The 88,389-nt window shown below is 37.0% G+C and carries 78 protein-coding genes and 1 pseudogene (1 of these 79 running past the window's edge); 36 read left to right on the forward strand and 43 right to left on the reverse strand.

Annotated features, from left to right (window positions below):
* Positions 1-2,457, reverse strand: the 5' portion of a protein-coding gene (locus D0T08_RS19540; RefSeq protein WP_116984368.1) for a PIG-L family deacetylase. 15 nt of this gene lie to the left of the window's left edge; 2,457 of the gene's 2,472 nt are visible here — the first part of the coding sequence; it begins with the start codon at positions 2,455-2,457; the stop codon falls past the left edge of the window.
* Positions 2,458-2,687: 230 nt separating this feature from the next.
* Here D0T08_RS19540 and D0T08_RS19545 point away from each other — a divergent pair, with 230 nt between their 5' ends.
* Positions 2,688-5,525, forward strand: a complete 2,838-nt coding sequence (locus D0T08_RS19545; RefSeq protein ID WP_116984369.1) for a S8 family serine peptidase — start codon at positions 2,688-2,690, stop codon at positions 5,523-5,525.
* Positions 5,526-5,680: 155 nt separating this feature from the next.
* On the opposite strand, the gene D0T08_RS19550 is transcribed toward D0T08_RS19545, so the two are convergent.
* On the reverse strand, positions 5,681-8,221 hold the full coding sequence (locus D0T08_RS19550; RefSeq protein ID WP_116984370.1) for a sodium-translocating pyrophosphatase: 2,541 nt from the start codon (positions 8,219-8,221) through the stop codon (positions 5,681-5,683).
* A 214-nt stretch (positions 8,222-8,435) separates the two neighbouring features.
* Entirely contained in the window at positions 8,436-11,729 is a 3,294-nt protein-coding gene (locus tag D0T08_RS19555; protein ID WP_116984371.1) for a S8 family serine peptidase, read from the reverse strand.
* Between the two features lie 298 nt (positions 11,730-12,027).
* On the opposite strand from D0T08_RS19555, the gene D0T08_RS19560 reads away from it, so the two are divergent.
* On the forward strand, positions 12,028-13,020 hold the full coding sequence (locus D0T08_RS19560; protein ID WP_116984372.1) for an AraC family transcriptional regulator: 993 nt from the start codon (positions 12,028-12,030) through the stop codon (positions 13,018-13,020).
* Positions 13,021-13,036: 16 nt separating this feature from the next.
* On the opposite strand, the gene D0T08_RS28095 is transcribed toward D0T08_RS19560, so the two are convergent.
* The 9 genes and pseudogenes from D0T08_RS28095 to D0T08_RS19595 form a co-directional block, all read right to left on the reverse strand.
* The gene (locus D0T08_RS28095; RefSeq protein WP_255413524.1) at positions 13,037-13,552 is read right to left on the reverse strand and encodes a molybdopterin cofactor-binding domain-containing protein; all 516 of its coding nucleotides are present in this window, start codon (positions 13,550-13,552) and stop codon (positions 13,037-13,039) included.
* A 15-nt stretch (positions 13,553-13,567) separates the two neighbouring features.
* Positions 13,568-14,239: pseudogene (locus D0T08_RS28100) on the reverse strand (molybdopterin cofactor-binding domain-containing protein); the annotation flags it as partial.
* A gap of 39 nt (positions 14,240-14,278) precedes the next feature.
* Positions 14,279-15,184: a molybdopterin cofactor-binding domain-containing protein gene (locus D0T08_RS27995; RefSeq protein WP_229239000.1), complete on the reverse strand. Its 906-nt coding sequence runs from the start codon at positions 15,182-15,184 to the stop codon at positions 14,279-14,281.
* A gap of 4 nt (positions 15,185-15,188) precedes the next feature.
* Positions 15,189-15,659, reverse strand: coding sequence for a (2Fe-2S)-binding protein (locus D0T08_RS19570; protein ID WP_116984373.1), 471 nt, complete (start codon positions 15,657-15,659; stop codon positions 15,189-15,191).
* 267 nt (positions 15,660-15,926) lie between these two features.
* Positions 15,927-16,841, reverse strand: coding sequence for a DUF6607 family protein (locus D0T08_RS19575; protein WP_116984374.1), 915 nt, complete (start codon positions 16,839-16,841; stop codon positions 15,927-15,929).
* 123 nt (positions 16,842-16,964) lie between these two features.
* A complete protein-coding gene (locus D0T08_RS19580; RefSeq protein WP_116984375.1) occupies positions 16,965-17,159 on the reverse strand; it encodes a hypothetical protein in 195 nt (64 codons plus the stop codon).
* Positions 17,160-17,255: 96 nt separating this feature from the next.
* On the reverse strand, positions 17,256-17,960 hold the full coding sequence (locus D0T08_RS19585) for a nickel transport complex, NikM subunit,transmembrane (RefSeq protein ID WP_116984376.1): 705 nt from the start codon (positions 17,958-17,960) through the stop codon (positions 17,256-17,258).
* A 66-nt stretch (positions 17,961-18,026) separates the two neighbouring features.
* Positions 18,027-19,196 carry a PepSY domain-containing protein gene (locus D0T08_RS19590; RefSeq protein ID WP_116984377.1) on the reverse strand — a complete coding sequence of 390 codons (1,170 nt, stop codon included), beginning with the start codon at positions 19,194-19,196 and terminating at the stop codon, positions 18,027-18,029.
* A gap of 5 nt (positions 19,197-19,201) precedes the next feature.
* A complete protein-coding gene (locus tag D0T08_RS19595; RefSeq protein ID WP_116984444.1) occupies positions 19,202-21,544 on the reverse strand; it encodes a TonB-dependent receptor in 2,343 nt (780 codons plus the stop codon).
* A 225-nt stretch (positions 21,545-21,769) separates the two neighbouring features.
* Here D0T08_RS19595 and D0T08_RS19600 point away from each other — a divergent pair, with 225 nt between their 5' ends.
* From D0T08_RS19600 to D0T08_RS19610, 3 genes are all read left to right on the forward strand, one after another.
* Positions 21,770-22,237 carry a Fur family transcriptional regulator gene (locus tag D0T08_RS19600; protein WP_116984378.1) on the forward strand — a complete coding sequence of 156 codons (468 nt, stop codon included), beginning with the start codon at positions 21,770-21,772 and terminating at the stop codon, positions 22,235-22,237.
* Positions 22,238-22,377: 140 nt separating this feature from the next.
* Positions 22,378-22,704, forward strand: a complete 327-nt coding sequence (locus tag D0T08_RS19605; RefSeq protein WP_116984379.1) for a DUF6686 family protein — start codon at positions 22,378-22,380, stop codon at positions 22,702-22,704.
* Between the two features lie 258 nt (positions 22,705-22,962).
* The gene (locus tag D0T08_RS19610) at positions 22,963-24,492 is read left to right on the forward strand and encodes a 3-coathanger stack domain-containing protein (protein WP_116984380.1); all 1,530 of its coding nucleotides are present in this window, start codon (positions 22,963-22,965) and stop codon (positions 24,490-24,492) included.
* A 63-nt stretch (positions 24,493-24,555) separates the two neighbouring features.
* Here the strand turns inward: D0T08_RS19610 and D0T08_RS19615 are convergent, their stop codons facing one another.
* Positions 24,556-25,113 carry a 50S ribosomal protein L25 gene (locus D0T08_RS19615; RefSeq protein ID WP_116984381.1) on the reverse strand — a complete coding sequence of 186 codons (558 nt, stop codon included), beginning with the start codon at positions 25,111-25,113 and terminating at the stop codon, positions 24,556-24,558.
* A 45-nt stretch (positions 25,114-25,158) separates the two neighbouring features.
* Entirely contained in the window at positions 25,159-26,109 is a 951-nt protein-coding gene (locus tag D0T08_RS19620; RefSeq protein ID WP_116984382.1) for a ribose-phosphate pyrophosphokinase, read from the reverse strand.
* 151 nt (positions 26,110-26,260) lie between these two features.
* Between D0T08_RS19620 and D0T08_RS19625 the strand changes: the two genes are divergently transcribed.
* From D0T08_RS19625 to D0T08_RS19640, 4 genes are all read left to right on the forward strand, one after another.
* The gene (locus tag D0T08_RS19625; protein ID WP_229239001.1) at positions 26,261-26,653 is read left to right on the forward strand and encodes a hypothetical protein; all 393 of its coding nucleotides are present in this window, start codon (positions 26,261-26,263) and stop codon (positions 26,651-26,653) included.
* A gap of 130 nt (positions 26,654-26,783) precedes the next feature.
* Positions 26,784-27,374 (forward strand): RNA polymerase sigma factor, encoded by a 591-nt coding sequence (locus D0T08_RS19630; RefSeq protein WP_147322817.1) that lies wholly within the window; start codon positions 26,784-26,786, stop codon positions 27,372-27,374.
* 2 nt (positions 27,375-27,376) lie between these two features.
* Entirely contained in the window at positions 27,377-28,579 is a 1,203-nt protein-coding gene (locus D0T08_RS19635) for a hypothetical protein (RefSeq protein ID WP_116984385.1), read from the forward strand.
* Positions 28,580-28,991: 412 nt separating this feature from the next.
* Positions 28,992-29,168 carry a T9SS type A sorting domain-containing protein gene (locus tag D0T08_RS19640; protein ID WP_147322818.1) on the forward strand — a complete coding sequence of 59 codons (177 nt, stop codon included), beginning with the start codon at positions 28,992-28,994 and terminating at the stop codon, positions 29,166-29,168.
* Positions 29,169-29,220: 52 nt separating this feature from the next.
* On the opposite strand, the gene D0T08_RS19645 is transcribed toward D0T08_RS19640, so the two are convergent.
* Positions 29,221-30,102 carry a bifunctional 5,10-methylenetetrahydrofolate dehydrogenase/5,10-methenyltetrahydrofolate cyclohydrolase gene (locus D0T08_RS19645; protein WP_116984387.1) on the reverse strand — a complete coding sequence of 294 codons (882 nt, stop codon included), beginning with the start codon at positions 30,100-30,102 and terminating at the stop codon, positions 29,221-29,223.
* A 94-nt stretch (positions 30,103-30,196) separates the two neighbouring features.
* Positions 30,197-30,715, reverse strand: coding sequence for a uridine kinase (locus D0T08_RS19650; protein WP_116984388.1), 519 nt, complete (start codon positions 30,713-30,715; stop codon positions 30,197-30,199).
* A gap of 360 nt (positions 30,716-31,075) precedes the next feature.
* Here D0T08_RS19650 and D0T08_RS19655 point away from each other — a divergent pair, with 360 nt between their 5' ends.
* On the forward strand, positions 31,076-32,344 hold the full coding sequence (locus D0T08_RS19655; protein ID WP_116984389.1) for an amidohydrolase family protein: 1,269 nt from the start codon (positions 31,076-31,078) through the stop codon (positions 32,342-32,344).
* Between the two features lie 45 nt (positions 32,345-32,389).
* On the opposite strand, the gene D0T08_RS19660 is transcribed toward D0T08_RS19655, so the two are convergent.
* Entirely contained in the window at positions 32,390-33,202 is an 813-nt protein-coding gene (locus tag D0T08_RS19660) for an N-acetylmuramoyl-L-alanine amidase-like domain-containing protein (protein WP_116984445.1), read from the reverse strand.
* 93 nt (positions 33,203-33,295) lie between these two features.
* Positions 33,296-34,585 (reverse strand): aminopeptidase P N-terminal domain-containing protein, encoded by a 1,290-nt coding sequence (locus D0T08_RS19665; protein WP_116984390.1) that lies wholly within the window; start codon positions 34,583-34,585, stop codon positions 33,296-33,298.
* Positions 34,586-34,737: 152 nt separating this feature from the next.
* Between D0T08_RS19665 and D0T08_RS19670 the strand changes: the two genes are divergently transcribed.
* Positions 34,738-36,318: a S8 family serine peptidase gene (locus D0T08_RS19670; protein WP_229239002.1), complete on the forward strand. Its 1,581-nt coding sequence runs from the start codon at positions 34,738-34,740 to the stop codon at positions 36,316-36,318.
* A gap of 62 nt (positions 36,319-36,380) precedes the next feature.
* Here the strand turns inward: D0T08_RS19670 and D0T08_RS19675 are convergent, their stop codons facing one another.
* Entirely contained in the window at positions 36,381-36,902 is a 522-nt protein-coding gene (locus D0T08_RS19675; protein WP_116984391.1) for a hypothetical protein, read from the reverse strand.
* A gap of 255 nt (positions 36,903-37,157) precedes the next feature.
* Here D0T08_RS19675 and D0T08_RS19680 point away from each other — a divergent pair, with 255 nt between their 5' ends.
* Genes D0T08_RS19680 through D0T08_RS19690 form a run of 3 tightly spaced genes read left to right on the forward strand, consistent with a single transcriptional unit; the run spans position 37,158 to position 40,315 of the window.
* Entirely contained in the window at positions 37,158-37,682 is a 525-nt protein-coding gene (locus tag D0T08_RS19680; protein ID WP_116984392.1) for a gluconate 2-dehydrogenase subunit 3 family protein, read from the forward strand.
* 26 nt (positions 37,683-37,708) lie between these two features.
* Positions 37,709-39,424, forward strand: a complete 1,716-nt coding sequence (locus tag D0T08_RS19685) for a GMC oxidoreductase (protein WP_116984393.1) — start codon at positions 37,709-37,711, stop codon at positions 39,422-39,424.
* A gap of 39 nt (positions 39,425-39,463) precedes the next feature.
* The gene (locus D0T08_RS19690; protein WP_116984394.1) at positions 39,464-40,315 is read left to right on the forward strand and encodes a sugar phosphate isomerase/epimerase; all 852 of its coding nucleotides are present in this window, start codon (positions 39,464-39,466) and stop codon (positions 40,313-40,315) included.
* A 66-nt stretch (positions 40,316-40,381) separates the two neighbouring features.
* Here the strand turns inward: D0T08_RS19690 and D0T08_RS19695 are convergent, their stop codons facing one another.
* The 3 genes from D0T08_RS19695 to D0T08_RS19705 all read right to left on the reverse strand — a co-directional run bounded on the left by D0T08_RS19695 (position 40,382) and on the right by D0T08_RS19705 (position 43,034).
* Positions 40,382-41,173, reverse strand: coding sequence for an alpha/beta hydrolase (locus tag D0T08_RS19695; protein ID WP_116984395.1), 792 nt, complete (start codon positions 41,171-41,173; stop codon positions 40,382-40,384).
* 226 nt (positions 41,174-41,399) lie between these two features.
* Entirely contained in the window at positions 41,400-41,990 is a 591-nt protein-coding gene (locus tag D0T08_RS19700) for a Crp/Fnr family transcriptional regulator (RefSeq protein ID WP_229239003.1), read from the reverse strand.
* A gap of 93 nt (positions 41,991-42,083) precedes the next feature.
* The gene (locus D0T08_RS19705; protein WP_116984396.1) at positions 42,084-43,034 is read right to left on the reverse strand and encodes a hypothetical protein; all 951 of its coding nucleotides are present in this window, start codon (positions 43,032-43,034) and stop codon (positions 42,084-42,086) included.
* 108 nt (positions 43,035-43,142) lie between these two features.
* Here D0T08_RS19705 and D0T08_RS19710 point away from each other — a divergent pair, with 108 nt between their 5' ends.
* Positions 43,143-43,754, forward strand: a complete 612-nt coding sequence (locus D0T08_RS19710; RefSeq protein WP_116984397.1) for a MarR family winged helix-turn-helix transcriptional regulator — start codon at positions 43,143-43,145, stop codon at positions 43,752-43,754.
* A 68-nt stretch (positions 43,755-43,822) separates the two neighbouring features.
* Here the strand turns inward: D0T08_RS19710 and sufB are convergent, their stop codons facing one another.
* The 4 genes from sufB to D0T08_RS19730 form a co-directional block, all read right to left on the reverse strand.
* A complete protein-coding gene (gene sufB, locus D0T08_RS19715) occupies positions 43,823-45,292 on the reverse strand; it encodes a Fe-S cluster assembly protein SufB (protein ID WP_116984398.1) in 1,470 nt (489 codons plus the stop codon).
* Between the two features lie 188 nt (positions 45,293-45,480).
* On the reverse strand, positions 45,481-45,969 hold the full coding sequence (locus D0T08_RS19720) for a hypothetical protein (RefSeq protein WP_116984399.1): 489 nt from the start codon (positions 45,967-45,969) through the stop codon (positions 45,481-45,483).
* A gap of 30 nt (positions 45,970-45,999) precedes the next feature.
* A complete protein-coding gene (lpxB, locus tag D0T08_RS19725; RefSeq protein WP_116984400.1) occupies positions 46,000-47,115 on the reverse strand; it encodes a lipid-A-disaccharide synthase in 1,116 nt (371 codons plus the stop codon).
* A gap of 216 nt (positions 47,116-47,331) precedes the next feature.
* A complete protein-coding gene (locus D0T08_RS19730) occupies positions 47,332-47,742 on the reverse strand; it encodes a 6-carboxytetrahydropterin synthase (protein WP_116984448.1) in 411 nt (136 codons plus the stop codon).
* Positions 47,743-47,953: 211 nt separating this feature from the next.
* On the opposite strand from D0T08_RS19730, the gene rfaD reads away from it, so the two are divergent.
* From rfaD to hslV, 5 genes are all read left to right on the forward strand, one after another.
* Positions 47,954-48,919, forward strand: coding sequence for an ADP-glyceromanno-heptose 6-epimerase (gene rfaD / locus D0T08_RS19735; protein WP_116984401.1), 966 nt, complete (start codon positions 47,954-47,956; stop codon positions 48,917-48,919).
* Between the two features lie 155 nt (positions 48,920-49,074).
* Entirely contained in the window at positions 49,075-50,862 is a 1,788-nt protein-coding gene (gene lepA / locus D0T08_RS19740; RefSeq protein ID WP_116984402.1) for a translation elongation factor 4, read from the forward strand.
* Positions 50,863-51,131: 269 nt separating this feature from the next.
* Positions 51,132-52,754 (forward strand): pyruvate dehydrogenase complex dihydrolipoamide acetyltransferase, encoded by a 1,623-nt coding sequence (locus D0T08_RS19745; RefSeq protein WP_116984403.1) that lies wholly within the window; start codon positions 51,132-51,134, stop codon positions 52,752-52,754.
* Positions 52,755-53,312 (forward strand): hypothetical protein, encoded by a 558-nt coding sequence (locus D0T08_RS19750; RefSeq protein ID WP_116984404.1) that lies wholly within the window; start codon positions 52,755-52,757, stop codon positions 53,310-53,312.
* Between the two features lies 1 nt (position 53,313).
* Positions 53,314-53,850, forward strand: a complete 537-nt coding sequence (hslV, locus tag D0T08_RS19755) for an ATP-dependent protease subunit HslV (protein WP_116984405.1) — start codon at positions 53,314-53,316, stop codon at positions 53,848-53,850.
* 76 nt (positions 53,851-53,926) lie between these two features.
* Here hslV and D0T08_RS19760 read toward each other — a convergent pair whose 3' ends face one another.
* The 3 genes from D0T08_RS19760 to D0T08_RS19770 all read right to left on the reverse strand — a co-directional run bounded on the left by D0T08_RS19760 (position 53,927) and on the right by D0T08_RS19770 (position 56,894).
* Positions 53,927-54,316, reverse strand: coding sequence for an FdtA/QdtA family cupin domain-containing protein (locus tag D0T08_RS19760; protein ID WP_116984406.1), 390 nt, complete (start codon positions 54,314-54,316; stop codon positions 53,927-53,929).
* A 120-nt stretch (positions 54,317-54,436) separates the two neighbouring features.
* Positions 54,437-56,308 carry a hypothetical protein gene (locus tag D0T08_RS19765; RefSeq protein ID WP_116984407.1) on the reverse strand — a complete coding sequence of 624 codons (1,872 nt, stop codon included), beginning with the start codon at positions 56,306-56,308 and terminating at the stop codon, positions 54,437-54,439.
* 121 nt (positions 56,309-56,429) lie between these two features.
* Positions 56,430-56,894, reverse strand: a complete 465-nt coding sequence (locus tag D0T08_RS19770) for an Lrp/AsnC ligand binding domain-containing protein (protein ID WP_116984408.1) — start codon at positions 56,892-56,894, stop codon at positions 56,430-56,432.
* 574 nt (positions 56,895-57,468) lie between these two features.
* Between D0T08_RS19770 and D0T08_RS19775 the strand changes: the two genes are divergently transcribed.
* From D0T08_RS19775 to D0T08_RS19785, 3 genes are all read left to right on the forward strand, one after another.
* Complete coding sequence (locus D0T08_RS19775; protein ID WP_116984409.1) at positions 57,469-58,707, forward strand: DUF819 domain-containing protein; 1,239 nt, start codon at positions 57,469-57,471, stop codon at positions 58,705-58,707.
* Entirely contained in the window at positions 58,692-60,245 is a 1,554-nt protein-coding gene (locus D0T08_RS19780) for a capsule assembly Wzi family protein (RefSeq protein WP_116984410.1), read from the forward strand. Before D0T08_RS19775 ends, D0T08_RS19780 begins: the two co-directional genes overlap by 16 nt.
* Positions 60,246-60,325: 80 nt before the next feature.
* Entirely contained in the window at positions 60,326-61,186 is an 861-nt protein-coding gene (locus D0T08_RS19785; protein WP_116984411.1) for a DUF5694 domain-containing protein, read from the forward strand.
* Here D0T08_RS19785 and D0T08_RS19790 read toward each other — a convergent pair.
* Both D0T08_RS19790 and D0T08_RS19795 read right to left on the reverse strand, forming a co-directional pair.
* Positions 61,175-61,894 carry a 6-phosphogluconolactonase gene (locus D0T08_RS19790; RefSeq protein ID WP_116984412.1) on the reverse strand — a complete coding sequence of 240 codons (720 nt, stop codon included), beginning with the start codon at positions 61,892-61,894 and terminating at the stop codon, positions 61,175-61,177. The two genes, D0T08_RS19785 and D0T08_RS19790, sit on opposite strands and share 12 nt — an antisense overlap.
* Before the next feature lie 69 nt (positions 61,895-61,963).
* Complete coding sequence (locus D0T08_RS19795) at positions 61,964-62,848, reverse strand: 1-aminocyclopropane-1-carboxylate deaminase/D-cysteine desulfhydrase (RefSeq protein ID WP_116984413.1); 885 nt, start codon at positions 62,846-62,848, stop codon at positions 61,964-61,966.
* 84 nt (positions 62,849-62,932) lie between these two features.
* Here D0T08_RS19795 and D0T08_RS19800 point away from each other — a divergent pair, with 84 nt between their 5' ends.
* The 4 genes from D0T08_RS19800 (at position 62,933) to D0T08_RS19815 (ending at position 65,528) form a co-directional block, all read left to right on the forward strand.
* Positions 62,933-63,964 carry an RluA family pseudouridine synthase gene (locus D0T08_RS19800; RefSeq protein WP_116984449.1) on the forward strand — a complete coding sequence of 344 codons (1,032 nt, stop codon included), beginning with the start codon at positions 62,933-62,935 and terminating at the stop codon, positions 63,962-63,964.
* Between the two features lie 74 nt (positions 63,965-64,038).
* Complete coding sequence (locus D0T08_RS19805; protein ID WP_116984414.1) at positions 64,039-64,491, forward strand: GNAT family N-acetyltransferase; 453 nt, start codon at positions 64,039-64,041, stop codon at positions 64,489-64,491.
* 448 nt (positions 64,492-64,939) lie between these two features.
* Positions 64,940-65,188 (forward strand): hypothetical protein, encoded by a 249-nt coding sequence (locus tag D0T08_RS19810; RefSeq protein WP_116984415.1) that lies wholly within the window; start codon positions 64,940-64,942, stop codon positions 65,186-65,188.
* Positions 65,189-65,234: 46 nt separating this feature from the next.
* A complete protein-coding gene (locus D0T08_RS19815; RefSeq protein WP_116984416.1) occupies positions 65,235-65,528 on the forward strand; it encodes a YtxH domain-containing protein in 294 nt (97 codons plus the stop codon).
* A gap of 644 nt (positions 65,529-66,172) precedes the next feature.
* On the opposite strand, the gene D0T08_RS19820 is transcribed toward D0T08_RS19815, so the two are convergent.
* On the reverse strand, positions 66,173-67,204 hold the full coding sequence (locus tag D0T08_RS19820; RefSeq protein WP_116984417.1) for a hypothetical protein: 1,032 nt from the start codon (positions 67,202-67,204) through the stop codon (positions 66,173-66,175).
* 406 nt (positions 67,205-67,610) lie between these two features.
* Between D0T08_RS19820 and D0T08_RS19825 the strand changes: the two genes are divergently transcribed.
* Entirely contained in the window at positions 67,611-68,150 is a 540-nt protein-coding gene (locus D0T08_RS19825) for a ferritin-like domain-containing protein (RefSeq protein WP_116984418.1), read from the forward strand.
* Between the two features lie 90 nt (positions 68,151-68,240).
* Here the strand turns inward: D0T08_RS19825 and D0T08_RS19830 are convergent, their stop codons facing one another.
* From D0T08_RS19830 to D0T08_RS19840, 3 genes are all read right to left on the reverse strand, one after another.
* Positions 68,241-69,086: an SDR family oxidoreductase gene (locus tag D0T08_RS19830; RefSeq protein WP_116984419.1), complete on the reverse strand. Its 846-nt coding sequence runs from the start codon at positions 69,084-69,086 to the stop codon at positions 68,241-68,243.
* A gap of 69 nt (positions 69,087-69,155) precedes the next feature.
* A complete protein-coding gene (locus tag D0T08_RS19835; protein ID WP_158561312.1) occupies positions 69,156-70,325 on the reverse strand; it encodes an FAD-binding oxidoreductase in 1,170 nt (389 codons plus the stop codon).
* A 71-nt stretch (positions 70,326-70,396) separates the two neighbouring features.
* Positions 70,397-70,858 carry a hypothetical protein gene (locus D0T08_RS19840; protein WP_116984421.1) on the reverse strand — a complete coding sequence of 154 codons (462 nt, stop codon included), beginning with the start codon at positions 70,856-70,858 and terminating at the stop codon, positions 70,397-70,399.
* A 232-nt stretch (positions 70,859-71,090) separates the two neighbouring features.
* On the opposite strand from D0T08_RS19840, the gene D0T08_RS19845 reads away from it, so the two are divergent.
* A complete protein-coding gene (locus D0T08_RS19845; RefSeq protein WP_116984422.1) occupies positions 71,091-71,588 on the forward strand; it encodes a pyridoxamine 5'-phosphate oxidase family protein in 498 nt (165 codons plus the stop codon).
* Between the two features lie 74 nt (positions 71,589-71,662).
* Here D0T08_RS19845 and D0T08_RS19850 read toward each other — a convergent pair whose 3' ends face one another.
* Genes D0T08_RS19850 through D0T08_RS19865 form a run of 4 tightly spaced genes read right to left on the reverse strand, consistent with a single transcriptional unit; the run spans position 71,663 to position 75,756 of the window.
* Complete coding sequence (locus D0T08_RS19850) at positions 71,663-72,658, reverse strand: polysaccharide deacetylase family protein (RefSeq protein WP_116984423.1); 996 nt, start codon at positions 72,656-72,658, stop codon at positions 71,663-71,665.
* Positions 72,659-72,662: 4 nt separating this feature from the next.
* Positions 72,663-73,421 carry an NIPSNAP family protein gene (locus tag D0T08_RS19855; protein WP_116984450.1) on the reverse strand — a complete coding sequence of 253 codons (759 nt, stop codon included), beginning with the start codon at positions 73,419-73,421 and terminating at the stop codon, positions 72,663-72,665.
* Positions 73,422-73,448: 27 nt separating this feature from the next.
* A complete protein-coding gene (locus tag D0T08_RS19860) occupies positions 73,449-74,666 on the reverse strand; it encodes a serine hydrolase (protein WP_116984424.1) in 1,218 nt (405 codons plus the stop codon).
* A 58-nt stretch (positions 74,667-74,724) separates the two neighbouring features.
* On the reverse strand, positions 74,725-75,756 hold the full coding sequence (locus tag D0T08_RS19865; protein WP_116984425.1) for a DUF3500 domain-containing protein: 1,032 nt from the start codon (positions 75,754-75,756) through the stop codon (positions 74,725-74,727).
* 92 nt (positions 75,757-75,848) lie between these two features.
* Between D0T08_RS19865 and D0T08_RS19870 the strand changes: the two genes are divergently transcribed.
* Positions 75,849-76,208: a MauE/DoxX family redox-associated membrane protein gene (locus D0T08_RS19870; RefSeq protein ID WP_116984426.1), complete on the forward strand. Its 360-nt coding sequence runs from the start codon at positions 75,849-75,851 to the stop codon at positions 76,206-76,208.
* Positions 76,209-76,210: 2 nt separating this feature from the next.
* Here the strand turns inward: D0T08_RS19870 and treF are convergent, their stop codons facing one another.
* Together treF and D0T08_RS19880 are read right to left on the reverse strand one after the other, a co-directional pair.
* The gene (gene treF, locus D0T08_RS19875; protein ID WP_116984427.1) at positions 76,211-77,719 is read right to left on the reverse strand and encodes an alpha,alpha-trehalase TreF; all 1,509 of its coding nucleotides are present in this window, start codon (positions 77,717-77,719) and stop codon (positions 76,211-76,213) included.
* A gap of 16 nt (positions 77,720-77,735) precedes the next feature.
* Complete coding sequence (locus D0T08_RS19880; protein ID WP_116984428.1) at positions 77,736-78,989, reverse strand: sugar MFS transporter; 1,254 nt, start codon at positions 78,987-78,989, stop codon at positions 77,736-77,738.
* Between the two features lie 319 nt (positions 78,990-79,308).
* Here D0T08_RS19880 and D0T08_RS19885 point away from each other — a divergent pair, with 319 nt between their 5' ends.
* Positions 79,309-80,166, forward strand: a complete 858-nt coding sequence (locus tag D0T08_RS19885; RefSeq protein ID WP_116984451.1) for an AraC family transcriptional regulator — start codon at positions 79,309-79,311, stop codon at positions 80,164-80,166.
* Between the two features lie 15 nt (positions 80,167-80,181).
* Here the strand turns inward: D0T08_RS19885 and D0T08_RS19890 are convergent, their stop codons facing one another.
* Positions 80,182-81,255, reverse strand: coding sequence for an asparaginase (locus tag D0T08_RS19890; protein ID WP_116984429.1), 1,074 nt, complete (start codon positions 81,253-81,255; stop codon positions 80,182-80,184).
* 277 nt (positions 81,256-81,532) lie between these two features.
* Between D0T08_RS19890 and D0T08_RS19895 the strand changes: the two genes are divergently transcribed.
* Positions 81,533-81,919, forward strand: coding sequence for a hypothetical protein (locus D0T08_RS19895; protein ID WP_147322819.1), 387 nt, complete (start codon positions 81,533-81,535; stop codon positions 81,917-81,919).
* Positions 81,920-81,929: 10 nt separating this feature from the next.
* On the opposite strand, the gene D0T08_RS19900 is transcribed toward D0T08_RS19895, so the two are convergent.
* Positions 81,930-82,253 carry a lipopolysaccharide assembly protein LapB gene (locus tag D0T08_RS19900; protein ID WP_116984431.1) on the reverse strand — a complete coding sequence of 108 codons (324 nt, stop codon included), beginning with the start codon at positions 82,251-82,253 and terminating at the stop codon, positions 81,930-81,932.
* Between the two features lie 190 nt (positions 82,254-82,443).
* On the opposite strand from D0T08_RS19900, the gene D0T08_RS19905 reads away from it, so the two are divergent.
* The 4 genes from D0T08_RS19905 (at position 82,444) to D0T08_RS19920 (ending at position 87,631) form a co-directional block, all read left to right on the forward strand.
* Positions 82,444-83,178: an electron transfer flavoprotein subunit beta/FixA family protein gene (locus tag D0T08_RS19905; RefSeq protein ID WP_116984432.1), complete on the forward strand. Its 735-nt coding sequence runs from the start codon at positions 82,444-82,446 to the stop codon at positions 83,176-83,178.
* A gap of 33 nt (positions 83,179-83,211) precedes the next feature.
* Entirely contained in the window at positions 83,212-84,177 is a 966-nt protein-coding gene (locus tag D0T08_RS19910) for an electron transfer flavoprotein subunit alpha/FixB family protein (protein WP_116984433.1), read from the forward strand.
* Between the two features lie 186 nt (positions 84,178-84,363).
* On the forward strand, positions 84,364-86,913 hold the full coding sequence (locus D0T08_RS19915; RefSeq protein ID WP_116984434.1) for a TonB-dependent receptor: 2,550 nt from the start codon (positions 84,364-84,366) through the stop codon (positions 86,911-86,913).
* 124 nt (positions 86,914-87,037) lie between these two features.
* Positions 87,038-87,631, forward strand: coding sequence for a bifunctional nuclease family protein (locus D0T08_RS19920; RefSeq protein ID WP_116984435.1), 594 nt, complete (start codon positions 87,038-87,040; stop codon positions 87,629-87,631).
* Positions 87,632-88,389: the final 758 nt, after the last annotated feature.

Here is an 88,389-nt window from a genome sequence, read left to right on the forward strand (position 1 = left end):
AATCATATTGGCAAATAAACGATAAGCTCCCGGCACACCCGCAGGTAATTCTCTGAAAAAAGCTAAGCCTGTAAATACAAAATTCCCTTTGCCATATTTGGCATATAATACGCTCCCCTCTTCCTCTCTTTCATTGGCATCATGCATCGAGAAAATGGTTTCATACTCTTTTGCCCATTTATCTGCAAAATACAGTCCTCTTTCCTGAATCCAGCCTTCAAAATCTTTTTGCGTAATTTTGTTTGGTGTATTTAATAATACATGAGCAGGGTTTAAGATTTTTACTTCGGCATTTTCGTCAGTCACACGACCGCGTCCGATACCAAAGTTATACGGCCCCATTTCTTTTACTTTTGATGTTCCATAGAAAGCATTTGTCTGATACTGCGTAACTACTGTTCCACCATTTTTCACATAATCCATCAATTTCTCCTGAAAGAACTTCAAATGTTCTTCAGTATTGTAGGCACGCACTCCTACAATGATGGCATCATATCCTGTTAAGTCTTTACCCAATTCAATAGGAGTAAGCATAGTTACCTGATAGCCAATCTGTGTCAATGCTGCAGGTACTTCATCACCCGCACCGGCTATATAACCTATTTTTGTCCCTTTTTTCTTTAAATCTATTCTGATAGCCTTTGCTTCTGAAATAGGATAAAGAGTCAATGTTGGAATATGCTTGTAATCTATCGTAGCAATGCCGCGATTATAAGTACCATTGGCCGTTTTTACAACCGCTTTTAAACTTATCTCTGAGGCAGTGGTAGATGGGAATACTTTGAATATTACGTTTTTCTCTTCGTATTTATCTTTCAAATCAAAGTTAATAGAAGCAGGTTCGGCTCTCCAACCGCTCGGAATACTTAAGGCAATAGAACCAGACACATTTCTCTTACCCGCTTTCAAAGTTACATGCACATCTTTTGGTTGATTATCGGCAAAGGCATAAACCTTTTCATCAATAGTCGCCATCACTTCCGGACGAACTTCAAAGTAGCGATATATTTCACCAATCGATGGCTCAACAAATTTATAGGTCAATGGCGTCTGGAAATTGAATTGCTTGCCTTCAATTGAAAACGTATAATCACACACTAAATCGGCTTGCTTAATGGGTAAACCTCTTAATAACTGGTCATTTACTTTATAAAATCCCTTTTCTTTCTCTTCCATTAACCAATAAGGCTGGGTGATAGGTGTGATACTTGGTATTTGCAAATCAAAATTCTGATTGACAGGTACATTGTAAGCCAATTTCAGATTCATGGCTGAATCTTTTCCGGTTCCCTTAAAACTTACTTTCTCTAATATAATATTGGCATTTGACCGAGCCACTACATTGAGATTCACTTTAATCTTGTCACCACCAGCTACCGAATAATCTGATGGATTTGCCTCAAACCATAACCCAGCACATGCCAATATCAAGTCTTTTACCTCATTTTTCTTATAGGTTGTCCAAACATTTTCTTCCAGTCCATTAATAGCATTATAAATATTAATCAAAGCCGGGACTGATGCAGATGGGTTTTCAACCTTAAAGTTGCTTAACATTTCATTTACTAATCCCTGCACTTTTTCACCACCTTTCACACGTTTCCACGTCATATCAATACCATCAAATAGATCCTCTTTTGCAGGCTCTCCAACTTTATGCAAGGCATAATCTACGCGTTGCCCTCTTGTTCTAGCCGAACCAAAGCCCTGACTTTTATGCATACTTCTTGCCTCCGCAGCTATTTCTGTATAAGATTTCCCTAGCAAAGCATTATAATTTCCTAGTTGAATTTTAATATAGCTTCCCTCTTCAGGAGAAGTATTCTGAAAATTAGGTGAGAAAGAATTCCACACCACACGTTTTACCTGCCATGGTTTTACGTAGGCCAATTGCTCAGGAAAACGATTTGGGTCTGCCGCAGCCTTATATGCTTCTTCTGATAATACAGCAGATGCTGAATGATGACCATGACCTGCGCGTGCATCGGGCGGGAAGCGATTGACCATTATATCAGGCTGAAAATTACGGATTCGCCAAACCAAATCTGAGAGAATTTGTTCTTTGCCCCAAGTGCTTAGAGCTTCGTCCGTAGTTTTTGTAAAGCCAAAGTCATTGGCTCTTGTAAAATATTGTTCGCCACCATCAATGCTTCTGGCGCCTAAAAGCTCATGCGTTCTCAAATAGCCAACGTATTCACCTTGTTCAGAGCCTATCAGGTTTTGTCCGCCATCACCTCTGGTCATGGCTATATATCCTGCACGAACCATCCTCTCTTTCGAAAGCCAAGTAATAAAAAGTGTATTTTCGTCATCAGGGTGCGCAGCAACATATAAGACGTTTCCTACTACATTCAATCGTTTCATCGCCTGTATGATTTCCCCTGCACTCATCTGTTTCGTTTGCCCGAAACTAAACGTATAATAAAAAAGGAGTAAAAAAATTAGGGTTTTCTTCATTGTTATCAAAAATTATACAATATTTAGGTTTGAGCGGCTAATGACCGATGATAGATTTCTTGAATTACATTTTTTGGGATAAATTTGTTCAATAAATGAGACACTCTATGCAAATATATTTATTTAATATAAACACACTGCTGTGAGTAGACGTAGGGATTCACTTAGTCTGCAAAAAAGGTTTTATCCACTGTTTCTATTGGTCAGAAAAATACTAATGATCCGAATCTATGCGTACAACTCTACTTATTTTTGCCACACTTATCACATTTACCACAATAGGTCAGAAAGTTAATAAAGATTTTATTGATGGAGAAATTTATTTAAAAGTGAAACAAAAGCCTCTAGGTGCTGTTTCGAGCGCTGTTAATTTGTCGAGCGAATTGCAGTTTTTACAAAAGTTTTCTTCCGAATTTGTTTTGCAACAAGCTACCAAACCGTTTTATACTAACAATTCGGAAAATCTTCAAAAAATATATCGCTTAAAGCTGAAAAATCCTGAAAGAACGGATGAAATGCTTAAAACATTAAAGCAATTACCAGAAGTAGCTTTAGTTGAGAAAGTTCGGTTCAGACAAATCATTGCCACACCTAACGACCCTAGTACAAATTCGCAGTGGTTCCTGAATAAAATTAAAGCCTTCGAAGCATGGGATGTTAACCCGGGTGGTGCCAGTGTTGTAGTAGCAGTTGTTGACAATGCCATTCAAACCAACCACCCTGATTTACAAGCCAATATGTTGCCCGGAAAAGATCTGGGAGATGATGACAATAATCCTAATCCACCTAATATTACATTTAGCCATGGTACACATGTGGCAGGTATTGTGAGTGCTGTCTCTAATAATAATCTGGGCGTTGCTTCGGCAAGCAATAATCGCGTAAAAGTCTTACCAATAAAAGCTACTCCTGACGGGGCTGACCCAAGAGGTATTTATTTTGGTTTCGAGGGAATTTTATGGGCAGCTGATAACGGAGCAGATATTATTAGTTTATCATGGGGTGGCATTGGATTCTCGCAGGCTGAGCAAGAAGTGATAGACTATGCCTATAATAAAGGCGTTATTGTGGTGGCCGCTGCTGGCAATGAGGACACATCTGTTGAAAGCTACCCTGCTGCTTACAGACATGTGATTGGTGTTGCCAGCTTAGATAATAATGATCAACGAAGTTCTTTTTCCAATTATGGCTCCTGGGTAGATATTTCTGCTCCCGGTCGTGGAATTTTCAGCACTTATCCATTTAATACTTATTCCTCACTTAATGGTACTTCTATGGCTACGCCGTTGATTTCAAGTGCATTAGGATTTATCTGGTCTTGTTTTCCCTCACTAACACCCGCACAATTAGAAAGTCTATTAAAAAATACTGCTGACAATTTAGATTCCGCTAATCCTGGTTACAAAGGGCTATTGGGTGGCGGTAGAGTTAATTTGCTCAAAGCTATATCTTGTGCAAACAAAGGTTTGGCATCCGCCAATATCACGGTTAACGGTAGTTCATTTATTTGTCAAGGCCAGTCGGTTGCTCTTAATGCTAATCCTGGAGCTGGCAATACCTATCAATGGTTCAAGGATGGGGTACTTACTAACATTACCACCACCTCATTTAATGCCAGTGCTATAGGAAATTATCAAGTAATTATCAGTAATGGCAGCTGTAGCATACTTTCAGAAAGAACAAAAATATCTTTGAATTCTTCTTTTACAAATGCTCCGACTGTTACAGATAAAGAAGCTACGTATTGCACAGATTTAAGCCAGAATGGAGGCTTAAAAGCTACCGCAATCAGTTGTAATTACAGTGGCCCGACTACTTTTACATATAATGGCCCGCTAGTTGGTTATGATGGTTTTGATAAGAGTGGTGATGATCCCACAGTAAACGTATTTAGCCTGACAGGCACAGCCACAAGCATAAAGGTTTCTGTTACCTGGCAAAAGAAAGATCAATTCGATAAAAACTCCTGTGATGATGAAGACGGCGGCAGTACTCCCTATAATGATGAGGTTTCTTTCAAATTACAGTCTCCTAGTGGTAAAATTATTACCCTAATTGCTAACGGGGTTTATTCAGGGGGAGCATCAACATCAGGTATTGTAACCACTGTTTTTCAGACTGGTGCGGGTCAAATACCCCAAGGGTCAGTACCAGCATCAGGTACATTTGCTCCAGCTCAATCATTTGCTACCTTCCTTAATGAGAATCCAAGTGGTATATGGACATTATTACCGGAAGACGATAACGCAATTGACCCCTTGTGCGTAAAAGGCTTTTCTATGACTATAACTACTAATGGAACAAATCAACCTCCTGCTATTACCTGGTGGAGTGCTGCCAGTGGTGGAAATCTACTGGCAACTGGTTCTGATTATTTTCCTTCAACTACTAATATCGGAGAAAAGACTTTTTTTGCACAGGCAATTTGTGAGGGATTATGCCCGAGTCCGCGGATAGCTGTTAAATTAACTGTATTAACTATTCCACAGGTATATGTTTTTCCGGTCTCTTCCAATGTCTCTAATAATTCAAAATTCAAAGAATTGATTCAGAAGCAAACAATCAGGTTTACAAAAAATGATCAGAACATTTATCAGATTTATGATGCTTCTAATCCCCAGTCTGATTATGTTCCAATTGGTGATACTCCACCTTTAACAAGTCCTGTAACGCTGTGTACAACCGGAGAATCTTATTTATTAATAGCACAGGATTGCCCGACAAGCGTGATAACCTGGAACAACGGGGCCAATGGGCAGTCGTTGATGGTCACTCCTTCCTCTCCAATAGGTTATAATGCTTATTGTCATAAAGAGTGGTCGCCATGCGCACCTATTTCTTCTAACAATATTTTGTTTGTTTCTCCTGCAGACGCTGTTGCTATTAATAATAAAGTATATGCTAATTCTGTGCAGACTTTTACAGGTAATACTATTACTGCTACCAATTTTATAGAAACACCGACCCAAACCATTTATAGAGCTAATAATTCCGTTATATTAGGTGCAGGGTTTAGTGTAAGTGCCAATAGCGTTTTTACAGCAAGGATTGGGGGCTGTGGTGATTGATTTGTATTCTTGTTAGACGTATTCTATCTAAGGTATATTACCCATCAATTTCCATATCTATAATAAACAACATTAAACTATAAAAGAAAAGCCGCTGATAAAATTTATCAGCGGCTTTTCTTTTATAGTTTAATCAATTGTTCTTACAACAAATATTAGGCGTTTTCGAAGCGCGAAGCGTTGATTCCTAAGCCAACAAGTGCTGCTTTAACAGCCTTGGTACGCTCGTTTGCCAGTTGTGTATCATTGTCTGCAAAACTGCCTACTTTAACGTTTACATTAGGATACGCTTTCAGAATTTCAGCAACATTCAAAACTTCATTCATTGAATTCGCTTCAATTGAAGCACTTCCGTTAACAAAGTTTAAGCTACTAAAATTGAATGATACTTTCTGATTTGACGATGAAGCTTGAATTGATTTAATCAATTGGTCTTCTACCCCACCCTCAAGATAATTAAGGGTTACACCAGTTGCCAGGGTTTGATTGATGCTTGTTGGTAAAGATGATTGTACCACCTCAGTTTTTTTGTTTTCCAAGCCTGCATGGTTTGATTTTACTGCAATGTAAGGAGCAATAACCAAAGAAACGATTGACATCAATTTAATCAAAATGTTCATTGATGGGCCAGAAGTATCTTTGAATGGATCACCTACAGTATCACCTGTAACAGAAGCTTTGTGAGGTTCTGATTTTTTATAGTAAGTCTCGCCATCAATGACAACACCTTTTTCAAATGATTTTTTAGCATTATCCCATGCACCACCTGCATTTGACTGGAACATCCCCATCAATACACCAGATACTGTTACACCTGCTAATAAGCCACCAAGAATTTCTGCCGATGAAGTACCTTCAAAAACTCCTTTAAATCCAAAACCTACTATCACTGGCACTATAAGGGCAATAGCGCCCGGTAAAATCATTTGTTTGATTGATGCTTGAGTAGAAATTGCGACACATTTTTCATATTCAGGTTCAGCTTTATATTCCATAATACCCGGAATTTCGCGGAACTGGCGACGAACTTCGTTTACCATTTCCATAGCTGCCTTACCCACAGCCGAAATACAAAGGGCACTGAAAATAAAAGGAATCATACCACCGATAAACAACCCTGCTAATACGGGAGCTTTGTAAATATCAATGGCCGAAATACCTGCAATACCAACGAACGCTGCGAATAGTGCCAATGAAGTCAAGGCTGCAGAAGCAATCGCAAAGCCTTTTCCTGTCGCAGCGGTTGTGTTTCCAACAGCGTCCAGATTATCTGTACGTCCACGTACTTCTGATGGTAGTTGAGACATTTCTGCAATACCACCTGCGTTGTCTGCAATTGGACCAAAGGCGTCAATGGCTAATTGCATAGCTGTTGTAGCCATCATACCTGCTGCTGCGATAGATACACCATATAAACCAGCAAAGCTATATGATAAGATAATACCAGCCGCTAAAACGATAATTGGTAATACTGTTGATTCCATACCCACTGCTAAACCACCAATGATGTTAGTAGCATGACCTGTCCCTGATTTCTGAACGATTGATAATACAGGGCGTTTACCCATAGCAGTATAGTACTCCGTAATGATTGACATCAAAGCACCTACAACTAATCCAACCACAATAGCCCAGAAAACACCCATTGAGGTAAACTCATGACCACGAAGACTTAAATTTTCAGGTAAAATTTGAGTTACCAGGAAGTATGAAGCGATAAGTGTAATAACAATGGAAGCCCAGTTACCTAAATTCAATGCATTTTGTACAGAAGAGTCTTCGCTGCTGATACGTACAAAGAAAGTTGAAACCAAAGAGGCAAGCAAACCTACACCTGCAATCATCATAGGAAGGATTACTGGAGAGAAACCATTAAAGGCATCAACAACGCTGATTTCTTGTCCTAATACCATGGTTGCCAGGATGGTGGCTACATAAGAACCAAATAAGTCAGCACCCATACCTGCTACGTCACCTACGTTATCACCTACGTTATCGGCGATAGTTGCCGGATTACGAACATCATCTTCAGGAATACCTGCTTCTACTTTACCAACTAAGTCAGCACCTACGTCGGCAGCTTTGGTATAAATACCACCACCAACACGAGCAAATAAGGCAATAGACTCAGCACCTAATGAGAATCCTGCTAATACTTCGATAGCTTTTTTCATGTTATCAGAAGTAAGCAACTCACCTTTTGCAAAATAGTTATAGAAAATAATGAAAAGACCGCTCAAGCCTAAAACTGCCAGGCCTGCCACACCCATACCCATTACCGAACCACCAGTGAAAGAAACTTGAAGCGCCTTTGCTAATGAGGTACGAGCTGCTTGTGCTGTACGTACGTTAGCTTTGGTAGCGATTTTCATACCAATGTAACCAGCAGTAGCTGAAAAAACCGCACCAATTAAGAATGCTACAGCAATAATAGGGGAAGAATGAATTGGGGATTCGGCAGTGCCCTCGCTTGAGCCTAACCAAGCTAACAAGATAGCGGTTGGAATGGCAAAAAAAGCTAAGATTCTCCATTCTGCTTTTAAGAACGCAATGGCTCCATCGGCTATATAACCTGAGAGTTTTTGCATATTAGCGTCTCCGGTTGGTTGGTTAGAAACCCAACTAAAGCGCCAAGCAGTGTAAAGTAATCCGATTATTCCGAACACCGGAACAAGATAGACAATCATTGAATCCATAATGAAATATTTGAGTTTAGTAAGTATTTTTTTTACAAGGTTTGCAAATTTAACAGAAGAAGTTGAATTTGAAAATGTGATAATTTGAAAATTAGAACGAAGAATTGGGTACTTATTAATAAATATCTTATTATCAATTAATTATAACAAACATTAATTTGAGAGACATAAAAAAATTATTACTTAATTAAGTTTTTTTTGCACTTTGCTTTAATTAATTGCCACACGCATTTTCAATGTTCGCTAAAAAAGTACTATTCCCACCAACTGAGAACCCCGGAAGAAATAGGATTGCATTATCAGCTTTAATAGTGGTAGCCGAAAGTGTATTGACTTTACTAATGGCTGAAACACGGTTGCCAACAAATGTCTGTAAACCTTTTTGCGGAACAGCATTATTTATTACCACCTCCGTTGGTTTTATTTCAACAACCTGGCTTTGAAAAGGTGTCCAACAACCTGTAGCTTGCTCTTTACATCTTACTGAATATGTATTTGTTGTGGTAGGGCTAACAATAATACCTACACCCGTTTCATTGGTGGACCATTGAAATGGAGCCATGCAACCTGTGCCTAATAATAGAATATCTGAGCCGCTACATATTGTAATAGGGTTAATCAAAGGAGCTCTATCTGAAATAATTGCCATCTCATTTCCACTTTGAATAGTTACCGGATTATGATTACTAAGATTTGCGTTACGTAGTAATGGGTTAATTTCTGTAGACTGTGCTGAACTTATGGCATATGCCATAATGCTGGGTGGTGCAATGTCAGCAGGACTGATACTAAGATTTACAGTATATCTATCACTAGGGCAAACCCCTGCACAATGATTTTGCACATAATAAGTATGCATTCCAATTAAAGTATCCCCAGGCACAAATTCATTGCCCGCGGCGAGTAAAGTTCCTCCTGTATAAGATGTCCACCAACTAAAAGTATTGGGTAAACTAACATTATCTATTTGAATTTCAAGAGCAAAACCTGAAACACAGAGCGGATCACCGCTTGAATTATCATTTGGTAATAGTGTCCATGTTCCATTCGCATTCTGTCCAGTAAACACTGAAAGAGCCTGCTGTGGAGCAAATGTACCCGAAGCAGGTGCTGACTGAGCAGCTATAGGAGGTTTACCGTCCTCAAAAACGATTGTTATTTGTCCATTATACTCATAATAATTATAGGTATTGCTTGGTAAAAGTGTCAGTATGGTGCCATCAGGTGATTGGATTTTGAAAGATAATTCATCATTGTACGGAAAACTACCCAAATGCAGTGAACTGCAATCGTTTAATCCAATCTGATCTTTTTTATCAAAGGTAATTGTAACTTTTAGCTTACCCACAGACTGTGTCGCTAAATCACTTACAGTAATTGAAGGATTATTACCTGTTTGCTCATTTCCATCATATCCAATAACATTGCCAGTGTAGGAATAACTCTTGATGACCGAACCAATACATGAATTGGCTGTAGCTTGCAAACCATTGCCGACTTGTAAACTTGTTCCCTCACAAATTTCTCTATTCGTCACTATAGGAGGTGATGCCCTGTGTGTAGTTATTACAATATTTAGTTTGTTAGATTTTACTACACACTGTCCCAACTTCTGTTCTACTAAAAACTCCCCTGCTTCCGAAACCTCATAAGTTAAACCAGTTGCACCATTTATTATTTGGCTATCTTTTTTCCATTGATAGTTTGTGTTGGTAGTTGCATTTACTGAAAGCTTTGTAGTTTGTCCTAAACACAGGATAGTAGAATTATCAGAGGTAATGGTGGGATTAAGTGTAATAAATGAAAGACTAACAGCCGGAGAAGAGGTTGCGCATCCGGTACCTGATAAGGTAACCGTATAATTTCCATCCTGCTTAGCATAAAATCGATAAGCATTTAATCCTATATTATTATTATCTTTTTTCCATTGATAGTTTACGCCCTCTAGATTGTGAGCAGTAAGCAGAATAGAATCACCCACGCAAGCAGTAGTTAGACCAACATTTATAGTAACGCTACCAGGGATAACGCTTACTTTTACTGAAGTTGCCGCAATAGCACAAGTACCTTTACTAACAATTACAGTATATTGCCCGGTTTCTGAGGCAGTAAATGTAGGTTGATTTGTACCAACGCTCGTACCATTTTTTTTCCACTGATAAGATGCGCCTGCAGTCGTATTGCATGATAGTTGAATTGTGCCTCCTGGACAAAGAACAGTTGTTGCTGACGGCGTAATAATTGGTTGAATATTATCTTCCATGCAGGAAACAGCCTTTAACACATTTATTCTGCCACTACCTAGTAAACCAGAGTAACTTGAATTTTGTGAATCTATATTATCGCAAGTACTCTTAATCAGATTTTCTAGTTCTGATTGATTAAGATGTGGTTTAACCGACCATACATAGGCAAAAACACTACTTACAATTGGCGCTGCCATTGATGTACCACTCAGATAATCGTACTTATTAGTGGGTATGGTACTATAAATATTACTGCCCGGAGCTACTAAATCGACAGTTGTACCATAGTTGGAGAAATAGCTTTTTTCGTCAAGAGATGTTACACTTGCAACAGAAATTACACGATTGTAAGAAGCAGGATAATAAGTAGTATTTTGACCGTTATTTCCTGCAGCAGCAATAATCATTACCCCTGAAGCATATGCATTATCAATTACCGACTGGTTAGTAGCTGAATAGGCACTCCCACCCCATGAAATATTAATAATATTCGCCCCATTCGCCACTGCCCATGAGATCCCTTCATAGCCATGATAAACATTCTCCGATGAAGCATTGTTGGGTGTGGCTTTTATTGGGAGTATCTTTACTCTGTTAAAACCTACCGAAGCAATTCCCATACCGTTATTAGTAACAGCCCCAACCAAACCTGCTACGTGAGTTCCATGAAAAAAGGTGGTATCTGGTGGAGAAGGGTCATTATCATTGTCAGATACGTCTCTTCCGGCTAACATATTACCTGCTAAGTCGATATGATTGGTTTGTATCGCATTATCAATGACAGCTACTACTATATCAACCCCACCCTGAGATATATCCCATGCCTCGTAAGCTTTTATTTTGTTCAGATAATACTGATTGCTAACTTTAGTATCGTTAGCAATAGAAATAATCTGATTATATGGAACAGGTTCAACATATTCAATGCTATTGTCTTTAGCGATTTCTTTAATATATTGATGAATGAGTTTTGGGTTCCCAATTTTGACACGATAGACTCTCTGCAGGTCGCTTGAGTTGGAGAAATAAAAACTGCGTTTAGCTTCTAAAACATTAGAAATATGATTGGCTTTCGATAAAAAAGGTAATTCGGCCGATATATTTACGGCACCATTGGGTAAATTAAGATTAATCTTTGGAAACTCTTTGAGTTTAATATACACCTCCCCATCCAAGTAATTCTTTTGAATGGTTTGGGCAAAAATGAAATTTCCTGACAAAATTAGTAACACACTTGAAAACAATAGGAGTTTTGTTCTCATGCAATGGCATTTTAATCGTGACTATTTAATGTTATTATACGGGGCAAGGAATATTTGATCGTGTTTTCTTAGACATAAGCATTATTCATGCCATAAGTGCAGGTGAAATAGGATTAAAATTACTTTAAACGAAAATGACAAGAGTAAAAATACTCGTTTTTTTTATTGATTGGCAAATAAGATGGTTCATGTCTTTAGCTTTTACGAACTCACAGAGAGTATAAGACATCATATACATTTTGTAGCAAAGTATCAAATTGAATATATTTGATAAATTTTAAAGCTATTACAAAGAATTATGTCGTTCAACCAAATCATTATCAGTATCTTCTGCGGTATATGTCTATTTAATTGTATTCTGATTGTTACTGTATTGCTTTTTCAAAATGGCTTCAAACAAAAGCCTCAACTTTTTCTGGCATTAATGCTTATGGGCTTAGGTTTTAGATTGGCCAAATCTTTCTTTGTTTTTGTCCCTATTTCGTACCCTGGCATTGGTATTATGTTGGGTGCAACAGGCTTGCTCTCAGTTGGACCTGCTCATTATTTATATAGCTTGAGTAGTATTGGCAGAAAGATTAACCCAATCCATTATTTGACTTTTCTACCCTCTATTGCTCTAATAATTACTTATATTGTTGGAGATGCTTCTAAGCCTATTTCATGGGCTTATGTATGGGGTATTGCCTGCCTGGGTGTTTTTCAAGCGGCTTCAGTGGTGGCAGTGAAAGGTAAAGGCTTACCTAGATCTTATACTCTTTTTTCGGGTGGTGTAGCTTTGTTCTGGATAATATTTGTGCTACAGTATATGATAAATAGCATCAATTTTTATGCAGCCGGCACGTTTGCCGGAGCTTTAATCTTATATGCTATAAATTTCAGGATATTGACAGAAACATCCTTTTTCTCTCTAGTAAAGACTCCTAAACAGATGGATGAAAAGCAGGCAAGTGAAGTGCTCGGTCAGGTTGAAGAATTAATGAAATACCAGGAGTTATTCAAGCAAAAAGGCTTATCAATTAATGAAGTAGCTAAATATACAGGTCAACCTGCTTATCTGATTTCTCAATCTATTAATTCAGGTTATGGTATAAATTTCAATGAGTATGTGAACAGATTCAGGATTGAAGCTACAAAAAAAATGCTGGCCGATGCTGTTTCAAATGACAAAGTAGAATCGATTGCTTCTCAAGTTGGTTTCAAAAGCAATACCTCATTGTATCAGGCATTTAAGAAAGAAACCGGAATGACACCCCACCAATATCGTAAACAGCTCATCGGCCAGATTTAAAGTAAAAATCCTGAAATTATCCCTGGATATTATTCAGGTCGAAGGGTAATTTTCTTACCCGAATATTGGTTAGGTTGAATAGTGCATTTCCTAAAGCTGGTGCAACCGGTGGTAATCCTGGCTCTCCTACTCCACCCGGTATTTCACCGTCGGCAATGATATACGTTTCGATTTCTGGAATCTCATCATTGCGAATCAAAGCATATTGATTAAAATTCGACTGTTGAGGTATACCTGCTTTGATTTCAATCTTTTCTTTGGTAGCAGCGCTTAAACCCATAATTACATTGCCGCTCATCTGGGCTTTTACCATGTCCGGATTCACACATATACCACAATCAAGCACTGAAATTACCTTGATAACTTTGACTCCGTTATCCACTTTAGCTACTGTTATACATATGGCACAGGTACTTTCAAATGAATTAAATATTGCCACTCCCATCGCGGTATTAGCATCCGGTTTCATTTTGTAGTGGCTCCTTTCTGCTAATGTTTCCAGCACTTTTCTAAAACCTTTATCTTGCAACATATCCAACCTCAATTGCAAAGGGTCTTTCTGGGCTTTATGCGCTAACTCGTCGATAAAACACTCTTGAGCCCAGGCAAAACTACCTGAATATACACTTCTCCACCACATAATCGGGATATCTGTGGCTACTCGTTTGGTACTTACTTTTATATTTTCAATCTGATACTTATTTTTTTCGAAGCCAATTTCATTACCCACACCACTTTCTGCCTCGCCATCTTTCGGGCTATTTCTCAATTGGCCGTCGATACTTTCACATACCGCATAATGGTGTATGGTTGCAATCTTGCCATCTTTTATAGAGCCCTGCATTCTTGAAACTCCTCCACACCTATAAGGGCCCTGTGTAATGTCATCTTCTCTCGACCAGATTACCTTTATCGGTCTTTTCAATTTCTGACTTAATTCGCAAGCTTCCAGCAGATAATCATGATAAGCTTTCCTGCCAAATGAGCCTCCCATATTATAGACATGCACAATCACATCATCTTTTGATATTTTCATCAATTTTGACACGTCGTCTTTTATCCACACCGGACTTTGTATAGCTGCCCAAACTTCCACTTTACCATCAGGTCTTACATGGACAATGGCACATTCTGGCTCAATAGGTGTATGTGCTACAAAATTACATTCGTATAGCTCATCCAGTTTTTGCTCTGATTTATGAAAGACTTCATCAAAATTGCCTTTGTTATAAAATGGCTTAGTCGACTTATCAACTTCTTAATAAAGTTTTTTAAAGTAAATATCGGTATCCAAATGATCTCCCTCTTTGCCCCAGACCCCCTTTAGCGCTCTACGACCCTTCAAGGCACTCCAATAGCTGTCTGCAACCACTGCCAAAGCATCAAAACTGCTGTATGGCATAGTTCTCTTGCAAGGTACAACTGCCACAACTCCATTTACTTTCAGGGCTTCTTTATCATCATAACTCTGTAGTTTGCCGATAATGGTTGGGCTATGAAGAACTGCTGCATACAACATATCGGGCACTGTTACATCAATACCATATTGCATTTTACCGGTAATTCGTTCAAGTACATCAGAACGCTTAGTGGCCTTTCCAATAATAGTGAACTGCTCTTTGTTTTTGAGTTTAGGTTTTTCGGGAATAGGTAAGGTGCGTGCTTTTTCTACCAATTCCCCATAGCTTAAACGAGCTTTTGTATTTAGGTTAATTACTTCTCCATTTTGTGCTTTGCATTGGGAATCACTCATTTCCCACGTCTCAGCAGCGGCTCTTAAAAACATTTCTTTAGCAGCTGCTCCTGCCTGGCGGAGTTGCTCCCACGATCTTCTGACTGCACCACTACCTCCTGCAATCTGAGCCCCCTCATTGGCTTGCCCACTACTGAATATAACCTTTACTTTATCAAGGCTTACTTCGAGTTCTTCGGCTATTAAGGCAGCAGAGGCTTGAGAAGAACCCTGGCCTAAATCAGGATTCGGATTCACAAACGTAACTTGTCCGTTGGTATTTATACTAATAAATGGGTTGAAACTGAAATCGGAATTTCCCAAAGCGTCTTGTGCCAGTAAAATTTTTCCATGGTCGAGAACCAGGCAAAAGCCAAGAGAAGCTTTTGAAGCTGCTTTCAGAAAATCCCGACGACTGGTCATAGTTTTCATAATTTTATTTGGTTAAAAGGTCAGAGGCATGTTTTACAGCTTGATTAATACGGTCGTAAGTACCACAACGGCATAGATTTCCACTCATCGCCGCACTTATTTCTTCCATTTTGGGCTTAGGATTATTTTTTAGAAAAGCCACTGCAGTCATTATTTGCCCGCTTTGACAATAGCCGCATTGAGGAACCTGGTGTGCCTGCCAGGCTTCCTGCACCGGATGTAGTTTGTTTTCAGAGGGTGCTATTCCCTCAATAGTTGTGATGGTAGATTTTCCTATCTGAAAGACAGGTAATTGACAAGAGCGAGTTGGTTGACCGTTAAGATGCACTGTACAAGCGCCACACATGGCTATACCACATCCAAATTTAGTGCCTGTTATACCCAGTTTTTCGCGAAGTATCCATAGCAAAGGCATATCGGCATCGCAATCAACTGTCTGTTGTTTCCCATTAATATTAAGATTGTATTTACCCATTGGTTTGATTTTTTAATGCTACAAATATGGGTTTCATAGTTACAACCAAGCAATTTCAAGGGTATTTGATTTCTACAGATTTAGTGAATGTGTAGGAAATTGAGGGAAATAATGAGATTTAACGTCTTAAAAAGATAAATTACTATCACGCTTCAACCATGCCATACTTCCTGCTAAACAGAATAAAGCTTAGATTAAGGAAACAAAAAACCTCCCATGATAATCACGAGAGGCTTTCTAACAGTCAGATACATCAGGATTGAACGATTAGTTCTTTCCTATCACTTCATCATTGTATACTACAAATTGATTTAATACTTCTTTGATTTTTTTACGATTAGTTGCAGAATCGTTTTTCTCTTTTTCGATGGTCGAGAAATACTCGCTCAACATTTTACTTCTTACAAATTGTTTAATAGTAATGTTTTTATGTTGATCAAACACCTGTGCCCATTCAGCTCGAACATCAGCCCAGAAAGGAGCATGCTCTGCCCACCATTTTTTGGTTACTTCACAATCTTTCTCACTGCTCAATTTTTTGTAATCGTTGATACCCTTCTCTTGAACAATCAATAAATCAGTACCATCTTTTCTTAAGATTTTATCGTTATCTTGTTCGTGTAAGTAACCAGCGTCAGTTACGTAGATTCTATTACCACGTTTTAATACGTTATAATCTTTTCTTTTAGTATACTCACGACGTGGAAGTGGCGCATCTACTTTACTTTCCCAAAGATGTTTACCATTGGCATGCGACCATTGTGCAAAACCTTCATAGCGTGGAGCATCGTCTACTTCATATACTTTTTGTGTCCAGCCCTTTTTTACAGTCCCCTTTCCAAATTGGCTATATTTCCAGACACCCTCTTTATAGAAGCTCAATAAATTTGGGTCTTCGTAAGTCCAGTCTTCACGCCAGTGTTTTACCACCATTGTATCACCAATAGCCAATAAGTGTTGAATAACAATTTTGTCTTTTGACTCTTCAACCACAAAAACGTATTCTGTTCCCTTGGCGTGGTACTGATCTTTTAGTTTGTACTCTTTGTTTGGCGTAAAAGTTTCAGCGTAATCAAATTTTACTTCATGACAACCGCATTGCCCTTTAATAGCAGCAATGTCAGACGATTTCTGAGCAAAAGCACCGAAGCTCACCAATAGTAATAAAACAGTTTTTTTCATATTAATTATTTTTAGATATTGATTTGGATATATTTAGTAATTGAGTGAATGAGTGATTAATTACCAGAAAACATATTTTTTTCTCTTTAATAATCACTCACTCAATTACTATAGTCGCATTTCTTAAAAACAGACACATTTAAACCCTGCTTTACGCACGGCGCATTCAACTTCATTTTCACCTATAGAATCATGATTAATGGTTAATACATGACTTACGCCAAAATCAATCCTGAAAGAGGATACACCTACTTTTTTGAGTTCGTCACTCAGGTTTTGTAGTTGACTCGGACTCTTAATGTTTGTGATGAATTTCATGGCAGATAAGATAAATAGTGAATTAGCGAATGATGAATTAGTGAATAGAAAGTGTCGAGATTCAATATTCGCTAATTCGCCATTTGAAATTCGTTATTACTTTACTTCAATAGTAGTCTCAGAATGGTAGCGGATAGACTCATAAGGCTTTTCTTTATAGGTGCCCGGTGTTTTGTCAATCCATTCAGCTTCTATCAGATAAATACCTTTGGAATTAGGCACAAATGAAGCGCGGCCTCTTTCACTGGTGATTTTTGTTTTCTCCCAACCATCAGGGCTGATAATCGTCAGTTTAGCTTTATCAGCAGGAACATTATTTTTAAATGCATTCAGGTTTATTCCGTTGTCGGATTCAGTAGCGATAATATCCAAATAATTATTTGGTTTAGTCGCAGCAGTGGCTTTACCAACAATATAGTTGGTACGTAGGTACTGCATAGGTCTTACAATACCCAGGTTATGTTTTACCCAGTCCTGAACTTCTCTGGTTTCGTTAATACCCATTACCTGATAGTTGCCCTCAGATTTTGGTGTAAAAGTTCCTTCCCAGTGTGTCTCAGTTTGTGCAGTTGGCACTTCAGTGCGGTTACCGGCTTCATCAATCACAAAGAGTTTTATTTCATTCATTTTGTCCAGTGACTTACCTTTCATTCTTCCCTGATTCAGATACTCACCATAAAAAATCTGAATTTTGGCAGGCTCGCCTACTTTTCCCGAACCTTTCACTTCAAGCCAGTAACCATGTCCCTCAGATAAAAACGGCAGGAACAGTAAGGCGAATAGTATAATTTTATTTTTCATAAAGTTTATTTTATAAGTGTATATACAATAGTGATTTAACTTAACAAAATGCTTTGAGCTTGCTACTTATGAATACTTAGGCTTAAAAACCTGAGAGTTAGAAGTAGCAGGTTTGGCTACAACTTTAGCAGCTTTCTTTCTTCTCCCCCACCAGATATAAATCCCGGTAATTGGCAAGCTAGCCGCTATCAGACTGGCGCAAAAGGCTAGTATTTTACCAGCCAAACCGAATATGGCTCCCACGTGTATATCGTAGTTCATTCGCATGATTTTATCAGCACCAGATAAATCTTTCAGTCTACCATAAGTACTTGTAACCGATACTTCTTTCAATGTATACTGGTCAAAATATCTGTAATCATGCTTCCAATATACATCGGCATCTGTAGTAGTTGCAGTAACAATAGTCGATTTTGCTGTTTCTGGTGGGTGCACTTCAATGGTAGCTGCCCCTGGCGTTTCAATAATCATTTTTTTCCAGATTCTGTCAATGGCTGGCTCCGCTGTTGTGCTTGCCATAGGCTTTCCTGATTCTGGTTCGTAATACAATTTTTCTTCCTTTCCGCCAGATAAGGTAAAGTAATAAGCTTTTGCAAACCATTGGAAACCCCATACCAAACCCGTAACAGCAAGAATAATAGTCACCCATGTCATATAAAAACCTAATACGTTATGTAAGTCATAATTTACGCGGCGCCATTTGGCATTCCATTTAATAGAGAATCTCTGTTTGGCAGCAGATTTATTTTTAGGCCACCAGAGTATCAATCCACTAATCATTAGAACTACGAAAATCAAGGTAGCAGACGCCACAACTGGTTGCCCTATTTCATCGGGAAGCCACAAATAGAAGTGTCCATCAAGAATAAAACGGAAGAAATCCTCATCCATATTCTTGGCTTTCAAAACCTCTCCGGTGTATGGATTCACATAGACAAGGTAATAATAAGTTGGTTCGTAGTGATAGATAGTGGCAATAGCAGCTCTGCCAGGACGCTCGTAGGTTACACTATGAATATTTTTGTTTGGTACTGCTTTTTCTACAATAGCTTTAATCGCAGAAGGTGGTAACATCGGTTTGTTTTGAATCTCAACGTATCGATAAGATTGAGTGAGGTCTTGAATTTCGGATTGAAAGGCGTAGATACACCCGGTGATACTAACAATGAATACCACCAGCCCGGACGTGAGTCCGAGCCAGAGGTGTATTTTGCCTATAGCTTTTTTAAAAGTCATTCCTCTTAAAATTTGTAATTAATAGTTAGACGTAAATTTCTTTTAGCTTCTGTCTGAAAGTAGAAAAACTGGCTCCACTCATAATATCCACCCATATATAGGTAAGCATTGGTAACGTTATTGACATTTAGAGCAATGGCAAATTTGTTAGCCTGATAAGAAATGGCACCATCCATTCTGAAGTAGTTTGGCAAACCTTGTTTTGAACCATCAAACACATACCAGGACGAACGTCCGGCTTGGTATTGCCCTCCTAACGAGATTCCAAAGCCTTGTAAAGCACCATTGGTTGCTTTATAACTTAACCAGGCATTAGCAACATTTTTAGAAGTTCCAGGTATCTGTACACCAACTTTTTTCTCGTCAGTATCTTTGGTTACTTTACCATTAGTATAAGCATAGTTCAAAGTCAAATCCAGGCCATGAATGATTTGCCCACGTAAGTCAAATTCAATACCTTTTACCTGTGTTTGGCCTAATTGAATCGAGAAGAATTGATTGTTAGGGTCAGATGTAAGAACATTATTTTTAGTAATATTATAAGCTGAAACTGAAGTAGACCACAATCCACCTAACCATTCACGTTTGATACCTATTTCTTTATTATCTCCTGTAATCGGGTCAAAGGCTTTACCTTTCGCATCAGCACCTGCCTGTGGTACAAAGGCCTGGTCAAACACAGCATAAACACTTGTATTTTTATTAATTGAGTAGCTTAAACCTATACGTGGAGTAAATTTCTCCGCAGAAACAAAGCCTGAATAAGGGTCATTGTTTTGTGCTTTAGTGAAACGTCCGGCAAGCGTTAATCTTAATTTATCCTGTAAGAAACGTATCTCATCCTGCGCATAGAGAGCTGCATAGTTTTGTGCATAGTAAACGCCTCTCTGACGTAAGCTCAGGCTACGGTCATATTTAGGATAAGCAGAAACCGGAACAGTACCATAAACAGGATTATAAATATTGAAACCATTCGGGCCAGAGAAACCACCACCTTGATTCCAATCATGATAGAAATCTTTTTGTCCCATATCTAAACCTGCAAGAATACGGTGGTTGACAGGACCGGTCTTGGCATCCCCATTAACGAAGAATTGTCCTACTTTGGTTATACCCATAACATCCCAAATTGAAGCGCCTCTGTAAAGCGTATCACCATTAGCAGAGAAACCTGATGGCCATAAAGACTGACCTTGTTGGCTATATTTCATATAAGCCAGTTGGCCAGTCAATTTCCAATTGTTGTTAAGGCTATGTGCCAATGTCAGGAATAAAGTATTATCATTTATATTCGTTGGATCCATATTAGGCTCAGCTGTTGTAAAGCTTACTGGCAAATCTCCCATACCTTTTTTAGAGAAAGAATAGTTTGAACCAATGACCGACATCTGATTGAACTGATAAGTATATTCAGCAGTCAACGAAGTATTTGGTGTAAACTGGAATTTCAATACCGGAGCCACTGAAATACGATTGTTGAATTCATAATCACGATGTGAGCCTTTGGTTTGTCCCATCAGGTTCAAACGATATAATATTTTGCCATCCTGTGTTAGTTTTCCGTCGAAGTCAAGCGTTGAGCGGTAAGTATTGAAACTACCTACTGTCATAGTTGCTTCTCCTTTATTAATACCGGTAGGTTTTTTAGTTACAATATTGTAGAAGCCGCTTGGTTCACCATTGGCCAACATAAATCCGGCAGGGCCTTTTACAAATTCAATACGCTCTACCATACTCATATCTTCTACTAATGGTCCCCAGGTAGACTGCACATTCATTCCATTTCTGAAACCTGCAATCTGTGAACCTCTCATATTTATTTGCGCATAAATGTCCCAGTGCTCAACACGGGTAGCGCCACTTACATTACGCGTTACTCCTTCCAACATATCAAAAATCTGTTGGTCCTGAATTACCTGCTTAGTAATTACCTGAATATTCTGTGGAACTTCTAATAGCGGAGTTTTTAAACGTAAAGAAATTGACGGATAATCTGTTACATATTTGCTTGGATTAGCTACAACAGCAACCTCTTGTAGTTGATTAGCTGAAACCTCCATTTCGAAATCAAGCGCTATTATTTCGTCTGCTTTAATTGTGAATTTTTTATTTTCTGCTTTTAATCCTACAAAACTTGCCTGAGCTGTATACTCCCCTGGTTTTAGATTATTAATCTGGTAATTTCCCTCAATATCAGCAGTGGCACCTTTATTAGCTCCTTTTATAATAACATTTACAAATTCGGCAGGCTTACCATCACTCGTTGTAACCTTTCCTTTCAAGGTACCATTTTGAGCCAGTACCCATCCACTACACATTAATAATAATACTGTAAAAATTGACTTCATTTTTCGGGGTTTTAGTTTACTCATCATTTAAAAAATTTCCGTGGTTATTTGGTGTTGCAAATGTATAGCTTATTTAGACTAATTAAAAATAAAATCGTAAAATTATTTGGATTAATTCTAAATAAGCTTTTACCTTTGTGTCACGCTGCTACAGAAAAACTGTTTTAAAGCCAGAACTAGTAACAACACCGCACCTGAAGAGGTGATTTTTGGAAAGGAGGCATAATGAAAGATATACATTACGAGAAAGCAGTGGCTAAATTTCTGATTTTCTTAGACAAAAAAGGGCTAAGAAAAACCACAGAACGCATGATGATGCTGGAAGAAATCTATTCGCGCCACGACCATTTCGATGCAGAGGATCTCTACAAGACCATGGTTGATAAAAAACAATATGTTAGCAGAGCCACTATCTATAATAACCTTGAAGTTTTGCTTGAATGTGGTTTGATACGCAAAAATCAATTTGGCAATAATGTCACCAGATACGAAAAAGCGGCCAATTTCCGTCAGCACGACCATCTCATTTGCTTAGACTGCCAGCAAGTAAAAGAGTTCTGTGACCCACGTTTACAGCAAATACAGAAAATGATAGGCGAAATGATGCAGTTTGAAATCACTCAGCACGATTTGCTACTATATGGACATTGTGAGAAAGTAGATTGTGAAAATAAGAATATACTTAGTAATTAATTGAGTAAATAAGCGATTGAGTAGTTATTTTACTTATAACTATAATTGGGAAAATCAATTGCTAAAAGAGATTCAATCACTCATTCACTAAATCACTCATTCACTCAATAATTATACAATAAAAATCAATAACGATAAAAATGAACAATCACAAACTATTAATCCTTGCTTCTTGCGCCTACGGATATATAGGTAAATGTCAGTGTTGCGAAAAGTATAATCTGGTATTCAATAATCAGTTGTTCATTTTTTCGGAAGATGATTTAAGACAATTCAGAGTCATATTTGAAGACGAAAAGACCATTTTTGAAGCAGGAGAATTGTGTTGCAATGGCAGAACAATGGGCATGCGTACACCCATGAACAATTTTTACCTGATGTTTACTCCAAAGGAATTAGAGCATTTCAGAAATATGCTTGATGATACTTTTGTAATGATAGAAGTTAATAAAGTACTACAATACTAAAAAATCCACACAGCAAAAATTTTATATTTAAGTCGTAAATAACTGTCGTAGTAAGCAATCTTGTCACCGTTTTGTGTGGCAAGATTTTTTTTGACACAAATATAAATAATGTAGAGCAAAATAGTATCAGAAACAGCCACTCAATAAATAATATAGAATTAATCTAAAGTATACCTTTGATACCTCTAAATTTGACTACGCTAATCGAGTCAGAGCCCATCTAATATGCTCCTAATTCAAACACCAACTCTATAAATCATGAAGCCAAACTTACTATTTGTCCTGTTTTTCCTCATTTATCTTTGTAGCCAGGCCCAACAACCTTTAATTGAGTGGCAAAAGACTTATGGAGGCAGTTTCTATGATAAGGCTGTTTCGGTTATAGAAACACACGATGGAGGCTATTTTGTAGGTGGGCATTCACAATCAGATAATTTTGATTTGAGTAATCATTATGGTTTTTTTGATGGCTGGGTAATGAAACTTAGTCATTCGGGTGAATTACAATGGAAAAAATCAATTGGTGGCCGTGGAGAGGATTATATTAATTCAGTAATTGAAACCGATGACCATAAGTATATATGTGTTGGCCATACCAATTCTGTAGATTTCGATATAACTGAAAATTACGGACATATTGACTACTGGATAATTAAATTTAATGAGAATGGTGATATTGAATGGAAAAAAAGTATCGGAGGCACAAGTAATGACTATGGTTTTTCGATCTGCAAAGCTGATAATGATAATTATTTAATAGCAGGCTACTCCGAATCTAATGATAGTCTTATAGTAGGGAACCATGGGCTATTTGATGCCTTACTTCTAAAAATTGATGGAGCTGGTAATCTGACAAAGCAAAAATCTTATGGAGGTTCAAAGAGTGACTATGCCCACTCTATTATCAAAACCCGAGATGGTGGGTTTGCTTTTGTAGGTTATTCAAATTCTGAAGATTTACCCGGACTTACTAATAAGGGGGGATTAGATTTCTGGGTAGTGAAGCTTAATAAAGACGGCGAATTGCAATGGCAGAATACTTTTGGAGGTACGCTGGATGAATCTGCCAAATCTGTAATTCAGTGCAGTGATGGCAGTTTTGTGATAGCCGGAGAAACCTATTCTCATGATTATGATGCTGCAGAAAATCACGCAAACTTTGATAATCCTAATAACAGAGATTATATGGTTGTAAAAATAGATAGCCTTGGACAAAAAATTTGGAGTCGGTGCTACGGGGGCCTTAAAAATGAATATGCCCGCTCGATTCTGCAAATGGTTGATGGTGAATATCTGGTAGTAGGCGAGTCATATTCAGCTAACGGCGAAGGTGATCCAGTAGGGAATCATGGCAGTGCGGATTTCTGGGTGCTTAAACTTAATCCAATCAATGGCGATATGCGCTGGCAGAAAACCTATGGTGGTAGTGGGCACGATGAACCGAATTGTATGCTAAATACTTATGATAATGGCTATCTGGTAATTGGCAATACTGCTTCACCTAATAATGGAGATGTATCTGGCTGGCATGGCGATGATGATTTCTGGATATTGAAGTTGAAGAACAATGAATGCCAGTCTGAAATGAATCTGACCAAAAATATACCTAGTGGCAACTATGATTACACCGCTTCTGAAAGCATTAGTTTCAATGGAAATATATTGGGAAATGCTGCCATTATAAAAATGCAGGCTAATAAAAGTATTACCCTGACAAATGGCTTTCAGACCCAACCAGGTGTTACATTTTTAGCAGAAATGGGTGGTTGTAATAGTAATAACAATTAAACAAAAAAATAACGGGTTGTTGCCAACCCGCTACATATCTATTAGCGAGAAAATTCGTTGCTATTATTGACGCAAAGAACGTGGAATTGAGATAAACGCTACAGGATTGCTTGCAGAGTCAAGGATCTTTACACCTTCGATTTCTGTAATGGCAGCAACTTTGATAGATTTACCTAAGTCCAAATCTTTAATATCAACATTAATATAATCAGGGATATTTTTAGCAGGTCCTTGCAAACGTAGTTTTTGCATTTTTTGAACCAGTTTACCCCCTTTCTTTTGTCCTTCTGACGGACCGTGTAATTTAATCGGAACTGCTACTTTAATAACTTTATCCGGAGTGATTTCCAAGAAATCAGCGTGAATAATCTGGTCATTTGTCGGATGGTATTGTGAATCCTGCAAAATACCAGTGTAAATTTTACCCTCAATATTAATGGTTACTTCGTAAACATCAGGAGTGAAAAGTAAATCACGGAATAAATAAGCCGGAGCATAGAACGATACCTGATCAGTACCACCATATAATACACACGGAACCATTCCTTGCCCACGTAATTCCTGTGAAGCCTGGCGTCCGAGATTCGCTCTGTTATACCCTACAATCTCAGTTTTTTTCATTTTTTAAAATTTTAATAATGAATTTCAGAACCTGATAAAATCTTATCAGAAACCTAAATTCTGTTGATAATTTATAAATAAAGTGCTAATAGACCCATTATCTCTGATTCTTCCGATAGCCTTGCCAAACAACTCGGCTACTGATAATACCTTGATTTTAGGATTATCATACTTTAACGGAATAGTATCAGTTACTATTAATTCTTCTAATACAGAACTGCTGATGTTTTCGTGAGCTTTACCTGAAAGTACACCATGTGTACAAAATGCTCTTACTGACTTTGCTCCTTTTGAAAGGATTAATTCTGCTGCTTTACAGATAGTACCACCTGTATCAATCAGGTCATCAACCAGAATTACATCAGACCCTTCAACATCTCCGATTAACTGCATTGAAGCAATTTCATTGGCTTTTTTTCGGTGTTTATCACAAATCACAATCTCTGCATCGAAGTAAGAGGCAAATTTGCGACAGCGTGATACACCACCAACGTCAGGCGAAGCAAATTTTAGATTCTGAAGATTCTGCGTCTTTAAATAAGGCACAAAAACCGAAGTACCTTCCAAATGGTCAACCGGTATATCAAAAAAACCTTGAATCTGGCCAGCGTGCAAGTCCATTGTCATTACCCTATCTGCACCTGCTGCGGTGAGCATATTAGCTATAAGCTTGGCTGTAATACCCACTCTCGGTTTGTCTTTTCTGTCTTGTCTGGCGTACCCAAAATATGGGATGACCGCACAAACATAGTGAGCAGAGGCACGTCTTGCGGCATCAATCATCATCAACAATTCCATGATATTATCACTTGGTGGAAAAGTAGACTGAACAAGAAAAACATCGCACCCTCTAACAGACTCATCAAAACTTACTGAGATTTCGCTATCAGCAAAGCGATTGATGCTTACACCGCCTAAATCTTTGCCATAATAATCGGCAACTCGACTAGCTAAATACTTTGATGTAGTACCTGAAAAAATCTTAACTTCTGCCATTTTGTTTATGCCTCAAAAAAAGATTCGCAAAGGTACGCTTTTTGGGCAAAAAAACATATACCACTTTGGAATATTTTCGACTTTTTGTATAGATTTGCATTATTCATGGATACTCCTGTAATGTACCATGATATCTAAACGCCTTAAGCTGATGCAATTGTCATTACTGGACGAAGTTCCTGAACTCAATAAAGTTTTTTTTCTTGACGTTTTTGCAGAGTCTTATTTTGACACTGGAAAAAAACGCATGAGACTAAGTACAATAAATGGTCAGCAAATACCATGTGACCTTAAAGTTAGCTGTCCATCCAGGCTAGTGTCAAATTATCCAGAAGGTACCATCTTTAAACTGGATGCACGACTTGTGCGAAGAGGCGAAGGCAAAACCCCCTATTTTATTGCAATTAACCGTAATAATCTACAAAGGGCTTTAGAATATTTTGATTATAATCTGAAAGTACAGAATGGCTTTGATTACGTATACCCGATAAAAAGGAAGAATAGTAATAAAGTTCTGAGTTCAGCCATAATACAAAGAAAATAAATAGTTCTCCGAAAACAAGAATCATCCTGATTCTACTAAAATTTCAGGAAATTAATTATTTTTAACAGCGTTTTGACAGGTAATTTACGTCTTATCAATAATAGTTTCACTATTCAATCGTAAATTTCCCGTGATAACACAAACAGCAGAAATTTACTTAAAAACCTTAACCAGAAAAAAGCTATTGACCTCAAATAGTTTGATGGAGGTTGTCGCAGATTGCCAGAAAGGCAATGAAAAGGCCATGAAAATTTTTTATGAGCATTTTCATGGGTTTGCTTTATCTGCTTGTATGAGTTATTGTGAAAACAGAGAAGACGCGTTAGAAATTATGAACGATGGGTTCTTAAAGGTCTTCAAGAATCTAAACAAAATAGATAATATAGAAAGTATTAAACCTTGGCTTCGGAGAATTATGATTAACGGAGCTATAGATCATTATAGAAAAAACATTCATAAACAATCGGCAGAATTAAACGACAATATTGCTGAATCAAATTATGGAGACGAATCAGTCTACGCTAAGCTCTCCTCTGAAGACATCATGTTGGCAGTGCAAAGTTTACCAACTAACTACAGAGTAGTGTTTAGCTTATACGCAATAGAGGGGTATTCACACAAAGAAATTGCCGAAATGTTAAGCATTGCAGAAAGTACTTCAAGAGCGAATCTGTCTTTAGCCAATGGGTTGCTTCGTCAAAAATTAACAAAAAGATTGTAGTCATGTCAGAAGAAGAAAAATTTCATCGGATTATCAGGGAGAAATTAAACCATTTCCATCCCGAGTCTTCGCCAGATGATTGGAAAAAGATGAAACGTAAAATTATGATTGATAATCTCCTACGTTTCTCCATTCCAAGTGTTGTTGTATTAGTATTAGGATTGAGTTATTACTGGTTTACGGATGTCGACTCGCTACCTGCCAAAGAAACTGTTATTGCTCAGAAACCTCCTGTCGCCGAAATAAAACCAAAACAAGAAGAACCTATAGATGAAAAGACGTTTACTAAAGTAGAATTACCTAAAGAAAAGAAATCGAATCCTGTTCCCACTGCACCTAAAACACCTACAGTGGATGAAACCCTTAAAGAATCTGAAAGCATTGTTTCAGAACCATTGGCTAATTTGAAAGTCAATAAATTGAGATCAAGGAATGTTGCTGCTCCTGCCGAAAAACACGCAGATTTTGTTGATAAAGAACTCCGTTTTCTCAATGCATCGGCTGTTTCAATGAGTGATAAAATCATGAGAGTACGCGAATTAGGGAAAACCTATGAGTTAACTTCTTATGAAGCGCTCGATCGCAACGCTGACAAATGGAGAAATATCGTGATTGTATGCGACATGACCTCTAGCATGTTTCCATACACTACTCAGGTGTTCGATTGGATGATGGAAAATGTGGATAATACCAGTATAAAAGGTATTATTTTCTTTACTGATTGCGATAGCCTTGGGAACGAAACCAGAGGAAAACTCCCAGGTAAAATGTTTATGGTGAAGAAAAAAGATGAATTGCTATTGTGGGACACCATGTTTGCCGCCATCAATAATACTGAAAATAATAAAGATAAAGCTGAAAATAATATTGAGGCATTACTTTTTGCACAAAAGAACTTCCCGGAGGTTGATGACTTCGTGATGATTGCTGATAATAGTAGTCATGTAAAGGACATGAGGAATCTTTCAAAACTAAAGAAGAGAACTCATATTATTTTATGTGGGGAAACTTACAAGAAAGATTTAGCTTTTCAGTCAGACTACGTTCAGATAGCTAAAAAGACTGAAGGCAGTATTCATACCTTGGAAGACGATATTATTAACCCAGCCAATATTAAAGAAATGACAGTTATACGTGTAGGACGAATTTATTTCAGATTCCAGAAAGGGAAGTTCTATACTACTAAAATGAGTTTCCGTCCTTAATTACTGCCTTCTATTTAAAAGTATTTTTTATAAGTAGTGAATGTCTGGCTTTAAATAAATGTATTAAGCACTAACATAAATTTACTAACCTCATTCCTATTGTTTCTACTTTCCTCGAAATGGGGTTACAATTCAAAGAAATAAGGCCACTTCCGCTCGACTCTTTCATCTTTGCTTCTTTTAAAGCCAATTTATCAAAAGATTCAAGAGTGGCTTATTCAGTCATTTAAACGAATTTATCGATTGAATTAAAACAATTTTCTTCTTAAACCGTTATAATTTACAATCCACGGAATCAAAATTTGCTACTTGATTAAACCGATGCAACATTTTTAAATCAAATGCTCGTCTATAGGTTTGAACGGCAAAATTTTTGCTTCTCCTTTTCCATAATATTAAAATGATGATGAACATGAAGAATACCGCATTTCTAAAAGATTCGCAAGGAAGAGTAATTCAAAAACAAAATCTTCATAATGGCAGCCTGCAGGAGTTTGATGTTGAGAAATTAAAAGATGGGGTTTATTTTGTAGAACTACAGTTGGCAAAGGGTAAGTGCGTCACACATCAATTCTCTATTAATCATTAAATTAAATGATATAAAATGACAGAGGTCTTATTTTTTAAGGCCTCTGTTTTTATTATTGATAAATTTCTCTTCGTGCCGATAGCAAAGTATTGTACATCAAAGCTGCTACAGTCATAAGCCCCACCCCACCCGGTACTGGTGTGATATAGCTACTTTTCGGGGCCACTTCGTCAAATTTAACATCGCCTTTCAAGGCAAATCCGCTTTTTTTGGTTTCATCAACTATACGTGTTAAACCTACGTCAATTACAACAGCACCCTCTTTTACCATTTCAGCCGTAATAAATTCAGGTTTGCCTAAAGCGGCAATGAGAATATCAGCCTGACGTGTAATTTCAGCTAAATTCTGTGTACGACTATGAACCAACGAAACTGTGCAATTGCCCGGGTATGTATTTCTTTGCATCAGAATACTCATAGGTAGACCTACAATCTGGCTTCTGCCTACTACTACGCAATGCTTTCCGGCTGTTTCGATATTATATCTTTTAATTAACTCTAAAACACCAAAAGGTGTAGCAGAAATGTAGGCAGGTAATCCCTTAGCCATACGCCCTATATTGATTGGATGGAAACCATCCACATCTTTTCGTGGCTCTATCGATTCAATTACTTTTTCTACGTTTATTTGTGATGGTAAGGGTAATTGTACAATGAATCCATCAATATCTTCATCATCATTTAATTGCCTGATAACCTCAAGTAGTTCTTCCTCTGTAATACTATCATCTCTGCGAATAAGTGTTGATTTAAAACCAATTTCTTCGCAAGACTTAATCTTACTGGCTACATAAGTTTCACTTGAGCCATTATTACCCACTAATATAGCTGCCAGATGAGGTATTTTACCGCCACTGGCTTTTTGTTTTTCTACTTCTTCTTTTAATTCTAGTTTTACCTGAGCCGAAATTAATTTTCCGTCTATAAGATTCATTGAGCTTATTTTTAATGAGAGTGCAAAGGTCTGTTAAATCAAACAAATTCAAAAATTAATCTTTGAAAAAATGGAAATCAGCCGTTTAATGGTTTTAATAAACGCTATTTTTATTTAAATACTTAATTACTTTTTCCATATCAAATTCATCCTCTCCGCTTACAATCAGTAAATCTTTTATTTCAGAAGAAGGCTTGCCAAATTTCTGAAATGAATTCCAGATGTGATCAATAAACCAGGTTGGTTCATAACCCCATCTAGTATCCATCGATTTTCTAATCAGAAATGTGCGCTTAGAAACTTTTACAAACAGTTTTTTATCAAGTAGTGCATTCGTAGACTCATCATAAAATGCAAATAAGCCCTCCGCTATCACCACATCAAACTTTTCTCTGAAAAGACTGAGTACCTCTTTGAACAATTCAAAATCAATAGAGTGTGGAGACTCCCAGTCTGTCCGGTTTTTAATTTTAGGGATTTGCGTTTCAGGAAAAACGAAATCGTCCTGATGAAAAATAATCGCCTTTTTCCCATTTTTACGAAAATGCGTCACCAAAAGATTTGCTAAAGTACTTTTGCCAGAGCGGCTGACTCCTCCAATTCCGATAAGCATACGTTAGATTTATATTATTTTGTAAAAATGTAAATTTTCAATAAAAGATTTATGTAAAAAATTAGAAACTGTTCATTTAATCTTATTTTTGAATAAATTTCAAACTTATACCCTAACCTACATATTCATGGATAAAAACAAGCTTACTATCATTGCAAGCTATGTGGCAATTGCCTGTGGCATCTTAATTCTTATAATTAGCCTTTTTCTCCCTGAGGTGAGTACTTTTAAAATCGTAATGGGACTTCTCTTTATAGCAGTTGGTATGATTGGTCTAAGGTGGTTCCATCGATAGCGAATCAGCCAAATCTGTAAGTCTGTGACTAAAATTATGTTATAAATATTCAATCACCACTTTCTATGAAAAAAACTCTGCTCATTACATTTATAATAGCCTTTCAATTTTCAATTAATTGTTTTGCACAAACCTCTACTTATTTAAAGCCCGCCCGAGTATTTGATGGAGAAAAAGTCTTCGAAAATTATGGAGTAATGGTGAAAGGTAATAAAATAGAACAAATAGCACTTCAAACAGATATTGAAAAAAATCTAAGCAAAGATACCAAAGTAATAGAACTGAAAAACTGTACGCTACTACCCGGATTAATTGAGGGGCACACGCATTTGTTCTTGCATCCTTATAACGAAACATCATGGAACGACCAGGTTTTAAAGGAGTCACGTTCTTATCGGACTGCCCGAGCTGTAAAACATGCAGAAAGAACTTTAAAAGCAGGATTTACCACTGCAAGAGATTTAGGAACTGAAGGCGCAGAATTTGATGATGTTGGTTTAAAAATGGCTATTATTGAAAACGTAATTTTAGGTCCAAGGTTAATAATTGCCACGAAGGCTTTAGTAGCTACCGGAAGCTATGCTCCTAAAGGATTTGCCTCAGAAATCAACGTACCTCAAGGCGCAGAGGAAGCTGACGGACACGATGATTTAATAAAAAAAGTGAGAAATCAGATTGGTAAAGGAGCTGATGTAATAAAAATTTATGCTGATTACCGATGGGGATTGAGAGGTGAAGCTGCACCTACTTTTACACTTGATGAAATTAAACTGATTGTTGCAACCGCTAAAAGTTCGGGAAGACCAACTGTTGCCCATGCTTTAACAGCCGAAGGAATGAGGAGAGCGATCATGGGTGGTGTAGAAACTATAGAACATGGCGACAATGGGACACCTGAAATATGGAAACTAATGGTAGAAAAAAATGTATGCCTCTGCCCTACTTTGGCTGCAGGTGATGCGCTCTATCAATATGGTGGTTGGAAAAAAGGGATTGACCCGGAACCTGAAAAGATAACTCATAAAAAAGAGTCATTTAAAGAAGTGTTGAAATCAGGTGTAAAAATATGCATGGGTGGCGATGTAGGAGTTTTTGCTCATGGAGACAATGCCAGAGAGATTGAAATGTTAGTTGAATACGGCATGAAGCCAATAGAAGCTCTACGATCTGCCACAAGTACAAATGCAGACGCTTTTCATATTGAACAACAGGTTGGAAGAATTAAAACAGGCTTATTAGCAGATATTGTAATTGTAGAGGGAAATCCAACAACTCATATCAAGGATATTAGAAATGTAAAGCTGGTGATGAAGGACGGGCAGGTGATAGAATAGAATATGATTCCCGCAAAGTTTAAATTTTGCGGGAATTCGTTTTTATCAAAGTAGCCGAACAACTGCTATGCCCGAATGCTTTTTAAATCGATTTAGATAATCAGCTAAAGGCTCTGTCGAAATTACAATTTTTTTCATTTCCTGCGAAGCATGCAACAAATGAACTCTTCCATTCTTTCTGATAGCAAAACCCTCATGGTTAAAATCAAGCCCCTCGATATTTGATGTAATGGCAATTATATCTCCATCCTGAATCTGACTTTCTACTTTTCTGACATTGGCTTTGGGAACATAATAAAAATCATACTTATTCAAATGATTCTCGTGGCTTTGAACTGTAGAAAAGGTTTCATTATTCTGCAAATGAGGGTACAAATTACGATGACTGGTCATGAAATTAATTTGTTTTTCAGCCGATATTCCTCCTATCATTTCAGTCATATCCTGCACCAGTTTATTCTCTTCCGCCCTTATGGCCCATTCTTTGAAATAGTGTAACCTGGAAGCATATCCGTTTATTTGTCCGTCTCTATATCTTAATTTCTTAAGCATATGAAGAAATGCAGCAAAACCAGGTTTAGAAGAATGTTTCGTAATTGCCATTGCTGAAACTGTCTCAACAAAAGTCCAGCAGTCGAAATCTTTCAGATTACAAACTAATTGCTCTTTAGTCGCCACATCAAGCGTACCTGCCTTATAAGGTTGACCAATAAAAGATTGCGCAATTGTCAAGGCTGATTGAGGAGTACTTTCTCCCTTAGGCAAATCCATTTTTTGTTTAAAAACCAACTCATCTGCACTCTGCGCTAATAAGAACTTTGATGTAAGAACAAATAAAGTCGTGAAATAAAATTTCATGGAAAGCAATTTCTTATACATATTGTTTGAGTTATTAGGGCTGCAAAGATAATGGAAAACTGTTTTTCTTTGCATAACCCTTAAAATCAGTACCTAATTATTCATTAATTCTTCAATTTCCTCTACCTCAATGGGAATATTCTCCATTAAATCTATATTCCCCTTTTGAGTTATCAGAATATCATTTTCTAATCGAATGCCCAATTTTTCTTCTGGAATATAAATGCCCGGTTCGCAGGTAAAAACCATGCCGGGTTTAAATGTTTCGTATCGACTGCCAACATCGTGCACATCAAGCCCTAAATGATGTGAAATACCATGAGGAAAATATTTTCTATATAAAGGTGCATCCGGGTCTTGTCTTTCTACATCGCTCTTACTCAACAATCCCAACCCAATTAATTCAGACTCCACTATCTTGCCTACATCTTTTCGCAATTTATCCATGGTGTTCCCTTTCACAATCATGTTGCGTGACAAACGCATAATTTTCAGAACTGACTCATAAACCTGTCTTTGACGTGGAGTGAACCGACCACTGACAGGTAAACACCGAGTGATATCTGCATTGTAGTTAGCATATTCTGCACCAAAATCCAGTAGTATAACTTCCCCTTCTTTACAAATATTGTTGTTAGTAATATAATGTAACACACATGCACTAGAGCCTGATGCCATTATTGGATGAAAAGCATGCCCACGAGAGCGATTCCTTAGAAATTCATGGGTCAGTTCAGCCTCTAGCTCATACTCACGTACATTGGGTTTCAGAAATTTTGCCATTCTCATAAAGCCTTTTGCCGAAATTTCAATGGCCCTTTTCATGAGCTCAATTTCCTGAGGCTGTTTGATTACCCTTAATTGGCGCATAAGAGGAGCTAATCTTTCCACTTTATGCAAGGGGAATTTCTGCTGGAATTCTGTAATAAATCTTCTTTCGCGGCTCTGAAATTTCCAATCTGCACCGTCATGCTCATTCATATTCAAGTAAACCTGGTCGGCTTCAAAGACCAGTTTGCGTAGTATCGACTCAAAACTGCTTGTCCATACTACTTTGGAAATATCTGAAATGTTCGTGGCTTGCAATTTAGTCAGTCTCTCACCCTCCCAGGTTTTTATATGCTCGCTGGTTTCACGTAATAATAATATTTCTCTAAGATTCTCGTCAGGAAAATCAGGAAATAAAATCAGAATACTTTCCTCCTGGTCAATACCTGTCAGATAAAAAAAATCGTTATTTTGTCTAAAACCTAATGTGCCATCGGCGTTACTCGGAACGACGTCATTAGACAAAACAATTACCATCGATTTGGGTTTTATTAGTGAATTGAGACGTTTGCGGTTGCTTAAAAACAAAGTAGAATCAATTGGCTCGTAACGCATATTAGGTGATTTTCTAAATGAGTTTAGTCGTTTGGGTTTATTTAATCAATATTTTCAGCTAAATTTATCAATTAAATATAGCTTTTATTAAAAACTCTGTTGAAAGATTGTCTTATCACGTAAGACAAAACAGTTTTCAGGTATCTAAATATATGAATTATAGTATTGACATGACAAGGGTTGGGCAATTTCTTTTTTTCTTTGTTTTCATTTCATTACAAGGATTTTCGCAGCAGAAATATTGGGTTCTTTTCAAAGATAAGGATTTAAACGCAAGTGCTGCCATTTCTGAAACGTGTAAAGAAAACAGAAGAGCGATAGGCGTTGCTGAAATTCAAATAACCGATTATCCTGTCAATAAAAAATATATTAATGGCCTAAAATCAAATGGTATTTTTGCGATTAATGAATCCAGATGGCTGAATGGAATTTCCTCTTATCTTACTTATTCACAGATACAATACATTAAAAGTTTGCCTTTTGTTCAGGAAATTATACCCATCGAAGGCAAATTAATAATAACCAAGACTAATCTGGATAAACCACACTTAAAAGCTGAAGATGATTTACGTGTTGACTATGTAATGAAGCAGATTGGAATTGAGGGTTTCCTACAAGCAGGCTTAAATGGCAAAGGCATAACCATTGGCGTAATTGATGCCGGATATTATGGTGTTAGTGATTCGCCGGCACTAGGGCATTTGTTTACAGAACAAAGGATTTTAGGTATCAGAGACTATATTAACCCTAAGAAAACTAATCATTTTGATGAACGTGAAACCTCATCAGATTTTCATGGCACTGAAGTTCTGACTGCCATAACAGGCAAGTCTCAGGATGAAAAATTGATATTAGGATTGGCTACTCAGGCCAGGTTTTATCTAGCAAGAACCGATACCGGTGGTAGGGAATTTCGCGGTGAAGAAGATAACTGGGTTTCTGCAATGGAATGGATGGATAGCCTGGGAGTACGCTTAATTAATACTTCACTAGGCTATGCAAAAGGTTTTTCGAATGCGAAGGAAGATTATAAACCTGATCAAATGAACGGGAATACCAGCATTATTGCCCGAGCCGCTAAAATAGCGACTGAAGAAAAAGGTATTGTGGTAGTGGTTTCAGCAGGCAATGAAGGTGGTGACCGGGATTGGCGTATTATTTCAACTCCGGCAGATGCAGAGGGTACGATTGCCGTTGGTGCCACTAACGAAACTGGGCTTAAAATGGGCTACAGTAGTGTTGGCCCCGATTTCTTAGAATACCTGAAACCAAATGTAGCTTGTTACTCACTATATGGAACTTCTTTAGCTGCCCCAGTAATTACGGGCTTTGTTGCATGTATGCTACAAGCAAACCCTAAACTGACGAATAAGGAAATCAAAAATTATTTACAAAAATCTTCCAGTCTTTATCCTTTTGGTAATAATTTTCTAGGATACGGTATACCTAATGCAGCCAAAGCTTTAGATTTAATCCGAAGTCAAACTAAAGAGCCTTTAGAATCTCGCAATATTACCCGAACCCTATCTATACCAGAAAATGAATCGCAAGCTGAAATTGCGGTAAAAGAGGGAGAGGTAGTAACTGTCTTCTACAAAAAAACACCATATTTGGTTCTTTCACAAGATGCGCAAAGAGTAAAACGTAACTCTATTGTATTAAAGCGTAATTCAAAGGTAAAACACACTACCGTAGTTACAACAGAAGAAGTAATTGAGGTAATTTGGTTATAAGTAGTATTATTTTTTTGACATAAACCAAGGCTACATTTTTAACTCTATCACATATTATGGCTTTAACTTATGGCAACTCCTAATGCAACTGCCGCTGCCGCACTACGCCTTCTTAAAAAATAAAATCCAATGAAAAAACCAACAAGTGTCAATAAATCAGAATTTTCACTTGATTCTAAGATGCTGATTTTGCCCTCCTGATTAAGAAAATTTCTATCACGGTCATAATTGATAATCACTGGATCATTATCAGTATCAGGCAAATCATGTATAAGTTCCCACTCTCTCATAAAGAAATCGGCTCTTTTCCATATATACTTTTCTCCATTAGTGAGTTGTGCTTCAGCTTTATTTCTAAAACCCAGATAAATCTTCCCTACTTCCAGGTTATTCTCGTCTGTAATAGCTACTTCTTTATTCACAAATCCATATACATCGAATCTAAATTTTTTACCGTTTAATTCAGCCTCTACATCTCTGTCAAGTATTTTGAAAGTCATTGTTCCTATGATTTCCCCTTTTTCACCTTTAAATTCGATACTTCTGTTAAAAGCTTTTCTGGTCCAGTTTAATGATTTTGTCATGTTCAATTGTCAGTTTTGAATAGATAAATGATGAAGCTATTATTTGTTGCAATAACTGCGAATGAAAATTACTTAATAATACATCTTTTTAGGAAAACTTTCATCTTTTGGCTCTATAATTATCATCATTTCAACAAAGTTTTTTTGTCTTTTCATTAGTACTAATATTTTATCTATACAAAACTAAATTTTGTCTCATAAAACCTCAAAAGAATTAAATTTTAAAGTAAATTTATCCATCCAAATATTCTACTTATGAACCGACGTTTAGCTATCAGAGACCTGACTTTAGCCTTAGGTGGGCTTGTCTCTATTCCTTCATGGGCCTCCAACGGATGGAACGCGAACTCCTTGTCGATAAGCTCAAGTTTTTTCAAGACTGCTGAACAGAATATACTCGAAGTAATCGTAGAAACTATCATTCCTGAATCTTCTACCAAAGGAGCAAAATCTTTAGGTGTGCCTGCTTTTTTGCAAAAAATGCTACAAGATTGCTATGAAGCACCTGTATCTGAGAATATTAAGAATGGCTTATCTGCAACCGATGCCACAGCCCAAAAGCAGTTCGGCAAACCTTTTGAAGGCTGTAATACTCAGCAAAAGCAGCAAATACTGTTAGGTTTTGAGAAAAGTGAAGATACCAGACTGAAGGAGTTTTATAGTCTGATTAAAAATCTGACTATACTCGGATATACTACCTCTGAGTATGTGCAAACAGAGTTTTTGCATTACAATATGGCACCCGGGCATTATTATGGTTGTGTATCTGTAAAAAAATAAACTATTCACCTATACTACGACATAAAATGGCAAATCTTGCAATAGATATAAAAAAACAGAATACTTACGATGCCATCGTGATTGGCTCGGGTATTAGTGGAGGTTGGGCAGCAAAAGAATTATGTGAGAAGGGTTTGAAAACAATCGTACTGGAACGCGGAAGAGATATAAAACATATTGCAGACTACCCAACTGCTATGAAAAATCCCTGGGATTTCGAGCATCGCGGGCAAGTGCCTTTAGATGTCAGAAGTCAATATCCTAAGGGCAGGGCAGCATTTTTAAGAGAAGAGACGCTTCCGTTTGCACTGAAAGATGGGATACAACCCTTTGTAGAAGAAAAACCTTTTACCTGGACACGTGGATATCATGTAGGAGGTAAATCATTAATGTGGGCAAGGCAAACACAACGCTGGAGTGATTTAGATTTCGAAGGCCCAAAACGTGATGTATTTGCTGTTGACTGGCCTATCCGCTATGCTGATATTGCACCCTGGTATAGCCATGTAGAGAAATTTGCCGGTATCTCAGGTAATAAAGATGGTTTACAGGAATTACCAGACGGCGAATTTCTTACTCCGATTGAATTGAACTGTGTAGAACAACACCTGAAAAAAGTTTTAATAAAAGAATATGATAGCAAACGCCATGTAATTCAGGGACGTTGTGCGCATGTAACTGACCCGCAGCCTATTCATTTAAAACAAGGTAGGGCTACATGCCAGCATCGCAACTTGTGTAATCGTGGTTGTCCGTACGGTGGATATTTTAGCAGCAATGCATCTACCCTACCATGGGCTGCCAAAACTGGTAATATGACTTTACGACCGTTCTCAACTGTTCATTCTATTATCTTTGATGAAAAACTCAATAAAGCCTCAGGTGTAAGAGTGGTTGATACCAATACCAAAGAAATGATTGAGTATTATGCGAAAATCATTTTTGTTAATGGTTCTGCTTTAAACTCAAACCTGATTTTGCTGAATTCAATCTCCGCTCGTTTCCCCAATGGTTTGGGTAATGACAGTGGACTTTTGGGTAAATTTATAGCTTGGCATAACTACCGTGGTAAAATATCGGCTGAGTATGAAGGTTTTCTGGATAAGATCACCGATGGAAAAAATCCAAGCAATGGTTATGTGCCAAGATTCAGAAACCTGCATTCACAGGAAACTGACTTTTTGAGAGGTTATGCCGCTGGAGTTGGCGCAGGTAGAGGCTCTTATTCAAGCCGGGAAGGTATTGGCGAAGATTTGAAGAATAGCCTATTGTTTCCTAAATTGAATAATCATTGGCACGTAAGCTCATGGATGATGGGCGAATGTGTGCCAATCGAAAAAAATCATGTCAGGTTACACGAAACACTGAAAGACCCTTTTGGTATTCCGCAATTAGTCACTTCTGCCGAATGGACTGATAATGATGTAAAAATGGTAAAGGATTACATGGAACAATTTACGGAAATGTTTACCAAGGCAGGGTTCAGAAATATAAAAGCGGTTGATGGCAAATCAAATCCAGGCTCAGATATTCATGAGATGGGTGGTGTAAGAATGGGACATGACCCTAAAACTTCTTTGCTTAATCAATGGAATGCTTTGCATCTTTGCAAAAACGTTTTTGTAACAGACGGCGCTTGCATGACATCTACCGGAACGCAAAACCCTTCCCTGACTTATATGGCTCTAACTGCCCGCGCAGCAAACTACGCAGTGGGCGAAATGAAGAAGAAAAACCTTTAATAACTATAATTAACCTCGGCGGAAATCGCCTCATTAACTATGAAGAAAATCCTTTTTTACAGTTTATTAAGCCTGGTATTTATTCAGGGAGTAAATGCGCAAAAGAAAAAGCCTTTGTACACAGCACCATTTGCAGTACAGACTTATACTTATCGCAATGTAATGCCTAAAGACGTACCCGGTACACTTGACCTGATTAAATCATTGGGCATCACCGAGATTGAAGGTGGTGGAGCAAAAGGTGTAACATTAGAAGAATTTAAAAAAATGTGTGATGATAGAGGAATTAAGATTCCATCGACCGGGATTGGTTATGAGCAATTGAGAAATCCGGAAGAAACCATCAAAAGAGCCAAGATATTGGGTTCTACTTACGTGATGTGTGCATGGATACCTCACAAAGGTGATAATTTTACCATTGAAGAGGCAAAAAAAGCAGTAGAAGATTTCAACTATGCCGGTAAAATATTCAAAGAAAATGGTATTACCTTCTGTTATCATGACCATGGCTATGAATTCAGACCATATGAAGATGGTACATTAATGGATTATATCATTAAAAACACAAATCCAGAATACGTTTCTTTTGAGATGGATGTATTATGGACCATTCATGGAGGCGGCGATCCTGTAGCTTTAATGAAAAAATATCCTAATCGCTGGAAATTAATGCACGTGAAAGATTTGAAAAAAGGCATTAAAGGTGATTTCTCTGGTCATACACCTGCTGAGAACGATGTGGTTTTAGGAACAGGGCAAGCTGATTGGCCAAATATTTTTAAAGAAGCCAACAAAATCGGTATTAAACACTTCTTTATTGAAGACGAAAGTAATAACGAACTGGTAAATGTTCCGAAAAGTATTGAGTATCTAAAGAGTTTGAAGCAGTAATTTTAAACGCAAAGAGGAGAAACCGCTAAGGTCTCTCCTCTTTACTTTTATCGAACATCTAATCAATTATTGTTTTTTAATCCAGTCCAGAATATAATCTGCATCTTCCTTCCAGGTTGCTTGGCCTAGTACGTAGTGGTTTCTACCTTTGAATTCTTTATAATCTAATACCGATCCTGATTCTTTGTAAGCTTTATAGTTACGCATATTCAGGTGTGCCGGTATAATTGTATCTTTATCACCTGAGGTAATCAATAAAGGGGCATGTGGTTTAGCAAAATCAACTTTTGCTGCACTTGTTAATCCACCTCTGGCTACAGTTTTCGATTCAGGAATGGTATTTTTTTCATAAGCTTCTTTTTGTTCTTCTAATGGCATTCCATTCACAAAAGCATACTGCCAGTCTTTAAACGACATCAGGTAAGTTTTTTTCAAGGATGTAAACAAACCAAGTACTTTCCAGCCTGCTTTCAGGAACGAGAATTCATAAGGTATAATACCTTGCGGAGCAACCGGGTGAATGGCGATACCAGCTGCAGCTAAATCTCTGTTTACTAAAATCTGCGTGATTAACCCCCCTAAAGAGTGACCAATGATAATTGGCTTTTCCGGGAATTGTTTCACAATATTTGCATAATGATCTACTAATTCATCTAAAGTCAGGGCAGCTAAATCAGTGTCATTCGGTTGTCTGCTTCGTAAATCCTCTGCAGTTGGTGCATCTTTAAATGGCCAGGCAGGAGCAATAGTGTTATAGCCTTTGCTTTCAAAATATTTTTGCCATTCCTGCCATGAAGAATTGTGAACGAAAGCGCCTGTAATAAATACGATGTTTTTGGTGGTGATTGAATTTTTCATTGTAGTATTGATTTGATGTTTTTAAAATCTGTGTTGTTGTTATCGTTAAGATTATGATACAAATGTCATAGATAGGCATGACAATAATTTTAACCTAAGTTAAATAAGCAACCTAAGCCAGATTTTTTTCCAATAAATTCAATACAGTTATTAAGAATGAGTTAACCACGGAGTATCACTAAGTTTTGGGCAGAGTCGAGCTGAGTTTAATCAAATCAATAAATAATTACTTACCAATAATTCTCCTGCGAATGCGGCTCAACGATGGGCCCTGGATGCCCAGATAGGAGGAAATCTGATATAATGGAATAGTATTGAAGATATCAGGGTGCTCGTCAATTAATTGCAGGTAACGCTGTTCAGGAGTTTGAAATAAAAAGCTTTCAGTACGATTCATCGAAACATTAAAGGCCAACTCAGCTATGAGTCGCCCAAAATGTTCCCATTTATGAGATTTCTGATATAATCGGTTAAGGTCATCTATATGGATATACAGAATCTTCGAATCGACCATTGATTGAGTAAAGTAGTTACAGGGAGTTTGAGTAATAAAACTTTTGAATGAAACTACTACCTGATTTTTTGAGAAAAAGAAGACATTCTTTTCTTCGCCTGTATTATCATCAACATAATATGTTCTGAAAACGCCATCAATAATAAATCCAAGATACTTGCACACATTACGGTATTCATTGTAATACTCTCCTTTTTTATAATTCTTATGCTGCCAATAAGGTGAAGCAAGCTTAAAATCATCTTCATCTATTTTGGCTAATTGTTGTAAAGCGTGAGCAAGTATATCATGGTAGTTCATCATAAATTTCAGTAGATTCAGGTTTTATCAAATCTACAGACTCTATACATATTTAGCAAGTTTTGATTGAAATTGACATTAAATTTCATATTTATCTCAACCATAACTTTTTATCAGAGTTTTATAGGCATCGAAAGCAGGTTTAGATATATAATCATCTTTCATCAAACCGAATTGGAATCCGTTATCCGAACTATCAGCATCTCTTAAACCGAAATACTCATAATGGGTAATATTTAATTCCACCTTCAACTGATTCACTACGAGCAGTGTATCTATTAAGACTTCCTTTTGTCTTTGAAAGGTGCGTTCCGGAGTAGTGGCCCATCCATTTTCTGTAATATGGATCGGAATATTGTCTGAAATTTTCCCAATAGCTAGATTTGCTTTTCTGAATTGATTTAATACCAGATTTACCGCTTCTTCTATGCTTATTGTAATACCATCAGGTTTTGCAGGTAATGGTATAAATACATCGGGAAAAAAGTCCAGACCAACAAAATCCAACGAGTTCATAAATTTTGGAGTAATTCTCTCTGCTAAACTTTGCCAGAAACTATCCGTCGGGTTAAATGAGACAACGGCATTAAAGCCTACCATTATATGCAAACCTAATAGAGAAGCCTCTCGCTTGGCCACGATAACTCCTTCAATAATAGCTTCATGAATATTTTTAGAACTCCCATCCCCTCCTGTTAAAGCATCAGGATTATTAGGTTCCTCTGTAATTTGTATTTTATGCAAATGCGTTGAGTATTGATGAATCATTCTTTTAATAAAAATAATCCATCCGTCAATATCGCCTGTAGCACTCCTATAGCATAATGTCAAATCCAATTTTCTTCCATTGATGCAATATTGTTCCATCATTTCAGGTGCTTCTACGTCAACATTATCGAATCCTCTATATCCTCGTACCAGAAATAGTTGTTTATCACCCTGTAAAATATCTAATGCCTCATTAATCTTTTCAGGATTATTTGGTAATCCTTTTTGTAAAGCATCTAGTCCACCGGGGTAAATACCAAATATAAGTTTATCATCCATAATATATTGTTTTCGTTATTTAATCGACAAATATACATCGCTTTAGATTTATTTACAACATATTAGTTTTTATTTTCTTATATTTACATCGGATCAGATATAACATCTATGAATAAGACAATAAAACTCTTAATAGAATGGGATTCATATGAACAAGAGAATCCACACGCAAACCTTGATGAATTTTGCAGGTATTATTTGGCAAAACAAAATCTTAGCGAAGAAAATACATCAGCAAATAGTAGAGGCTTGCTTCTTAGAACAATGGGGCGTATCACAAGCGCTTTTAATCTTTATCAAAGAGCTGCCATGAGCGAAACTCAATTACCGTTCCACGATGGTTTTTATTACCTGAATGGTTTAGCACATATAGGTGAGGTTCGCAAGACAGATTTAATTAATTATTTACTTGTAGAATACACTACAGGCATGGAAGCTATTGCGAAATTACTGTACGATGATTTCATACAAACCCGCCCTGACGAAACAGATGGAAGAGCACGTTTAATCAGCCTTACAGAGAAAGGCAGGCAAACTTTGGCTGAATGCTATAAATATATGGCTAAAGCTGGAGAAATGATTTTTAGCGAAATGAGTGAAGAAGCTATCCAATTATGTATTCAGCAATTAGAAGCTGTAGAGAAAAAGCATTCAGTATTGGCGGTAGAAGTGAAAGGCAAGAGTTTCGAAGAGATGTATAATTACATAAAAAATCATTAAGAGCAGCTACTACAGCAAAAAAGACTGCCCTTCAAGCAGTCTTTTCTACAAATAATCTATTGCTAAAATTATCCGACACTTCCTTCTAGTGAAATCTCTAATAATTTTTGTGCTTCAACGGCAAACTCCATGGGTAATTGGTTTAATACTTCTTTTACATATCCATTTACAATCAATGCCACCGCTTTCTCTGTTGGGATACCTCTCTGGTTGCAATAGAACAATTGGTCTTCGCCGATTTTCGAGGTAGTTGCTTCATGTTCTACTGTGGCAGAAGAATTATTTACTTCAATATATGGGAATGTATGTGCTCCACATCTATCGCCCAATAATAACGAATCACACTGTGAGAAGTTACGGGCATTTTGTGCTCTTTTTGAAATATCTACCAAACCTCTATAAGAGTTCTGGCTTTTACCTCCTGAAATACCTTTTGATACAATACGGCTTTTGGTATTTTTACCAATATGAATCATTTTCGTACCGGTATCAGCCTGTTGCATATTGTTTGTAACAGCTACTGAATAGAACTCTCCGATTGAATTATCACCACGAAGAATTACGGAAGGATATTTCCAGGTAATGGCAGAGCCTGTTTCAACCTGTGTCCATGAAATTTTAGAACCTTCACCGAAACATAATCCACGTTTGGTTACAAAGTTATAAATACCACCTTTCCCCTCTTTATCACCCGGATACCAGTTTTGTACAGTTGAATATTTTACTTCAGCATCTTTGTGAGCATAAATTTCAACTACTGCCGCATGCAATTGGTTCTCATCACGCTGCGGGGCTGTACAGCCTTCCAGATAACTTACGTAAGCACCTTCGTCAGCAACAATCAAGGTACGTTCAAATTGCCCGGTTCCTGCCGCGTTAATACGGAAGTAAGTAGACAATTCCATCGGGCAACGAACGCCTTTCGGAATATAACAGAACGAGCCATCAGAAAATACGGCTGCATTCAGTGCTGAATAAAAATTATCTTTTACTGGTACAACCGAGCCCAAATATTTCTTAACTAAATCAGGGTGTTCCTGAATAGCGTCTGACATTGAACAGAATATAATTCCCAATTTCTTTAGATCTGCCTTAAAGGTTGTAGCCACTGAAACCGAGTCAATCACGGCATCAACCGCAACACCTGATAAAGGTTTTGATTCAACACCGGCTAAACGCTCCTGCTCTTTTAATGAAATCCCTAAACGCTCGAAAGTACGACGTAATTCCGGGTCAATTTCATCAAGACTATTAACAGTCTTCTTCTGTTTTGGTGCAGAATAATATTTGATACCCTGAAAATCAACAGGTTTGTAGTGGATGTTTGCCCATTTAGGTTCAGTCATGTTTAACCATGTTCTGAAAGCATTCAAACGCCATTCTAACATCCACTCAGGCTCGTTTTTTTTCTCAGAAATCAAACGGATTACATTTTCGTCTAATCCTGCCGGAACTTCATCTGCCTCAATGTCGGTATAAAACCCGTATTTATATTCGGAGCTTGTTAATTCTTCTAATAATTCTAAGTCTTTACTCATGTATTTTTGCTTTGTGCGCTTTTAAAATAAAAGCGAAATATTAGACTTTTGCGTAGTAACAAATAGCAAACTAAGCATCTGCTGTAATTATCCTAACACCAGTTAAGAAATATTTGTTCGCAAATTTAGCCTTAATACCGATACGATGGGCGAATTTGTTAAATTTATTCTCTATAGACCAATATTCCTTACTGTGCAGGCTGAAAAGTCGCTACAAACTTATACGTTTCACCGTTCAATGTAATAGTTGTTTGTCCCGTAAAAATGTTATCGTTCAATTCTACAATGTCAAATACCGTATCATTTAGTTCTCTACCCAGGAAAACAATTTTGTCGATTTTAAATTTAGTTTCATTTTCCTGAAAGCTCCAGTTCGATTTCAACAAAAGGTCGGGGTCATTTGCACCACATTTCGTTGCACCCTCTCTGAACTCATATGTATTGTTTGGATAAAAAATCAATATATTATCAGTGACACAAGCAGGTTGGGTAGTTACTAAATCTACTTTAAGTCCACCAGAATTGGTTGCTTCCGCTTTCGTATTCTTCCATGTTTTAGAAGAAGCCCCTGCCAGATATTCTGTTTTTGACTTTGCCGCTACAACAGATTTCTCTTTACACGAAAACACAATTAAACTACTGATAGTCAGGACAATTAGAACTTTACTGAATCTCATTTTTCGAAAATTTTGTTTACTATTAATTATTTACAATTTGCTATTATTCAATATCTCCACAATTCTCTGCCCTGTCTTAGCCGATGCCCCAGCACTACCAAGTATTTCTCTTATTCTTTGATAGTCCGCTATTTGCTGCTTTCTTTTCTCCGAATTACCAAGTACTGCTTTAATTTCTCTCGCAATATTCTCAGAAGTCAATTCGCCTTGTAACAACTCTTTTACTACTTCTTTTTCAGCAATGAGATTGACTAACGAAATAAAAGGCACTTTAATAACCATGCTGGCTATACTATAGGTTACCAGACCCATTTTATAACAAACCACTTGGGGAACTCCAAATAAAGCAGTTTCTAATGTAGCTGTTCCACTTGTTACCATTGCTGCTTCGGCATGGCTTAATAAGTCGTAAGCCTGATCAAAAACAAGGCTGACATCATCAGACAAAAAGCGTTCGTAAAACTCTTTTGAAAGATTGCCTACACCTGCTATAACGAACCGATAACCCGGAAATTGCTTTTTAGTGGCAACCATGAGTTCAAGCATTTTCTCAACTTCCTGCTTTCGGCTACCGGGCAATAAGGCAATTATTTTGCTATTTTCGAGTTTATTCTGGCTTAAGAAATCAGGATTTGGTTGAAAGGCTGCAATTGCATCGAATAGAGGATTACCCACAAATTCAACTTCATAATCATACTTTTTAAAAAAGTCGACCTCAAAAGGGAATATCACAAAAAGCTTATCAATGGTTTGTTTTAGCTTCAAAGCTCGTTTTTGATTCCATGCCCAAACCTTAGGTGAGATATAATAGAATAACTTATAACCTTGTGGTTTTGCCCATTTGGCTATACGCATATTAAAGCCTGCATAATCAATCAGAATAATGGCATCGGGCTGAAATTCCTCTATCTGTTTCTTGCAGAGTTTAAAAAAGCCAAGAATTTTTGAAAGGTTCTGCACTACCTCAAAGAAACCCATAAAGGCTGTATCTCTATAGTGCATCTGAATAGTTGCTCCTGCTGCTTGCATATAATCTCCACCCCATCCTAGTATCTGAGCTTCTTTATCTGCTTGCTTAATAGCAGTAATCAGATTAGAACCATGCAAATCTCCTGACCTTTCGCCGGCTATGATGAAGTATTTCATTTGGAGGAATTTAGTGATTGAGTGAATTAGTGATTAAGTGATTATTTTATTGTCAATGTATTTCTAAAAAATAAACGTTCCTCAAAATCTTGAATTTTGTATAGATAGGGAATTGCACTTTTTATAACTTTGAAAGTTTGTCTTAAAACCGTTTAACACATTTCGATAAAATTCTAAATAATCTAAGAAATAGTTATTCTACTATTAGACAATGAATTACTCCCCAAAATACTCTACATAGTGATTAGGCGTTTCAATTAGTTTTACACAGTGCAAAGCACTATTGTATTCATTCTCAATAACAGGGGCTAATATATTCCAGATTTCAACCGCAAAAACTTCAGTACTTGGAAACTTGCCTTTCAGGAATTCTACATCTTCATTCAGAAAAGTATGATCTACTTTATCAATGATTTCCTGTTTCATCAATTTGCTCAATGCCTTTAAGTCCATTACAAATCCTGTGTTAGGGTCTATTTCACCTTTTACAGTTACAATCAGTTCCCAGTTATGACCATGAATATTTGAACACAAACCAAAAACCTCTCTGTTTTTCTCTTCCGACCACGTGGCATTCCACAATCTATGCGCTGCATTAAATCTTTCGCGCCTTGTAATATGAATCATAATATTTTGTTGATTTTCATTTTGACCTTTTAACAACGGAACCCGTTACAAAAAGTTCACAAAATTACCATCAAAAAAGCATTAACCTATTGTTATGAACGTTATTTCAATGCATATTCTTTAAAAAGTCCAAATTAATCGAAGTTAAGTCTATGGATTTACGTTTTGGAATGTGCTAAATTTGCAAACTTTATAACACTACGAAAGTTTTATGATAATTGTTACGGGTGCCGCTGGTTTTATTGGAAGCTGTTTGATACAACGCCTGAATCAAGACGGGTTTAATTTTATTATTGCGGTTGATGACTTCTCTAATCCTCTGAAAATGAAGAATTTAGAGAATAAAAAGATACAAGAGTTTGTGCACCGTGACGTATTTTTTGAGTGGTTAGACAAAAATCAGGCTGAAGTTGAGTTTTGTTTTCATATCGGTGCACGTACAGATACTGCAGAGTTTGACCAAGATATTTTCAACAGATTAAATCTGAATTACTCAAAGCAGATATGGAAAAAGTGCCATCTGTACCAGATTCCACTTATCTACGCCTCTTCAGCAGCTACTTATGGGAATGGTGAGTTTGGTTATGATGATAATGAATTGCAGATCCCTCAATTAAAGCCTTTAAATCCTTACGGAGAATCGAAGAATGAGTTTGATAAATGGGCTTTATTACAAAAGGATGCTCCATTCTTCTGGGCGGGTTTAAAATTCTTCAACGTTTTTGGACCAAATGAGTACCACAAGAGTAGAATGGCTTCTGTTATTTTCCATTCTTACAACCAGATTAAAGCGACAGGAAGAATCAAACTTTTCAAATCCCATCGACCTGACTTTAAAGATGGCGAACAAATGCGTGATTTCGTATATGTAAAAGATTTAGTGGAAGTTTGTATTCATCTAATGCATTCACGTCGTAATTCGGGTATATATAATTTAGGTACAGGCAATGCCCGTACTTTCCTGGATTTGGCTAAGGCTACCTTTGCTGCTCTGAATCTTGAGCCTCAGATAGACTTCATAGATACGCCAGTTGATATTCGTGATAAATATCAATATTTTACTCAGGCGAATATGAGTAAACTACGTCTGATAGGGTATAAAAAATCTTTTACCTCTTTAGAAGATTCGGTGCAGGATTATGTGAGCAATTATTTAGTTGGAGATAATTATCTTTAAAATCTTCATTTTATCCTCCTTTTCTTACTATTTTTGCAAAAATTCGTTTGCAAGCCTGATATACGGGTTTTAGAGATATTACGTTGTTACGAATAAATCAATAGACAGTTATTAAACATCACAGCTGTCTTAAAGACTCGGAACTGAACATTTAGATGAAAAATATTCGCAATTTCTGCATTATTGCACACATTGACCACGGCAAAAGTACACTTGCCGATCGCCTATTACAATCTACTAATACTATTTCAGATCGTGAAATGCAAGCCCAAGTGCTTGATGACATGGATTTGGAAAGAGAAAGAGGGATTACAATAAAAAGCCACGCCATTCAGATGAATTATAAGTTTGAAGGGCAGGAATATATATTAAACCTGATTGATACTCCTGGTCACGTCGATTTCAGTTATGAGGTTTCGCGCTCTATTGCCGCCTGTGAAGGTGCTTTGTTGGTGGTAGATGCTTCACAAGGAATTGAGGCGCAAACTATTAGTAACCTCTTTCTGGCGCTAGATCATGATTTGGAAATCATTCCGGTACTCAATAAAATTGACTTACCTGGTGCAATGCCAGAAGAAGTAAAAGACCAGATTGTAGATCTGATAGGTTGTGACAGAGATTCTATCATCCCTGCAAGTGCGAAAGAAGGTATTGGAATTAATGAAATTCTGGCGGCTATTATTCATCGTATTCAGCCACCTAAAGGGAATCCAAATGCTGAATTGCAAGCCTTGATTTTTGACTCTACATTTAACTCGTACCGCGGTATTGAGGTAATTTTCCGTGTAAAAAACGGCCGTATATCTAAAGGTGATAAAGTAAAATTCGTAGCCACAGGTAAAGAATATTTTGCGGATGAAGTAGGGATTCTGCGTTTAACCAAAGAACCTCGGGATTACGTAGATTGTGGAGACGTAGGATATATTATTTCAGGTATTAAAGTAGCCAAAGAGGTAAAAGTAGGTGATACCATTACTCACTCTGAAAACCCAACTAAAGAAGCCATTAAAGGTTTCGAAGAAGTAAAACCCATGGTATTTGCCGGTATTTATCCGGTTGATACCTCAGAGTTTGAGGATTTGAGAGAGGCCATGGAAAAGTTGCAGTTGAATGATGCTGCGCTTATCTGGGAACCTGAAACATCAGCCGCTTTGGGCTTTGGTTTCAGATGTGGTTTCTTAGGTATGCTACACATGGAGATTGTACAGGAGCGTCTGGAACGTGAGTTTGACATGACAGTATTGACGACGGTACCATCCGTACGTTTTAACGTAATAGATAAGAAAGGAGAAATTCTTGAAGTTTCTGCACCATCAGAAATGCCTGACCCAAACTATATCGACTGGATTGAAGAGCCATTTATCAATGCACAAATTATTACAGCCTCTGACTACGTTGGTCCAATTATGGGTCTTTGTATGGAGAAAAGGGGTATTCTGAAAAATCAGGTATATCTGACTGCTACCCGTGTTGAGTTAACTTTTGAAATGCCGCTTTCGGAAGTAGTATTTGATTTCTTCGACAAACTAAAAACTATATCAAGAGGATACGCCTCATTAGATTATCATCTGATAGGCTATCGTGAATCTAATCTGGTAAAACTGGATATTCTTTTAAATGGTGACCCGGTTGATGCCCTTTCGGCTATTGTGCACCGTGATAAAGCCTACGATTGGGGTAAGAAATTATGTGAGAAACTTCGCGAGCTTTTACCACGCCAGCAGTTTGAAATTGCTATTCAGGCAGCCATCGGGGCAAAAATCATTGCCCGTGAAACGGTAAAAGCCTTACGCAAAGACGTAATTGCCAAGTGTTATGGAGGTGATATTTCCCGTAAACGTAAGCTTCTGGAAAAACAGAAAAAGGGTAAGAAGAGAATGCGCCAGATTGGAACAGTAGAGGTGCCACAAGAAGCATTTATGGCTGTATTGAAGATTAGCTAAATATAAATGCCCTTCCTGATTCTACTGACGGAGGGGCTTTTTATTTCGTTCCAGTAATAGAATTACGTAAAGTTTTTGTTGGAATATTAATGACATTCACAGACTTTATTATAATTTTGGGCATCAAAGAAATTTGTTACAACCGATTCTAAGTAAAATCAATAAATTGCTCAAGGCTACGTAACTTTTTATTCAGCTATGATGTTCTGATAAAAGTACAGGAACCGTTGCAGCAAAATCATTAATCCAAAACCAAGCAAATTTTTAAAATGGCAGAAGTAATCCGAATGCCCAAGATGAGCGACACCATGACTGAAGGTGTGATTGCAGCATGGCATAAAAAAGTTGGAGATACTGTAAAATCAGGCGATATTTTAGCAGAAGTAGAAACAGATAAGGCTACAATGGATATGGAGTCTTATTATGATGGCACCTTGCTATATATTGGTGTAGAAAAGGGGCAATCTGTTCCGGTTGATGCTATCATGGCCGTAATCGGTAAACCTGGTGAAGATTATCAAAGCCTTTTAAGTGGTGGTGGATCAGCACAGCCTGCTGAAGCACCAAAAGAAGCTGCTCCGGCTGCTCAACCTGCGCCACAACCTACTGCACCGGCAGCCCCGGCAGTAGATACATCAAATATTAAAGCTAAAACAGTACAAATGCCTCTTTTGAGTGATACCATGACAGAAGGGGTAATACATACCTGGTTGAAAAAAGTAGGTGATAAAGTAAAATCAGGTGATATTCTGGCTGAAATTGAGACAGATAAAGCTACGATGGAACTTGAAGCCTATGAAGATGGCACATTGTTGTATATAGGTGTTGAAGCCGGACAGGCTGCAAAAGTGAATGCAGTAATTGCTGTTATCGGTGAAGAAGGTGCCGACTATCAGGCGCTTCTAAACGCTGGCAATACTCCTGCTACTCCTGCACCAACAGAAGCAAAATCAGAGCAACCTGCTGCTTCCACCCCGCAAGCAACAAATACACCTGAATCAACTGTATCCGCTAACAATGGGCGTATATTGGCATCTCCATTAGCGAAACGTCTGGCGGAAGAAAAAGGTATTAATTTATCTGATGTAAATGGTTCTGGCGAAGGTGGAAGAATTGTCAAAAATGATGTTGATAGCTTCCAGCCAAAAACTAAACCTGCTACACCAAGCCAAACTACCGCTCCTGTAGTTGCAGCGGCTCCGGCGGGTCAGGAAAGCTACGAAGATATACCTCTTTCGCAAATGCGTAAGACTATCGCTCGTCGTTTAGCTGAATCTAAATTCTCTGCCCCTGAGTTCTATCTGACGATGGAAATCACAATGGACAAAGCCATCAAGGCTAGAGAGGCGATGAATGAAATTTCTCCTGTGAAGATTTCGTTCAACGACATGGTAATTAAAGCTGTTTCAGCGGCATTAACTAAACACCCTATGGTAAATGCATCCTGGTTAGGTGATAAGATTCGTAAAAATCACCATGTACATATCGGTATGGCCGTAGCGGTTGAAGAAGGACTATTAGTACCTGTTATCCGTTTCGCCAATACCAAAACACTTTCTCAGATTGCAGCCGAAACCAAAGATTTAGGAGGTAAAGCTAAAAACAAGCAATTGCAACCTAAAGATTGGGAAGGCAATACCTTTACAGTAAGTAACCTGGGTATGTTTGGTATCGAGCAGTTTACCTCAATCATCAACCCTCCTGAATCTTGTATCCTTGCTGTGGGTGCTATTAAAGAAACGGTTGGTGTTAAAGATGGTCAGTTCTTCGTAACTAATATCATGAAGCTAACCCTTACTTGTGACCACCGTGTAGTTGATGGCGCTACTGGTGCAGCATTTATGGTTACTTTAAAACAATTGTTGGAAGAACCGTACAAATTATTGGTATAGATGTCATTCAAAGCATATCAATTGAAATCACTGATAAATCCCTCATTGAAAATATGGGGGATTTATTGCTTTTTAGTATTGGCTATTCCTTCATTCGCACAGGAAACACCTCAACAAAGGCTTACCAAGTTCTTTACCTGGATAGGCAAACCAGAAAAATTACCCAACGAAAACGAATGTTTTTATGGAGAAGGGATGGATATTATTAAAATTAATACCAAATGCATCCAAAACTATTTGGTTGCTATTCAGAAGACCGGATTGTTTTCAAGCGTGTATATGAAGAATCTGAAAAATGAATTTGCCGAGAAGCAGGCCATTGTAGCTAAAAAGGATACAGCGGAAAGAATGGATTATGATAGGTATTTACTATCTCAGGACCCTCCTACGACGGCACAACTACTTTATGCACTCAAAAACAGTTCTTCCACTAAAATAGACAAAACAAAGGCGAGGGTAACAGTAAATCTTAAAAAGCCTTATGTACAAACACTGATTTATAATTTTGATTTAGAAGATAATCTCTGGAAGATTTCTTCCGTAGAAGAAAAAGAATAAGATGGAAAAAATACACGCAACAACTGTCCTTGGGATCATTCATAATGGTAAAGTAGCTCTGGGAGCTGACGGGCAGGCAACAATGGGCAATACTATTGCCAAAAGCAACGTAAGGAAAGTAAGAAAGCTATTCGGCGGCAAAATATTAGCAGGTTTTGCTGGCTCAACAGCTGATGCATTTACCTTAATTGAGCGCTTTGAAGAGAAACTCAATTCTTATGGTGGTAATATGAAACGCGCAGCTATTGAACTAGCAAAAGATTGGCGTATGGACAGATACCTGCGTAAATTAGAAGCAATGTTGATCATAGCCAATGAAACAGAACTTCTGGTTATTTCGGGTACAGGAGATGTATTAGAACCAGATAATCAGATTGCAGCTATAGGCTCGGGAAGTATGTTTGCACAATCGGCCGCGATAGCTTTAAAAAGACATGCACCACAATTAAGCGCTCATGAAATGGTACAGGAAGGATTGAATATAGCGGCAGATATTTGTATCTATACTAACCACAATATTATTATAGAGACGCTTTAATAGCTGATTTTGTGATACCACCTTATGAAGCAATTCTAAGGTGGTTTTTTATTGTAGATTTATTTTCAATAGCAGCTTATTGAATTGAGCTAAGTTTTTTTTCCGGGTATCTATCAAAAATATAATCTTCCTGATCGTAGAACTGATCGGATAATACTAACAAAACAGCATTTTCAGAGAAATCATACATCTCATGCCAATCCTTAGGGTCGAGTAATAAACACATATCAGGTGCATCTAAATCATATACATGCTGCTCTTCGCCATCATCTACAAAAACTTTACAACTTCCACTTACACAAGTTAAAGCGTTATAAGCCAGTTTATGTCTATGACCACCCCTTATTTGATTCTCCGCATCATAAATATAAAAAATCCTCTTGATGCCCTCAGATAATATTTTTTCAAAAACCGTCAGACTTCCCTTTTCCGATGAAAACGTTTGTAAATGAAATAATTTTGCCATAAGGCTTTTTTGGCTTAGTTATAATAGTTAAAAATTGCGAGTATACTGTAAAATAAAGGCTTTTTTTTATAATTTAAAAGCCTTAAGCTCTAAATTGAATTAAAATTGCTCTTTTCTTATTTAACAACCACACGGGAACTTCATTCTTAGAGCTTTATTTTTATCAATAAAGTTGCTCCATAAGCTTGGTTTTGGAATAAAAACCACTCTTCCGGCCCCCGGAATCACAGTACTTTGTGTAGGTTGTCCTATTTTATTAACAATTTGTTTATACATTTTTTCTGGAATCAGATCAATACATAAATTGATACCTGCAAAATCATTGTATTGAAAATACTTAACAAAGTATGCCAGTTGCTCGTCTGAAAAGTCATTAATAATTCTGGAAGCATTCCGCCAATCTCTGGAGTCAGGTTCAGTCAGATTTCCTACACCTATATCAACAAAACCCTTAATCGCCGCCGGATGAATATGGCTATAATAACCTCCTATCACCTTTTTATGATGAAAGCGTCTTAGGGCATATACATTACACGTTTTCTGAAAAATCGGACAAAGATTTTCTTTTAAGCCTGTCCCATCCCCTCCTACCACGCAAAACGGAAAATCTAAAACTGCTTCACCTTTTTGCTTTTCAACTTCAGACATATAGTTGAAAAAATTCTTATCGACTATGTATGTTTTTTTATTGTACAAAAATCGATAAACAACCACACCCTCTATCAAAAATAATACTGTTAAGACTCCTATTAATATTTTAGGTATTCTTACCCGATATAAATCAAGAGGTAATAAAAAGCAACAAAAAATAACCGGTAATATTGAGGTAAACCTTGATGGTACTCTATTAAAAGTCCCCCAAGGAAAAATCTTTAGTGTCGGAACCCTATTTGGATGATAAAAGGTTGAAATGACCAGTAAAATCGCTAAGGGTAAAAACACCAGCCAATATTTCTTCCAATTCGAAAAGAACCCTAAAATACCTAGTCCTAAACAAAACCATCCAGGGCTCCCTGAACCCAACCCCTCGGGCATATCTCTTAATATTTCAGTTAATGGATTTTGTGTGGCATTAAAAAAAGGAAAATACGGAAACAGCATTCTTAACGGATGACTCCAAAGGTGTGGTGATTCTGCATTGTCAAAATGCAATGACTGTGACTCTCGATAAATCTGCCACACAATTGGTAAGTAAAAATACAATACCAAAAATGATGGAACAGCTAGTAATACATACAAACCTAGACTTGCCTTAATCTCTTTAAACCAATTGGTGAAATATAACCCTAATTGATTTTCGTGCTTCCTATACCTTTTAATTAAGACAACGACTACCACCAATAAACTTAAAACAAAACTTGTTAAAGCAAATCCACAGATATAACCTAAGTTCATTCCAAGTGTAGCTATCAACAGAAAAGCTTTCAAAAACACCCATTTCAGAGAAATGCTCTCTCGCAGAATAATCCTTTTCGTTAATACAAAATCAGAAAAAATACTTAGGATTGTCCAATGAATAGTACTATGATTAAAATGGTGTGGGTATTTGTTGAGTGCATAGAAATTAAAAAATGTCACTACAAAACCTACAAAAAAAGCTTTCTCTGCGCCAAATTCTTTCTTCAACAAAACATACGAACCTAAAAATGAAATCACAAGGCTTAAAACATAATAGTAGTTCAGCCATGCGCCATGTCCCCAGTTTTTGTAAAAAAAAGCAAACCAATAATTGCTTTCGAGCGACCAGTCAGAAAAAGCCTGTGTAGTACCAAAAGGATAAAATGTCTGATTCTGCTGAAGTGCAATTTGTGGAAAGATATCGAAATGGATATTCTGAGATAAAAAATAGCCCACATATTCCCATTCGTCCACATCTCCACCTCCTGTTAGTGGTAAGCTGAAATTTCTGATAAAGAAAACTCCATAAATGACAGGAAGTAAAATTGCAATAAAAATAAAAATCTGATTTTGCCTTGATGCTCGAAAGTCCATTCAATGTGTTGCTATCCTGAAAGAGAACTAAAACACAAATGTACCAATTTTATCAGAACCTTTCTAATTTTATGGATTGACAAGACTTCTATGAAAAAGGTTGTAATACCTTGAAAGTATTTTATAATAATGGTATAGGACGCACTGTTCTCTCCTCTAATGAAATAAAAGTTTCAGTACGCTGAATGCCCTGAACTTTTTGTACCTTATCGTGGAGGACTTCCCGAAGATGAAGCGTATCCCGACAAACTATCTTGGCAAAGATACTATACATACCAGTAGTATAGTTAATACTAACTACTTCTGGTATTTTTTCGAGTTGGTCGGCCACCTCATCATATAGTGAACTTTTATCTAAGTATATGCCAATGAATGCGCTTATGTCCCATCCTAGTTTAACAGGGTCAACAATCAGTTGCGAACCTTTTACAATGCCCATTTGTTCCATTTTTGCCATCCTGACATGCACGGTTCCTCCTGAAACAAAGATTTTCTCGCCAATAGTAGTATATGGCATCTTGGCATCCTGCATTAATAATGATAAAATCTTCAAATCTGTTTTATCAATTTCTAAATTTTTGTCCATTGAAAGCATATGTTTTTGCGAATTTATCAATAATTATATTTAATAATTAATAATTATCTAAATATTTGAGAAAATTTATAAAAAATTTGCAATTAAACAGATTTATGTCGTAACTTTGTAATGTCAAAGCGAGAGAAAAACAGCCTTGGCGATGATAATGTAAGGTGATGAAATTGGCAGCCATGCCCTCCTGTCTCGGGGGTGGTGATAATAGGACAAACGCAGCATAAAGCCGGACAATTTTAGTCGACTGGGATTGACCACCAAAATTTGTACTGTGGCTAACTACACCGTGGGCGGTTCGAGTCCCCCTCTTACAGCGTGAAGTATGAAAGATTTATGATTAAATTTCTTTCATACTTTTTTTTTAAGTATGTTTGCTTAACAAAAACATTATTTGGTTTTTAGTTTGTTGATGAAGTGTAATTGCGACACGCAGTTCCAAATTGAGGATTGCGTGTTTTTTATTTGAAGCTTTTTTGCTATTTTTCGTATGAATCAGAGCCATTTTACGATGATTCTTAATTTACCTATCTTATAGAATAATCAACAAAGAAAATCAAACCCTCATTGGATGACCCCGAACTCTCCTCTATTTATAAATGACGCCATTGCACTTGGCATCCTTCTTGGTACACTAGCCCTTATCTTTTATTCAACCAGAGTTAAAGCCTTTGAGAAAATCTATAAAATCGTTCCGCCCATTTTATTATGTTTCTTTATTCCAGGTTTATTCAGCTCTTTTAATATTATATCAGCCGAGCAATCACAATTAGATGAGACTGCGTCCAGATTTTTATTGCCAACCTGTCTAGTATTCTTTACGTTGGGAATTGACTTTCAGGCTATTAAGCGTTTAGGAGGAAAAGCAATATTTGTTTTTCTGGTCGGGGCTATAGGTGTAATGATTGGTGGCCCTTTGGCGTTGTGGATTGGCAAAAATATTGACCCTGGCTTTTTAAACAGGAATGGTGAAGAAGTATGGAGGGGATTAGCAACCATAGCTGGGAGTTGGACAGGAGGCAATGCTAATCAATTGGCGCTAAAAGAAGTATTTCAGCCCGCTCCCAACGTTTTCGCCCAAACGAGTGTCATAGATGTATTGTTTGCTGAATTATGGCTGGGGTTATTATTATATTTTGTTGGAAGGGCCAAATTGATTGATAAACAAATGAAAGCCGATTCATCAGTCATTGAGGAAATCAGAATTAAAGTTGAGAATACTAGTGCGCAACAAAAAAATCCTGATTTTCAGGAATTGATTATTTTACTGGCTGTAGGTTTTGGAATTACTGCTGTTTCCCATTTCATTGCTGACATCATCGCGCCTTTTATTGAGCAAAATTACCCAATGTTGAAAGCATATAGTCTGGCATCAAAATCTTTCTGGATTGTGACCATTGCTTCTTCTTCGGGTTTAATATTATCAACAACCAAAGCCCGGAAATTAGAAACCTGGGGAGCAACTAAATTTGGTACTTTGTTTTTGTATATGCTGATTGCAACCATAGGTATGCAATTGCATATTTTTGATGCTTTTCAGAATCCTACCTTATTTATTGTTGGTTTAATCTGGATTCTAACACATGCTATTTTTATTTTAATAGCGGCAAGAATGGTGAGAGCTCCATTCTTTTTTACGGCAGTTGGCTCACAGGCCAATGTCGGTGGCGTGGCTTCAGCCTCAGTTGTTGCCGCCGCTTTTCACCCGTCTTTGGCACCAATTGGAGTACTATTGGCTATCTTAGGAAATGCTATTGGTACGTATTGTGGATATGTTACGGGTCTAATTATGCAATGGATTGCAAATTAGGCATTGTTTTTGTCTGGTATTTAGTATTAGAATGCGACCCAAGAAGTAGCCCCAAAAATGCAGTAATGAAAATCTTTACCGCTGTACTAACATTTCTTATTACTACTGCTGTGTTTGCTCAGGAAAAACAGCTCAAAAACAAATTCAATTATGAATTTGAAGTAGGAGGCTATTTTTCTCTTACTAATAAATTACCTTTCTGGCAAGCAAGTAATCAATTCGGAAGTATTCCTAAAGAACTCCCCGCCTTTCTTTGCCGTCAGATTTTAAAAACTAAAAAAGACACACTCAATAAATTTTTCAGACTTGATTATGGTGCTGAATTGGTAACTCTTCTGGGCAGACAGCCCCAGCTAATTGTGCCGGAAGGTTATATATCTGCCAAAATCGGAGCCTTTCAGATTTACGGCGGACGTAGAAAAGAGATATATGGATTAGTTGATACTACCCTTAGTTCAGGCTCAATTTCATGGTCGGGAAATGCCTTACCGCTACCCAGAGTTCAGATTGGTATCCCTAATTATACCATGTTATTTTTTAAATGGCTTAGTTTTAAAGGGACTTTTGCCCATGCCTGGTTTGGTGAGCAAAATTATGCAAAAGGTTATTATCTGCATCAGAAGTCTTTCTTTTTAAGATTGGGTGCACCATCGGCCAAAGTAAAACTTTTTGGTGGGATTGTTCATAATGTACAATGGGGAGGCACCCCTAAAGTAAAATTACCAGAGGGAGATGACAGATTATTTAACGGCAAATTTCCAGAAGACTGGTTTGTTTATGGCAATGTGGTATTTCCGTTTAAAAAAATATGGGGTATGATACCTAAGTATGAAGAATACAACAAGTTTGAATTAGGAAATCGTTTTGGAAATCACCTGGGTTCAATGGATGCCGGAGCAGAAATTACAATTAAGAAAAGTAGGTTACTACTATACAAACAATTCATTTTTGATGATGGACAGCTTTTTGGCTTTACTAATACGGATGATGGTCTCTATGGGATAAGTCTTACACCCAACAAATCGGCATTTAAAAAAATAGTATTTGAATATCTTTATACTAAAAATCAGGGGCATTATGTGGCTGCATTCGGAAGGCTTCTAGGCTTGTCTGACAGACACCCAAATGAAGAAAATTTCATCTTCAATCATCAACAATATCTGGATGGATGGTCATATAATCGTAATACAATTGGTACACCATTCTTAACACCGGAGGAAAACTTAAGATCAGAAAAACAGGTAGATAATAATTATATTTTCGTCAATAATAATCGTGTCTGGGCTTGTTATTTAGGTTTAGCGAACCAGATTGGCACTATTAATTTTACGAATAGAATATCTTATAGTAAAAACTTTGGTTCGTACGATGTAATCGGTAAACCCATTACTCCTGTGACACAAATATCTTATAGTGTCAATACAGCTATTCCTCTAAATAAATTAAAAGCCTTCTTAAATGTGAATATTGCTGTTGATCATGGAGATTTAATCAGAGATAATTTTGGTTCTTATGTTTCGATTGTTAAAAGATGGTAAATTTCTATAAGTACTTAAAACGCTTCAATTTCTTTCTATTCTGACTTCTTTTTGCGTAAGTTTATAGCAAAACCCTATACATGAAAAAAATTAGCCTTTTTGTTTTCCTGATAACTACATCTTTTCAATTATTTGCTCAGAGCGAAAAAGTCCAGATTGCTTTTCTTGGAGTTTTTCATATGGGCGAAACTCCTGATTATAAGCAGGGTTCACTCACTGATTTACTTTCCCCGAATCGTCAACAACAAATTTCAGAAGTAGTTGATGCTCTGGCTAAATTTAAGCCAGATAAAATTTTTGTGGAGAATACACCTGATACGCAACCTTTCTGGGATAATGTCTATAAAAATTATCAGAGGGGTATTAAGCCGACAGAACGTAACGTAGAGTACAATGAAATTTATCAACTGGGAATAAAAACTGCGCAAAAAATTAATCTTCCTATTGGTGTAACATGCATTAATTATGTACAGGCTGAGTTAGTATCAGGATTAAAATTAGCAAGAAACAAATTAGATACATTAACAAGCTTTTATTCTCATGAATTAGAAAGAAAACGCCCGTCTTATGATGCGTATTTTAAGGCTAATCCAAGTGTAAATAAAGCTCTGAAAGATTATCTGGCCAGATATGAAACCTGGAAAAATTTAAGCATTAAAGACCATTTGATACTATTGAACTCAGAAGAAAGTGTGTCTACCTTACATTATTTCAATATAACGGGTTGGATGGATACCAATACGAATGGTTATGGTGCCGAATTTACAGCAAAGGAGTATTTCCGGAATACCAAAATTCTCCAGAATATACTCCTTCGTGTCAGTCCTTCTGACCATAAATTATTAGTTATTATTGGTGGCGGGCATATTCAGGTATTAAGAGATATGCTGAAAACCCACCCTTATTTTGAGGTGATTGATGCCACTACTTTATTGAAGTAATGATGCAGCTGCTTTATCAATCCAGATATGTCCGTTAATATGTTTTTTGAAAACTGTAGCCGGTAGATTGATATTTGGGTCCTGAATTATTACTTCTTGAATAATCTCAGCCTTTCTCTCTCCGGTGGCAATCATAATAGCAGTTTTAGCTTCTAATAAATGTTTTAGACCTATCGTGATTCCCTGAGTAAGTTCGGTACTTTCATTAAAATATTTTTGCCCTGTACTTATCGTAATTTCTGCCAGTTTTGATACATGGCAGTATAAGTCAAAGCTGGTTCCAGGTTCATTTAATCCTATATGTCCATTTAAGCCTACCCCAACGATAATAAAATCAATTCCTCCTTTCTCAAAAATCAATTTGTCTACTCTCTCGCACTCACTTTGTAAATCATCAGTCATTGATTCGAAAAAGGTATATTGAGCTGGACTGACATTCAATGGTTTCAACAGATTTTCTTCGACTATATATCGGCAACTGCCCTCGCTTGTAGCTGGTACTCCTACCCATTCATCTAAGCCGATGACAGTAACCTGATCAAAATCACCTGGTTGAGCCAATTCAACAATTTTTTTATAGGTTTTTACAGGTGTATCTCCTGAGGTAAGAATGAGTGTGGCAGTTGGTTTTTCTCTTACCAGATTAATAATAAATTTTGCAGCGGATTCAGCTAATTCTTCCGGGTCATTAAATACTTTTACTTGCATAGGATAAAGATTTTTATGATAATGATGGACTCTGATGGTTTTCACAAAAGTATTCAAAATTGTGCAGAATCAACGTAGTCCACCCGTATGAATTAACACAACAGTGCTATTATTTTTAATTTCAGTTTTCAGTAATTGGTAAAATGCAAAGAACATCTTTCCTGAATAAACGTGCTCCAGATTTATCTGATGCTTTGCTTTAAACAGCTTAATAAATGAAAGTAATTCAGGAGTTTTTTTTGCATAGCCCCCCTGATGAAAATCCCAGAAAATCATAAAGTTTTTATGAACCAGATTTTCTTTATTTTCAATTAAAGATGAGATTTCTTCTTCTAAATAGTTAGCATTTTTTAATACGCAAATTCCCATGATTTTGGTCTGAGCAGTAATATTAATCAACCCTGCCATAGTTCCCCCTGAACCAATTGGACAAAATATGTAGTCAGGTTTATAGCCTAATTGACTAACAATCTCTTGGTACATCTCTCCCACTCCTGCCAATGCTAATTCGTTGGTTCCACCTTCCGGTAATACATACTGGTCTTCTTTTCCATAGATTTCCAGCAATTCGGATTTGTCTCTATATGCCTCCCTTGAAACAAAATGTAATTTCATGCCATTATTATGAGCGTATTGGAGTGTAACACTGGAGGTATTATTCAGTTCATCCCCTCTAATAATCCCACTTGTTTCAAATCCAAAGAACCTACCAATGGCAGCTACTGCATATAAATGATTAGAATGCGCTCCGCCAAAGGTTATTAGTTTATTAAAACCTTGCTTTTTTGCCGCCAGAAGGTTGAATTTCAATTTTCGCCATTTGTTTCCCGAAATCTGTGGGTGAATCAGATCCTCTCTCTTTACAAACACCTTTAATGCTTTTTCTTCAAATATCGGGTCATTGATAAGCTCTAATGGTGAGGGTAGATTTAGTATTTTTTCAAAATCAAGCATATCTTTGTACGATGAGTCAAGGTTCAACAGCTGAAAATGCTGGCTGAATTGGCGATTTTAAGATTTGCACCAAAATTAAAAAGAATGTCTGAAATACAAGAGAATATTGATAACGACGAAGAAGACGAACTCTACGAACATCAACGAGTTGTAGTAGATAAAGGCCAGGCATTGATGCGTCTGGACAAATATTTGCCTCATTTCTCTAAAAATCTTTCGCGTAATCGTATCCAGAACGCCATAGAAGCAGAAACCATTAAGGTAAATGGACAGCCGGCTAAGGCCAGCTATAAGGTAAAGCCATTTGATATTATCACGTACTCTTTACCCAAACCACCTAGAAATACCGAACTTATCCCTGAGAATATTCCCCTTAATATAGTTTTTGAAGACGATGATATTCTAATCATCAATAAACCAGCAGGAATGGTAGTCCATCCTGCCTTTGGCAACTGGACAGGTACTTTGGTAAACGGCTTAATTTATTATCTCCAAAACTTGCCAACACACCGAAATGGAGAGATTCGTCCGGGATTAGTGCATAGAATTGATAAAGATACTTCTGGTTTATTAGTGATTGCCAAGAATGATTATGCTATGACGTTTATGGCTAATCAGTTTTTTGAACACACAATTGAACGTACCTACTATGCTTTAATATGGGGAGTGCCTAAAGAAGAAAGTGGAACTATTCACAATTTTATTGGCAGAAGTTTGAAAAATCGCAAGGTTTCAGATGTATTTCCAGATGGGTCGCAGGGTAAAGAAGCGATTACTCATTATAAAATACTGAAAGATTTGCGGTACGTATCTTTGATTCAATGTAATTTAGAAACTGGCAGAACGCACCAGATCAGGGTACATATGAGGCACCTTGGCCACCCATTGTTTAATGATGTTGAATATGGAGGAGATAAAATATTAAGGGGACAGGTCTTTAATAAATACAAACAATTTGTTGAAAACTGCTTCGAAATTATGCCTCGTCAGGCACTTCACGCCAAGACTTTAGGATTTATTCATCCACGCACAAAAAAATGGATGCAATTTGATACTGAGCTTCCGGATGACTTTAAAAGTGTTCTGGCAAAATGGGAAAGTTATGTTACCGAATGACTTAAATCCATTAGAAATAATGAATGTATTAATTAAAAGCTTACTCATTTAGAACCTAAACAACCACAATTACAATGAAAATCAAGATCAGAAAAATAAAAAAAGAAGATGTTCCTCAGGTCTTCAATTTAGTTTACGAATTGGCTGTTTACGAAAAAGCACCCGAACAAGTTACTAATACCGTGGAAATGATGGTCAAAGATGGTTTTGGCAAAAACAAAATATTTGGTTGCTTTGTAGGAGAAGTTGACGGAAAAGTTCAGGGAATTTCAATCTATTATTACCGTTATTCAACCTGGAAAGGTAAAAGATTGTATCTGGAAGATATTGTAGTAACTGAGACCATGCGCGGCAATGGGTTAGGAAAACAATTGTTTGATAAAACCATTGAAGAAGCCAAAAAGACGCATTGCACGGGTATGATGTGGCAGGTATTAGACTGGAACGAACCGGCTATTAATTTCTACCGTAAGAATTTCCCAACAAGATTTGATGGAGAATGGATTAACTGCCATCTAGATTTCTGAGAGAGACTTAAAATCAGTTTTTTTCAAGCTCACGTCTTTGCTTTCTGATTTTTCGCTTGTTACTATCCCCTATTAGTTTTTCACCCACAAAATGCACCCGGGTTTTCCATATTTTGCGCGGAGAGAATGTTCTCTCTCCATGCCTATGTTCCATCCATACTTTGCAGGATTTGATCGGACATGGTCGGTAGATGTAGCAGCTCTGCATCAAAAAGAGCACTAAAAGTATCGCAAGTATCTTTCTCATCAAGTATCAGAACGAATTTCTGCTCAACTTATTTTCTACTTTTATGCATAAATAACGGCTCCCTTGATTTTCGTTCGAAATCAAACCAATAGTTGAGGAATTTCCTCGCATGTATCCACACATTGGGGAAATTATGCCGCAAATCTTTATTTTTCGTTAAGGAACATTTTTTTTGTAAGTAGAATCATTAAATCTACAACCATGAAGCAATCTGAAAAAAAAGACAACATCGACCCCGAGACCAAGGAGCAGGTGAAAGAAGAAAAGAATCTTAATTTAAGAAAAATGTTAATTTGGATTATTGGATTAGGAATCGTTTTTTCAATCATTGCTTACGTCGGAGGTTTTATAACAGTCGGTGGACCTGGTAAAGGTGGACGTTTTGGCACGGTTACTCCAGAAGATTCAGCAGCGATCGTAAAAGGCGATACTTTAAAAGCCGAGCCTTAATGCTCAATAATTATCTCACAACACATTTTAAAACACACAACAAATCATGAAAACTGAAAGAGAAGAACTGCTAGATGAAGCAAAATCAAAAAAAGAAGTATGGCAAGATAAAGCAGAAAAAACTTACGATAATGCCAAAGATAAAGCCGAAGATTTAAAAGATAAGGCAAAAGATAAATGGGAAGAAACTAAAGATGATGCCTCAGATGCTTGGAATAAAACAAAAGATAAGGCATCAGACACCTGGGAAAAAACAAAAGATAAAGCCGACGAGCTTGGAGATAAAATCAGCGATAAAGCTAACGAAGCGAAAGATAAAGTTAAAAATTGGACAAAGTAAGATATTAATCGTGGATTCTATAGTGGTTGTGAAAGTCAAACAGGGGTATAGTCGATTATTATACCCCTTGTTTTAAAACCAATCGAACAGAATCCTATTATATAAAGTCATTTTACTGATCAGGTAAAAAAGATCGCAACTCAAATACACACAACTAAAAATACTTATAATTCAGTATAGGTTACGAATTATAATAGTTGCTTAAATTCACACAGCTTGCAACTTTGTAAGCACACAACTTAATTAAAATTTACAAATTCACATTTACACACATCGAGCTTAACAGCTATTAAATTCACCAACTTTACAAAATAAGAACAGATTGAATCCGATTGAGTAAGTACACACAACAAAAAATAAAAAAAAATTCACATAATTTAAGATTTGAGGATTGAATCCAATAACTTAAATGCACACAACAATTTTAAAATTCACACAATTAGGATATTAGAATAGACGAATTTACTTTAATGGTAACTAACGCTCTAATCAATTCACACGACTTTAGTTTTAGTTAAGCTATTAAATTTTGCACAACTTACTTTATTAAATCCAATAAGCCCTTAGCTACAAAATCCAACTGAAAAGGGGACATCCGAAAATGCCCCCTTTCTTTATTCCCAAAATAATAGTCAATCTTCTGATTAAGCTGCCCATTGCTTTTTGTTGTGATAAGCTTTGGTCAGCAATTGAGGCTTAATAATCTGATTAAATCTTTCGTGTGCAAAGCCATTTTGCAGATACACAGGCAATTCATTTAATAGATTCTTGTAAGCTTCTATGCCCAATGCTTTCACAAGATATATCTCATGCACAAGATTAATATAATACACTATGCCAATCAAAGATTCATGAAAGGCATCGAATGCAATATTGGCATTGAGATAACGCTCAATCTCCCTATTGCTTTCTGAATACTTCAACCGACCTAATAAATCAAAAACAGTAGTTACCGGTAATTGAGAAGTAATCTGTTCCCAATCCTGCTTCGAAAACTTCAATATAGGGTCGCCAGTCTTTTTATTCTTCAGCGCAGTATCTTCATTACTCTGTATCACCTCTCTAAGCTTTTTTGCCTTAAGTGTGCGGGTAGTTTTTAAAAATTGTGCCACATGCGATACCACATCCTCTTCATCTTTCAGGTAATCAACACTTGGCTGAATATCCGTTTTAGGTAAACGATGGATTTTGAAATCATTATAATTACCAGAGCTATAATAACCCAGCGAAGCTGGATAAAATCCTTTTTCTATCCAATTTGCCATACGCTTCGCTAAAACACTCTCATCGGCCGTATAGATGCCCTGTGTGCCCATTAGTGCTCTGGTTGAATAGAATATACTAAAATAAGCCTGTGGGAATGTCCAATGCAATGAATGATTTATAAATTGACTTTCGGGTGCTTTAGCCACACCTCTTAACGAAAACTCCGTATTCCATGCGTTTAATAGCATGGCTTTTATATAATTAACCCTATTATCGTTCATAAAGGGCCTGAATTTTTTCCATGATAACAGCGAAGTAACCTGATTCATTTCTATTTCTTTTTCGATATGTCGATAAATAGCCTCGAAATGATTAAAGAATACTTGGGCAGGGATAGACGATGAGTCCATCATGGTTAATTTCCCTCCCTGGTAGGTTTTAATTACTGAATTTCTTTCAACATTTTCCATAGTAAAAAACAGCGAGATTATATGTATAAAATTTGTGGGTAGTAAGGGTGTTTCACTTGCAGAAATCACCCTTATATTATAACGAAAAATCTGCATAAAAAATTCTATTCTCACAAAAAAAATACAAGAAAAACACACTCATAATTAACTGAAAATCAACGATTTGTGAAAAATAAAAAGCTACTCAATCTTAACATCATTATACGTTATAAAAACGAAGTATTCTGGCTGATTTTAGTGAGGATTTTTTACCTCAGAAGATTGTAAATTTAGATTTTCTGAAAAACATTTCTGTTGTTAATTAATGTGTTTTTCAGATATAATTTTGATGGAACAGATTTTTTGTCAATACCTGTAAGTCATAAGTACTTCTCTTATTTTTTATTCAATTAAAATTCAGGGAGCCATGAAAAATCCTAATCAAAATTTGAGTTCAAAATTCTCAGAACATGATGGTGAAAAACTAAGAACATTATTTGTTGATGGTTTAAAAGACTTGTATTGGGCCGAGAATCATCTGGTAAAAGCTTTACCCAGAATGTCGAAAGCAGCAACCTCAGAAGATCTGAAAATGGCGTTTAACACCCATCTAGCCGAGACTGAAAAACATGTCAATCGTCTGGAAAGAGTTTTTGAGATTGTTGGAGAGAAAATTCAGTCAAAGAAGTGCCCTGCTATGGAAGGGTTATTACAGGAGGGAGATGAAATTGTTGAAGCAACCGATACCAGAAGTTTTGTGAGGGACTGCGGGTTAATTATGGCTGCACAAAAGGTAGAACACTATGAAATAGCATCTTATGGTACTCTACGAAACATTGCACGTATTCTAGGGCATTTTGAGGTAGCAGAAATTCTTCAAACTACTTTAGATGAAGAGGGTGAGGCAGATCATAAACTGACAGAGCTGGCAGAAGCTCACATTAATGAAGAAGCGGCTTTAGAATAGGTTAATTATAGTAGTTAAGCCTTGATACACAAAAAAGCCTTATGATTTACTCATAAGGCTTTTTTGTGCGTTTTAGCTATATGTTTCCATTTACCCGTTCACTGGCTCTCCCCCATTTATATGTATTACCTGACCACTGATATAACTGGCATCTTCTGAAGCCAGAAAAACGTAGGCAGGTGCTACTTCTGCAGGCTGACCAGGTCGTTTCATAGGAGTATCTTTTCCGAATTTCTTCTGATGTTCCTTGGTAAAGGTTGAAACAATAAGAGGCGTCCAGATAGGCCCTGGAGCGACAGCATTTACCCGAATACCCTTATCCGCTACCATCCCTGATAAAGTGCGCGTAAAAGCCACAATTGCGCCTTTGGTGGATGCATAATCTAAAAGTAAAGGATTACCACGATACGCAACCACTGAGGCTGTATTAATAATTGAACTCCCTTTTTTGAGGTGTGGCAATGCGGCCTTCACCAGATAAAAATTTGAAAAGATATTGGTTTCAAAGGTCTGCTTCATCTGGTCAGCAGTTATATCTTTTATCGTTTCCTGCGGAAACTGAACTGCAGCATTATTTATCAGGGTATCAATCTTCCCAAACTCTTTCAATACCTGTTTTATAATTTCCTCGCAATTTACTTCGCTTACAATGTCTGATTCAATCAACAGAGCCTTTTTCCCTTTTTCTTCTACCAGTCTTTTTGTTTCTTCGGCATCTTCTGTATTCTTTTTATAAACAATAGCCACATTGGCGCCCTCTCTGGCAAAAGCAATGCTTACCGCGCGACCAATGCCACTATCTCCACCAGTAATGAGTGCTACTTTATTAGTCAACCTTTGCGCTTGTCTGTCATAAGGCCTTTCAAATACAGGCTTGTCTTTCATGCTCTTCTCTTTCGAAGCAGCATTATTAATTTCTTTTTCGTGTTGTTTCATAGCTCAAATTTTAAACGATAGTATTAATTTTTACGTTTGTAAAAACTTGCTAAAAAACTATACCCGCCATTATCTTTCGAATTTAAAAATTTCCTCACCCTTATTCTTCTTCCCGATTAAACTATCTCTGATTATCTCAGCAGCTAACAAGCTGAATACAATACCATTACCACCAAAGCCTAAAGCGAAATAGGTATTGGGGTGTTCTGCTACTTTACCAATATAAGGCAGGCCATCTTTGGTCTCAGCAAATGTACCTCCCCAACAAAAATCAGTTCGAAAGTCTAAATCCGGAAACTTCTTCTCAAACGCTTTTTTAAGTTGAACTCCCTTTATTTCTGTTATTTTATCTCTCTTGTTTGGATTATAGAATGTAACATCCTTGCCTCCAACTAATATACGATTATCGTCAGTTGTGCGCATATATAAATATGGTCTGGCAGTTTCCCATATCAAACAGTTCTCATACCATAATTTCTTAGCTTCAAATGGCTCACTGACAATAGCAAACGAAGAATTAAAATCAACAATCTTTTTAGAGAGGTATCCTTGAGACTCATACCCACTGGCGATAATAAGTTTTTTGGCTTTTACTGTCTGCCCAAAATTAGTTTTCAGTTCAACGCCTCTTTTATGCTGATTCATCTCCACTACTTCAGTTTTGTCAAATATTTTTAAACCCTTTTCCATCGACGCATTCATTAATTCATGCGTAAAAATATAAGCGTCTAATTGGGCGCCATCCTTTGATAATAATCCCGCAGGAGCTGAAAAAGGAAATAGTTTATTTATGTCCTGGCTTGATAATATGTCTAGATCAATGCCAATGTTTTTTCTAAGCTGGTATTCAGACTTAATTTCTTTAGCATCTTTCTGTGTAGAAGCGAAATAAAAGCTTTTCTTCAACGAAAAGCCCACTTCTTTTTTTAAAGATTTAGTAATATTTTGAATTTTTTCAATAGCCTCAATGCACATAAGGTAGCTTTTATTTGCATTTTCGGTGCCTACGTATCTGGAAAGTTCTCCAAGTGGTGTATCGATTTCATATTGAAGCAGAGCAGTACTGGCACAGGTGCTACCCATGCCTATTTTGCGTTTATCTAATAAAATAGCAGGAATCCCTTCTTTGGTCAAATGATAGGCGATCAGCGCACCAGTGATACCTCCTCCCATTATGGCAATATCTGTAGAATAAGATTGTTTGATTGAAGGATATGAACGGACAATACCGTTTTTCATCAACCAAAATGGTGACTCAGTTCTTAAATCCATGTAGTTGTGACAAAAATAATAATCGCAGTTATACTTTTCTAATATACAAGAGCTAAATCAAATGCCTCCTGAGTTGATTCAACAGATTTACGGAGACTGGATATATGCTTCCCTAAGATGCTTTTTAATTCTGGAAATGACAATAACTGACTTAATGCAGAAGTATAGGCTTTTTCAGCGAATTTATCTCCTAGCTGACACGACAAAGCTACCGTGCGAGGGTTAGTTGATGAAGCAGCCATTGTAAAATAAAATTGAGATTGATGAATTTTCTCACTCTCGATTCTGGTTGGTCTCATTTTTTCAAGACTTGACCTTTCAATTGAGCGATTTATATATTCTGTTAAATCAATTGTTTCGTCAATTTTTATCTGGAAATACTTTTTTGAATTTCCGTTCTTGATCATATCGACAGCTTTCTGATAGCCTTTCACTCTCACGGCGTTTATTTCGCACAGCTGTTTAAGGCTTCTCATCGCATCTTCGTTTAACTTGTCCATGGGTGCCAAAGGTTTAATTCGGGGATAATTATTGGAGATTTTACATACAGTTATGTAAAAAATCATTCCAGAGCATGATTTAGCGCATATTTATGATTCATGAGTATTATATTACTCAAAATCATGTCCCTTATCTTACCCATCAATTTTTGTCATATTAAGTTTTCATTAAATATATTGGTGTGGTATAGATTTTTTGGATTTTGAACCATCTACACAAAACGTCAGAATAATGAAAAATGAAGAAAAGAAAACCCGGGAAGATATTCGTGAAATGGTAAATGACATAAAGTTTGCAATGCTATGCACCACCCATAAGAATGGTCATGTTCACAGTAGACCAATGGGAACACAAGGAATGGATAAAGACGGAAGTATATGGTTTATGACTGCCAAAGATTCAGAAAAAATTCATGATATAAAAGCCAATCCAAAAGTTTGCATTTGTTATGCTGAACCATCTGACAATACTTATGTATGTATCATGGGAGAGGCAGAACAGGTAGATGACCAAAGAAAAATTGATGAGCTATGGACACCCATTGCGAAAGCATGGTTTCCTGAAGGAAAAGATGATCCGAATCTGACCTTAATTAAAGTAAATCCACATGAGGCAGAATATTGGGATAGTGATTCGAATAAAATTGTATTAGGCATTAAAATGTTAAGCACAATAGTAACAGGGAAGGAATATGTAGAAGAAGGTGCACACGGCACCGTGAAATTCTGATTACACAATTGAGCATGAAAAAGTATATAAAATAAGGCCGGGCAAAGTGTTTACCCGGCCTTATTTTATATACTTTATTTGACTTTATCTCTTCTTTCTTTCAACTCTCTCCAGGTTGTCATGATAATGCCATTATCCTTGATATATTTCTTCAGTACAGGGTCAATCATGGCTAATAAATCACCTCTTCTATTATTACCAGAATCAGAAATATGCTCAAACACTTCGGTAGTGGCTGTGCAATGCATAATTACCATCGTTACACCAGGTTGTAGATCTTTAAAGGACTCGATGTATTTCTGGGTTTTATATTTCTGCAAAACTTCGTCGCTTACTTTCTGGTTTTTGTATTGATTCCAGTCGTAACTGATGTTATGCAAATCATCCAAAACTGGTAAACCAGCTTCCCATAGTTTTTTACCAATGGCCTGGGCTTGTTCCAGTTTAAGACCTGTATTACCTATTTCTTTCATAATCATGTGATCGTGACCACCTGGAAACATCACCGGAATTTTCTGCTCCATGCCAATTTTAAGATATCTTTCCAAATAATCGGCTCTGGCAAAGAGCGTTCCCATATGTGAGTCCATATGTGTAGGTTCAAAACCCATGGTACGTGCTCTATCTAACTGACTTCTGATTTCTTTTTCAATATCATCAGCCGTTGCATGCGTAGCTGTCCCTTGTACGTTTCTCCACATAGCCCCTTCTTCATCTACCAGATTCGGAACATTAGCTTTTCCTGCCAATGGACCCCAACGGTAATCTTTCCATTCCGAAGTAAGGGTCAGGTGCAAACCGGCATCTGTTTTTGGGTGATTCTTTAAATAATGAACAAATCCCGGAACCCAAGGACAAGGCATCATGACACTTAATGAATTAGCTACACCTTCTTCAATGGCCTTGATTGCTCCGATATTCGAATCATAAGACATACCGATATCATCAACATGCATAATAATAACTTTAGCTCCTTTCGGATAGCCTAATCGCTCGGCAAAAGTGGTATTCTGGGCAGTTACATGGAATGTAAGTAAGATTCCTGTGAGGATGGTTAAAATGTTTTTCATTCAATTAGATTTGTGAATAGGTGGTTGGTTCTAAAAAAACTCTTATGATGCGAGACACTGTATTAGCATATTCCGGCAGCGCAGATACTCTTTTCCAATCTGCATCAGCACTAAATGCTTTCCAGTTAGCATCTCTTTCTTCCATATTTTTGAAAGTAAGCATATAGGTTAAACATGGTTGATGTTCACCTGCCACTACTTCTCCGAAAAATACAGGATATAGTTTTGTATTGTAAAAGATTTTGATTTCGTCTTCATTAAACATTTTTCTCTTTCTGCGAGCAGCATCTTCTGAAAAACTTTCGTAGGTTCTCAATTCAAAAAAGCGTTGTTCAGTACCGGGTTTTATCATTTGTGGAAGTCCATCAAATGCTAATAAAAGAGAAGTCGTATACCGCGCATACGGCGCTTTATCTGGCAAAAGGCTATTATAGTCCTGACTTAATTCCTTAAATTTTTCGTCAGAATTCAGTTGATTCTTAATAGTGGCATATTGCTCAATAGAAGTATAAGGAATAAAAACATAAATTTTTGCCGGTTCAGACTTGCCAATTTCTTTAAACACACCTACATTTTTCACACCTAATCGATTCAGAGTGGGTATTAAAGCGTTTTTAAAGTAATTTTCAAGGTTAGACGCAGGAGAACCGAAGCGAAGTTCATATTCACGAATTTCATAGAACTCTTTCTTTGGAGCTGGGCTTTGTGCAAAAACACTAAAACTAAGTAAAGCTAATAAAAAAATAAAAAATGTTTGTTTCATCTGATTAATGATCATAGGTTGATATAATTATTTGTTAAATGCTTCGAGTATGCGTTTTACTAATCCATCCATTGCATTGGTAGTTATCCATCTGGAAACCATAACCAATTCGTGGTCGGGATCTATATAAACCATATTTGTGCCGTTACCTAAATGATAAAATACATTAGCAGAGGCGCTAGGAAGAAGTTTTCTATCTGTATTCAAAAACCAGTTCATATATCCGTAAGTGGATTCTGCAGGTGTTGGTGTCAAAGCTTGTTTTATCCAGTTTTCTGAGAGTATTTGCTGGCCATTCCATTTTCCACGATGCAGTGAAAGTAAACCGAAACGAGCCATATCATAGGCATTGATAAACATACCCCCACCCCAGTGTCCGCCCCCACTGACAGATTGCATGGCTTGTCCATCCAGCACTATCCATGAATTTCTATATCCAGTCCACCGCCAGGTGTTTGATGCCCCAATTTTATCCATGATATTTTCTTTTAAAATCTGTGGCAAGGGTTTTCGCCAGACACTTAGTGCGGCCAGGGAAAGTACATTCACTCGCACATCATTATATTCATAGACAGCACCCGGCTTATTTCTCGGACGATTCAACCACAAAGAAGTATCTTTATCCGGTCTGTCGGCCCAGTCAGTTTTGCCCCAAAGTGTTCCTTCCCAATCACTGGTTTGTCTTAAGAGTGCATCCCATGTAATAGTTCTATTATGCGGTGTATTGAAGAGATTTATCAGTTCAGGCGTACCAAAATCCTCTGCAGGGCGATTCACTGGCTGACCATATAATTCAATAGATGGTACATAATGAGCAACGGTATCATTCACACTTTTAATCAATCCTCTTTCTACTGCTAAGCCTACTACACTAGAAAGGAAGCTTTTGGTAACACTATGTGTCATATCACACCTTTCAGGTTCTCCCCACTTTGCTATGATATAACCTTTATAAACGATTAAACCTGTCGGCTCACCCCTTTCAGCGAAAGGCCCTATTCCATTACCAAAAGGCTCTTTTCCGAAACTCTGGTAATGCGATACTTCCATATTTCGAGGATTCTTAGATTCATTCGTAATAGCAAAATTAATGGCCTCGTCAAGTTTTGTGGCGTTTAAGCCCATTTCTACAGGCCTTTTCTGTTGCCATTCATTATATGGAGGAAAATAAGGTTCAGTGGTTTTCTTTTGTGCATAGGTATTTATAAAGCTTATAAAACCTAACGTCAGTAACAGGTATTTCATCTATAATCTAATTTTTTATAGTACTGGAAAAAAGGTTCATCATACCTCTTTTCAAATACTATTTTTTTACATGTTCTTGTTGATAATGTTTTTTAAGAATATCCTCTCCGAAATCATTAGTTAAGTCTCGGGTTACGGTATGAATATGATTGCCATTATTTTGAGTATTATCATATTCTATCAGAATCACATCATTCTGAATGCGGTAGTAATGTCCATTATTCTCTCCGTATTTCTTACCTCCAGCCCAAACAAATCTTAATTGATTTAAACCCGCCTTTTCAATTTTCTGCATTAATTCATTAGAAAAGCCCAAAGGATAGTTCTTTACATAAACACTTAGCAATCGCAAAAATATTTTTTGTTGAGCCTGATTCATATCTGCAAAGGTAATTCCCTCGTTGGCTAACGCATTTACTTTGCGCTTGTTACTGGTAATGATATCTCCAGGAGCAGTTTCTGATATAATGACTCTCTGCAATTGTTCTGGAGTAAAAGAATTAAGTAGCTCAAAACCAAAATTTACCTCATCTTTCAGAATCTGATACCCCTTCTTTTCTCCACTCGGCACAATGCCCGGATTACTGCCAAAGAATAAAGGTGTGGCCGATACTATCTTGCCCGACTCAGAAGAGAAATTCATAGAAAGATGATGCCCTTCAATACGCCAACCCCATAGTTTCTTTTCATCGGGTGTTCCAAAAATGGTAAAGTAATATTTTACAGGGCTCCGGTAATCGCTCTCAGGAGGTGCTTTTTCCAATTCTTTCAATATAATTTCCAATTGAATAATAGCAATGGCTTTTTCATGCCCTTGCTGGCTTAAAGTAGCCTTTAGCAAATTCATAGCCGCTTCTTTCTGCTTTTCATTCATGTCTCTAAGCATGAGTCCATTTCTGGCTTTTGGCACAAAATACCAATTGAAACGTTCTTCTGCATCGTAAGCATAGCTGATTTTCTCAAGTTGAGACTGATCCAACAATTTCAGAAAGTCATTGGCAGAAGACACAATAAGCTTATTAGGAGCATTTTGTGCAAATGCAGCTATGCAATGAACCCATAGCAAACATATAGTTAGCGGCGTTTTCATAGTAAAAGGTTTATAGGTCGAATATTATTACCAAGTAAATTCTATTTGTTATAAAAAACAAATTAATTTGCAGCGATATTACTCATTAAGGCATGTTTACAATCAAGACTATTGGACTATACTTAGCTGTGCTGCTTTTTGTTGTAGCTGGTATTTCTCATTTTACGCAGGAGAGATTTTTCATTAAGGCGATGCCACCTTATATTCCTTATCATCGGGCAATGGTCTTAATCAGCGGAGTAGCCGAAATTGCATTGGGAATTGGGTTGCTTTTCAATTCGACAAGAATTTACGCAGCATGGGGGTTAATTATACTATTGATAGCCGTTTTTCCGGCAAATATTTATATGGCAACCTCAGGCAAATTTCATAGGGTTCCTTTCGTTCTTTTATGGTTAAGATTGCCATTGCAATTTGTACTAATCTGGTGGATATATCAATATACTAAATAAGTTTATTCAGCCATCATTTTTAATAATACACCGTTGGTCCAACCAAACCCATCCTGGTTTGGATATTCACCCCCGCCTGCTTCCAGGTTTTCGTCATTCACATTATATTTTTCGGTCATTTTTCCTGTTTCCTTATACACTTTCAGATTTAACTCAACCCATCTGATTTTAATTTTCTGAGCTAATTCATCAAATCCATAGTTTTTTAAACCTTTATAAGCTATCCATTGTAACGGTGCCCAACCGTTAGGTGCATCCCATTGTTGGCCCGTAAAGGCAAGTGTTGTTAATAAGCCTCCGGTCTTCAGAAATTTTTCTTCTAAAATCTTTGCCACTTTTCCAGCTTGTGCCTGAGTGGCTATTGAAAAAAATAATGGAAAAGTTGCAGCCAATGTTTCGCATTCTTTCTGTGAGCTTTGAACAAAATCGTAATCGAAGTAGAATCCTTTTTCTTCATTCCAACAATATTTCTGAATTCCTTCTCTACGGTTTTGTGCTGCTGATTTGAATCTTTTAGCAGTTACAGTACTTTTTTGCGAGGCGTAAACATCAGCAATCGTTTCTTCCAGATAGACTAATAAACAATTCAGATCAACCGGAATAATATCGGTGGTGTGTATGCTATCGAAAGCTTCAGGATTTTTAAACCAGCGACTACTGAAATCCCATCCTGATTCAGCTGCGGCTCTTAAATGTCGATACAGTTCTTCTGGTTTTTGTCTGGAATGGGTAGCTAATTCTAAATCTTCTTTATAGGCTTCCGGGCGAGGCGTGCAATGGCTATCCCAATAACGATTCAATATAGATCCGTCGGGCATTTTAACTACTCTCTTGACTGCTTTTGTATCTCCTTTCAGCAATCTCCTCCCGTCAATCCAGAACTCATATTCCTTTTCCATATAAGGAAGATAATCTGACAATACCTTTGGTCCTTTTACTTCACTTAATAATTTGAGCATCAACGCATAAAAAGGCGGTTGTGAGCGACCAATGTAATAAGTGCGATTGGCATTTGGTATATGTCCTATTTTGTAAATCAGGTAAGAAAAATTATCAACCATTGCCTGAATCATCTCTATCTTGCCAGATTCCTGCAATCCTAACATCGTAAAGTAGCTGTCCCAATAATAAATCTCCCCAAATCTTCCACCTGGCACTATATACGGATTAGGCAGAGGTATCAAAGAAGATTTTTCATTATGTGGTTCACGAGTTAGCACTGCCCACAATTCCTCAATATGCTCTTGAGCTGACTCAGTTTTATCACTGGTATAAGAAGTTTCGTGGCCTTGGGGCAAATCAAAATTCTTCAATACAAACGCTCTCAAATCAAAATCTGATAAATTTTTTTGTTCAGCATATTTTATCCTGATTTCCTGCAAACTTTCTTCATTATTAATGCCCTTAGGTGTACAATCCGGGAAAGTTTTATTATCAGGAAATACGTTTGCTAATTGCACGTCTTCAAACAGTTCGCCTAACTCGTGTATATATTTAATCTTTTCTCGCATTTTATTTCATCTACATTCAATGACCACCAGAAGCATTGAATTCTATGTTTTTACCAGATTTCTTCTGAATATTATTTAATAAGAATAAGCATATAATAAGAATAGCCATAGGTATCAAAGAAAAGTAAAATGCTTTGCTCCCACCTATTTCTTTAAAAAGGTATCCTACTAAACGAGATCCTAAAGTACCACCTATGGCTGAGAAAAATGTAAGTAAAGATGCCATAGGGCTATGAAAAACCTTTTCGGTAGCACTCAGCACAATAGAATTTATTAAAGGATAAAGAGGAGCTAAAAAGAAACCAATTAATGGGAACACATACGCAATAACAGGGACATCAGCTAAAGAATTAATCGCTTTTACTTCCAGATTATTAGTCTGTGGCAGAACCAGAATAACCATTAAAGCTGCCCCTATCAGGCAAGTTAATAAGATAGTTAACCAATAGATTTTCTTAATGAGTATAGATGATACAAATCTCCCTCCCGCTATGGATAGCATCAGAATGACTGCCATAAATACACTGGTTTTTTCAGGCAAATGCAGAACTTTTTCATTGAAAGTCGGTAACCAGCTCATAATTCCCTGTTCAGTCATTACATACATAAAGGCTGCTATGGCAAATACCAAAACCATAGGGCGTTTCAATAAACTAATCATTTGTTTAAAATCATCAGCCACATTGCTACCAGGAATCTCATAATTTAATGTATCAAAATCTGAAATAAGCAAGAACAAAAATGAAATGGCTACAAGTGCGGCTACTACCAGATAAACTCTTAACCAGGCATTGGGATCAGTATCACTATAAAACAAAGGGAAAGACACAAATGCCACTGCAATACCCACCATAAAGAAGCTTTCAATAGAGCTAAGGATACTTTTATGTTCTTTATCATCATTGGCTAAAAGGCCGACTAATGAATAAACCGAGACTTTAATAACTGCGAATGAAATGCCCACACAGGCAAAAAGGATTCTTACGGCCGTAAACGAATTACCGAAGTACATGCCTATACAACCTATAAATACCAAGCCTAGGGCAATCAACATCCCTCTTTTATAACCTAACCGAGGCAAAAATGATCCTACAAAGAATGAGACAAAAGCAATCGATAAATCCTTAAACGCTTCTAATGAACTAGCTGCAATTTCGTCAACATGATAAGTATTGATTGATTTCTGAATCAATATGCCTACACTATTCAATAAAATGGCAAATACAAAGTAATTGAGGTAAAGAGACAGTTTGATTTTCCAGTTTTTCATAAATGTATTTAGGATAGGGATGAGTTAAATAATTACCAATTAGTAATGGTGAATTAGCGAATAGATATTATTAATCTAAATTAGGCAAGTATTATGACTTTACTAGCTAATTTAAATAGTTTCAATAAAAAAAAACGAGCATAAGGCTCGCTTTTTTATTCATCATACGTTGACGTATTTTCTAAAACAAAACTAAATGTATTATTTAACGTGTGACAAAATTCATAGTTTTCAGAGAGAAAAAATATCCTTACATTCATTAGTTTTAATGCTATATTATTATTTTTATGAAAATTTTAACTATTCTTATCTTAATCTAGTGAAAACTCCTTTTGAAAAAATTCAACCTGACGAAGGAAGTTCGTTCAGACTGCTTCACTTAAAAATTTCCTCAAACATTTTTCCCTGGAACTACCACTACCACCCGGAATACGAGATGGTATTTGTTCATTATGGTACAGGCAGACGGCACGTTGGCAATCATTTAAGCTATTATGAAGACGGAGATTTGGTACTAATCGGTTCAAATCTGCCCCACGCAGGCTTTGGCTATGATGCATTGGATGAACATGAAGAAACTGTAATACAATTTAAAGAAGATTTCTTAGGTGAAGGTTTCTTCGAAAAACCCGAAATGACTGACATTAAAGCGCTTTTTGAGCGCTCACAACATGGCATTCATTTCTTTGGAAATACTAAAAAGATTGTAGGAAATCGTTTAAAGAAAATGCCTCAGCTTTCTCACTTTGGGAGAATGGTTGAATTACTATCGATTTTTCAGATACTAGCTCATTCAGAAGAATACATTTTGTTGAATGTAGCTGATACTCGGTATGACTTTAATCAGAAAGACCAGGCACGCATCAAACGTATTTATGAATATGTAGAACAATCTTATCAGGCTCCTATTAATATTAAACTGGTAGCTGATGTGGCACACCTGACGGTTCCCTCATTCTGCAACTATTTCAAAAAAGTGATGAACATGACGTACACTGATTTTGTGAACGAATTTCGCATTAATCAGGCGTGTAAGTTGCTCATGACCGAAAAAAGTATAACGGATGTTTGCTTTGAATGCGGCTTCTCGAATGTCTCATATTTCAGTAAGGTTTTTAAACAGATTAAAGGCAAAAGTCCGATGCAGTTTAAAAACCTGGTGCTTCGAAAAAAATAGTAATTAAGAATGTGCTTAAACTGACATTTCCCCACAAATATCTTTTTCGAGATTAAACCTTACACGCTCATGGGAACCTTCTTTTCCGAATAAATACATCATTTTCGTAATAGCTGCTTCAGTCGTTATATCGGAGCCACTTACTACGCCTATTTCCTGTAATTTGCGGCTTGTTTGATAGGTACCTTGTAAAACTCTACCTCCATCGCATTGAGAAACATTGAAAATGATAATTCCTTTATCAATGGCATGTTTGAGTTCATCTAAAAACCAACTTTCTGATGGCGCATTACCTGCTCCATAAGTTTCTAATACTACTCCTTTCAGTCCGCTCGTATTAAATATGTTTCTAATTAAATTTTGTTGGATACCGGGGAAAAGTTTCAAAATCATCACATTATCATCCAGAGTTTCATGTAATTGAAGAGGCAAATCAGTTCTGTATGGACGAATAAATGGGAAGTTATAATCAATCGTTACTCCTACCTCTGCCAGATTAGGATAGTTTTCTGACCTGAAAGCATTGAACTGGCTACTTTCTTTTTTCTTGGCTCTGTTGCCACGTAACAAATAAGAATTGAAATAGATGGCTACTTCCGGAACAACAGGTCTCCCATTAATTTTGGCTGAGGCTATTTCTAAAGCCGTAATCAGATTTTCACGAGCGTCTGTTCGGGCTATACCTATTGGCAATTGAGCTCCCGTTAGAATTACAGGTTTGCTTAAATTCTCTAAAAGAAAACTTAATGCTGATGCAGTATAAGCCATTGTATCAGTTCCATGAAGAATAACAAAGGCATCAAATTCCTCAAAATTATCATAAACTATTCTGGCGATTTCTACCCAATTTGTTGGGGTCATATTGGATGAATCTATCGGCTTGTCTAAAGTCAGAATCGTCAGTTCAAATTCAACTCTATGCAATTCAGGCACATTTGTTAATATCTCATTAAAGTTAAACGGCACTAAACTTTTGCTTTTAGAGTCATATACCATACCCAATGTTCCTCCTGTATAAATCATTAAAACTGAGGTGGCACGATTATTTTTAATTGAATGATTAGTAATTCTTGAGGTTTTGTAGCCCATAAAAAAGTTTTTTTTTGCAAAAATACGAGGTTTGATTTAAGCTTAAATACTGATTTTTTTAAAATATTATGTGTGAGCAACCCAAATTGGTACTTGATTTTTCTGAAAAAACATTTTTTTAAGTAAAAATACTCAAAAACGAAGCAAATTTTAAAGTTTTTTAAAATCTAAAATATAACTATTCAAAGATTTTTTTTCACTTTTTTTGAATTATTTTTAGAATATTACGTTATATTTGAAACACAACAAACGAAAACACAATAAAAAGGACGGAGATATGAACTTGAGACCAACATTAAGAATAATTGCTGACGAGGTAGAGATCATCGATTGCTTAGTAGATAACAGAGAAATGTTTAAAACATTTGATACCAATAAAACTGCTGCTTTTTTGGTAGGAGAAGATTTTCACTTGGTATTTTATTTTGCAGATAATGAACCGGATAATCGCTTCCTGATGTATATCGTTGAAGATTTTTCAGTGAATGAAGATTGTATGGCTTTTATGGTGAAACAGATTGAGGAACAAATACAACAAAACCGCAATGTTTATATAATGAAACAGGCTCGAAACAAAGTATTAGATATGCTATACATGACTGATACTTTCAGAGCTCTGTTCGGAAAAACGAATGTGAAAGAGGAAGATGAATATTATCATTGATATTCAATAATTATTCAATCTCATCAAGAAACATTCTATAAGCTCGTTTTAGCTCATCATAAGCTCTATTATTCTGCTTTTGGTGAGCTATTTCTATTCCTTTTTTATACACTTCCTTAGCTCTCTCGAACTGCTCCATTTCAAAATATAAGGCTGCTGCATGATAATATGTCGGCACATAGTCAGGGTGCTCATTTAGAAGCTGCTCTAAATAAAAAAGAGCCTTACCCGGATTACTATTCAGATACTCCATCGCTACCCCATAAATATTAAAAGGCTCATCAGGTTCTTCTTCCAGATATTGCAATAAAATTTTTAATCGTTCCTCTTGCATACTATTTCTCTTTAATTTAGATTTGCAATTGTTATGCATGCATAACAATTTTTCGTTCTATACATTGCTCACACAGCAAAAATAGACATTAAAACGCTTAGTTCATTATATTAATAATGCTTTTTAGAAAACCCCTAAAAGCATCTTTTCTATAAAAAACTCCCCTTTAGGGGTACGGGGGCAAAATACTATGAAAATACTAGTCTGCATTTCGAGTGTGCCTGATACAACTTCAAAAATCAGTTTTACTGATGGAGATACCAAGTTGAATAAGGCAGGAGTACAATACATCATCGGACCCTACGATGACTATGCGCTTGCAAGAGCGGTAGAATTAAAAGAAAAATCTGGTGCAACAATTACAGTATTAAATGTAGGTGAGGCAGATGCTGAACCTCAAATACGAAAGGCTTTGGCTATTGGCGCTGATGACGCCATTAGGGTTGATGTGGAACCTACGGATTCATACTTTGTTGCCGAACAAATAGCTGCTGTTGCCAAAGAAGGCAATTACGACCTGATTTTAATGGGTAGAGAAACCAGTGATTATAATTCAGGTGTAGTACACGGTATTGTTGGAGAAATTCTTGGCATTCCATCGTTTTCTCCGGTTATGCAATTAGATATTGAAGGAGGCGTAGCGAAAATGACTCGTGAGATTGAAGGTGGTAAAGAAATATTAGAAGCTCCTCTTCCACTGGTTTTAGGTTGTCAGGAACCAATTGCAGAATGGAAAATCCCAAATATGCGTGGTATCATGACTGCACGTACCAAGCCTTTAAAAGTAATTCCTGCTTCGGGAGAAGCGCTTACAGCCACTGATAAGTATAGCTTACCACCGGCAAAAGGCCCTTGCAAGATGATTCCTGCTGATGAAGCTGAAAAACTCATTGAGTTATTGCATAAAGAGGCAAAGGTTCTATAATTCATTTATTCATTCCAGAAAAGACATTTTATCATGGCTATATTAGTTTTTACAGAGATTGCTGATGGCGCAATCAAAAAATCATCGCTTGAAGCCATTTATTATGGTGCTCAGGTGGCCGAAAAATTAGGTACTTCTGTTACAGCGCTTGCCATTGGTAAAGCTGACTCTTCTGAATTAGCGATTGCAGGTAATTATGGTGCAAGCAAAGTATTACATGCTAACGATGCTAAATTAGAAACACCAAATAGCATGGCGTATGCCAAAGTATTAGTTGAAGCAGCCAATGCCTCGGGTGCTAAAGTAATTATCACAGCTAAATCTTCTTTAGCTGATGCTGTAACTGCCCGAGCTGCCGGAACACTTAAAGCTGCTGTGGTTGGTAATGTGGTAGAACTTCCGGATTTATCAAACGGATTTAAAGTAAAAAGAAGTATTTTCACAGGCAAGGCCTTTGCTGATGTGAATGTAACAAGTGATATAAAAGTATTAGCTATCAAGAAAAATGTAGTCAGTCCGGTTGAAAGTGGAAATGCTGCTTCAGTTGAAGCCTTTACCCCTGCTTTAGCTGAAAACTTATTTACAGCCAAAGTTACAGAAACTGTAAAAGCTACAGGAACTGTCTCTTTGCCCGAAGCTGACTTGGTGGTATCTGGCGGACGTGGTATGAAAGGCCCAGAACACTGGCAACCCCTATTAGATTTGGCTGATGCATTAGAAGCCGCAACCGCTTGTTCAAAACCGGTATCTGATTTAGATTGGAGACCTCACCACGAGCACGTTGGACAAACGGGGGTGAAAGTTTCTCCAAATCTTTATATTGCCTGTGGTATTTCTGGTGCAATTCAGCATTTGGCAGGAGTTAACTCTTCTAAAGTCATTGTAGTTATCAATAAAGATGCCGACGCACCTTTCTTCAAAGCAGCGGATTATGGGATTGTGGGTGATGTTTTTGAAGTATTACCAAAGTTGACGAAAGCGGTAAAAGAGCTGAAATAAATCGATAAGTATTTCATTTAAAGCCTCAAAGGATTAAGTTCTTTGAGGCTTTTTTTTGCTCTCAATTGACCAGCCAATAAAATAAACCTCAACTAAATCCTACATCTTTTTGCTAACGCTGGGGAATATCCGTATTTCGAACCCGAAATTCTTTATCACTATTATTTACTCAATTACATTATAGTTATGAAAAAAACATTACTCCTGCATTTATTAATGCTGGTCTCCTCGTTAGTTTTTGCTCAAAAAACAATTCTTAAAGGCAAGGTAGTAGACCCGGCCGGACAACCGCTCATTGGTGCCAGTATTGCTGAAAAAGGCACAAATAATGGAACAGTAGCAGACGTAGATGGCAATTTTCAGCTTACTACAATTTCTGCTGAACCAATTCTGGTTATCAGTTTTATCGGGTTCAAAAAAATTGAAGTTACGCCACAAGATTTAGACAAACCTATTACCATGGAAGAATCTAATATTCTCCAACAAGTAGTAGTGCTTGGTTCAAGAAGTTTAAATAGGTCAGTTACGGATACGCCCGCTCCCATTGATGTTATTGACATTAAGGATGTTACAACTAAGACCGGACAATTGGATATCAATCAATTGTTACAATTTGCGGCTCCATCCTTTAACTCAAACAGACAAACAGGCTCTGATGGTACCGACCATGTTGATCCTGCTTCTTTAAGAGGATTAGGCCCTGACCAGACTTTAGTATTGATTAATGGCAAACGAAGACATCAGTCTTCTTTGGTAAATATCTTTGGCACAAGAGGTAGAGGCAATACGGGTACAGATCTGAATGCCATTCCTGCCGCTGCCATCGAACGAATTGAGATTTTACGAGATGGGGCTGCTGCACAATATGGTTCAGATGCTATTGCCGGGGTAATTAATATTATTCTTAAGACTTCAACCAATACACTGGATATTAATGCAAACTCAGGCATTTATCAGGCTAAATATCGTTTTGACGACAAGAAATTTGATGGATTAAACTATAATTTCAATGCCAATTATGGAGTCAAAGTTGGTAAAGAAGGCTTTATTAACCTGACAGGAGATTATAATTTCAGAGACCACACCAATAGAGCTAATTCTAATCCGGATGAAATTTCACGTCGTGAATTTGGTGATCCTAAAATAGTGAATGCCTCTCTATATTTGAATTCTCAATTTCAACTGGGAGAAAAATCTAAACTATATGTATTCGGAGGAACTAATAAACGTGATGGGGATGCCTATGCCTGGACACGTTTTGCAGATGATGACAGAAATATTCCTGCCATTTATCCAAATGGTTTTGACCCTCTGATTAAGACCAGAATCAACGATAATTCATTGGCGGTTGGTGTCAGAAGTTTATTAGGTACATGGGATTTCGATGTGACCAATACATTCGGTTCTAACAAATTTCATTATTTTGTTAACAATACCCTTAATACTTCGCTTGGCGCGCAATCTCCGACTTCTTTTGATGCAGGTGGTTTTCAACTAAGCCAGAATACTATTAATCTGGGCTTATCAAAATTCTATAAGCAAACCCTGGCAGGACTAAACTTAGCTTTCGGTGCAGAATACAGAATGGAAAACTACAGGATTTTTGCAGGTGAAGAAAAATCATGGAAAAGCTATGAGGCAGGCATTCCTCCGGGTTCTCAGGGCTTTCCGGGATTTCAACCTGGTGACATAATAAAAGCGAAACGTTCAAATGTGGGTATTTACTTTGATACGGAGGTGGATTTCACGAAAAAGTTCATGATGGGTGCGGCTCTACGTTATGAAAATTACAGTGATTTTGGAGGTACATTAAATGGCAAACTATCTGCCCGATTTAAAGCTTCTGAATCTTTCATGTTGAGAGGAACAGTGAGTACAGGTTTCAGAGCACCATCATTGCCACAAATTAATTTCAATTCTACAATTACCAACTTTATTGGCGGTCAACCTGTGGAAGTTTTGATTGCGCGCAATGGTAGTGCTGTAACCAAAGCATTAGGAATTCCTGCTTTAAAACAGGAGACATCGAAAAATGTAAGTTTAGGTTTTACCATGAGACCTAACTCTACTTTTTCATTGACCGTTGACGCTTACTTAGTAAAAGTTAAGGATAGAATTGTATTGACAGGGCAGTTTTCTGACGAAGACGATAAAATTGGGGATATTCTGAAAGGTTTGAACGTAGGCAAAGCGCAATTCTTTACGAATGCGGTTTCAACCACTACTAAGGGCCTGGACGTAATTTTATCTAATAGAAATAATTTGGGAAGTGGCTATTTAACTACTTCATTGGCAGCCAACTTCAATAAACTAACTATTGATGCCATCAACACCTCTGAAAAATTAGCCGGTAAAGAAGATACCTACTTCGATTTAAGAGAACAATATTTTCTGAGAGCTTCTGCTCCCCCATCAAAAATAAACCTAACGCTTGATTATCAGGTAAAAAAAATCAGTACAGTATTGCGCTTAGTGAGATTTGGAAAGGTAGAATTGGCTGACTGGAATTATGATATTAAAGAAAATGATATTTACAGTCCTAAAGTTACTACTGATCTTTCATTTAATTATAAATTCGCCAAATCAGTAGGATTAACAATTGGTGGTAATAACATCTTCAATGTCTACCCAGATATGTCATCGGCATATAATACTGAATCAGGTGGAGCATGGGATCCTGTTCAGATGGGCTTTAATGGCGCATTCTGGTATGCTAAACTTAATTTAAAGTTTTAAGTTTTTACCAAATTTCTGAAACCAAAATAAATGTTTTAAAGTTAAATTCTATGTACTAAATATTTGCAGGAGATTTTTATTGATTCGATTAATAGACCAATGAAGAAATCCTTATATTTGCAACGTGGAAAAAATAAAACTCGAAATATTAGGTTTGTCCCCAAGCCAATCACAAACAGGCTCATTCGCTTTAGTATTGGCGGAGGAATTTGGTAATCGCCGATTGCCAATCATTATTGGCATGTTTGAAGCTCAGGCCATTGCCATTGAAATGGAGCGTATCACTCCGAATCGTCCAATGACTCATGACTTGTTCAAATCATTTGCCCGTGCATTTGATTTTACAGTTGAGGAGATATTGATTTCGGATTTAAGGGAGGGTATTTTCTATGCCAAAGTGGTTTGTACCGACGGTATTCGCCAAAAATCGATAGATGCGCGTCCATCTGATGCCGTAGCAATCGGATTGCGTTTTCAGGTGCCAATTTACACAACCAATCAGATTTTGTCTGATGCAGGTATTACCGCGCAAGAGGCAACAACTGCTGATGAGCCGCAGGAACTGGTATCTTCTGCCACGCGCCCTCAGAAAGTCTCGAAAGATTCTTTAAAAGACTTGAATTTAGAAGAACTCAACAATCTATTGAATCAGGCGCTTGCCAATGAGGAATATGAGAAAGCCGCCAAAATCAGAGATGAAATCAGTAAGAGAAATTAATTTATAGTTGTACAAAATATTTATGGAGCCATTTGCAGGTGCAAATGGCTTTTATTTTTCTTATACCTGATGATTATTTAAGTTCTATTATTGAATTCGTTTAAGATTATTCCTTTTCCTTTAAAAATGTATTGTTCCGCTTGCGCTGCGTCAATTGATGAAAACCCTACTGGAAGTCCCCGGATAGGATGTCGCTGCACAGAGAATACTTAACAGTTTGATTATTCCAAAAACCTTCGGAAACACTTTGAAACACAAACTTAAGTTAGAGATTTATTGGAGTGTCTCAATATATTAACCAAGAAAACGGAACCGAAAAAAGGTTACCAATATGGTGGGAACCTTTTTAATTAACAATGATGATTTCAAAGTACCAGCCTCCAAAAACTGAAATGAAAAAGGTAGACACTACCTTTTTGACTAACAGGGATGGTTTATAATTACAAATCACAAAAAAAGGAACCGAAAAGGTTACCAATTTGATGGAAACCTTTTTGTAAGACATTAGCCACGGTTTCCAGACTATTAGAATAAAGACTAATGAAGCCGACCTTTTGAAATTTCAAGAATACAAACTGCAATTTATTATAGTTCAATTAAAAAGTTAAATAAATTCACTACAAATTTTCCTTAAATAACTTAAGTTGCTACCTTAAATTCGGAAGAATTTGCAGATAGCAAAAGAGACAATAAAAGCAAAAACTTTAAATTGGAACCCGTTAAGTGTAACTGCATGAATTTTCTTAGCAAATTGAGCG

Origin of the sequence: Emticicia sp. C21 (assembly GCF_003418935.1) — a bacterium.
Classification (GTDB): domain Bacteria; phylum Bacteroidota; class Bacteroidia; order Cytophagales; family Spirosomataceae; genus Emticicia.

Coding starts and splice junctions, on each gene's coding strand:
- D0T08_RS19545 (WP_116984369.1), top strand. CDS start 2,688: ATGCGTACAACTCTACTTATTTTTGCCACACTTATCACATTTACCACA.
- D0T08_RS19550 (WP_116984370.1), bottom strand. CDS start 8,221: ATGGATTCAATGATTGTCTATCTTGTTCCGGTGTTCGGAATAATCGGA.
- D0T08_RS19555 (WP_116984371.1), bottom strand. CDS start 11,729: ATGAGAACAAAACTCCTATTGTTTTCAAGTGTGTTACTAATTTTGTCA.
- D0T08_RS19560 (WP_116984372.1), top strand. CDS start 12,028: ATGTCGTTCAACCAAATCATTATCAGTATCTTCTGCGGTATATGTCTA.
- D0T08_RS28095 (WP_255413524.1), bottom strand. CDS start 13,552: ATGTTGCAAGATAAAGGTTTTAGAAAAGTGCTGGAAACATTAGCAGAA.
- D0T08_RS27995 (WP_229239000.1), bottom strand. CDS start 15,184: ATGAAAACTATGACCAGTCGTCGGGATTTTCTGAAAGCAGCTTCAAAA.
- D0T08_RS19570 (WP_116984373.1), bottom strand. CDS start 15,659: ATGGGTAAATACAATCTTAATATTAATGGGAAACAACAGACAGTTGAT.
- D0T08_RS19575 (WP_116984374.1), bottom strand. CDS start 16,841: ATGAAAAAAACTGTTTTATTACTATTGGTGAGCTTCGGTGCTTTTGCT.
- D0T08_RS19580 (WP_116984375.1), bottom strand. CDS start 17,159: ATGAAATTCATCACAAACATTAAGAGTCCGAGTCAACTACAAAACCTG.
- D0T08_RS19585 (WP_116984376.1), bottom strand. CDS start 17,960: ATGAAAAATAAAATTATACTATTCGCCTTACTGTTCCTGCCGTTTTTA.
- D0T08_RS19590 (WP_116984377.1), bottom strand. CDS start 19,196: ATGACTTTTAAAAAAGCTATAGGCAAAATACACCTCTGGCTCGGACTC.
- D0T08_RS19595 (WP_116984444.1), bottom strand. CDS start 21,544: ATGAAGTCAATTTTTACAGTATTATTATTAATGTGTAGTGGATGGGTA.
- D0T08_RS19600 (WP_116984378.1), top strand. CDS start 21,770: ATGAAAGATATACATTACGAGAAAGCAGTGGCTAAATTTCTGATTTTC.
- D0T08_RS19605 (WP_116984379.1), top strand. CDS start 22,378: ATGAACAATCACAAACTATTAATCCTTGCTTCTTGCGCCTACGGATAT.
- D0T08_RS19610 (WP_116984380.1), top strand. CDS start 22,963: ATGAAGCCAAACTTACTATTTGTCCTGTTTTTCCTCATTTATCTTTGT.
- D0T08_RS19615 (WP_116984381.1), bottom strand. CDS start 25,113: ATGAAAAAAACTGAGATTGTAGGGTATAACAGAGCGAATCTCGGACGC.
- D0T08_RS19620 (WP_116984382.1), bottom strand. CDS start 26,109: ATGGCAGAAGTTAAGATTTTTTCAGGTACTACATCAAAGTATTTAGCT.
- D0T08_RS19625 (WP_229239001.1), top strand. CDS start 26,261: ATGCAATTGTCATTACTGGACGAAGTTCCTGAACTCAATAAAGTTTTT.
- D0T08_RS19635 (WP_116984385.1), top strand. CDS start 27,377: ATGTCAGAAGAAGAAAAATTTCATCGGATTATCAGGGAGAAATTAAAC.
- D0T08_RS19640 (WP_147322818.1), top strand. CDS start 28,992: ATGAAGAATACCGCATTTCTAAAAGATTCGCAAGGAAGAGTAATTCAA.
- D0T08_RS19645 (WP_116984387.1), bottom strand. CDS start 30,102: ATGAATCTTATAGACGGAAAATTAATTTCGGCTCAGGTAAAACTAGAA.
- D0T08_RS19650 (WP_116984388.1), bottom strand. CDS start 30,715: ATGCTTATCGGAATTGGAGGAGTCAGCCGCTCTGGCAAAAGTACTTTA.
- D0T08_RS19655 (WP_116984389.1), top strand. CDS start 31,076: ATGAAAAAAACTCTGCTCATTACATTTATAATAGCCTTTCAATTTTCA.
- D0T08_RS19660 (WP_116984445.1), bottom strand. CDS start 33,202: ATGAAATTTTATTTCACGACTTTATTTGTTCTTACATCAAAGTTCTTA.
- D0T08_RS19665 (WP_116984390.1), bottom strand. CDS start 34,585: ATGCGTTACGAGCCAATTGATTCTACTTTGTTTTTAAGCAACCGCAAA.
- D0T08_RS19670 (WP_229239002.1), top strand. CDS start 34,738: ATGAATTATAGTATTGACATGACAAGGGTTGGGCAATTTCTTTTTTTC.
- D0T08_RS19675 (WP_116984391.1), bottom strand. CDS start 36,902: ATGACAAAATCATTAAACTGGACCAGAAAAGCTTTTAACAGAAGTATC.
- D0T08_RS19680 (WP_116984392.1), top strand. CDS start 37,158: ATGAACCGACGTTTAGCTATCAGAGACCTGACTTTAGCCTTAGGTGGG.
- D0T08_RS19685 (WP_116984393.1), top strand. CDS start 37,709: ATGGCAAATCTTGCAATAGATATAAAAAAACAGAATACTTACGATGCC.
- D0T08_RS19690 (WP_116984394.1), top strand. CDS start 39,464: ATGAAGAAAATCCTTTTTTACAGTTTATTAAGCCTGGTATTTATTCAG.
- D0T08_RS19695 (WP_116984395.1), bottom strand. CDS start 41,173: ATGAAAAATTCAATCACCACCAAAAACATCGTATTTATTACAGGCGCT.
- D0T08_RS19700 (WP_229239003.1), bottom strand. CDS start 41,990: ATGATGAACTACCATGATATACTTGCTCACGCTTTACAACAATTAGCC.
- D0T08_RS19705 (WP_116984396.1), bottom strand. CDS start 43,034: ATGGATGATAAACTTATATTTGGTATTTACCCCGGTGGACTAGATGCT.
- D0T08_RS19710 (WP_116984397.1), top strand. CDS start 43,143: ATGAATAAGACAATAAAACTCTTAATAGAATGGGATTCATATGAACAA.
- sufB (WP_116984398.1), bottom strand. CDS start 45,292: ATGAGTAAAGACTTAGAATTATTAGAAGAATTAACAAGCTCCGAATAT.
- D0T08_RS19720 (WP_116984399.1), bottom strand. CDS start 45,969: ATGAGATTCAGTAAAGTTCTAATTGTCCTGACTATCAGTAGTTTAATT.
- lpxB (WP_116984400.1), bottom strand. CDS start 47,115: ATGAAATACTTCATCATAGCCGGCGAAAGGTCAGGAGATTTGCATGGT.
- D0T08_RS19730 (WP_116984448.1), bottom strand. CDS start 47,742: ATGATTCATATTACAAGGCGCGAAAGATTTAATGCAGCGCATAGATTG.
- rfaD (WP_116984401.1), top strand. CDS start 47,954: ATGATAATTGTTACGGGTGCCGCTGGTTTTATTGGAAGCTGTTTGATA.
- lepA (WP_116984402.1), top strand. CDS start 49,075: ATGAAAAATATTCGCAATTTCTGCATTATTGCACACATTGACCACGGC.
- D0T08_RS19745 (WP_116984403.1), top strand. CDS start 51,132: ATGGCAGAAGTAATCCGAATGCCCAAGATGAGCGACACCATGACTGAA.
- D0T08_RS19750 (WP_116984404.1), top strand. CDS start 52,755: ATGTCATTCAAAGCATATCAATTGAAATCACTGATAAATCCCTCATTG.
- hslV (WP_116984405.1), top strand. CDS start 53,314: ATGGAAAAAATACACGCAACAACTGTCCTTGGGATCATTCATAATGGT.
- D0T08_RS19760 (WP_116984406.1), bottom strand. CDS start 54,316: ATGGCAAAATTATTTCATTTACAAACGTTTTCATCGGAAAAGGGAAGT.
- D0T08_RS19765 (WP_116984407.1), bottom strand. CDS start 56,308: ATGGACTTTCGAGCATCAAGGCAAAATCAGATTTTTATTTTTATTGCA.
- D0T08_RS19770 (WP_116984408.1), bottom strand. CDS start 56,894: ATGGACAAAAATTTAGAAATTGATAAAACAGATTTGAAGATTTTATCA.
- D0T08_RS19775 (WP_116984409.1), top strand. CDS start 57,469: ATGACCCCGAACTCTCCTCTATTTATAAATGACGCCATTGCACTTGGC.
- D0T08_RS19780 (WP_116984410.1), top strand. CDS start 58,692: ATGGATTGCAAATTAGGCATTGTTTTTGTCTGGTATTTAGTATTAGAA.
- D0T08_RS19785 (WP_116984411.1), top strand. CDS start 60,326: ATGAAAAAAATTAGCCTTTTTGTTTTCCTGATAACTACATCTTTTCAA.
- D0T08_RS19790 (WP_116984412.1), bottom strand. CDS start 61,894: ATGCAAGTAAAAGTATTTAATGACCCGGAAGAATTAGCTGAATCCGCT.
- D0T08_RS19795 (WP_116984413.1), bottom strand. CDS start 62,848: ATGCTTGATTTTGAAAAAATACTAAATCTACCCTCACCATTAGAGCTT.
- D0T08_RS19800 (WP_116984449.1), top strand. CDS start 62,933: ATGTCTGAAATACAAGAGAATATTGATAACGACGAAGAAGACGAACTC.
- D0T08_RS19805 (WP_116984414.1), top strand. CDS start 64,039: ATGAAAATCAAGATCAGAAAAATAAAAAAAGAAGATGTTCCTCAGGTC.
- D0T08_RS19810 (WP_116984415.1), top strand. CDS start 64,940: ATGAAGCAATCTGAAAAAAAAGACAACATCGACCCCGAGACCAAGGAG.
- D0T08_RS19815 (WP_116984416.1), top strand. CDS start 65,235: ATGAAAACTGAAAGAGAAGAACTGCTAGATGAAGCAAAATCAAAAAAA.
- D0T08_RS19820 (WP_116984417.1), bottom strand. CDS start 67,204: ATGGAAAATGTTGAAAGAAATTCAGTAATTAAAACCTACCAGGGAGGG.
- D0T08_RS19825 (WP_116984418.1), top strand. CDS start 67,611: ATGAAAAATCCTAATCAAAATTTGAGTTCAAAATTCTCAGAACATGAT.
- D0T08_RS19830 (WP_116984419.1), bottom strand. CDS start 69,086: ATGAAACAACACGAAAAAGAAATTAATAATGCTGCTTCGAAAGAGAAG.
- D0T08_RS19835 (WP_158561312.1), bottom strand. CDS start 70,325: ATGAAAAACGGTATTGTCCGTTCATATCCTTCAATCAAACAATCTTAT.
- D0T08_RS19840 (WP_116984421.1), bottom strand. CDS start 70,858: ATGGACAAGTTAAACGAAGATGCGATGAGAAGCCTTAAACAGCTGTGC.
- D0T08_RS19845 (WP_116984422.1), top strand. CDS start 71,091: ATGAAAAATGAAGAAAAGAAAACCCGGGAAGATATTCGTGAAATGGTA.
- D0T08_RS19850 (WP_116984423.1), bottom strand. CDS start 72,658: ATGAAAAACATTTTAACCATCCTCACAGGAATCTTACTTACATTCCAT.
- D0T08_RS19855 (WP_116984450.1), bottom strand. CDS start 73,421: ATGAAACAAACATTTTTTATTTTTTTATTAGCTTTACTTAGTTTTAGT.
- D0T08_RS19860 (WP_116984424.1), bottom strand. CDS start 74,666: ATGAAATACCTGTTACTGACGTTAGGTTTTATAAGCTTTATAAATACC.
- D0T08_RS19865 (WP_116984425.1), bottom strand. CDS start 75,756: ATGAAAACGCCGCTAACTATATGTTTGCTATGGGTTCATTGCATAGCT.
- D0T08_RS19870 (WP_116984426.1), top strand. CDS start 75,849: ATGTTTACAATCAAGACTATTGGACTATACTTAGCTGTGCTGCTTTTT.
- treF (WP_116984427.1), bottom strand. CDS start 77,719: ATGCGAGAAAAGATTAAATATATACACGAGTTAGGCGAACTGTTTGAA.
- D0T08_RS19880 (WP_116984428.1), bottom strand. CDS start 78,989: ATGAAAAACTGGAAAATCAAACTGTCTCTTTACCTCAATTACTTTGTA.
- D0T08_RS19890 (WP_116984429.1), bottom strand. CDS start 81,255: ATGGGCTACAAAACCTCAAGAATTACTAATCATTCAATTAAAAATAAT.
- D0T08_RS19895 (WP_147322819.1), top strand. CDS start 81,533: ATGAACTTGAGACCAACATTAAGAATAATTGCTGACGAGGTAGAGATC.
- D0T08_RS19900 (WP_116984431.1), bottom strand. CDS start 82,253: ATGCAAGAGGAACGATTAAAAATTTTATTGCAATATCTGGAAGAAGAA.
- D0T08_RS19905 (WP_116984432.1), top strand. CDS start 82,444: ATGAAAATACTAGTCTGCATTTCGAGTGTGCCTGATACAACTTCAAAA.
- D0T08_RS19910 (WP_116984433.1), top strand. CDS start 83,212: ATGGCTATATTAGTTTTTACAGAGATTGCTGATGGCGCAATCAAAAAA.
- D0T08_RS19915 (WP_116984434.1), top strand. CDS start 84,364: ATGAAAAAAACATTACTCCTGCATTTATTAATGCTGGTCTCCTCGTTA.